Genomic DNA, 88,619 nt, shown 5'->3' with positions numbered 1-88,619 from the left:
TACCGTCTTTAAACCCTCCCAGGCAGTGGAGGCTGCGCCATTCCAGTCCACGCCCGTCAGCCACTCACGCGCAGCACCAAAGCCGCGCGACACCAAGCCAAGGGGCGACCAGCGGAAAACCGTCTTAACCCCATCCCAGGCTGTGGAGGCTGCGCCAGTCCAGTCCACACCCGCCAGCCACTCACGTGCAGCGCCAAAGCCGCGAATCAGAAGCCCAAGCGGCGACCAGTCAAAAACCTTCTTGAACACGCCGACAGCGCGCGAAAGCGACTCGCTGGAAGCGTCAACCGGAGAAAGCAGGCCGCCAAACCAGCCAACAAGAGCACCCACCTGGTCAGCAACCCAGCCAATCATCGCCCCGAGCGGATGAAAAACAGAAAGCAAAGGAGATAGCGCTGCAGCCGTGCTGGACGCAAAGCCTTTAAAGGCGGTTATAACCGGCTCTAAACCGGATTTAATCCCACCCCAAAGGCCGCCAAAAAATGCACTGATAGGCTCCCAGTATTTGCGCACCAACAGAGCACCCGCCGCAATCGCAGCCACCGCAATACCAATAGGGTTGGTCATCATGGCCACGCCCATGGCGCGAATACCTGTAATCACTGCCGGAATAGCCCGGCCAGCCAGCCCCATCAGAGAGGCACCTACGGCCTTAATAGCGCCCCCCGCTGCCATGGCGCGCATTCTTGCCTGCGTCACCAGGGTGGCAGCATTAAGGGTATGGAAACGCACCGTAGCCAAAGCAACAGCCGCCTGAACACTGCGGATGCCCACAACAACCGCCGCCCCAGCACCCTGAACAAAGGTCCAGGCATACGCCAGACCCACCGCCGCAACCTTGCCCGCCATCAAACCAGCAGTTAGGCCCACCACCCATTTGGTCAGTGTCGGGAAGCGCTCCGCAAATTTAGCCAGCGCCGTGGCCGCCGTACCAATAACGCCACCGAGGGCGTTAACACCTGGCAGTAGCACGCTACCCAGGGCAATGCCCGCCTCGGTCACCCGGTTGCGCAGGATCTGCATTTGGTTGGCTGTGGATGCGATACGAGTTTCATAGCTGCGGTCTGTCGCCCCGTCGGCGTTATCGCGCAAAGTCTCGTATTGCTTATTCAGCGCCTCCATATTCTCCAGCAGCAGCACGACCTGGCCACCCTGATCACCGAAAGCCTCCTGCAGCGCTCGCGCTTTTTCGTCCGGGTCGTCGAATATATCCAGCGATTCGCGCAAATTATCCAGCGTGGCCATCAGGTCCATGGAGCCATCAGCGCTGCGCTCAATGGTGAAGCCAAAATCTTCAGAGGCCTTGCCCATCTGCCGAAGTACGGCATTCATGGCCGTACCAGCACGCCCGCCCATCAGGCCCGCGCTGTTAAACTGGCCCAGCACTGCCGCTGTCTGTTCAAGCGGCACTTTGTAGCGTATGGCTGCCGACGCCCCTTCTTTCATCGACTCAGCAAGCTGGCCAAAGTCGCGCAACTGGAAGGCGTTCTGCGTCTGCACCAGCACATCACCGATACGAGCGAGCTTGTCCTCCATCTCGCCTTCCATTGCCTTGCCGAGGTTGTTGTAAACCACACCGATCAGCTCACCTACCTGCTCAGCCTGACCGTCGGTTGCAGTGGCCACCTTGGCCACAATCTCAGAACCAAAGCGGGCAGCATCAGCATCGAAGCCAGCAGAAGACAGCGCATAACTGATACCCAGCATGTCGGCTGCATTCGTCGGGTTCCGGCGGCCCCACTCAAGAGCATGTCGGCGCGCCTCCGCCATAGCGGTTTCGGTGTCGTCGGCAGAAATAACGGTGCGCAAACGCACCTCGGCGCTTTCCAGGTTGGAGGCGGCACGTATAGGCGCAACCAGAGCCATGCCCAGCGCCACAGTGTCTATAATCTGCCCACGCAGAGCCGCCCGGTTTTGCTTGATTTGCTGCGCCCGCGCCATAGCAGAGCCAAGCTGCTGCTGGCGGTGACTCAGGTTCTGGGTTGCAGACGCAAGACGGCGCTGCTGCCCCTCAATATCACGATAGGACAACCCCAGAGCGCGCACCTCGCGGCGGCTTTCAGCCAGCGTGGCACGCTTCGACTCAAATGCTTGACGCGCCCGGTTGGCTTCACGGTGGGCCGCTGCCAGCTCCTGGCGCATTTGCTGACTAGGCTGGCGGGTCTGCCGCATTGCGGCGGTAAGTTGTGCAACTCGCTCACGGGCGCTGCGGTAGCCTGTTTCAGCCTCTTGCAGCGCACGCTGGTTTGCCTGAAAGCCCCGCAAGGCTCCCATCTGACGGTCCATCCGCCCCACGGTTTGGCCAAGTTTGCTAAACTGTTTGTCAGCGCCGCCCAATACCTGCCGGAACGAACCCGCAAGGGCCGCTCCGATAGATACTGAAACTGCGAGGTTACTGGACATGGACCACCTTCTTAATCAATTCGCCAGCCTGCCAGGTCGCGCAATCTATGCGCTGGGCTGCCTGCTGGCGGTGCCGGTCCTACACTTAACCGGCGGCTATACACTGCTCGAATCCGTTCTTTTTGCACCAGTAGCGGCCATCATCACCGCCCCGGTTGTCGCGCTTATCTGGCTTTTCTTCCTGTGCCTGGCTGCGATTTTGGTCTTACTTTCTCAAGCGTACTCAGCCAGGTATTCAGGTCGTCGATAGGCAGCGCCTGAAGCTCTGCCATCGACCACCCAGTCCAGTAGGCCAGCGCTAGGACGCCTTTCCGGCAGTCTTCCGCGCTCCAGATAAAAAACCCTGGTAAGCCTCCTGAAGCTCCAGATAGTCCGCCATATCCATGCTATGAATAGCATCCGGCGGCACCTCGCAGAGGTTCGCGAACATGCGGATCTCTTTTTCCGCGTCACTCCCCTTGCTTTTCTCCTGAGCCAGCATGTCGGCCACTACAGGGCGGCGCATGGTCAGGGTGGACACTTCCTTGCCGTCCACCTTAATCGGGTATTCCAATTCGACTTCTTTACTCATACCGCCCCCTTACACACCAATGGCGCGGCGGATAGCTTCGAGCTGATCCACACCACCAACCACGCGCTTCATGTTCTCCACATCAATCTCGTGGACGTCCTGGCCATCAACACGCAAGCGATACCAGCGCGCATTAACCGTACCCTCAATGGCCGGGCGCTCGCCTCCTTGCCACTGCCCCATATTGACCTGGTAGAACAGGCCGCGCAGATCCATGCGCACCTCGCGCACCGTGCCGTCCTCGCCTTGCTCAGCACCACGTGCGACCAGCGGCAGGCTCTGCCCCTTAGCCAGCCCCCACATGCTCAACACATCCGGGTCGTACTCCTTGAGCGTGAACTGCACATCCACCGCCTCAACCAAGCCCATGTCCACCTTAACCACAGCAGACAGGCCACCGGCGCTGTAGTCTTCTGTTTGCAAGGTCAGCTCCGGCAGGGTCACATCAATGCGCCCCGCATACCCACGGCCATCAATATAGGCCGCGTAGTTTTTTAACGTGCGTGGAATCGCCATCTGCTACCCCCTTAGCTGAAAAGCTGCTCGACGGTGTAATCGTTGTTTACAGCCGCCTCAAAAATAATGTGTTCCGCCACCCCGTACCGGCCATAGTCGATACTGAAGAAAGCCCGCCCCAACTCCATACTGGAGCTGGTGTTCTTCTCTTCCGAGAAGACACAGGTGCCACCGCTAATAATCCGGCGCGCTTCCAGATCGCGCAGGTAAGCATTCACCCCCTCGGTCACAGCGTCGGCGTAGTTGCGGTCAATGTTTCGGTCCAGCGCCCACAGGTGCGCCTGCACCAGGCTTTCCAAAATCATGTCGTGAATGCGCACATGGTTCTCAAAGGCCCACAGCGGATCATCACTGCAAGTGCGACCACCCCAAGTGCGGAAACCGGTCAGATTCACGATGGTGGCCACCTCGTTTTCATTGAGGTAGTTAGCGCGAGTGTTGCGCGCGCCCAGGCTCACATCGATAGGTCGCGCTACACCGGTCAGGCCGTTAATAGCCTGGTTACTGATGTTCCAGTGGAAGCCGCGCTCCGTATCCAGGCGCGCCCGCACACCGGCAAAGTAGGCCGCTGCGCTGCGGATGGTTTCGTCGTTCGCCACCGTATCCCAGACCTTGGCGTAAGGGTCGATCACCATCACGCGCTGACTACCCAGCGTATCCCGGAACTGCACCGCCTCTTCGTCAGTCGTGTTCGGGCCGTCCGCATAGATAAAGCCGCGCAACGTATCCGCCACCGACACCAGGGCGTTAATCACCGGGCTTGCTGTAATGGAATCGTCCTGACCGTCACGAGTGACAAAGCTGGTGTACTCAGGTACGCACAGAATGCGCGGTACCAGGCCAACCTTGGACTGTGCGGCGCGCAAAACTTCAACCCCCAGCGGGTCGCCAGTCTGCGCATCAGTGCCACCAATCACGTTAGAAATAGTGCTCTCGGTATCTGCGCCTTCCTCCACCCGAACCACCACACAAGTGGCACCAGCCTGGCGGTAAATGGCATCCATTGCATCCGGCAGCGTGCCCGCGAAGTCGCCGATGGTATCCAATCCACGCGCATCACCGGGGTTCATTACCAGCACCGGCTCATTCAGCGGGAACAGTTCCGGGTCTGCATCAGGCGCAGTGCCCACAATCCCGATCACACTGGAGCGGGCGGTACGAATAGGGCGGGGGCCGTCGTCTACGGTCAGCGCCTCAATACCATGTAAATAATCCATCAGCTCGCCTCCTTCTGGTTGCTGGCTTTGGCGGCGTCACCCTTCTTTGCTGCGGGCTTGGCCTTGGGTTCCTCCAGGTGGCCGCTGATTAAGCGCGGGCGTGCCTGGTGGGGCGTCAAATCAATGCGCTCACCGCTGCGGTAGTCTTTACCGGCATGGCGGAAGGCGCGCTTCACGTTGTAACTTTGGGTTTTCATGGTTCCCCCTTTGGTTTACTGAACCGGGTAGCTACCCGCACTTGAGCCGCCGGACACAGGCACCTGAGCGTTCTGCTGGATTTCATCCACCACCGCACTGGCCAGCGCCTCCGCGAACTTATCCACCCAACTGTGCTCACCACTGGCCTTAGCGCCCATGGCTTCCATCTCCTGCACAATTCGGTCTTTCAAACTGCTTTTACTGAGCGCCATCACTTACCTGCCTTTACTGTGCTGCTGCCGTCGCCGTGAGGCGTACCGGTGAAGTGGCAAATATGCGCCGTAGTGACACAGGGCGAGCCGCCATTCAGCTCAACACCCTTGGCGTCCACCTTGGCTGTGCCGCCTGCCTTGGCGGCAAGGTCGCCGTCCACATCCACGCTGGCATTACCGCCCACCTTGGCGATCAGGTCACCATTCACCTCCACTGTTGCATCCCCCTCAATCAGCACCTTGGCGCTACCAGGTAGCTCGATGGTCAGCGCGCTGTTCTCGCTGTCGTAGCGGAAGGTGGCCCCATCCTCCATGCGCGTCAGGCGCACTTTCGGGTTGCTCTCAGGGGCCGGATGTTTCGCCTGGTAAACACTGCCCAACACCACCGCATTGTTAAACTCACCATCCGGGGCCAGCACCACCACTTGCTCGCCTTTCGACGGTGCCCACCAATCCACATCCAGACCCGCCCGACGGGTTATCCAGGGCAGCCAGTTGGTGACCACCTTACCAATGCTTACCCGCACACGAGCCTTCTCATAGTCAGCTTCAGCCACCACACCCAAACGGATCAGGCGGCTAACGCGGCGGTCCATATCAGCCAGGTCAAACTCGCGCATCAGCCTTCATCCTCCAGGGTGTCGGGGAATTCCAGGCGGTCGTAATCATCCTTTGGCAGGCCTTTATAGCCCGCGTAAATCTCAGTTGGCTGGAAGCCGTCCGGCTGCCACACGCTCACACCCAGGCGCAGCCGTTGCTCCCAGGTCACCACCCACAAAGCCAAGGCCCGACCTTGAATCTGGCCGGTGCTCGCGTTCTCCACGCGCGTCAGGGTAGCGGGGCTGACTTGCTTCATGCCCCACTGGTTATTCTTGGTCAGCAGGCAAACCGCCTCGGTCAGCGTCAACACATTGCGCTGACGTGAAGCCCGGTCTCCTGCGTGCTCTGCCACCACATAGGCAGCAAAGCGACAATTCAGCTCCACCTGTTCGGTGCCCACGTCTTCCGGCACACCACCCAGGCAGGCAACAAACAGCGAAGGCGGGCTAATCGCCACGCGCCGATCGCCATCAAACTCACCGGCGTACACCTTGCACTGGCCCAGGCCCGGCAAGTTCGCCTTGTAAAAATCCACCACCGCATCGGCCACGGCGTTCAGGTCTACCCCTTGCCCACTCATTGCAGAGCCTCCGTCAGGTGGTCAGTGAAAATCTGGCCAATCTCTGCCGTGTCCTGACTGTTAACGCCCAGGAACGGTCGCGCATCAATCGACACACGGCGGCCACGTCCGGCTTTGCCACCAAAATGATGAATGGCTGCGTACACCATGCCGCTGCCCACCATTACTTCGCCGGGTCGCTGCGCGTAGGTAATGGAATCCCGCAAGTGCCCACGGTCTACAAGGGGAACGCCGCCGCGCTGCACAGCTTTCCACGCGGTTCCGTCTGGCCCCTTGCCCACCTTGAAGCGCTCCAGCGTCTCGCTGACCAGGTATTCACCCACTTCATTGAGCGGGCGGGAAAGGTCGGCACCGGCGCGCGCAAGCGCATCCAATGCCGCCTGCCACTGGCTGTCGTCGTACTGAACCCGTACCCGTGCGCCCGCCATCAGTAGCCACTCCAATCAAACTGGCTTTTACCCTGGCCAGTGCGCACACGGCCAAGGGTTGCACCCTCGGTACCACTGCCTCCACCGGGCACGGCACTCACCAGCGACACCATCCCCCGCGACACATCTTTCAGCCAGGCTATGGCGTCGTTATACCGGGTGCGGTGCTCATCACTGGGGTATCGCCAAAGTTGCAAGCGGGCCACGTCGGCCACGCGCGTTTCCAGGTCGTTCGCCGTCACCGCCTCAGCAGGCAAGGGGAGTTGGTAGCGCACCCGCAGGTGGCTATCCACCCGGTTACTGGCGTTTTGCAGTATCCGGTCGGCACGCTCCACAGCTTCAACCGCTTCGGCTACCAGCAGTGGATCAAACGAAGACGTATCGCCTTCATCCAACACCGCCTGCAGCACCTGCGCGTCGCAGCGCGAAGCCTCTGCCAGCTCCTGGGTGCTGTATAGCACCGTGAATCCTTGCGCCGTGAGGTACACCGCTTACGCCCCCTTACCTTTGGCGGCAGGCTTTGCCTTGGCGGCCTCAGCCTCAGTTTTAGCCTTGGCTTCTTCTTCCGCCTTGGCCTGCGCCTCAGCCTCAGCTTTAGCCTTGGCTTCTTTTTCCGCCTTGGCCTGCGACTCTGCCTCAGCTTTAGCCTTGGCTTCTTCTTCCGCCTTGGCCTGCGACTCCGCCTCAGCTTTAGCCTTGGCTTCTTCTTCCGCCTTGGCCTGCGCTTCTGCCTCCGCGTCCGTGTCCGCCAGGCAGCCCAACCGGATCAGCGACTGGGCGTGCTCTTCAGGCATTGCCACCTCGCTGCCTACCGGGTAGGTCTTACCCTTGGCCACCACAGGACTCAGCACTTGATAAGTCTTTGAAGCACTCATAAAGCCCCCTTAAATCGCGTTCTGAATCAGGAAGCCCAGGTCCGGCGCGCTCACCACTTCCGCCAGACTTTCAGCCACACGCACACGGGTGCCGCCTTTGGTGCCCACATTGCGGTCGAACCACTGCGCACCTTCGCGCTGGCCGTAAGGGGCGGTGAAGCCAAAGGTTGCGCCCTGCTGGGTGTCTGCCAGGCGGTCAATGTGCAGCATGGCCACGTGGTTACCCCACGCCTGCTGCATTTGGGCGGGCTGGCCAATGCGGGCAGAGTTCACCAGGGCGCGACCCACGATCACCTCTTCCACCTCCAACAGCTCAGCCACGGCCTCACGCGCCGCCACACCGCTGTCGCCGCTATTGCGGTTGGTTGCTTTAACCACTTTCGGGTGCTGGCGAAACTCGCGCCATACGCCCTGACCAAACACCACGCGGTTCGGGCGCATAATCACCGAGTCCATCTTCTCCAGCATCAGCCGCACCGGGTCGCTACTGCCGTCCGTGAACTGGTCAGCACCACTCAGAGCCACCTTATTACTGGTGCCGTAGGTGTTGCCGTTAAACACCATCTGAGCTACGCGCAACTCGCGGTGCAGCTCAATCAGGTTGGTCAGCCACTCGGTGACACGGCCCATCGGGTTGGTGCCTTCCGGCGCGTTATCTACATCGCGCTGGGGCAGGGCGTGCTCCAGACCATAGTCCTCAGCCGCTGCGGTGCGCTCTTCACTTTTGAAGTTCACTTCCGGCACCTGGCTGCGGCGACCCACCAAGGTGTTGGGCACCGTGAAGCCTTGCTCCATGGGGTAAAACTGGTACTTAAACTCGCTCTGCCCCAGTTGTGAAATGCGCGGCAACACGCGGTCCGCGATCATCTCGCGGTTACGGTAGCCAATGGCAATCTGCGTTAATTCCGGGTCGATAGCCCAGGCGCTTGCGTTACTCATGCGGTAGTCTCCTTAATTAAGCCGGTTCAGCCGGTTGGGTTGCACCAGTGCCAAGCAGCACCAAGCCCCGGTCATTGTTAATGCCGCCACACATGGCCACGCCCACCACGCGGTCGCCCGGAGTAGCAGGCACCGCCTTGCCGTCAGCACCAGCGGTCAGGTTTGCGCCGTAGTCAACGCTTGCCCCGAAGTCCACCTCGGCCAGGCCGGTATGGATCACATCCACGCGCTTGCCGTCGTCGCCACCCACATCCGTGGTCACTCCCAACAGTGCGTCCGTACCGGCAGCGGCCTGCTTGACCGCCTGGTCTTCCGTACCCGCCGCCGCAATGCGGTGGGCACCCAATGCGCCCTGGGCGCGGTAGTTCATAATCAGCAACGGTTTCACTGGCTTGCCTCCTTCTTCACGTGCTCCCAGGCTTCGGTGAACGTGACGTCACGGCCAGCCTTGCGTTGAGCTTCTTGGAATTCGCTGGCCTTGCGGCCCAGCGCCTCGTAATCGTCCGCACCCACCAGGTCAGCGTCTTCACGCTGTTTGCCCAGCGGCACCACCTTGGGCTGGTTCGCCATGAAGGTGCGCAAAAACCACTCGCGCGGATTGGTCTTCTGCGTGTCGTCGCCTGCGGTAAACTCCAGGCTGGCCTCGCCATCCAGTGCCGCCACAAACTCCGTCATACCGTCCATCTGGCTGGGCAACACCTTGCCCGCATCCACCAGCGCACTCACTTCACGCTCCGCATCGCGGCGTGCCTGCTCAGCTTCAAGCTGTTGCACACGCTCACGAAACTGGTTCTTCTCGCCTTCCTGGGCGTTGCGTTCTTCCTGGCGCGCACGGTCAACCGCCGCGTCCAGGTCTTCTTGGGTAAATTCCGCCACGGGGTTTTCCTCCTGGGGTTGGTTAGGGTTGTTTTGCGGTGTCAGGCTAGGGTGGTTGTACATCCCGGCAAAGCCAGCCACCGGCTGTGATTCGTTATCCGCCTCCACTTCTTCGCGGGCAGCGTTGCGGCTCAGGCTTTCCAGCTCCCACTCCGGCACCGCCTTGTCGGCAGCCTCTGCGCCAAAGCGCTCCAGCAGGGCCTCGCGCACACCACGGAATAAGCGGGCCAGCGCATTCATGTGCGCAGCCTGCTCATAACTGAATTCATGCAAGGTGGTGGTGTCGTCTTCGCTGAACTGCACATCGGCCAGCCCCTTAATGGCCGGGGCGGCAGCGCCCAGCCAACCGACATGGCGCAGGTAAAAGCCCTTGTCCGGGTCTTCCCCAATCGCCACAGAGCGGCGGCGGTAGCGCCCCTCCTTCACCAGGTCAGCAAAGGTCGGCTCCACCTGGGCGAACTTGCCCAGCAGCTTTTTGCCCTCCCGCTTCAACGTCTGCGCCCAGCCATAAGCCGGGGCGTCAGTCTTCGGGTGGCCAATCACAATTGGGGCGGCGGTTTCATCGGAATGGTTCTGAACAATCTGGTCCAGCTCGGCCTCGGTCCACTCACGGCCACGGCCCGCACTGTCCACCTGGTGGCCAGCACGAAACAGCTCGATCCAGTCATCAAAGCCTTTGAATGCAACCGTGCCTGCCGGGTTACCAGCATCAGCGGTTGACTTGTTCGGGGTGCGGTTTGTCTTTTTCATGCCCCGCAGTGTGAGTTGCGCGGGGGCTTAGGTCAGATACGGAAACATTTCCGAGGCGGGGGTGCGGCTGCACAGGGTGCTAGATTGCACCAAAAGTGGCCAAACAGCAACAGCCACGAAAAACGCCCTCAGAGCCGCTGTAAGCGCTCGGGTATACAAAGAGACATGAAAACCTTAAACGGCCTTTGTGGGGCGTTTCAAAGGGCTTTCAAATACGGTAACCCGGCAAGGCTGCGGTGCAGGTTGCAGCAGCAGTTAAAACTGTACGCCAAGCGCTTTTAGTTTTTCTCTCACCAGCCCTGCCGACACAAATTCATTGTGCTTTATCAGCACCAACAGAACCCCAGCTTCAACACAGAGTCTTCGCTTTTTCCTATCTCGCGATTTTTGTTTGCTAAGCGCCGCATCACCACCCCAGTGATCAACTTTTTTGTAATGCTGCTGCCCTTGGTATTCAAAGGCTAGCTGAAGGCGCGGCACATAAACATCCAGCTCTAGCCTGCCGAGCCAGCTCGGACGAGCGCGGCGCAGAACCTGCTCTGCGGGAAACACCTGGCACACTGAGTAGTATAAAAGCGTTTCGTTGAGTCTGGTGGCAACCCCTTTTATGCCCAGGCGTGCCCGGACTTCATCGTGTACAGCCTTTTTTACCTTTTTGAATATATCTTGATCTTCCAAGCTAGCGACTTGCTTTTCAATTAATCGCAGACGCAGAAACTGGTAGGCTTCACCCGTATGCAATTCATCCTCTGTAACCCATAAATTCCATAGCGATTGCGGAAGATGCCGAGGCATAAAAGCATGAGGGCCATGAACAATACCCCACGCCAACTGTTGTTGCCGCAAATACCAACCCAACCGGTACTCCAGTTCAGTGCCGTACATTCTGGGCGTGTGAACGATCAGTGGCGCACCTTTGGCACATAAATGGCAAACCCCCTCAACGAACTGAAAGTTATCAAGCCCCAACGCAAGAACCTCAGCACCCTCAAGCTCCAAGTGAGCCACAAGTTTGCCCGGAAACTCATCTAGACTAAGGGCAGCACCGTGACGGCCAACAAGGCGCTCTGCCCCTTTTAATCGGTGGTAACCCAAAAGAACATCAATCGACTGGCGAGCGCAGGCACAAAGAACCCAGCCCGCACCTTCTTCACGAGCAAAGCCAATAAATGTGCCGTAATTGCGCGGATACAAAACAAAAGGGTAAGGCAAGTCCTCCTCAACAATAAGCCCGCCATATAAATTCAATTCCGAACCAATCATCTAGTTACTCAATCCGTGCAATTCATTCTAAATTTTTTTTCATGGCGTCCAGCTCAGCCCGCAGCGCTTCCATCTGCTGCTGCATGGCCTGCACCTGCTTAATGGCCTGGCGGCTCTCTGCATCTTTCAGCAGCGCCTCGCGCTCCGGCTCGCTCAGTTCGCCGATCAGCTTCAGCAGCATCTGCTGCGCTTTGCTCAAGCCGCCGGGCGGGGTGCGGTACAGGTCGCCCGCCGGGCTTTTAAGGTTCAGCCCGATCTGCTCCAGCGCCACCATGTCTCCTGCCGTCAGGCGGCCCGCGCCCGTCTCCCAGTCTGCCACCTGCTGCTCCGGCACGCCCAGCCTGCTGGCCAGCTCAGCACGGCTTAACCCCAGGCGTTCGCGCTCGGGCTGAATGCGGGCAAGAAAATTCGCCATAGTGGGTTTGGGGTCAGCGCCGGGGCGATACATCTCGCCTTCGCCGGTTAGGAGCCAGTCGACGGAAACGGAATGAGATCGGGCAAACTCATAAAGCTGATCCCACGGCAACTTTGCACGAGCCTTTCTATTACCTAGGTCGCCAGCACTCATTCCTAGAGCCTGTGCGGCTTGGCGTTGTGATGAACCGCCAACCACTTCCAAGACCCTGCGCATGACCTCTTCAAATCGATGATCTTCATTCGTTGATTTATCTGTTGACATGATCTTTATCCGTGGTCTAATATGGAAACTAATCGAGTACAGGATATATCAGTTTCAATACTTTCACCACAAAGCAAAACAGGAGTAACCGCCATGAATAAGCAAGAAATCAGAGTAGAACTCATGCTGCAAGGCTACAGCATCCGCAGCTGGGCACGGGAGCACGGCTTCTGCGAGTTCACCACCCTGGCCAGCATCAACCGCTATGCAGGCACCCAAGACGTCCCCCGTGGGCGCATCACCTTTGCCATTCTGGTGCAGCTTAGCCGCACCGTAGGGCAAGAGATTGTTCCCGGCCTGTACGCCGAAAACAAAGCCGCTTAACCCTCGACCCAGAGAATGAACCCTATGAGCAATACCCCTGAAATCGACGTGAACATCGACGTACTGGCCCCGGCCGCGCGCCGCGACGAAGAGCAGATCGACATTGAAGATGTGCTGAGCATGGAGCCGGTGGAGGAAAAAGCAAATGTTCGGACTGTCCGAACATTTAAAGATTCAGGCGACGCCACCGCCCAGGCCTTGGCCATCTCAAAACTTGGCGGGGCCCTCACCAAAGAGGACATAAGCCGAGTTGCCAGCGTTGTCGGTGTAGACGTATCCCAGAGTCAGGCGGAAATGATCAGCTATTTGCGCCGCCAGACAGAAACACTGGGGATGACTATTGCCAAGATTGGCGTAGGTCTCACGGCGCTCAAGGAGAGCCTTGAGCATGGCCAGTTTGAAGACGCCCTAGAGAACATTGGTCTGAACCGGTTCCGTGCCTCTGAGTGCATGCAAATAGCCCGCTTCCTCGCCGCCCAACCCGACGAACGCCTGCGCCGCTTTGCCGAGCTGCCCAAAAGCAAGGTGCTGGAGCTGGCCAAGGCCGAGCCGGAGGTGCTGGACGAGTTCCTCGAAAACGAAGACGGCGAAGAGCTGGAAGCCCTGAGCGTGCGCGACCTGCGCTTCAGTATTAAAGACCTGCGCGAACAAAAAGCCCGCATGGCTGAGCAACTGCTGAGCAAAGACATTGAGCTGGAGACCGCCCGCAACGAACTGAAGCTGGCCGCCGGGTATGAGCGCTTCGAGAAGTCGTTCAACTTCATGTCGCCCGACGTGCTGGAAATCCGCGAAGAAAGCTACGCCACCACCGACGTGATACTGGGTGGCCTGAACGGCCTGCGAAATCTGTATGAGCGATTCCTGGGGCCAAAGGCCACCGAGCTGTTCAGCCAGCCACCCAACCCGCGCGGCCACCTGGACGACAGCGGCCAGGCCGAAGCCCGCGTGAACTGCGCCGCCACCCTGTACCACAACCTGGCCGGTGCCATTGCCCCGGCGCTACGCCTGATGCAGGAGCTGGAAGAAAGCTACAGCGACTCCGTGGGCGGCTCTGTGCTGGGCCACAAATACAGCGAAGAAGAGCTGGCCGTGTTCCAGGAGAAGCGCGATAGCCTGCTGGCTGCCGATGAAGCCGCGCGCAAGGCTCGCTCTGCGGCGCGCCATAACAAGGTAAACGCGGGCCGCCGTGGCCGCCCGAAGAAGGTGGAGGGCTAAGCCCATGAAAACCCTGAACCAAGACCAAAGCAATCGGCTGGACGCGTTACTAATCCAGCCCAGCGCTGACCTGATTGAACTGATGCGGGAGCTGTATTGTGCTGAACAGCCCACTGAGGTGGAAGCCGCTGCGCTTCGGGTGCAGCTACACCTTGCCCGCTTCATCAACCAAGACCGGAGGGCGTAACCATGGGTAGCGTCGCCAAACTTAACGAAATGAGCCACACCCAAAGCCTGACGGTAAACGACACGCCGGACCTGCAAGTGTCGCGCCTGCCCAAGGTAAAGCGCACGCTCAGCGAGGCCCGGCTTACGTTCCTGAATGTGGCCATTGAGAAGCACGAACAGCTTGGCATCAGCCGCTCCAAAAGCGTGGAGTGGCTGCTGGCCACGGCCCGCACTCAGCAGCTCCCGGAGTTCGCCCAGGATGCGCTCGACACCATCGGCAAGATGCCAGGGCGCTCCACCTTGCTGCGCTGGTGGCAGGCCATTGAAGACGCCGGAAGCTACGCCGAAAAGCTGCTGGCACTGGCCGACTCCCGCAAGGGCCGCCAACGCAAAAGCGAAGGGTGGGAGGTGCGCGCCACCCACCTGTTCAACAGCCCCACCAAGCCACACATGAGCACCGTAGCCATCTGGCTGCAACAGGAGGGCTGGGAGGTCACGCCGCAAAAAGTGCGCCGCTACCTCAAGTCGCTGCCTGCCGAGCTGGGCGAGTTCGGTGTTAAGCGCATGGGTCGCCACTACTACAACCAGAACATCAAGCCGCACATCATGCGCGACGTCAGCAAGGTGCCGGTGGGGTTGATCTACCAGGGCGACGGACACCGCTGCGACGTGTACGTGCAGCACCCCAACAGTGGCAAGCACTACCGCCCCGAGCTGACGGTGTGGATCGACCTGCGCAGCCAGTACATTCCCGGCTGGTGGCTGGCCGAAGACGAAAGCGCGGTTACCACGCTATACAGCCTGACCGCTGCCATGGCGTCACACGACCACACCCCGGCCATGATCCACGTAGACCCCGGTTCAGGCTTTAAGAATAAGCTGATCGACGACGAAGTGACCGGCTTTCTGCAACGCTTCGCCATTGAGTCCATGCACGCCCTGCCAGGCAACGCCAAAGGTAAGGGCTTGGTGGAGGGGTTGTTCCACTGGTTTGAAGAGCGGCTGGGCAAAACCTTTGAGGCGTACTGTGGCCATTGCCGTACCGACGACGCCCTGAGTCGCCTGGAGTTCAAGATCCGCAAAGGTGAGATCCGCATTCCGTCCTATACCGAGTATCGCGAAGCGGTGGCCAAGTGGGTGGACTGGCACAACAACACCCCGAAAAAAGCCCTGGGCGGCAAATCACCGGCAGAGCTTTGGGATAGCCTGAACCGGGTGCCGTTGCATTGCGAGCCGCAGGACCTGGTGTGGCCGCAAGCCAAGCGCACGGTGCGCCGGGGCTGGGTGAATCTGTTCAACCGCGTCTATGGCCACGACACACTGCCTAGCTTTAACGGTAAGCAGGTGGTGGTTCAGTACAACTTGCAGGACGACAACCTGGTGGTGATACGCGACGAAGACCAGCGGTTTATTTGCGAGGCAACCTTGGTGAATAAGAAAGACGCCATTGCCGCGAGCCGCCTGGAAGACCTGCAAGAGAAGCGCTTGAAAGCCCAAATAAAGCGGCATGAAAAACACATTGAAGAAGCTGAGCGCCGGGCGCGGCCAACGTTGGAGCACACCGACACACTGGCGGCCATTGAAGATCTGGGCGCGGTGGAGTTTCTGGAGGCAGAAAAAAACGCCGACTCCCTACCGGAAATCGACGTTTTCGACGTGGGCTACCTCGACCAAGAGTGAGCCAACTTTTACTAACAGCGGGAACCACCCGCCATAAACAAGCAATAGGAGTATATTGCATGAAACAAGAAAGCACAACTCAGCCGAGCAACTACGAGCCAATCGCCAAGCCTACGCAGTGGCATGAGCGCTATTCAGAGCAAGACCAGGAACACACGCTGCAGGTGATTGACTGGCTGAACAGCCACCAGAAAAGCCAGGCATGGCTGGCCAAGGTGGCGCGCGTAAATGCGGCCACCCTGAACCAGGTGATTGCAGGTAAGTACGGTGCGCCACCCGCCAAACATCTGGCCAAGCTGCTGGACGCCATCAGCCGCCAGGACGCACGGCGCGACATTGGCCAGGTGCCGTTTGTTGAAACTAGCATGTATCAACTGGTCAACAGCGTGTGCCAGCGGGCCAGCGCCTACCGCAACGTGGGGCTGGTGCATGGCTATGTGGGCACAGGCAAAACCACCTGCCTGAAAGAATACGCCCGCCGCCACCCCAGCACGGTGCTGATTGAAAGCCACCCGCAAATGAGCACCGGCACATTGCTGCAAGTGCTGACCAACGCCTTTGAAGTGGTGCCGCCACGGCAGACCAACGACGCCCGCTTCCTCGCCCTGGTGGATGCACTCAAGGGCACCGACACCCTGCTGGTGGTGGACGAAGCGGAGAACCTGCAACCCACCGCACTGGATGACCTGCGCCGCATTCGCGACCTGGCAGGTATTGGCGTGGTGCTGGCTGGCACAGAAGAGCTGAACAACCTGATCAAGCCTGCTCACGGTCGCTTTAACCGGGTGCGTTCGCGCATCACCTTCTGGCCGCCCATCGTTAAAGGCATCACCCGCGAAGACCACGACGCTCTGTGCCTGGCTGCGCTGGAGCAAACCGGCGAGCCAGAGCAGGCGCTGCTCGACCGCCTATGGGATTACAGTCAGGGCAGCGCCCGCCTGTTGGTAGAAGGCCTGCTGCCCGCGCTGCGCGACTACGGCCTGCGCCAGGGGCACACCCTGAGCGTGGGGCTGCTGGACCAGATCGCACAAAAGGTGCTGAACCTCAGCGCCGCCCGTCGCACAACAACAAAGGAGGTCGCGTAATGACCCGCTACACCGACGCTTACATCGAATACTGGGGGGAGGTGTTTGTTAAGCATGACATTCACCGCCGCCGTGGAGTGCCTTTCGTGGCATTCCTGCGCAGCCCGGACCACTACATGGAGATGGAGAGGGCTGGGGAAGACCCAGCCCCGCTCCTGCCTGCACAGCAGGAAGTGGCCACCCGCGAGGCGCTGGCCGAAATGGAGGCTGAACGCCTGACCCAGGCAATGATTCCGGCAAGCGCGAAGGTGTGCGGTGGGCGCATTGTGGAACCGCTGCGCCACCACAGCCACAAGCACAACCCGGTACCCAAGGAGGTGCGCCATGCAAACCGATAACCTGGCACGCAAGGAAGGTGAATGCGAAGTATGTGGCCGCTGGGATTCGCGTCTGGTGAGTGGCGTAGGGGCCTGCTGTCACGGCAAGGTTCAGGAGCTGCACCCGGCCACCGAACAGGGCCACCCGCCCACGGTAATGCTGACCTACAGTGGGCGCATTATGGATCTGGCTAACGCCGACCCCGCCGCCGTTCACTGGTGGGATATTGCCTGGAGCCTGGCCAGCCAGCGCCGCTACCTGGGCCATGGTCACGGCGGCGGGCTGAGTGTGGCCCAGCACAGCGTGTGGGTGGCGGACTATGTGGAGGAGGTCAAAGGCACCACCCCGGTAGACGTACTGCACGCGCTGCTGCACGACGCTCACGAGGCCTATATGGGCGACATCATCCGGCCACTCAAGGCGCTGCCGGGAATGCGTGAACCACTTGAGAAAGCGGCCCAGCAACTTCAGGCGGCTATTGAGTGCGCCTTTCGTCTGGACCCGCCAAGCCTGACCGTTCGCGCTTTGATTGCAGAGGCAGACCACCAGGCCACCATTATGGAAATGCGGCATCTGTGGCCGCTAGGTGAAGGTGAGCAACTGCTGCCCGCCCCAGACGCCACCGCCCGCAACCTGGGCTTTATGCCGCCCATGAGCGAAGAGGCAGCGCTTTATTCACGCACTGCGTTACCTGACCAGCGCCGCCGGCATACCCATGCCGGAGGGGCTACCGACCAAGACCAAAGGAGCACAACACCATGACTAAACAACAGCACGAACAGGTACCGGCTGGCTACCTGAAAGACGCACAGGGCCGCCTGGTGCATGAAGACATGATCAAGCCCATCGACAAGGAGCGCGACCAACTGGTGCGCGACCTGGTGCAAAAAGCCAAGGCCTTGCAAGAAACTCTGACACAATTTAAAGCAGCCACCTTTGGCGATATTGAGGCGTTTATTGAGCTGAGCGCCGAGCAGTACGGGGTGAAAATGGGCGGGAAAAAGGGCAATGTATCCCTGCTCAGCTTTGACGGCCAGTACAAGGTGCAGCGCGCTATCCATGAAAGCATTGCGTTCGATGAACGGCTGCAGGCGGCTAAGGCGCTGATCGACGAATGCCTGCAAGACTGGAGCGAAGGAGCAAAGCCTGAGCTGCTAACGCTGGTTAACGATGCGTTCCGAGTGGACCAGAAGGGCGACATTCGCACCGCCCGCGTACTGGCTTTGCGTCGCCTGGAAATCACCGACCACCGCTGGCAGGAGGCCATGAAGGCGATTAGCGAGGCGTGCCAGGTTGTAGGCAGCAAGGCTTATGTTCGCTTCTATGAGCGCGTAGGCAACACCGACCGGTACCAGGCTATCAGCCTGGACATTGCGGGGGTGTGATATGGCCGGAATAACCTGTCACACCAAATACGTGGGCGGAACCTACACCACCAACACGGTTAAAGGGAAGCGGGCTACCTGCACCGCCTCCCCCGAAGAGGCGGTGCAGCGCTTGGCCCGTAAGCTATGGCCGCAAACTGAGGTCGACATTGTGCGCCTGGCTGACGACGAGTGGAGCCTGGAACCGCCAACCTGCACGCACTGCGAAGGTTCGGGCGAGATTGAATACCCGAACATCAGCGGTCACGACTACAGCGAGCGCTGCAAGAAGTGCGGAGGGTTCGGCTATGTCAGCTAAGCCAGCCACCACAACCAAGGGTGGCGACCGCCGCGTCCAGCTCTACCGCCTGTTGGCGGTAGGGCAGCGTGAGCTGCAACTGGACGAAGAAACCTACCGCCTTATCTTGCGTCAATACGGCGCAACTGAGAAGGGTGGCAAAGTATCGGCCAAAACCATGACCGTGGCGCAACTGGATCAGGCGCTGGAGCACCTGAAGCGCAACGGCTTTAAAGTTAAGCGCACCGGCACCCGGCTGAGTACAGCCAAGTGGCGCAAGGCGCGCATTGCCAAGCTCAACGCCATGTGGACGCTACTGGCCGACAAAGGCCACGTGCGCGACCGCAGCGAGCAGGCCATGCACCGCTGGTGTGTTGGGCAAGTCAAGAGCCTGGAGCGACTGGAATGGGCGGACGGCCACCAGCTCAATCAGGCCATTGAAGCCTTGAAGGGTTGGTGTGTTCGGGTAGGGTTACAAAAGGAGATAACAGATTGACCCAAGAGGCGGTACTGAACCACTTAATCAATGAGGGCGTGGAGCTTTCACAGCTCCCCCCTCAAATACGCCTACTGGCAGCCACCATTGGCCTGCCTGCCACCTTGTCTTTGCTGCGCGCGCGGGGCGGCACCCCTTACACGGTACCTATCCATGGCGAGCGCAGCGAGGTGCTCACCAAGATCATGCCCGCCGACTGCGCCAAGGCGCTCAGCGAAGAGTATGGCGGCCAAACCCTGACCCTTCCCAAGCTGGACAAAGCCTTGATTCAGATCCGCAATCGCCGCATCTGCGAAGAAGCCTCCCAGGGTGAAAGCCTGGCAACACTGGCTCGTCGGTATGACTTGACTACGCGGCAAATTTCAAACATTCTAGCCGCCAGTGACAGCTACGTAAGCAGCCACACGCAGCAGCGCAGCCTGTTCGACCTGTAACACCTCCCTCTGTTTTACTCTTCCCGCTGAAACATTTCCGTACCTGCCCGCAGTAACCGGGCCGCTTACCCTTGCCCCATGTTTAATTTCCTACTTGGGGGTATTTATGCGAGCCATTAACCGAATTGTTATCCACTGCGCTTACACCAAGCCAAGCATGGATATAGGAGCGGCTGACATACGCCGCTGGCACGTTGAGGAAAACGGCTGGCGTGACATTGGCTACCACTTCGTGATCCGTCGCGACGGCACGCTGGAGAAAGGCCGACCTGTAGAGCAGGCCGGTGCTCATGTGGCTGGCCATAATGGCGACAGCCTGGGCGTCTGCCTGGTGGGCGGCATGAGCGAACAAGGGCAACCGGACTGTAACTTCACGCGCGCCCAGTGGCAGCAACTGGACAGCCTGGTGCAAAGCCTCGCCAAGGCATACGGCGTCAGCGCTGTGTGTGGACACCGCGACCTTGACAACCGCAAGCCATGCCCATGCTTCGACGTGAAGTCCTGGTGGCAAGGAGGCGCTAATGGCTGATTCAACCCTGCACGAAGACCCCGATCTGATTAACCGCAAATGGCGGTGGCGGCGCATTGCCATAACGGCACTGTTCGCCTTATTGCTGTTCCCGCTGATTCGGCAGTGGCAGAGCAACAACAAGAAGGAGTAAACCTGTGGACTTTGCAGACCACGCCGCTGACGCAGAGCAGCGACAAAGAGACATAGCGCTGGCAAGGGCCAAGGCAAAGAGCAGCACGGACGCACAACCCATTGCGCCCGGCGATTCTCGCGCTTGCCTTGATTGCGGCGTAACGATTAACCCGAAACGCCTGGCCATCAAGCCGGGCGCGACACGTTGTACGGAGTGCCAGACCTATCATGACTGATCGAGATAGCAGCAACCTGCACCAGCAGGCAAAGGACCCACAGCACCAAATGCTGATGCTGATGGTAGAGATGCGCAGCGAGCTGGGGGCAATTCGCGAACTGGTTACCAACCAGGGCAAGCACACCAATCAACGCATTGACGATCTGAAGGCGGCACTGGATGCCCGCATGAAAGCGCAGGAAAAGGACATTGACGACCTGAACACAGCGCTGTCGAACGTCAACCTGAAAAGTGCCAGCACCGGCGGTCTGGCGGGTGGCCTGGCAGCCGTTGCGGTGGAGCTGGCCAAGTTAATGATGAAGGGTGGCTAATGGCGCACACGAAGGAAACCCGGCAAGCCGTCCGCAAATCATACGTGGAGGGGCGGGTACCACTAACGCAGGCAGCGGCCATGCACGACGTCCGCTATGAGACAGCGCGGCGCTGGAAAGCGAATGCGCGGGAACGTGGCGACTGCTGGGACAACGCCCGTATGGCCGACCGCATAAGCAACGGTGGGCTGGGCGACCTTACGGCGGCGGTGCTGGACGATTTTATAAAGCTGTTTCAAACCACGCTCGAAGCCCTGCGCACCCACAGTGGTGACCCGATAGAACGGGCGGAGGCAATCAGTCGCCTGTCCGACGCCTACACCAAGACCGTGAAGGCTGCCGGTGCAACCAGCCCCGAGCTGGCCAAGCTGTCTATTGCGCTGGACGTAACCAAGCACCTGGCCGAGTACATACGCCAGAAACACCCGCAACACACCGAGGTGTTTTTGGAGATTCTGGAACCCTTTGGGGAGCATTTGAGCGAGATTTATGGATAGCATGAAATTGCCGGGCGTCAGCCTGATTCAAGGGGATGCGCTACGCGCCTTGGCCACCATGGACAGCGGCAGTGTGGATGCAGTTATAACCGACCCACCTTACTCAAGTGGTGGTGCGTTTCGTGGTGATCGCCAGGCCAGCACCCGCACCAAGTATGTAACCACCGGCCAGAAAGAGGTGTTGCCCGACTTTGACGGCGACAACCGCGACCAGCGCGGCTATCTTGCCTGGGCCACTCTGTGGCTCAGTGAGTGCTACCGCGTCATGCGTCCGGGGGCTGCCATTTGCATGTTTACCGATTGGCGGCAACTACCGGTAAGCTCGGACGCTTTGCAGGCAGCCGGTTTCTCATGGCGGGGTGTAGCAGTGTGGGACAAAACCCAGGGCGTTCGCCCATCGAAAGGCCGGTTCCGCGCTCAGGCAGAATACGTACTCTGGGGCAGTAAAGGACCCATGCCCCCCAATTCCGAAGCGCCCGCATTGCCTGGCGTCTTTACCTGCGCTCCCCGCAAGGGTCCGCGTCTGCATCAGGTAGGCAAACCAGAACCACTGATGGAAGAGCTGGTCCGCATTGTGCCGCCGGGCGGCGTGGTGCTCGACCCCTTTATGGGCAGCGCCACCACCGGAGTGGCCGCATTACGTGCTGGCTGCCAGTTCGTTGGCGTGGAAATGTCAGAGGGTTATTTTCAGGTGGCGGCGGAGCGACTGCGTGCGGAGCTAGGCTTGGCAACTGCCGAGGTGGCGAATGGCTAAACTAACGCGCCGCGAGTTTGAAAAGCAACTTGCACAGTACGCCGGTGAGTTGCGCGCGCGCATCGAGGCGGAGGTGGACGGCTTTGCAGTGGACGCAAAGGCGAAGAGCGCCCGAGTGGCCAAGCAGGTGTCAGACTTTCGCTTTTTCTGCCTGACCTACTTCCCGCACTACGTCAGCAACAAAGAGTCGAACTTTCACCGCTGGGTGTCCAGCGAGTTGGCACCGAAGCTGAAAGAGAATAAGGGCAATAAGTACGCCGTAGCGGCACCGCGCGGCGAGGCCAAGTCCACCCTGGTAACCCAGCTTTTTTCGTTGTGGTGCATTCTGAACGGCTGGAAGTGGTACACCGTGATCATCATGGACACAGCCGACCAGGCAGTGACCATGCTGGAGGCCATCAAGGCAGAACTGGAGAGCAACCCACGCCTGGCCCAAGACTTCCCGGACGTTGCAGGGCGCGGTCGGGTGTGGCAAATCGGTGTTATTGTTACCCGCAACAATCGCAAAGTGCAGGCCTTTGGCGCACTCAAGCGCTTACGGGGTTTGCGCCACGGCCCTCACCGCCCCGACCTGGTCTTACTGGATGATATAGAGAACGACGAAAACGTGCGCTCTCTGACTCAGCGCGACAAGCTGGTCGCCTGGATCAACAAAGCGGTGCTTAAATTGGGGCCGCCAGACGGCACTATGGATGTTGGGTATATCGGCACCATCCTGCATTACGACTCGGTACTGGCGAGAATTCAGGCCCGCCCTACGTGGCGCGCGCGTGTGTTCCGAGCTGTGCTTGAGTGGCCCGACCGCATGGACCTTTGGGACCGCTGGGAAGAACTGCTGCTGAATGAAGGTGAAGAGGTGGCCGACCGCTTCTACCGGGAGCGGAAAAAGGAAATGGACCGGGGCGCAGTGGTGAGCTGGCCAGAGGTTCGCCCGTTGGTGGCGCTGATGAAGATACGCGCAGACGACCACGACGCCTTCGCTTGCGAGATGCAACAAGACCCGAGCGCGGGCGAGTCCTGCCCGTTCTCTACCGGCATCACCTTCTGGGTGCAGCCTTCCCGCGACTGGGTGTTCTATGGTGCGTGCGACCCCTCGCTGGGCAAGAACAACACGGGGCGCGACCCGTCTGCCTTATTGATTGGAGGTTATGACCGTGAGCATGGAGTGCTGGATGTGGTGGAGGCCAGCATAAGCCGCCGCGTTCCTGATCGCATCATTTCAGACATTATCAACCTTCAGGCTGAGTACCACTGCCAGGTGTGGGGTATCGAGTCGGTGCAGTTTCAAGAGTTTTTGCGCACTGAACTGGTCAAGCGCAGCGCCAAAGAAGGGGTGCCGGTGCCAGCCAGAGCCATCACACCAAGCACCGACAAAGCCCTGCGCATTGAGTCCCTGCAGCCGCACGTGGTAAACCAGCTTATCCGGCTGCACCGCTCGCAACACACCCTGCTACAACAACTTAAGCACTGGCCCGAGGCAGACCATGACGACGGGCCGGACGCATTGCACATGCTATGGATGCTGGCCATAAGCGGACACAGCACGCGCGGCACTCTGCGAACAGGACGGCGGCGCAACAGTATAGATATGAGAGGTTACGAAGCATGAGCATCACCCAGTCAGACGTTCGGCGGCTGAGCAAGTCGCTGGTTGCAGGCCCGCAGGCCGGACGCGATAGCGACCCTGGCTTTTACCAGGCGCTGGCGATCCTACCAAACCCCGACACCATCCTACGCAAAGCAGGAAAAAGCGAGGCGGTTTTCGATGCCATACAGGCAGACGCCCACGTAATTGGTGAGCTGCGCTCTGTTCGAGCAGGCCTGCTTCGCTATGAGCACCGCGTGGTACCAGGCGCAGAGGATGCCAAGGCAATGCGGGCGGCAGAGCTTTGCGAGCAATGGATGGCACGACGGCCAGCACCAGGCATGACCTGGCCTGATGTAATCTGGAACATGGGCACCGCCGTGTTTCGGGGCTTTCGTGTGCATGAGGTAATCTGGGAGCGCAACGGTAACCTGATATTACCCAAGGCCATCGTCGACCGCCCCAACCGTCGCTTTGCTTTTGACCATGAAAACAACCTGCGGATTCGCACCCGCGAACATCCGGCCCATGGCGTACCTGCCGAGGACTACCGATTCCTGGTGACCCGCCACATGCCGAGCCATGATAATCCGTATGGGACCGCACTTTTAAGCTCATGCTTTTGGCCTTATACCTTTAAGCATGGCGGCTTCAAGTGGTTTGTGAAGCTCTGCGAACGCTTTGGCTTGCCGTTCCCAATCGGCAAATACCCGGCAGGTACGCCGGAGCACGAACAGAACAGCCTGAGCGAAGCCCTGGAAGAGCTGGTAGAAGCAGGCTACGCGGTGTTTCAAGAGGGTGGACACATCGACCTGCTGGAGGCTAAGGGCGGCGGACAGGCTTCCAGCCCGGTGCAGCAGCTACTGATACACGAATGCAACCGCGAAATGTCTAAGGCGCTGACCAGTCAGAGCCTGGCCACAGAGCAAAACAGCACCGGGGCGCGGGCCGCGTCGGAAACAGCCCGAGAGCGCGAAACCAGCGTCCACGAATCGGATCGGGAGGTTATCGCCTTCGCCTTTGACGAAGCCTTCCGCTGGATTACCACGATCAACCTGGGTGAAGACGTAGCCGCGCCAACCTTTGAGTTTTACGAAGAACAGGAGGCACGCAAAGACCGGGCGGAGGTTTACGAAATTGCCATTCGCAACAGCGACCGGGTAAGTCGAAGCGCTATGCATAAAGAGCTTAATATACCAATGGCCGAAAGCGACGACGACGCCATACCGCAAGGCGGAAACCGGCAACAGCCTGCGGCCTTTAACAAGCGCTCACCATGCCCTGATTGTGGCCAATACCACTACGCAGAGGCTGACGAGGCACTATTGGACTCGGTGGATAAGGCGATTGAGTCGGACTACCTGGCACCGGTGGCGAAAATGCTGGCTGACTTTGAGCGACAGGGCAAAGGCCTGCGCGAGTTCCAGCAGGCGCTGGGGGAGCTGTACCCGCGTATGGATGACACCACACTGGCAAACTTGACCGCTGAAGCCCTGGCTTTCGAGTGGCTTAAAGGGGGCGAAAATGCCGGTGGAGACTGAGGCGGTCAGCCTTCCAAATACCCGTGCCATAGAAAACCTGCGCGGCAAGCTGCGCATTCCAACCGAGCGCTGGGACGACTTTCTGGGTGACATTCATGCCAAAGGGTTCGCCATTGCTGGAGCAACAAAGGCTGACTTACTAAGGGACTTTCACGACGCCATCACCGAAGCCCTTGAAGCAGGAGAAGGTATCAGCGAGTTTCGCCGCCGTTTTGACAGTATTGTTCAGGAGCACGGCTGGAGCTATAGAGGTGAGCAAGGGTGGCGCACTCGCGTTATCTATGACAACAATTTGCGCAGTGCTCAAATGGCTGGCCGCTGGTCGCAAATGCAAGAGACAAAAACCCGCCGCCCATACCTACAATATCTGACTGTTGGCGACGACAGGGTGCGCCCTCAGCACGCCGCCTGGGACCGGCTGATTCTGCCAATAGATGATCCATTCTGGAACACGCACTACCCGCCAAATGACTATGGCTGCCGGTGCAGTGTTCGCACCCTCTCTGACCGAGACGTCCAGCGCCAAGGTGGCCGTATCAGCGACACCCCGCAGATACGCAAGACCGAGCGAGTCAACAGCCGCACGGGCGAAGTGTACGGAGACATTCCAGAGGGTATTGGTGTCGGCTGGGACTATAATGTGGGCAAAGCCTGGCTGGCTGCTGAGTCAGCCTTCGCGGAAAAACTGACAACCCTGCCGCCTCGCATACGGAACAACATATTCAGCGACTTTCTGGAGCCACACCAATATACCCAGAATGACGGTCTACCAATACCCGGCAGCCCGTCAAATTTCGCGCGTTGGTGCAACACTCTGCGAGAGTCTGAACCCGTCGGAGAATATCGGCCAGCGGCTTACCTGACTTCAGATGTTCTGAATGGCATGGACCGCAACGGCGTACCGCCTCGCACTGCTCTGGTGGTGATAGACGACCGCACCTTAAAGAGCGCCATTCAGCGCCACAGCATAACCGAGGATGAAGCGGCAGACCTGCTAACCACCCTCAACCTGCCACACTCCATATACCTGGACAAAGCAGTAGGGGAACTGCTGGGGTTAATCGAGCTGGGCGGGCGGCGCTTTCTGTTCCATGCTGCTATACTCGAATTCAGCCCAAGCGAGAGTGTCCAGCGCTCATTCAACGCTCACGCAATCACAAAGATTGACGACGGCAACGAACTAAGCAAGGATTGGGCAGCAGCTTACGAACTTCTGAAAGGTGGTTTATAGTTCATTTGAAGGGAGTTAATAGACGCTTTGTGTGGTATTTTCTTAACGGTGTACCCCATAATTATGAACAATATGTCCCACTCTAAACGATAATTAAGTTTTACTCCTGAACTGTCAGAACTCAATAACTACGCGGCTTCTGGGCCACTGACTCATCTACCCCACCGTCTCATTCTTAACAGTCCCCCACACTGAGTACGACCCATTTTGAGAATTTGTTTAAACTCAACGGCTTTAAGCTCAAAAGCAGCTTTGATGTATTCAATCGATTCAATCAGTTTTAGGATGCTGTTATAAACTGCAATCCGGAATCCGGTTGGATAAGCACAGTTGGTCGATTGGCTCTTGTTGACATGGTCATTAGGGTTAATGAACTGGTACTCGCCTTTTTGTTTACCCATCAGCTCAAGAGCAACGTTGGCAATCACTTCATTGGTATTCATATTCACTGAAGTACCTGCGCCACCTTGGAAAACGTCGGAAGGGAATTGATCCATACACTTACCGGTTTCCAAAATCAGATCACAGGCTTGAATGATGTAGTTAGCGACATCTTTCGGGATCACGCCTTGTTCTTTATTGGCGAGTGTGGCCGCTTTTTTGGTCATGACCATGCCACGAACAAATTCAGGGACATCTGAGATCGTAACATTAGAAATATTGAAGTTTTCTATCGCCCGCAGGGTATGGATACCATAATAAGCATCGGCAGGAACATGGCGTTCGCCGAGTAGGTCTTCTTCGATACGGGTTGCTTGGTTCGTAATAGGGGTTTCAGATAGGGTAGCCATCACAGGATCCTTAAGATAATTGTTCTGATTAGTCACACTTAGCCATCTCTGTCTTAAGAATCCGTTCACCAGAATGGTTGGCTGGGAAAATCTGTCCTGACTTCTTGGCTAATCATACTTGACCAGTAGATAAAAAATAGGAACTGGATCACCTTTCCGGTGCATAGCCGCGTAGAGATTCGGGATCTTTAGCTAAGATCTCATGGTTTGAGCGAATTCGTTTAATGGAAAGTTAACATATTGAAAATAAGAATTATTTTATAGAATATTTATCAGCGTAATCTCACTCTGAGTTGAAGGGTAATTGCAACCGTATGATTGAGCTGAATAGATTGGTTGGGAGAGTCTGGTCGATGACGATAAATGACAGACTGATGACGTAACAAAGTTGCAGTTACGTGGGCATCACGTTAATTTGAAAAATGTGGATGGTGGATGGTCGTTGCCATAGACTCGTCAACACATGGTGGAGGTGTTAGGTTTCCAGACGGTGTGTCAGGTAAGGTTAAATTAAGGAGAAGCTAGCTTGCTTATTTTATTATGTTTATTTATTGCCCTGCCAATTATTGAGATTGCGGTGCTGATTCAGCTCGGTGGTTTTTTAGGGTTATGGCCAACGCTTGGTTTAATCCTATTTACCGCTTTGGTTGGGGCGATACTGGTGCGTAGTCAAGGTGTATTGACGTTCCTGTCGGTCCAGCAGCGTTTGCAACGCGGTGAAGTGCCGGCACAGCAAATCATCGAAGGTATGTTGTTGGCCGTCGCTGGTGTTTTATTACTGACACCTGGATTCATTACTGATGGAATCGGCATGCTCGTTTTGCTGCCTATTCCAAGGGCGCGTTTGGCTCATTACCTAATGGGGTATTTGGTTGTGAATACCATGAGTGGTCCTGACTCGTTCTCTCATCAATCATCACAATCTCGACCTAATACTGAGGGTGAGACGTTTGATGGTGAGTATGAGTATAAAGAAGAGCAAAAGGAGCATCGGCGGGACGACTCGAATCGACTCAATTGATTGTTCTATTCGGAGATTTGAGTTTATTTGGTTATTTTTGAATAAAACGTTTGCTTAATAAGAGTGAAAGCCTTATAGTTATCTGGCTCTATAGTTAAGAGTTATTAATGAAAATCAAAAGTAAAAGTAAATTCTTAGAATCCCATCGTAAAAGTTGTTATCCTAATATTTCCCTTACATGATTAGCTACATTAAATAATTCATGCTTTAGCACCTTGCGCAAGTGCGCAGCAATCCTATGAATTTCTATATAAGGGACAAATTATGTCTAACAAAGCAACTGGTACAGTAAAGTGGTTCAACGAAACTAAAGGTTTTGGTTTCCTATCTCAAGACAACGGCGGCGCTGATGTATTCGTACATTTCAACGCAATCGCTTCTGAAGGTTTCAAAACTTTGACTGAAGGCCAAAAAGTATCATTCATCGTTGAAAACGGTCAAAAAGGTTTACAAGCTGCTCAAGTTGTAACTCTATAATTAACTGATACTTAATCAGATTATACAAAGGTCGCCTAGGCGGCCTTTTTGCTGTCTGTCATTATTGTCTTCTAAGCGTATTCAGTTTTTCTCTTATCGTATTATTGAAGCTTGAGCCGAATGAGTCGTATCAAGCTACGTAAGGGAAACTCGTTAACTATGATCGTTTTGTCGCAAGTTAGACGTGAACCGCCTATTGAGCGCCAGAAAAACCCAATTGGCGCCATGCTTCAAAAGCGATGATGGCGACGGCATTGGATAAGTTGAGGCTTCGGGCATCTGGCATCATTGGGATCCGAATGCGTTGGCTCATCGGTAAGCTTTGAATGAGCTCGGCGGGCAAACCACGAGTCTCTGGACCAAACAACAATACATCCCCAGCTTGAAACCGAGCATCAACGTGATGACCTGTGGTTTTTGTGGTACAGGCGAACAGTCGAAATTCACCACGAGCCGTTAAGTAATCGAGAAACGCTTGATAATTTTGGTGGCGAGTGACTCGAGTAAGGTCATGATAATCTAACCCCGCTCGACGTAACTTTTTTTCTTCAAAATCAAATCCTAACGGTTCTATGAGGTGTAAGTGCGCACCACAATTAGCGGATAAGCGAATAATGTTTCCCGTATTAGGGGCGATTTCAGGTTCATAGAGGGCGATGTCAAACATGGTTGAGCTTTTCCTTATTAATAGAGCCCGTTAGTATACTGTACCGAACGTCAGATGTTGATCTTATCAATTCGCTCTATCGCTTATTGATCACGGTGAAGCGGTAGGGTGATTTGCACTTTTAATCCGCCAAGATCGCTTCGGCTTGCGTTAACCTGACCACTATGTTGACGGATTGCACTCTCCGTTATCGCTAACCCTAGCCCTGTCCCTCCGCTGTCTCTGTCTCTTGCGGTCGATACACGATAAAATGGTCGAAAAATTTCACTCAGTTCATTATCTGGGACGCCTGGTCCGTTATCTTCAATAGTGATGATGATTTGTTGTGCCACACAACGAAAGCTAACTTGAATCCGATCTTGACTGTAGTTAATCGCATTGCGGACGACATTTTCTAATGCACTCATCAATAATTGTGGATTACCTGAAATGTATTGATCAGGAATCGGGTCGAGGAGCAGCTGTTTTTGCATTTGCTCGGCCTCAAACTGTGCATCATCGAGTAACGCTTCCCATAAGCTAGACAACGGTTGTATCTCGCGACTTAAATGACTATTGGTCTGCATGCGAGACAGCTCAAGTAGTTCACCGATCATGCGTTCTAAACGTTGCGCTTCAGTATCGATTCTTTCTAGCTCTTTACTGTTTCCTTGTTTACGACTGGCTAAAGCATTGGCCATTCTTAGACGAGTTAGCGGTGAACGTAACTCATGGGAGATATCGGATAGCAAGCGCTGTTGACCGGAAATCATTTGGTTAACGGCTTGCACCATTCGATTGAAACTGCGCCCGGCTTGACGAAATTCTGTGGTGCCTTTTTCCAGAGCGGGGTCCACGACAAATTCACCTCGAGCAACACGCTGAGCGGCGAGTGCGAGTCTTTGGGCTGGTTGACTTAATGCCCAAGCGAGCCAAAGTAGTAGAGGAGTACTGACGAGCATAACCGACAACAGCAGATGCAGCGGTTTATCAAATAGTCTTAGTAGAAATGGCGGAGGTTGATCCCAACGCATCCCCATATACAGTAATAGATTCTGCTCTGCTAATTGAATAGCGACTGGGCCAGCGATCATATAGCGACCATACAAACGTTGTTGCGGTTTATCTACAGACTCAATACTGGTGGTAAAGTTTTTTAATGCCTTTAATTGAAAATTTTCATGCCGTTTTGTGGTGAGGATATTACCGTCTTGATCGGTAACAAAAAAGCGCGGTCGCGAACTATGGTGACTGCCTGATTCTAGTTCGGTAATGATCCGCGAAAGGTCATCCTGTCGGATAAAGCGTTTTTCCAAGATTTGCTGATATTCGCGCATCCGTTGTAAACTTTCGGAAGGAATATCTCGTGATTTACGCGGATCAAGATGCGGTAAAGATAACACCGCGATCACCACCAATAACATGGTTAGCCAGAAAATGGCAAAGATACGGCCATAAAGACTATTGAGTTTGGGTAAGCGCATTATTCTTCCGCCACCATTAAGTAGCCACGACCACGCAAGGTTTTGATTCGAGGTTTACCATCGAGTCGTTCTGGTAATTTTTTGCGCAAATTCGAGACATGCATATCAATCGCTCGGTCAAAAGCGGCCAGTCGTTTGCCTAACACATCCAAGCTGAGCATTTCTTTAGTGAGGGTTTCTCCTGGATTTTGGGCAAAATGGCCTAATAGGGCAAATTCAGTAGTGGTTAAGTCGAGCAGTTGGCCTTGGCAGTAGGCTTCTTGTTTGCCGGGATAAACTTGAATGTCTTGACACTCAATCACATCGGAGGATTTATGCACGGGTTGATGCTGCGTGCGGCGTAAAATCGCTCGAATTCTAGCGAGCAATTCGCGATCACTAAATGGTTTGGGAAGGTAATCATCGGCTCCCAATTCTAGACCGATCACACGATCAATTTCTTCGCCTTTTGCGGTTAACATCAGGACCGGAGTCGCCCAGTTTTCACGCAGTTTCTTCAATGTTTCCATACCATTGAGTTTAGGCATCATGACATCCAATAAAATCAGATCAATCTCATCGTTAAGCGCCGCCAAACCGGATTGACCGTCATTGGCTTCAGAGACGTCAAACCCCTCATAACTGAGGACTTCTTTGAGTAGATTGGTGAGTTCGGTGTCATCGTCGATCAGAAGAATATGTGCCATTGCTGCCTCGTTACCGATATTACTTTCTTGCTGGATGAGGATAGTTTACTGCGAAATGGGCGGAGATAATGGGGTATTTGTGACTATTTACGATTCTTTACGCTCTCTACACGCCACTTTACTCGTCAACTTGTATTGTTTGATTAAGTGCTGCTTGGGCAGTTCTCCCATCGTAGCAAGCTTGGAAGGCTAAGCTTATCAACGATAACTATTGAGAGGAAATAATGATGAATATGACTAAGAAAATGATTCTCGCTGCAGTCGCTTTACCTTTGGCCCTCGGTAGTGCCGGAGCCTTGGCTTATGGTAAGGGCAAGCATACTGAGCATCAAAGATGTGGTTTACACAGTGAAAGAGGTATCGTCAGTCAACTGAACTTAACCACAGAACAGCAGAGCCAGCTAAAAGTCTTGCGCGAAGCACATCGCCAAGCCATGCAAGATCAGCGTGGTCGTGGCTCGCGTGATGAAATGAGTACCTTGCGTGAACAAGAGCGAGCGTTAATGCTCTCCGCGGATTTTGATCGCGCTGCGGCTAACGATCTGGCTAAACAGATGGTCGATAAACAGGTAGAACGCCGAGTAAATATGTTGGAGAAGCGTCATCAAATGATGAGTATTTTGACCGATGAGCAAAAGACCCAGCTACAGACTTTACAGCAAGAGTGTATGGAAAAGCATCGTCGAGAAGGTGGTGAGCCACGTGGACCTAAAGATGGCGCGAAAGGGAAAGGCCGAGCTTAAATAAACTCCACCACAGCGGTTACTCTGCTAACTTGATGCAATCGATGTGCTGGTGTAGGGTGGTTAATTTCACTCCTTGTGTTGCAAAATAACCAGGCAAGGGTAGGCCACTTTATCACTCAGCATTCAGAATATATCATGTGCATGGGTTTATTGAGTTTCGGTGGACAATAATGAAACAAGAGTACGCTCGCTTAGTAACACTGGCTGCATGGACCGCCACCATTGTGGCCAGTGGTTTATTAGTGGTTAAAATAGCCGCGTGGTGGATGACTGGGTCGGTCAGTCTACTTGCTTCAGTGGTGGATTCTTTACTCGACATTGCCGCCTCTGTGGTCAATTTAATTGTCATACGTTATGCCCTGCAACCAGCCGATCGAGAACATACCTTTGGTCATGGTAAGGCCGAATCTTTAGCGGCCTTAGCGCAAGCGATGTTTATCTCCGGTTCAGCGTGTTTCTTACTCCTCAATGGGGTTGAGCGTTTTTTCCGTCCTCACGAACTCCAATCGCCAGAATATGGCATTTATGTCAGTGTATTTGCTTTATTGGTGACCTTTGGCTTAGTCTCGTTTCAGCGTTATGTGGTCAAAAAAACCAACAGCCAAGCGATTGCCGCCGATTCTTTGCATTACCAAACTGATTTATATATGAATGCGGCGATTATTTTGGCTCTGGGTTTGAGTTGGTTGGGTTTTAAACAAGCCGATGCGATTTTTGCTATTGGGATAGGCGTATACATTTTATATAGTGCCATTGGCATGGCTTATCAGGCGGTGCAAACACTGATGGATAGAAAGCTTCCTGATGACGAATTAGCCCAGATCCGATCCACCTGTTTGTCGGTCAATGGTGTGTTAGGGGTTCATCAATTGCGAACGCGCATGGCTGGACCAGTCAGATTCATTCAATTGCATCTCGAATTAGATGATCATATTCCGCTTATTGAAGCCCATCGCATTTCTGATCAAGTTGAGGAAAAATTACGCCACCTATTTCCCGGTGCGGATGTGATTATTCACCAAGATCCTTACTCTGTCGTGTTTAACGTGGAACGTAAACAAAAATTATCGACGTGGTAAGGCAAAGAGCGCTCAACTTGACTATATTTCAGTCAGTTTAATTAAAAAACAGTATTCTGATATGAATCAACGAAGCGATAGGATAAAGCTGTAATACTCTTACATAAGTAATAAAGTTACAAAAAAACGCTCAAATAACAGTAGTATTCCTTATCGGGCGAGGTAACATATCGCACAATTTTGTTGCTTGTTTGGTCTGAATGAGCACGACTAAAAATGAGTTTTGAATTCTCAAAAAATCGAGGGTGAGCATGATTAAAAATATCGGTGTTTTGACAAGTGGTGGTGATGCGCCCGGCATGAACGCAGCGATTCGTGGCGTTGTTCGTACTGCATTAGGTGAAGGTTTAGGTGTCTATGGTATCTATGATGGTTATCTTGGACTCTACGAAGGGAATATTAAGCAACTGGATCGCTACAGTGTTTCGGATGTGATCAACAAAGGCGGGACTATGTTAGGCTCAGCTCGTTTCCCTGAGTTTCGTAATGAAGAAGTACGTCTAAAAGCGATTGAGAATTTAAAGCAGCATAATATCGATGCTTTAGTCGTGATCGGTGGTGATGGTTCTTACATGGGCGCAAAAAAACTGACTGAAATGGGTTTCCCTTGCATTGGTTTACCAGGCACGATCGATAACGATATCGCGGGTACCGATTACACTATTGGTTATTTATCGGCGATCAATACTGTTATCGACGCGATCGACCGTTTGCGTGATACGTCTTCTTCACATCAACGTATTTCCATTGTAGAAATCATGGGCCGTCACTGTGGTGATTTAACCCTGATGTCAGCGATTGCCGGTGGTTGTGAGTACATCATCACGCCAGAAACGGGTCTGGATATGCAGCAGTTGATTTCGAATATTCAAGACGGGATCAAAAAAGGCAAAAAACACGCGATCATTGCCTTAACGGAGCTGATGACAGACGCTAACCAATTGGCAAAAGAGATTGAGAAATCAACCGGTCGTGAAACGCGTGCAACGGTACTGGGGCATATTCAACGTGGTGGTCGACCAACCGCATTTGACCGTATTTTAGCTTCACGTATGGGTAACTATGCGGTGCATATGTTGCTAGAAGGACATGGTGGTCGTTGCGTGGGTATCCAAAAAGAAGAGCTGGTGCATCATGATATCATCGAAGCGATTGAAACCATGAAGCGTCCGGTGCGCCAAGATTTGTACAAAGTAGCTGAAGAGTTATTTTAAGACGTTTGATGATTATCTCAGACTGAAAAAATCACTATCCAAAATAAAAAAGACCGCGATGCGGTCTTTTTTATGATTTTAAATCTCAGCTAAGGTGTTAAATAATCATCGGTAACACATCACTATCTTTACGCTCTAAGTAGTGGATGGACTTTATTCGTCTAATTGTCCGGCAGCGACCACGGATCAGTAGTGTTTCGGTCGTCGCGATATTACCTTGTCGGCTAATCCCTTCCAATAAATCGCCTTTGGTGATCCCTGTGGCTGAGAAAATGACATTATCACTGCGTACCATATCATGGAGTGCCAGTACTTGGTTAGCTTGTACACCCATTTGGGTACAGCGAGCCAATTCTTTGGCGCCCCAAATACGATTATCTTCACTGTCGCCTTTAACGTGATGGCGAGCTAACAACCGGCCTTGCATATCACCATCTAATGCTCGAATCGCCGCTGCAGAAATTACCCCTTCAGGAGCGCCACCAATACAGTACATGGCATCGACTTCACTGTCCGGCATGCAAGTGAGAATTGATGCGGCCACATCGCCATCAGGCACCGCAAAAACACGCACACCCATTTGCTGCATCTCACGTATCACGGCATCGTGACGCGGTTTCGCCAGAGTCACCACCGTCAGTTGGTGTAAAGCTTTATCCAGTGCGGTAGCGATGGCCTGTAAATTGTCGGCTAATGGTTTATTTAAATCGATGCAGCCTTTGGCTCCAGGACCGACGACAAGTTTTTCCATGTACATGTCCGGTGCTTTGAGAAAACTGCCTTTTTCTCCCGCTGCTAATACCGCTAATGCATTGGATTGACCCATTGCGGTCATGCGTGTCCCTTCAATGGGATCGACAGCGATATCGACGTCGTCACCACCTAAGCCGACCTGTTCTCCGATATAGAGCATCGGAGCTTGATCGATCTCTCCTTCACCAATAACGATTTCGCCATTGATTTCTGTCTTGTTCAATAAAATCCGCATCACTTCTACGGCTGCGCCGTCAGCCGCGTTTTTATCACCTCGGCCAAGCCATTTGTAACCTGCCAGTGCTGCACCTTCGGTTACCCGAGAAAAAGCCATTGCTAAATCGCGTTTCATGCTTACTCCAACCACCAATTTAAAGAGGATAAAAAAGTTGCGCGGATTCTAGCATACTCATAAGTAAACGTTTGCTATTTAGCGCCGTAAGCTTTGTAGTGGATCAAAACTTTGTCTTTTAAGAGCGAGATAAGCTCTCTTTGAGCGTGAGAAGTAAAGATAGCGTCAATTGCGTTGTTTTTTTGACCGAATAGCGAACAAGATCGAATATAGTAAGTGTTTCTCTGCGCATCGCTGAGTAGAATGGTTAAATAGAGTGAATTGAATTCACATCACGGAATAAACAAAGGTAAGTCACATGTCTTTTGAAGTACTAGAACAACTCGAAGCAAAAATTCAAACTGCGGTTGATACCATCGCCTTACTGCAAATGGAAGTGGAAGAGCTGAAAGAAGAGAAACAACAGCTCACGCAAGAAGCGAATGAATTAAAAGCCAGCCGTGCAGCACTTGAGCAAAAAGCGCAAGAAATGGAACAAGAGCATGCTGCATGGCAAACGCGCATTCGTAGCTTGCTTGGTAAGATGGAAGAGGTTGAATAATCTCCAGCCGTTATTGATAGCTAACAACGCCGAACTTTGTTCGGCGTTGTGGTTATAGCCCTTTGGTTAAGCGGTAGTCATTGGGCGTACACCAAGAGTATGGCAAAGCGCGTAAGTCATTTCGGCGCGGTTTAAGGTGTAAAAATGAAAATCTTTCACTCCTTCACGGCTTAGCACTCTGATCATATCAATTGCCTGACTAGCACCGACTAATTGTCGGGTGACCGGATCATCATCTAATCCGGCAAATTGTTTGGCCATCCACTGCGGCACTTTAACGTGGTTTTGCGCGGCAAAGCGCGCAGCTTGTTTAAAGTTCGAAACGGGCAAAATACCGGGAATGATTTCGACATCGATACCTGCTGCAACGCAGCGGTCTCGAAAGCGAAGATAGCTCTCAATATCAAAAAAGAACTGAGTGATGGCTCGGTTGGCTCCCGCTTCGACTTTACGTTTCAAATTGAGCAGATCGGCTTGGGCACTTTTCGCCTCTGGATGCACTTCAGGAAAGGCGGCCACGGAAATGTCAAAATCGTGGCAAGATTTGAGCAGAGCAACTAAGTCAGCGGCGTACATCTCCGGCTTGCCGCCACCCGGTGGAATATCCCCACGTAGGGCGACAATACTGGCAATGCCATTGTGCCAGTAGTCATCGGCGATGGTGATTAACGCTTCGCGGCTGGCATCAATACAGGTGAGATGTGGCGCTGCAATCAATCCCGTTTGATCTTTGATGGCTTTGATGATCGAGTGGGTTCTGTCACGCTCACCAGAGTTGGCTCCGTAGGTCACGGAGACAAATTTCGGTTTAAGATCTTTTAAGCGATGCACCGAGCTCCACAAGGTTTCTTCCATTTGCGGTGTACTAGGTGGAAAAAACTCAAACGAGACATTGATATCTGAAACTTCAGCGATACTTTGATTTAAAGCATCGATATGACTGGCGTGCGTGTATCCCATTTCTCTCTCCCTGTGCTAACGACCACAACGCAAACACAACATTCTTTACGTATAGACGTCCATATGTCTACAGAATGTAATGAATCGATTTTAATGTCAATATTACTAGTATGAAGGTTTTTCATGTTGATGCTGAGTAAAATTCACCCGCTTAAGCGGATAGGGGGTGAGTGTGGCTGACACGTCCCTATTTATTGCAAACAGAGACGTATTGAGTGAGTACGATATAAAGAGAAGGAAAAGTATTAATACTCGCTCATAACAGACTGGCGAGGCGGTTTAGGTCCGATTGAATCGCACCAGCGGTGACTTCACGTCCTGCACCAGGGCCTCGAATCACCAGTGGATTATCTCGGTACCATTTGCTTTCAATCGCAAAAATATTATCGCAAGGGCGTAAATTAGCCAGTGGATGGTCACGCTCCACGGCTTCTACGCCAACCGAGGCTTGACCATTTTTCTCTAAACGAGCCACATAACGGATAACCTTATGTTCTTTTTGGGCACGAGCTAACCGTTCAGCAAGGCTTTGATTGAGTAGATGACTTTGCTCAAGAAACTCATCTAAGGATAAGTGGCGTAGTGCCTCTGGGACCAAAGATTCCACCTTGACTTGCTGAGGTTCAATCTCTAAGCCTGATTCTCTGGCCAGAATAACCAGTTTACGCATCACATCTGAACCATCGAGATCATGGCGTGGATCTGGCTCCGTTAACCCTTGTTGCCAAGCCAATTCAACCAGTTCGCTGAATGGGGTGGTGCCGTCGTATTGTTGAAACAGCCACGACAGTGTGCCGGAGAAAATTCCGGACAGTGCGGTGATGTCATCGCCACTTTCACGCAGATCGCGAACGGTATGATTGATGGGAAGGCCCGCTCCCACGGTAGCATTGTATAACCAATGGCGACCAATTTTGCTGAAAGCATGTTTGACTTGATGGTAGTATTCTCCATTGGCTGATCCTGCGACTTTATTGGCACTGATCAGATGCAAACCATGCTGCGCCATGGCTAAATATTGCTGCGCTAGATGTTCGCTGGCCGTCACGTCTAAGACAATGGCCTCATCATAGTTACGCAGTTCACCGAGCTGTTGCAGCCAGCGCTGACCATCATTGGGTTGTGCTTCATCTTGATATCGAGCCGCAACTTGGCTTGGATTGATCCCAGCCTCATCAAACCAAAAGGTTTGGCTATCGATGATCGCGACTAATGAAAATTGCATGCCGTAGCGTTTTTCTAATTCGGTTTGCTGATCTGCAAACAGCTTTAACCAACTACTACCAATGTTACCTTTACCGCAGAGCGCTAAGGCAACGCGTTTTTGGGCTTGAAACAGCTGCTTATGTAAGCCAATGACCCTTTCGGTTAATGTATTTTGTCTTAATACTGCCACTAAGCTGAGTTCGGATTCCGCTGTGCAGATAAACTCAACTGGGCAGGTTTTCAGTTGCTGGTAAAAACCGTGATTGTGCTGCGCGTTACGAGTGACGCCTGCACCTACGGCAGCTAATAGTGAATAACCTTCTTTGAGTTTACTCTCGGTAGCGAGTGCCGAGTCCTGTAAATAACCAAATACATCACTGGCCATTTCTCTGGTGTAGGCAAGGCGCAGTTGATGCTGATCGGCTTGCACTTCAAAGGCCAATGGCTCAAGTTGAGCCCGTTTGAGATGTGCTAATACCGTGTGTTGTAGGCGTTGGAAATCTTGTCCGGCGGCGAGCGTCAATTCAATCAGCAGCACATCCTCCAAAGAGGTGATGATTTTTGCTCCTCGCCCAGAGGCAAGAATACGTTCAATGCGTGTTGAGCCCGATTCTGGCTGATGGCTAGAGCGTAAATGCAGTTCCATAGTGCTTTGCACCACTGGCTGTAAAGTTCGGCTATGCAGTACTGGCGCGGCCAGTCGAGCCAGTTCGTTGGCTTCATCTAAGCGCAGTAGTGGCAATAAACAGGCATCATCCACCACTCTTGGATCTGCACTGTATACTCCCGCGACATCACTCCAGATGGTGACGCGTTCAACGTCCGCGAGAGCACCAATCATGGTCGCAGAATAATCGGAGCCATTACGCCCAAGCAGGACGGTTTCCATTGCGCTATTTTGTGCAATGAAGCCGGTAATGATGATGCGCTGCTGCGGATGCTGGGCGAGAATCGCTTTAAGTAAAGGTGCGGAGCGAGCGCGATCAACCTCGGGTTGTGGTCCGGTTTCGGCGCGTAAGAAAGCACGGGCATCTTGCGCAATAGCGGGTAATTGTTGCTGATTGAGTAGTGCTGCCAATAAGCGCGCCGACCATACCTCACCATGCGCCAGTACCGCGGATTGCTGAGCGTAGTTCAATGGAGCGGTGAGCGCGGCCAGTTGAGAACACTCCTGATTGAGCTGAGTCATAAGATGATTGGCGATATCGCCATTCAATAATTCGTCAATTAACTGCGTTTGATATTGGCGAATGGCTTGCAGTTGTTGATGTGCAGTCAGGGCATCTTTTTCCAGGTGACTGACAAAATCAATTAATTGATTGGTGGTTTTGCCAGCGGCAGAGACCACCACTAGATCATGATGCTGCGAATACTGCTGTAAAATATCCACCACGTTTAGGTAGCAATCACGATCGGCTAGGCTACTACCGCCAAATTTATGTAACTGCTGCTTCATTAATTTTTTTCCTGTGCTTGCTTAAAGGCTTGTTCAAGGTCGGCAATCAGATCGCTAGCGGCCTCCAATCCGACAGAGAGGCGCAGTAGTTGTTGGCCGACGCCCGCTTCGGCCAGGGCAACATCTCCCATGGCCCGATGCGTCATCGAGGCGGGATGGCAAATTAAGCTTTCCACCCCGCCTAAAGATTCCGCTAAAGAAAACAGACCTAATGCACCGACAAAGTGTTTGAGTTGTTCAAAGGTACCTGCAAACTCAAAACTGAGCATGGCACCAAAGCCACTTTGCTGTTGTTTCGCAATCTCATGGCCGGGATGGCTGACCAAGCTCGGGTGATAAATTTGTCCAACCAGTGGTTGAGTTTGTAGGTAAGCGAGTACTTGTTGTGCACTCTCTTCGTGAACGCGCATCCGGGCCGATAAAGTACGTAAGCCGCGCAAAGTCATATAACTATCAAACGGGGTGCCAGTCGAACCAAGGCAATTTCCCCACCACGCTAATAGTTCGCCATGCTCGGCTATTCGGCTGATGATGACGCCACCAATCACATCAGAATGCCCATTGAGATACTTGGTGGTGGAGTGAATGACAAAATCCGCCCCTAAGGCGATAGGTTGCTGGTAAATGGGAGTTAAAAACGTATTGTCTACTGCCACCAATGTATTAGTTGCCTTGGCTTGTTGGCAGAGCTGCTGAATATCGACCACTCGAACTAAAGGGTTGGAAGGGGTTTCGATCAGCAGCAGTTTGGGTTTTAGCGCCAGCGCCTCACTGACCGCAGTCGGATCCGATTGATCGATAAACAAGACTTTAAAATCGCCTTTTTTCGCTCGTGAATTGAGCAGTCGATAGGTGCCGCCATAACAATCATGAGGAGCGACAATCCACTCTTGAGGAGACAAAAAGGTCGAAATCCATAGATTGATAGCCGAGGTTCCACAGTTGGTGACAATCGCCGCTTGTCCCCCTTCGAGATCCGCTAGGGTTTGTTCCAGTAAGCTACGGTTTGGATTGCCTGAGCGGGTGTAATCATAGGTAGGCACTTCACCAAAGGCTGGAAAGCCAAAGTTAGTCGATAGATAGATCGGTGGTACCACCGCATGGTATTGGCTGTCCGATTCTATTCCTGTGCGAACGGCAATGGTGGCAGGTTGGCGAGTGGTCATAGTGGCTTCCTTTCTGAATCTACAATAAATGGGCTAACGGAAGAGGGAGGATCTCGTCGTCACTAGAGTCACACTTTACTGATCAAAAAAGAAGATGTCAACACATCTAGATGTCTATATGTCTTTGCTTATGGCAGTAAATCCCGCTAAAATTAGGGACTTTGATTAGTAGACTCAAATTCACACAACGAAGGTGCGCAATGGCAGACTGGAATGGCGATTATATTAGCCCCTACGCGGAGCATGGTAAAAAGAGTGAGCAAGTAAAAAAAATCACGGTATCCATTCCGTTGAAGGTACTCAAAGTGCTTACTGATGAACGAACTCGCCGACAAATCAACAATTTACGTCACGCCACTAACAGTGAATTATTGTGTGAAGCTTTTTTACATGCGTATACGGGACAGCCGTTACCGACTGATGAAGATTTACGTAAAGATAGGCCTGATGATATTCCAAGCGAAGCTAAAGCTTTGATGACCGCAATGGGTATTGAGTTTGAAGCGTACGATGATTGATTGATGTCGACAAAAAAACCTAGCTACGCTAGGTTTTTTTAGATCGAGGGTCGCTATAAGGTCACCTTAACGACAATTTTCTGCCATATAATTTTCTGGCATGTCGATACGCGCCACGCCGGACTCGACGGCGGCTTGAGCGACCGCTTTGGCGACTCGTGGTAGTAAGCGTGGGTCCATTGGTTTTGGAATAATATAATCAGCGCCATAGCTAAGCTTTTCTACCCCAGCGGCTTTGAGTACTTCGCTTGGGATCGGCTCTTTCGCTAATTGACGAATGGCATCGACAGCAGCAAGTTTCATTTGATCATTAATTTCGCTGGCGCGAACATCCAATGCACCACGGAAAATAAATGGGAAACACAGCACATTATTCACTTGGTTGGGGTAATCGCTGCGCCCAGTACCGAGGATTAAATCGTTTCTCACCTGATGAGCTAACTCAGGTTTGATTTCTGGATCGGGGTTGGAGCAAGCAAAGACGACGGGTTTATCAGCCATCAATGCTAGGGCTTCTGGTGGCAATAAATTCGGGCCAGAAACCCCGAGGAACAAATCGGCGCCGGCAATCACATCTTCCAAAGTGCGCTTATCGGTATTGTTGGCAAATAATTGTTTATATTCGTTTAAATCGTCACGGCGGGTATGGATGACGCCTTTACGATCCAGCATGTAAATTTTTTCACGCATCGCACCGCATTTAATCAATAGTTCCATACAAGCGACTGCTGCAGCGCCCGCACCCAGACAAACAATAATACATTCATTGAGTTGTTTGCCTTGCAGTTCAATCGCGTTGAGCATTCCAGCGGCGGTCACAATCGCGGTGCCGTGTTGATCATCATGGAAGACAGGAATATCACAGCGCTCGATGAGACGGCGTTCAATTTCAAAGCAATCTGGCGCTTTAATATCTTCTAAATTGATCCCGCCAAAGGTATCGGCTATGTTGGCAACGGTATCGACAAACTCATCGATAGTACGATGTTTGACTTCGATATCGATCGAATCAAGGCCAGCAAAACGTTTAAAGAGTAGCGCTTTACCTTCCATTACTGGCTTTGATGCCATCGGACCAAGATTGCCTAAGCCAAGAATTGCCGTGCCATTAGAGATGACGGCGACCGTGTTGCCTTTGGCGGTATACTTGTACACGTTATCAGGTTGTTGGGCGATTTCACGAACCGGTTCTGCTACGCCTGGGCTATAGGCCAGCGCTAGGTCACTGGCTGAATCGGCCGGCTTGGTTAAGGCGATGCCAATTTTACCTGGAGTCGGTAGTGCATGGTAATCAAGAGCACGTTGGCGAAATGCTTCTTGTGGCGAGAGGTCTTGGCGATGATCATCAGACATAGGGGGAGCTTCTCTTATAATGTTATCAACGAAGCTATGATTCTAAAGGATGTCGATTGAGCTGCCTAGGTGGGATTGCGATCACAAACCATCAAATCGGTAAGATGAAGACTGATAAGACCAGCTGAGTGCTAATGACGACCAAGTAAAGCACACTAAAACTGGCAATAAAAAAGAACGCCGTAGCGTTCTCTTTGTATAACTTGCGCTTAAAGTAATAATTACTTCTTGCTTGATAGAGCACCGAAACGCTTGTTAAAGCGATCAACACGGCCGCCAGTATCAACGATACGTTGCTTACCAGTGTAGAATGGGTGGCACTTGTCACATACGTCAAGGTAGATGCTTTCTTTTGCTAAAGTAGACTTGAAAGTGAATGCGTTGCCGCAAGAACAAGTTGCGCTAACTTCTTTGTATTCTGGGTGGATACCAGCTTTCATGGGATAACCTCAAATGTAGGCCGTGTCGCTATCCGGATCTGATGCCGGACACCACACGTATGTTAATGATAATATGCAGATGCCAAACCGATTTGCCAAGCATCTTTAAGGCGCGATATATTAATGAATCCACGCCATCGGATCAACTGCTTTCGACGCTATTTTCACCACTTTTGTTGGTCGAATTTCTAGTTAGCATCCAGTAGACTGTGTTTTCTGCTTCTTTAAATTGCTAACGGATGGTTATGCGCCCCACTATTGCTCGTGTTGCTTTACCGGTTCCTCTTGATAAATCCTTCGATTATTTGATTGCTGATGGCATGTCTCCTGCGATTGGCGGACGGGTTGCGGTTCCGTTTGGTCGCCAAACCTTAGTGGGGATAGTCATTGCGTTGGTGTCTGAATCCGATTTTCCTCTGCATCAATTGAAATCGCTGCATGCGGTGTTAGATACACAACCGTTATGGTCAGAAACACTCTACGGGTTATTGCAGTGGTGCAGTCAATATTACCATTACCCTTTGGGAGAAACGCTAGCTAACGCGATGCCAAGTGCGTTGCGTAAAGGCAAAGCGGCGCAATTTGCGGTGACTAAGGAGTGGCGACTGACTGAGCAAGGGCGTAATCAACTATTTCAAGGTTTTGGTCGGGCCATTAATCAGGCCAAGGTTATGTGGTTATTGCAAGCGGGCCCCGTATCTCATCAAACGCTGCTGGATGAAGCGGTCTCAAGTAGCACGTTAAATGCTTTACTTGAGAAGCAGTGGATTGAGGTGCAGGAACAAGCTCCGCAGATCGTACCTTGGCCGGCTAATGTTGAAGCTCCCGTGGATAAACCGAAATTAAACCCAGAGCAGGCGATTGCGATTGCGACGGTGAACAGTCAGCCGGGTTTTGGGTGTTATTTATTGCAAGGCGTCACGGGGTCAGGTAAGACCGAAGTCTACTTAAACTTAATCAAACCTATCTTGGAACAAGGCAAACAAGCCTTAGTATTAGTGCCTGAGATAGGTTTAACCCCTCAAACTATCCAACGTTTTCGTCAGCGTTTTACCGTGCCCGTGGTCGTGATTCACTCAGGATTAAATGACACTGAGCGTCTTAATGCTTGGCTAGCGGCACGAGATAAAGCGGCAGGAATCATAATTGGTACGCGGTCAGCCTTATTGACGCCTTTTGCTGCTCTCGGGATTATTATTGTTGATGAGGAGCACGATACTTCTTATAAACAGCAAGACAGCTTGCGTTATCACGCGCGCGATGTCGCGGTCATGCGAGCCAATCTTGAGCAAGTGGCGATTGTCCTTGGCTCGGCAACGCCTGCTTTAGAAACACTGCATAATGCGTTGACGGGCAAGTACTATCATCTGCAACTCACCGAGCGAGCGGGGCACGCTGTGCCGACGAAAAATCGCGTATTGGATATTAAAGGCGAGTATTTAGAGAGCGGACTTTCTGCGCCGTTGATCGCCGAAATGCGTCGTCATTTACAGCAAGGCAATCAAGTGCTGCTGTTTCTTAATCGGCGTGGTTTTTCTCCCGCCTTGATGTGTCACGAATGTGGTTGGATTGCCGATTGTCAGCGCTGTGATGCTTATTACACTTATCATCAATACAGTAACGAGGTCCGTTGTCATCATTGTGGCTCGCAACGTCCGGTGATTCAGCACTGTCAAAGCTGTGGTTCACATCAGTTGGTGACTGTTGGGGTCGGGACTGAGCAACTTGAACAGCAGCTTGCTCAGTTATTTCCTGATTATCGCACGATTCGAATTGATCGAGACAGCACTAGGCGTAAAGGCAGTTTTGAAGCCGCGTTGACCGCTATCCACAATAATCAGTATCAAATTTTGATTGGTACGCAGATGTTAGCTAAAGGACACCATTTTCCCAATGTGACCTTAGTTGCGCTATTGGATGTAGATGGTTCGCTGTACAGCAGTGACTTTCGTGCTCCAGAGCGCTTGGCACAGTTATTCATTCAAGTTGCTGGTCGTGCGGGAAGGGCAAGTAAACCAGGTGAAGTGGTTTTGCAAACTCATCATCCTGAGCACAGCTTATTACAAGCGCTACTGCATAAAGGTTACGACCATTTTGCTCGAACCGCTCTTGCTGAGCGGCACGTCGCTCAACTTCCGCCATACACTTATTTAACGCTGTTTCGCGCTGAAGCGAATCAGTCATCGGTGGTGGAAACCTTCTTAAGGCAAGTTCGGCAAACCTTACAAGTGCATCCGTTGTTTGATCAAGCCTCGCTAGTATTAGGACCAACACCAGCACCACTGGCTAAGCGAGCGGGTAAGCACCGTTGGCAACTGTTATTGCAAACCCCTTCACGCAGCACGATGCAGGCAATATTAACCAGTTCAAAAACCGCCATTCAGTTATTGCCTTTAGCGAGTAAGGTGCGTTGGTCTTTGGATATTGAGCCGCAAGATTTGAGTTAAATCTCGCCTCTCACTCGCTGATGCTTATTGATAGTAGTGCTGACTGAGCGCGGTTTTTTAGTGGTTCTAAATAGCAGTGAGTTTTATTTGCGCAACTAAAATCACTTGCTGTGATCGATATCATATTTGTAATGCAAAAAATGTTACTTAAGCCGTAACTTTCTCTATGGAAAGAAATAAACTAGAGGCACTATACGTTCAGTGAATCGTTTTCGTCGACCAATCTATGGCTCCACAATAAAGAGGGTCGTTTTATCGATAACGTTTATTAGGCTTAGGTATTGAGAGAAAATAGAGAGGGTTAAAAATTTATGGCGACAATGAAGGACGTTGCCCAGTTGGCAGGTGTCTCTACCGCGACGGTATCTCGTGCGTTGATGAATCCTGAGAAAGTATCCACCACGACTCGTAAACGAGTGGAAGAGGCGGTACTTGAAGCTGGCTACTCCCCCAACTCTTTAGCGCGAAATCTGCGCCGTAATGAATCAAAAACCATTGTGGTGATTGTGCCCGATATTTGTGACCCTTATTACACCGAGATCATTCGCGGTATTGAAGATGTGGCGATGGAGCATGGTTATTTGGTATTGCTGGGTGACAGTGGTCAACAAAAGAAGCGTGAAAGCTCGTTTGTGAACTTAGTCTTCACCAAGCAAGCTGACGGTATGTTATTGCTTGGTGCTGATCTGCCGTTTGATGTCAGTAAAGCGGAACAGAAAAATCTGCCACCGATGGTGATGGCCTGTGAATATGCCCCAGAGTTAGAACTGCCGACGGTACATATTGATAACCTTACTTCAGCGTTTGAGGCGGTAAACTATCTTACTCAGATGGGACATAAAAAAATTGCTCAAATCAGTGGGCCAGTAGGCGCTGTGTTGTGTGAATTTCGTCAGCAAGGTTATCAGCAAGCGCTGCGTAGAGCTGGATTGGTCAAAAATCCAACCTATACGGTTATTGGGGATTTCTCTTTTGAATCCGGTGCTAAAGCCGTGCGACAGTTGTTAGCACTATCTGAGCCACCGAGTGCGATTTTTTGTCACAATGACGCAATGGCGATTGGTGCGATGCAAGAGGCGAAGCGCTTAGGCTTAAGAGTACCGCAAGACTTATCCGTTGTTGGATTTGACGATATTCAGTTTGCTCAGTATTGCGATCCACCGTTAACGACGATTTGTCAGCCACGTTATGAAATTGGCCGACAAACGATGTTGATGATGCTTGAACTACTGCGAGGGCGTGATGTGCAGGCTGGATCACGGTTGTTAGAAACTCATCTGGTAGTGAGATCCAGTGCCGCGCCGCCAAGGTAAATATTGTCCTGATTGGGCGGGTTTGCAGAGGATAAGCAGCGTTGCTTACATATTGACGCTGTTATCCGACGCCAAACTCCTTTACCATGGCGCTACAATTGTCAGCGTTTGAATTGAATCGTGGCTAATAAAGATTATGTAAGAAGGGGTCGTAGTCCAAAGAAGTCGACCGCAAAAACGACAACGCGCCGAAAACCTTGGCGCAGTGGCTTGATCGCGTTAATCCTACTCAGTGGGTTTGTTTATGGGCTGTATTGGCTCAACCAAACACCTGAGCCGCCTGCACCACCAGCCAAAACCGTTTCTCCGGTTAAACCTGCGACGCCACCTGCACGAGTGATCCCGCCACCTCCGACGGAAAAGTGGGACTATGTGCAGAGTCTGCCTCAGCGTGAAATTGAAGTCACCGCCAAGGAGCAACAACTGTCGGAGATCCCGTACATCATGCAGTGTGGGGCATTTAAAACCTTGCAACAAGCAGAAGCGCGTAAGGTCGAGATTGCTTTTCAAGGGTTGAAGAGCAACATTCGTAAAACTGAAAATAGCAGTTGGTTTCGAGTGGTGTTAGGACCGTATCCATTAAAACGAGATGCTGAGCGAGATCGCCACCGTTTACAGCGGGCTAAAATTGAGCCTTGCGCGATATGGAAAGAATCACAATAAACAGTATTTAGGTGATTGAACCTTGCAAGATGGCTAACGAGTCACTTTCTCTCGCATCTTCTTCGTAAGATGTGAGAAAATGACCGCGTTGGCCTTTTTTCTGTATTCAGTTTCCCCTTACCTTGAAATCGTTTTTCCGCATCCTCATATACCTTAAACACCCAGTGAAATAATAAAGAGGTCCTCACGTGACTACCATTGTATCTGTACGTCGTGATAATAAAGTTGTGATTGCAGGAGACGGCCAAGTCTCGCTTGGCAATACCGTAATGAAGGGTAATGCGCGCAAGGTTCGTCGTTTATACAACAATAAAGTTCTGGCTGGATTCGCTGGTGGTACCGCGGATGCCTTCACGCTATTTGAGCGTTTTGAAAGTAAATTGCAAATGCATCAAGGTCATTTAACCAAAGCAGCGGTTGAGCTTGCTAAAGATTGGCGTAGTGATCGTGCTTTACGTCGTTTGGAAGCCATTTTAGCGGTTGCTGATGAAACCACATCATTGATCATTACTGGTAATGGCGATGTGGTTCAGCCTGAACATGATCTGATTGCGATTGGTTCTGGTGGTAATTATGCTCAAGCCGCAGCGCTCGCGTTGTTGGAAAACACTCAATTAGACGCGCGTGAAATTGCTGAAAAAGCGTTGAATATTGCTGGCAATATTTGTGTCTTTACCAACCACCATCACACCATTGAAGAACTAGAAATACCAGCAGCGCTATTGCCTGAAAAGAACGCATAATCTGGTGTGAACTCTGTACTGAATGTAAGGAATTGATGATGTCTGAAATGACGCCTCGTGAAATTGTTCACGAACTAAACCGCCATATTATCGGTCAAGAGAAAGCCAAACGTGCCGTGGCGATTGCATTGCGTAATCGCTGGCGCCGTATGCAACTTGAAGAAAGTTTACGGGTGGAAGTGACACCGAAAAATATTCTGATGATTGGTCCAACAGGGGTGGGTAAAACAGAAATTGCTCGCCGTTTAGCTAAGCTAGCCAATGCACCATTTATCAAAGTAGAAGCGACGAAATTTACCGAAGTGGGTTATGTTGGTAAAGAAGTCGAAAGTATTATTCGCGATCTGACTGATGTCGCGGTTAAATTAACCCATCAACAGGCGATGGAAAAGGTCAAGTTTCGCGCTGAAGAATTGGCGGAAGAACGAGTGCTTGACGCTCTGTTGCCTCCTGCGCGTGATGCTTGGGGAGAATCAGAAAAAACCGAGCAGTCATCATCGACTCGCCAAGTGTTTCGCAAGAAACTTCGTGAAGGCCAGTTAGACGACAAAGAGATTGAAATTAACGTTGCCGTACCACAAATGGGCGTTGAAATTATGGCTCCTCCAGGTATGGAAGAGATGACCAATCAACTGCAAGGGCTGTTCCAAAATCTTGCTGGTGATACCAAGAAAAAGCGTAAACTGAAAATCAAAGAGGCTTTAAAAGCCTTGGTTGAAGAAGAAGCGGCGAAACTGGTTAACCAAGAAGAGTTAAAAGAGCAAGCTATTTACAACGTTGAGAACAACGGCATCGTGTTTATCGATGAAATTGATAAAATTTGTAAGCGCGGTGAAAGCTCTGGCCCTGATGTGTCTCGTGAAGGGGTGCAACGTGATTTATTACCACTGATTGAAGGAAGTACCGTTTCAACTAAGCACGGTATGGTAAGAACCGATCATATTTTGTTTATCGCTTCGGGTGCTTTCCAAGTGGCTAAACCTTCGGATTTAATTCCAGAGCTGCAAGGTCGTTTACCGATTCGTGTTGAGTTAGAAGCGTTATCGAGTCATGATTTCAAACGTATTCTTACCGAACCGAAAGCGTCTTTAACTGAGCAATATATCGCATTGATGAAGACTGAACAGGTCGATGTCAGCTTTACTGAAGATGGTATTAAACAAATTGCCGAAGCCGCGTGGCAAGTCAACGAAAGCACAGAAAATATCGGTGCTCGACGCCTGCATACCGTGATGGAGCGTTTGATGGACGAGATCTCCTATGAGGCAACAGAACGTCCCGGTAGTCAAATGGTCATCGATGGCGACTATGTACGTGGCCGTCTCAGTGAATTGGTTGAAGACGAGGATCTTAGCCGCTTCATTTTGTAAATTATCCGCCCACCACACTGGTGGGCTTTTTTATCGCCCTAGTTTGCGCTTATACTCTGCGCACTGTTTCGTCATTGCTATTTATTATGAATAACTCTTTACGTATTTGGGTCGATGCGGCGCGGCCGAAAACTCTTCCTCTCGCTTTGGTCTCTATTCTTACGGGTAGTGTGCTGGCGTTTTCTGTCGGTTCGTGGTCTTGGCCTGTCACAGGTTTAGCGTTACTGACCGCTACCTTATTGCAAATTCTCTCCAATTTAGCCAATGACTACGGTGATGCGTTAAAAGGGACGGATAACGAACAGCGTCTTGGGCCGATGCGGGCAATTCAATCTGGCGCGGTTTCATTAGCCGATATGAAGCAGGCGATGATCATCAACGTGCTATTAACGATTGTCTCTGGATTAGCCTTGGTTTTTTATGCGTTAGACAGTGCCCAAAGTATTGCTGCCTTTTTAGCTCTAGGTGTATTAGCCATTTTAGCCGCGATTGCTTACACCGTTGGTAATAAACCTTATGGCTACGTCGGTTTAGGGGATGTGTCTGTTTTCATCTTTTTTGGTTTACTCGGCGTCTCCGGCAGTTATTTTTTACATACTGGGCAAATCGAATGGCGATTATTATTACCATCCTTGGGCTGCGGATTATTGGCGGTGTCCGTTTTAAATATTAATAATATGCGAGATATTGAAAATGATGCTCTGTGTGGGAAACGTACGGTTGTGGTTCGTTTAGGCCAGCAACGAGCCAAAATCTATCACCTACTATTATTAGTTGGAGCCTTATGTGCATTTGCCAGCTATTTATTGCTTCAAGACCGCTCTGCTTGGCTCAGTGTTCCATTTTTGTTCAGTCTGATTGTGTTGTTTGAACATGGGCAAGCGGTTTATCGAGCTTCGCAACCGGTACAGATGGCTCCTTTGTTACCTAATGCAGTCAAATGCGCTTTAGTCACCAATGTCTTGTTTATTGCCGTCGTCATCGCTCAAACAATCCTACGTTAATTTGCGTTCTGTCATTGCATTGACTTACTGACACTATATACTCGTGGGATAATGGTTCGTTAAGAGAGTAAAGCTATGGAATACAACACCTCTGCGCTGTGCGATATCTATCTCGAGCAAGTCGATGTACTAGAGCCGATGTTCAGTAACTTTGGAGGCCGTGCATCCTTTGCTGGTCAAGTGACGACCATTAAATGTTTCGAAGATAATGGGTTGATTCGCGAAGTTCTTGAGCAAGATGGAGTTGGTCGTGTGCTGTTGATCGATGGTGGTGGTTCATTACGTCGCGCATTGATTGATGCTGAACTGGCTGCGATCGCTGAAGAAAACGAGTGGGAAGGCATTGTCGTTTATGGCTGTGTTCGAGAAGTCGATGAACTGGAAGAGATGAGCGTTGGTATTCAAGCGCTAGCATCTATTCCTGTTGGTGCGGTGTCTCTGGGTATTGGTGAAATTGATGTGGCGGTGAACTTTGGTGGGGTGACCTTCCTGCCTGAAGATTATCTCTACGCCGACAATACTGGGGTGATTTTATCCCCTGAACCGTTAAACGTCGATTTAGACATTGAAGATGACGAACAAGAAGAGATCTGATCTTCCTTGATTGGCTAATTCGAAACAGAACCGAAGCAGAAAGCTTCGGTTTTTTTATATCGATTACTCAATATTAAGATTCAGTTTGCTACTGATAGTATTTGTTTACGTAATCGTAATGCATACAGGTAACCTAGCAAGCCTCCAAGCATATTGCCTAGAGCGATGCCGATGAATAATCCGATCACACCATACCAATACGCTCCAAGCCAAGCGGCAGGTAAAGTAAAGATGAAAAGACGCATTACACTCCATTGAAATGCCTTTAGCGGTAGATGAAGGGCGTTCAACGCCGAAACCAACATCATCACGATACCTTGAAAGCCATAACTGATAGGGACAATCAGTAAGTAGTACCACAGTAAGTCACGCACGCTTTGCTCTTGTGAAAACAACGCCGCCAGAGGAATGCTCAGTGGCACCATCATGATAAAAATCAAAAACTGAAAAACCACAGCAAAACGTAGGCCAACAAATAACCCTTCAAAGCTGCGTTGGGGATTATCGGCACCTAAGTTTTGTGCCATGAATGGCGTTAAGGCAGAAGTGAGCGACATTAATACCAAGATTAAAATCGATTCAATACGTTGCGCGGCACCATAAGCCGCGACGGCTGCAGTACCATGTTGGGAAAGCGTGATCATTAACACGGCACCACATAATGGATTCATCGCACTCGATAGCGCCGCTGGGGTGCCAATGGTTAAAATTTGTCGCCAGTCACTATTAAGCATTTTCAAATTAGCTCGAGCAAGCAGCTTGTCACGTCGAGCCAAAATATACAGTGAGCCAATTAACGCACCGAGCCAAGAGCAGGCACTGGCAATTGCTGCTCCTTGTATGCCTAATTCTGGAAACGGACCATAACCAAAAATCAGTAGTGGATCGAGTACGCCGTTGATGATCCCTGCCAGTAACATGATTTTAGCTGGGGTCTTGGTATCTCCTGTGGCGCGAATCGCGCTATTGCCCGCCATGGGGATCACCAGTAGAGGAATGGTCAGATACCAAATTTGCATATACTGCTTAATCAAGGGGAGCAGTTCAGTTTGTGCACCAAGTAGGCGAAACAAAGGTTCGATGGTCAGGAAGCCGATTAAGGACGCACACACCACTAAGGCCACGGCCAATAACAAACCATGGCTAGTCAGGCGCGCCGCTTGTTTGGTTTCTCCTTGGCCTAATAAACGACCAATACAGGTTGAGAGCCCAACGCCGATGCCCATGGTGATGCAGTTAACAGCAAAAGTGACCGGAAAGGTATAACTGACGGCCGCTAGCGCTTGAGTACCGAGCAATGAAATAAAAAAGGTATCGACTAGGTTAAACAGTAAGATAGCGATCATCCCTACCGTCATCGGCAGCGTCATTTGGCGCAGTACTTGGGGGATCGGTGCGGACAACAGGCCGTGTTTATCGTGCATGGTGAATCAGCGAATAGAAAGTGCAAGATGGGCTAGGATACTCTATATCAGGATCAGGTACTAGCGATGAACTGGAGAGTAAAAATAAGGCCAGTATAGCTGGCCTTGAGGTAACTTATTGATAATGATTAAGCATTTTTCATTTTAGCGGCTGCTTTAGCGATCGCAGCAAAGCTCTTCGCATCCAATGCAGCACCGCCAACTAAAGCGCCATCAATGTCTGGTTGTGAGAAGTAAGCTTCTGCATTTTCTGCTTTCACTGAACCACCGTATTGAATGATCACTTGTTCGGCAACAGCTGGGCTTTTCGCGGCGATGTGGGCACGAATAGAAGCATGAATACGCTGCGCGTCATCGGCTGTCGCTGCTTTACCAGTGCCGATTGCCCAGATTGGTTCATAAGCGATGATCGCATCGTTTAGGGCTTCTACGCCATAAGCATTGATCACGGCATCAATTTGACGCGCACAAACGGCTTCGGTTTCGCCTGCTTCATTTTGCGCTTCTGATTCACCGATACAGAACACAGGAGTCAAACCGTTCTCTTTTAAAAAGGCAAATTTCTTAGCGACAAATTCGTCAGATTCGTGATGGTATTGACGACGCTCAGAGTGACCAATGATGATGTGAGTGGCGCCGAAGTCTTTTAACATCGCTGGAGACATATCACCGGTAAAAGCACCGCTGTTATTTAGGTCAGTATTTTGTGCACCAAGAATGATTTTGTTGCCACCTTGTTTGATTAAACGCTCAGCAAGATCGAGGTATAGCGCTGGTGGCGCGACAGCCACATCAACACCGTTTACACCTTCTAGCTCAGCATTCAGGCCATTCAGTAGCTCAGTAACCATAGTTTTGCTACCGTTAAGTTTCCAGTTACCCATCACAACAGGACGACGCATAGGAATATCTCCAATTTAATTGATAAAAAAAGAACGACTGGCAAAGAATATAACAGATAAAAGCGCGTAGATCATGATTAGGGTCATGACTTTCTTGGATCCTCTTTTCTGTCTTGCCCATAGTGCGTTAAGCTGACGAGAGTGATATTAAGGGGAATCATTTTTGCTATCGTGGCAAATGAATCATCGAGAGTGATAGACAGGGAGTTTTCATGCCAAATTTAGTCTTAGAGTATTCAAATTCTGTTGAGGAACGAGTCAACATCCAAGGACTACTGGAAGATTTACATCAAGTAGCGATAGACAGTGGGTTATTTGAAACCGCCTCGATCAAATCTCGCACTTTGCGTTGTCATCATTGGTTGATTGGTGAACAGGGCGATAGTGTCGACTTTATCCATCTCAGCTTTGAATTACTCGATGGACGTAGCGCCCAACAAAAACGTGAGCTTTCTCGTCAGTTAATGACCGTGCTCGCAGAGCAAGCAAGTCAGGTTCATTCATTGACGATCAATGTGCGTGATATGGACAAAGATAGTTTTCAGAAAATTATTTATTGAGTGAGCAAGTGATGCCATTAACCCAATTATTGTTCTCTTTCCATGGCCGGATTGGTCGCCAAACCTATTGGTTATGGAATCTCGGTTACTATTTAACCATTATTGTTTTCATGTTAACAGTGAGCCGCTGGTTGCCGAGTTTTGCGGCTTACCTTTGGCCTTTGCTACTGCTTGGACTTTTATTACCAGACTTAGCGGTAACGGCTAAGCGCTGGCATGATCGCGATAAGTCGAGTTGGTGGTTACTATTGAATCTACCATTGTTACTTGGGCGAATGGGCATGCCTGTTGGGGAGACGGCAATGGCTGCGGCTCCCAACTGGTGGGAAACCGCACTGGCTTTGCTTGCATTAGGCTGTGGAAGTTGGATTTTAGTCGAATGTGGCTTTCTTGCTGGTAAAGCTGCCGATAATCGTTTTGGGAAATCACCCCATACCATTAGCGCCAATCATCGTGACGAGCCTGGAAAGGAATGATTTGTGCTGAGGTCGTTGGTTGTTTATCTCCCTCTAAGGCATCGCGAAACTTGATGAACTGTATGCTCAGTTCTTGCATCAGTTTTACATTTGCATGGTGGGGGTTTTTACAGCGGCTGAGTATGCGATCAATATGATTCTGCTGGGCGCGTAATCGCTCTCGCATGATGGCGGAAGCGGAATCAATCAATTCATCACAGAGCGATTGTTTTAATGAGCGAAATGCTTCTGGATTCTGCTCCGCTAACAGCATTAACTCATCAAAAGAGGGAATAGCTTGGATGGGGCTGGGTGATCGAGACATTGAGTGCACCTTATCTTCTGTGAGTACCCTACCATGGATAAACCATGACGGATGATAAGGAGAGTGCTCATAACCAGTAGCAGATCTGTTGAAGCTAACCACATCTTTACTGGTTGCAGGTCACTTCTCCTAATGACTATAATGATCAGTATAGGTAACAGATCAAAATAATGAGAAAGGAATCACGCCATTCTCATTATTGAAACAGAAAATAAGTTGTCATTCTCAAAGGTCGGCTGAGATGGGTTCGATCCGATAAGCGCAGCGGTGCTGGCCTTCAATGATGTGCTCGCTGCGTTCGATATGGCATTCTGGGCCAAGCAGTTGTTTAAACACATTGAGTTCTGATGCACAGAGTGCGGGGCAACGTTTAGCGGCTCGGCAGATGGGGCAGTGATTTTCAATCAATAAATAACCCCATTCCGTACACTCTAGTTCAGCCATATAGCCTTCTTGTTCACGCAATTTGACTAGAGTGTGCAATTTAGTCGTTAAATCATCGCAGGCTAATAGCGCTTGTTGATAATGTTGCAGTGTTTGTGATTCGCGTTCTGCGGTCACTTTCGCTAAGCCATCTTGACCGAATAGATGCTCAACGGCATCGATCATTTGAATCGTTAGCTCACCATGTCGATCCGCGAACTGGTCATGACCTTTTTTGGTTAAGGACCAATGACGAGTTGGGCGGCCTACTTTGACTTTAACATCATAGAAAATCAGGATCCCTTCTTCTTCGAGGCTTTGTAAATGCTGTCGAGCTCCCATGGTGGTAATACGCAGATCATTTGCCACTTGTTTTGCTGTGACAGCACCTTCTCGTTTGATGGTGTGTAAAATCCGCTCGATGGTTTTCATGATGTTCCTCTTTAATTACTCCGTCTATTATGGATAAGCCGCTTAATAAAGCAAAGGGTTTACAATCATCAAGGCATGGAATTATGGCCAATAAATAGCGTTGAATGGCCATTGAACATTCAATTTGAGATCCTAGGGATCATTTTCGGACGCTCATTTCTTCAGGTCGCTGAATTTTTTCTCGATAAATTTGTTAACCAAATCACGTTTTTTTTATTCTTCCCCCTTGGGATCACTGGCTTTCTCCCCCACATAACAGTCACAAGCTGAGCAATCAGCCTTTTCATTAACCTCATAGAAAATACAATCAGGAGAGACGACCGATGAACATTCGTCCATTACACGACCGAGTTATCGTTGAACGCAAAGAAGTTGAATCTAAGTCTGCTGGTGGCATTGTTCTAACTGGCTCAGCGGCTGAAAAATCAACTCGTGGTGTGGTTTTAGCGGTAGGTAAAGGCCGTATCCTTGAGAATGGTTCAGTTAAAGAACTCGACGTAAAGGTCGGCGATACGGTAATTTTTGCTGAAGGCTATGGCACTAAAACAGAAAAGATTGATGGCAAAGAAGTGTTGATTCTATCTGAAAACGACATCATGGCGATTGTCGAGTAAGAGTAAGCATTGAGTAATTTTTGCTCTGATTCAAAAACGATTGATTAAAACAGAATTTAGAAAAGGAAATGAAACATGGCTGCTAAAGACGTTAAATTTGGTAACGATGCACGAATTAAAATGCTAGAAGGTGTCAACATTCTAGCTGACGCGGTAAAAGTGACTCTTGGTCCTAAAGGTCGTAACGTTGTCTTAGACAAATCCTTTGGTGCTCCAGTTATCACTAAAGATGGTGTGTCGGTTGCACGTGAAATTGAACTGGAAGATAAATTCCAGAACATGGGCGCACAGATGCTGAAAGAAGTCGCTTCACAAGCCAATGACGCTTCTGGTGACGGTACCACAACAGCAACAGTATTAGCGCAAGCGATCATCACTGAAGGCTTGAAAGCGGTAGCGGCGGGTATGAACCCAATGGACTTGAAACGTGGTATCGACAAAGCCGTGGTTGCTGCGGTTGAAGCGTTGAAAGACCTATCAGCACCATGTGCAGACACTAAAGCGATTGCTCAAGTTGGTACTATCTCTGCTAACTCAGATTCAAGTGTAGGTAACATCATTGCTGAAGCAATGGAAAAAGTTGGTCGTGATGGTGTGATCACGGTTGAAGAAGGTCAAGGTCTGCAAGATGAACTTGATGTTGTCGAAGGTATGCAGTTTGATCGTGGCTATCTATCTCCTTACTTCATTAACAACCAAGAAGCGGGTAGCGTAGATCTAGATAACCCATTCATCTTGTTGGTTGATAAGAAGATCTCTAACATTCGTGAACTATTGCCAGCTCTTGAAGGCGTAGCTAAAGCGTCTCGTCCGCTATTGATTGTAGCGGAAGATGTTGAAGGCGAAGCGTTAGCCACTCTTGTTGTTAACAATATGCGTGGTATCGTTAAAGTTGCTGCCGTTAAAGCGCCTGGCTTTGGTGACCGTCGTAAGTCAATGCTACAAGATATTGCTATTCTTACTGGTGGTACGGTTATCTCTGAAGAGATTGGCCTCGAGCTAGAAAAAGCAACCCTAGAAGATCTTGGCCAAGCGAAGCGCGTGACTATCACCAAAGAAAACACCACTATTATTGATGGTGCTGGTGAAGAAGGGGCCATCAAAGGACGTGTAGCGCAAATTCGTCAACAAGTGGAAGATGCCACATCAGATTACGACAAAGAGAAACTGCAAGAGCGCGTAGCTAAATTGGCTGGCGGTGTTGCTGTAATCAAAGTCGGTGCAACCACTGAAGTTGAAATGAAAGAGAAGAAAGACCGCGTAGAAGATGCACTACACGCGACTCGCGCTGCAGTTGAAGAAGGTGTTGTTGCTGGTGGTGGTGTAGCCCTGATCCGCGCAGCCGCTAAAGCAGCAGGTCTTGAAGGTGATAACGAAGATCAGACAGTTGGTATCCGTCTTGCCCTTCGTGCGATGGAAGCACCGATTCGTCAAATCGTCAAAAACGCTGGCGAAGAAGATTCAGTGGTGGCTAACAATGTTCGTGCAGGTGAAGGTAACTACGGTTACAACGCTGCAACGGGTGAATATGGCGATATGATCGAGATGGGTATCTTGGATCCAACCAAAGTAACTCGTAGTGCTCTACAGTTCGCTGCTTCAGTTGCAGGTCTAATGATCACTACAGAAGCGATGGTAACTGAGCTACCGAAGAAAGATGGCCCAGCAATGCCTGATATGGGCGGTATGGGTGGCATGGGCGGCATGATGTGATGCTAGCCTAAGCGCTAATCAGTAAAAAACCGGAGTGAAAACTCCGGTTTTTTTATGTTTATCAAGAGGGAAATGATGCGATTAACGGCCACGAAATCGTTGATGAACACCACGGCGTAAGCTTTGAAAAGTGTTTTCTACTTTATCGACGCCATAGAGCACTAATAAGACCAGTAAGGTAATCACCACCGATTGTACCCAATACCCTAAGCCGATCATTAAACCAAGTGCTGCTAGTACCCAGATCACGGCGGCAGAAGTGACGCCATGGATTTTACCATCTTGAGTCATCATTACGCCGGCCCCTAGAAAGCCTACTCCAGTAATGATTTGTCCTAACACTCGTGCTTGATCTAAGGTATTTGGCGACAAAGACACTGCCATTGCCATAAAAAAGTAAGTCCCAGAGATGATCAAAATTGACGTTCTTATGCCAACGGGTTTGCCACGAGTTTGTCGCTCGATACCGATTAACAATCCATTAACCGCACAACAAAAGAGTGCGTACCAATTGAATGGCCCTAGGTCGAGTAAGGTATCTAAAGTGAACATGGTCTCTCCAAAAGTGAGCGCGCGACAAAAGCGTCAGTATGCGTGATCTTGTTTGATTAGTTAAATCATAGACTTTATTGGTATTGATAAAAAATGGTTATACTCTTTACTACGCAAGTTATCGAAGGTTTGCTTCTGCTTGGCATGGTGATTGATATGATTGATGAATTATTCGAGATGGAGATCCAATGGCGTTTTACTTGGGCGACCACCGATTTCTCTGGTTAGTTTGGGAACTAAGTAGCCTGAAACTTGCTCGATTAATCCCGCGATAATTGCTCTGGCTTGATCATCACTGACATAAAAATGAGCTGCACCTTGTACTTTATCCAATACATGTAAGTAATAAGGTAGGATCCCAGCATCAAATAATGCTTCACTTAATGCTACTTGAGCATCTACGGAATCGTTGACACCTTTTAATAACACGCTTTGATTGAGTAGGGTGACTTTGACGGCGCTTAGGCGGGTTAGCTGTTGGTTTAGTTCAGCATTAATTTCATTGGCATGATTAATATGAGTAACAAGGATCACCTGCAAACGAGTTTCGGCACATAAGCTTACTAGCTCATCGGTAATGCGAGCTGGAATTACCACGGGCAATCGAGAGTGAATCCGTAACCGTTTAATATGAGGAATGGCAGCAATCTGTTCGACTAGCCAAGTCAGTTCATGATCTTTTGCCATTAATGGATCCCCCCCAGAGAGAATCACTTCATTAAGCTGTGGATGCTGGGCGATGTAGTCGAGACTTTGCTGCCACACCGATTTATTGCCTTTATTATCTTGATAAGGGAAATGACGTCGAAAACAATAACGACAATTTATCGCGCAGCCGCCTTTGACGATCAGTAAGCAGCGGTTACGGTATTTATGCAATAATCCTGGCGTCGAGTTATTTTGCTCTTCAAGTGGATCGGTTGAGTAGCCAGGTTGAATAATAAATTCGTCACTTAATGGCAGCACTTGACGTAAAAGGGGATCATCCGGGTTTCCTTTTTCCATTCGTTCCACGAAACTCTCTGGCACTCGCTGTGCAAAAAGCGCTCTAGCTTTAAAACCTGAACGCCAAGGGGTAGGATCGATAGCCAACCGAGTAAGTAGTTGCTCGGGATCGGAAATCCCATTCGCTAGCTGTTGTAGCCAGTTTTGCTCAACAGATTGGTGTTTTCGGGTTATTATATTTGGCATTGAATTTAACTCGAAGAAGGTAAGAGGAAAAAATGGCTACTGTTAGCACGAACGAATTTAAAGGCGGTTTGAAAATTATGCTTGATAATGAGCCTTGTGTCATTCTCGAAAATGAGTATGTGAAGCCAGGTAAAGGTCAGGCATTTAACCGTGTACGCATCCGTAAATTACTTTCTGGTAAAGTGTTAGAGAAAACCTTCAAGTCCGGTGATTCTGCTGAAGTGGCAGATGTAATCGATATCGATCTGGATTATTTGTACAGCGATGGTGAATTCTATCACTTTATGAACAACGAAACCTTTGAGCAAATTGCTGCCGATGTTAAATCCGTGGGTGATAGCGCTAAATGGTTGGTTGAAAACACTAGCTGTACTTTGACTTTGTGGAATGGTAACCCAATTTCTGTTACGCCGCCAAATTTCGTTGAATTAGAAGTGACCGAAACTGATCCTGGCCTAAAAGGGGACACTCAAGGAACGGGTGGTAAGCCTGCCACTCTAGCAACGGGTGCTGTCGTTCGAGTTCCACTATTTATCGCTATTGGTGAAATCATCAAGGTTGACACTCGTAGTGGCGAATACGTTGGACGCGTAAAATAAGAGTTGATATTTAGTGTCAGACAAAACAAGCCAGCGTATAACGCTGGCTTGTTCGATCTTAGTTTTGGGGTTTATTACCAGAGTAGAAAAACAAACACGATGGCTAATACAGAAATCAGCGCGGCAAAAGCATAACAGGCAATTTTTCCGGCGAGGCCAGTGTGGAATTTCAGATCATGCATACCATGGTGTAGACGGTGCATGGCATGCCACATTGGTAACGCCAAGGTGCCGATAATAAATAGGGCGCCAATAATACTGGTTGCGAAAGCAGTTACACGCTCATAGCTTAAGGCTTGCGCATCAATCATACCCAGTGGAACCATGATCCCAAGTACGAGTACCGTTACTGGGGTAATCATTGCAAACCAAGTACCACCAGCACCAAATAAACTCCACCATACGGGTTCATCTGAACGTTTTGGATTGGTATTCACCACAATAAAGCTCCTTACACCACAATGAGGACAATCAGTGAAATGGCAGCTACTGCCGCCCACTGAGTTAAGACAATGATCTTTTTATCCAGCAACTTACCTTTAATGCGAATGGGCATTACCTGCGGCATCATGCCAAAAAAGGTGTGTGCATGGAATAAGCTTCCCGCTAGGGCAACGATATTAATTGCCACCACCAGTGGATTTGCCATAAACGCCAACCAGCTTTGCCAAGCCTCAGGGCCTTTGACTAAAGCACCGAGCCCAATAGTCAAAAATAGCGTGAATAGGATGAGTGGCAGTACCGTTGCTTCGCGTAGCATATAAAGACGATAGAAAGGATCATCCTTCCACCACGTACGGGTCATTTCACGAACGTAAGGTTTACGATTACTCATTCTATGCCTCCACTTTTTTAGGTGAACCGTCAGGTTTCAACATGGCAATAACGAAATCCATTGAAGATTCGATTTTGCCTTGGTTAACCGCAGCGGCAGGATCGACATGTTTTGGACAGACTTCTGAGCAGTAACCGACAAAGGTACAGCCCCAAGCGCCGTTATCACCGTTGATCAGCTTCATGCGTTCCGCTTTACCGTTATCTCGGCTATCCAAGTTATAGCGGTGTGCCAAGGTCAGTGCCGCTGGGCCGATAAACTCAGAGTTAAGTCCAAACTGAGGGCAAGCGGCGTAACACAAACCGCAGTTAATGCAGCCAGCAAACTGTTTATAACGGGCCATTTGTTCTGGCGTTTGTAAGTTTGCGCCATCTTCAGGGGTGCGATCATTGCCAATGATATAAGGTTTAATCGCTTCTAGCCGTTCGATAAACGGCGTCATATCAACGATCAGATCTTTCTCAATCGCAAAGTTGGCGAGTGGTTCAATTTTTACGCCGTTTGGATAATCACGTAGGAAGCTTTTGCAGGCTAACTTAGGCACACCATTGACCATGATGCCGCAAGAGCCGCAAATCGCCATCCGACAAGACCAACGATAAGCGAGATCTTTATCGACATTATCTTTGATGTAACCAAGAGCATCGAGGACTGACATTGTGTCATCAAACGGTATTTCAAACGCCTGTAAATGAGGCTTTGCATCTTTCTCTGGGTCGTAACGTAAAATATCAACTTTTTGCATACGGTTTGCTGCCATTATTTTTGCTCCTCTGCGCGTTGCTCAGCGGCTTTTTCTGCGGCGGCGGCTTGATCGGCGGCTTCACCGTAGAGGCGCGCTTTCGGTTGAGATTTAGTGATTTTTACATCGCTATAATCAATTTTTGGCGCGTTATCAGGTTGATAGAAGGCTAATGAGTGTTTCAGGAAGTTCACATCATCACGTTCAGTACAACCTTCATCTAAGCGCTGATGAGCACCGCGAGATTCTTTGCGTAGCATGGCTGAGTGTGCCATGGCTTGCGCTACTTCTAAGCCATAACCGACTTCAATCGCATACAGCAGATCGGTGTTAAAGACTTTGCCTTTATCTTTGATGCTGATGCGCTTATAACGCTCTTTCAGTTCGGCTAACTTATCGATGGTGGTTTGCATCAAATCAGCTTGACGATAGATACCACAACCGGCTTCCATGGTGTGACCCATTTCGGTGCGAATTGTTGCCCAGTTTTCATCACCTTCTTGATTCATTAAGGCTTGAATGCGATCTTCAACCGCTTTGACTTGTTGGTTTATCGCGGATTCATCCCAGCCTTTAAAGCTCTCTGCACGTTGCGCCGCATGTTCACCTGCGACACGGCCAAAGACAACAAATTCAGCTAATGAGTTAGAGCCTAAACGGTTGGCACCGTGTAGGCCCACCGAGGCACATTCACCCACAGCAAATAAGCCTTTAATGCGAGTTTCACACTGGCCATTGGTTTCGATACCACCCATGGTGTAATGTACGGTCGGGCGAATTGGAATGGGTTCTTTCGCTGGATCAACGTTAACGTAAGCCTTGGCAAGTTCGCAAATGAACGGTAAACGTTCTTGCAGATACTCTTCACCAAGATGACGAAGATCGAGGTGTACTACATCACCGAGCGGATGCTTGATGGTGTTGCCTTTTTGCTGTTCATGCCAGAAGGCTTGTGACACTTTGTCACGCGGGCCAAGTTCCATGTATTTATTTTTTGGCTGACCGACAGGCGTTTCTGGCCCCATGCCGTAATCTTGTAAATAACGATAACCATGTTTATTGACGATGATACCGCCTTCACCACGGCAACCTTCGGTCATCAAAATCCCCGTACCCGGTAAACCTGTTGGGTGATACTGGACAAATTCCATATCACGCAGTGGCACGCCATGACGATAAGCCATTGCCATACCATCACCGGTTACAATGCCACCGTTGGTATTACAGTGGTAAACACGGCCAGCACCACCGGTGGCGAGTACCACAGATTTTGCTTTAATAACGACCAGTTCACCTTCAGCCATATGAATGGCAATCAGACCTTGTACTTCACCATCAACCACCAATAAATCGACCACAAAGTATTCGTCAAAACGTTTAATTTGTGGGTATTTAATTGAGGTTTGGAAGAGGGTGTGCAGCATATGAAAGCCGGTTTTATCAGCGGCAAACCAAGTGCGCTCAACTTTCATGCCTCCAAAACGACGGACGTTGACTTCCCCGTTGTCTTTACGACTCCAAGGGCAACCCCATTGTTCCATCTGGATCATTTCACGGGTTGCATTAGCAACGAAATATTCGACGACATCCTGTTCACACAGCCAGTCACCACCACCAACGGTATCGTTAAAGTGATTGTCTAGGCTGTCTTCTTCCTTGATAACTGCTGCGGAGCCACCTTCAGCGGCAACGGTATGGGAACGCATAGGGTAAACTTTAGAAATTAGTGCAACTTCTAAATTTGGGTTAGCTTCAGCCGCTGCAATAGCAGTACGAAGACCAGCGCCACCAGCGCCGATGACTGCGATATCTGTGGTAATCGTTTGCACAGTTATCCTCCAGTGTAGTGTATTGTGAGGTTTGGTTATTGCCTCTGATTATTATGTGGCGCGTGATGCGGCTAGAAATACTCTTGATCCGCTCTCGCTACTCAACACTTGAACTCAAGTGCTGGCTCTAGTGTAGAAGAGCAGAACAAAGAAAAAATTGATTCTGTTGGGTTTTTTCTTCAGTAGTGCAAGTACAAGCATACTTAATGCGCTTTGTGTGATAACGATCACGTACATAATGTGTGTGGTGGTTTACTTGGTTTTTTAGTTTCTCAGAGTAAAATGATGCTCTTGATTCGATAACTGATACTTTTTATGAGCCAGCCACAGTGGATGCCGAGTGCATCAATCCTCCAATTGCAACAGCGTGCCCGTTTATTACAGGATATCCGCCAGTTTTTTGCTGAGCGTGAGGTATTAGAGGTGGATACGCCCGCCATGAGTCAGGCGACGGTAACCGATATCCATCTACAAACTTTTCAAACTCAATTTGTTGGACCTGATTATGCGGCTGGGCAAACCTTGTATCTGATGACCAGCCCTGAATTTCATATGAAACGCTTACTGGCAGCCGGTAGTGGTTCTATTTATCAAATTAATAAAGCGTTTCGTAATGAAGAAAATGGTCGTTATCATAATCCAGAGTTTACGCTCCTCGAATGGTATCGGGTCGGTTTTGATCATCATGATTTGATGGATGAGGTGGATGCTTTATTGCAGAAGATACTCTCCACCGATACCGCGGAGAGAATGACTTATCAACACGCGTTTTTGCAGGTGTTAAACGTTTGTCCGCTTGAAGCCAGCTTAGCTGAGCTTAAGCAAGTGGCTGCTCAGTTAGGGCTTAGTGATATTGCTGAGCCTGAGCAAGATCGCGATACTTTGTTACAACTACTATTCAGTATGGGTGTTGAAAATCACATTGGTCAGCAGAAACCCGTATTTGTGTACGATTTTCCGGCTTCTCAAGCCGCGTTAGCCAAGGTAAACCGAAACGATCCACGAGTTGCAGATCGCTTTGAGGTGTATTTTAAAGGTATTGAATTAGCGAATGGATTCCATGAACTAGACGATGCGGCTGAGCAGCGTAAGCGCTTTGAGCAAGACAACCAAAAAAGAATTGCTATGGGTCTTGTTGCGCAGCCGATCGATGAAAATTTGCTTGCGGCTTTGACCGCAGGATTACCAACTTGCGCGGGAGTCGCATTAGGTATTGATCGTTTGATTATGTTGGCTTTAGGTGAAGATCACATTGATAAGGTCACGGCTTTTCCTTTTCCTCGCGCTTAGCACTCGCGTCAAACTGGCAAGCCCGTTATACTCCATCACTGTTTTGAACTTCCACTGTAAGAGCACAGGATATGCAAGAGTACATTGACTTTTTTCAACAGAACATGATCCTCTCCCTCGCATGGGTAGGGGTGTTTATCGCGTTGATTTTAAATATTTATAAATCTTCTACCGCGGTCTATAAAGAGATCGGTGCCGCTCAGGTAACCCATTTAATGAACCGTGAGAATGGGATTGTGGTTGATATTCGTACTAAAGATGAATACAAGCAGGGACATATTACCGACGCAGTTCACATTTTATTATCTGAGATTAAAGCGGGTAACTTCCCTGCTATTGAAAAACACAAAACAGACCCCATCATTGTCGTATGTAAAACGGGTCATAATGCTCGTGAAGCTGCGACACTTCTGGCCAAAGCAGGATTTGAAAATGTGAGTCTGCTTAAAAATGGTTTAGTGACGTGGAGCGAAGCGAAGTTACCTTTGGTTCGTGGCAAAAAGTAATCGTTGCTGTGTTATTTTGAGTAATGTCGCTTGTCACAAGCTGTGCTAAATGGTTCGAGTAGTGATAGTTGCCATTGCTTGGTAACTTACTCTGGATGATTTTGCCGATACTCGTTTAGTCTCAAGACAGTTAACTGACCACTATTTTTGATATTAAGGATTTTAATCATGGCTGAAGCCGCACAACAAGAAGCACCACAACAAAATTTCGCAATTCAACGCATTTTCCTCAAAGACGTTTCTTTTGAAGCGCCAAACTCTCCGACTATGTTTCAAAAAGAGTGGAATCCAGACGTCAAGCTGGATTTGGACACGCAAAGTCGCGAACTGGGTGAAGGCGTATACGAAGTTGTGCTTCGTCTGACTGTGACAGTAAAAAATGCGGAAGAAACCGCCTTCCTGTGTGAAGTTCAACAAGCGGGTATCTTTACTGCTGAACAAATGGAAGCGGGGCAATTGGCTCATTGTTTAGGCGCATTCTGCCCAAATATTCTTTTCCCTTATGCTCGTGAAACCATCTCTAGCCTAGTGGTTAAAGGTACTTTCCCGCAATTAAATCTAGCGCCAGTTAACTTCGATGCTCTATTTATGAACTACCTACAACAGCAAGCTGCTGGTGAAACCGCGCAAGCTTAATTGGATTGATGGTTGTCTATAATTCCTGACTACTTGACGTAGCTAAGAAATAGGTAGAAAAATGCACAGAGCTGCTCATTGAGCTAAGCGATGTGCATTTTTGTTTTTAGCTTCGATCTAATGTGCTGCTACGAGCCGTTCAGGTGATTCATCCATTCATTCACTATTTATTAGGTAAAAAAATGACCGATTCGAAAGCACACTCTATTAATGCCGAACCGACCACCATGACGGTGATCGGTGCCGGTTCTTACGGGACTTCTCTAGCAATTTCATTAGCACGTAATGGAGCTAATATAGTGCTATGGGGGCATGATCCTCAGCACATGGCTCGTCTACAGGCTGATCGTGCCAACCAAGAGTTCCTTCCTGGAATTGCGTTCCCAGGCAGTTTAATCATTGAATCTGATTTATCGAAAGCGGTGCAAGCCAGTCAAGATCTGCTGGTTGTCGTTCCGAGCCATGTCTTTGGGGTTGTATTACGCAGTTTACAGCCTTATTTGCGTCAAGATAGCCGTCTTTGCTGGGCAACCAAAGGCCTTGAGCCTGAAACCGGGCGTTTATTACAAGACGTTGCGCATGAAATTCTCGGCGATCACGTTCCATTAGCGGTACTGTCTGGACCTACTTTTGCAAAAGAGCTCGCGATGGGTATGCCGACGGCAATAGCGGTAGCTTCACCTGATGCTCAGTTTGTCGCTGACTTGCAGGAAAAAATCCATTGTAATAAAACATTCCGAGTGTACGCCAATCATGATTTTATCGGCATGCAGCTTGGCGGTGCGGTAAAAAACGTGATTGCGATTGGTGCAGGCATGTCCGATGGGATTGGTTTTGGTGCTAATGCACGTACGGCGTTAATTACTCGAGGTTTAGCGGAGATGTCTCGTCTTGGCGCTGCCTTAGGAGCACAGCCAGAAACCTTTATGGGGATGGCAGGATTAGGTGACTTAGTGTTAACGTGTACCGATAACCAGTCTCGTAACCGTCGTTTTGGTTTAGCATTAGGTCAAGGGAAAGCGGTGGACACTGCTCAGCAAGAGATTGGGCAAGTGGTTGAAGGTTATCGTAATACTAAGGAAGTGTCGTTATTGGCTGCACGTATGGGCGTTGAGATGCCGATTGTCGAGCAAATCTATCAGGTATTATATCAAGGCAAAGATGCCCGTTTGGCTGCGCAAGACTTGCTCGCACGAGATAAAAAAGCTGAGCAATAATCGATGTTGTTAGTGTCATTAGTCATCGATAACGATTGAATTTCTAATACCTGATAGATACTGTGGAAGGATAGTGCTATCGCGACCCGTCTGGAGGATGAGCGTGATGAGGCTAACTCAGTGAAAGGCAAAATAAAATGAAGCAGTGCGCACAAAAAAAAGTTTGGCAAACCATCATCCAAGAAGCTCGTGAACAATCCGAGCAAGAGCCGATGTTGGCGAGTTTTTATCACGCGACGATCATTAAGCATGATAGTTTGTCAGCGGCATTAAGCTATATTTTAGCCAATAAACTCAATACAGCATCCATGCCAGCAATGGCGGTACGTGAAGTGGTGGAAGAGGCGTTGGCTGCAGATCCGACGATTAGTGAGTTTGCTGCGTGTGATATTTGCGCTACCGTCAATCGTGATCCGGCTGTATCCATGTACTCAATGCCGCTATTGTATTTAAAAGGTTATCATGCGCTACAGGGGTATCGTGTCGCGAACTGGCTGTGGAAGCAAGGGCGTATCGCATTAGCTACCTATTTACAAAATCAAATTTCAGTCGCTTGTCAGGTAGATATTCATCCTGCGGCCAAGATTGGTTGCGGAATCATGCTTGATCATGCAACAGGGATTGTGATTGGTGAAACAGCCGTTGTTGAAGATGATGTATCCATTTTACAAGATGTGACACTAGGCGGTACCGGAAAAGAGTGTGGTGATCGCCATCCGAAAATTCGTGAAGGAGTGATGATTGGCGCTGGGGCAAAAATCCTTGGCAACATAGAAGTTGGCGAAGGCGCGAAAATTGGTTCGTGTTCTGTGGTACTACAGCCAGTGCCTCCCCATACAACGGTTGCTGGAGTGCCTGCGCGTATTGTCGGTCGTCCGAAAACCGATAAACCGTCATTAGATATGGACCAGCAATTTAATGGTCGTTCACAAACCTTTATTGGTGGTGATGGTATTTGACCGACTATCCCCCTTAGCTGCCCTGACCACTTTGAGTGGCGGTTAGGAAGGGAAGCAAACCAACAAAAAAAGAGGATGCTCGGCATCCTCTTTTTCATGTTGAGTCAATCAAACCATCGCATTGAGTTCAGCGAGCGTCTCTTCCGCCCATTCGATCCATGCTTGACGAGTGAGCAAATTACGACGCAAGGTTAGGCGTTCTAAACGTTGCTGTTTATCCATCATCGCAGGATTTGCATAATAGGCTGACTCGATATCTTGATAGTGGCTAACAAGCTTACGAGATTCTTCGATTAATCCAATTAATTGGAGACGATAAGGTTCAGCAGATTGTACTGAGCACGCCATGAGCTTAGCGCTGAATTCATCTCTAACCGTTGGATGTGCCGTTGGCTGATCAAACCATTCACCTAGAGCACGACGGCCCGTTTCGGTGATTGAGTAAACTTTACGATCAGGCTTGCCATCTTGAGGCTCTAGTACACAAGTCACTAGCCCTTGTTGCCCCATTTTATTCAGTTCACGGTAAACTTGTTGATGACTTGCCTTCCAAAAATAGCCAATACTGGCTGAAAATTCCTTAGTGATATCGTATCCAGTAGCATCACGAGTACTAAGAACGGTAAGAATAACGTGTGGTAATGACATGTCTTTAATCCAAATGGTGAGTAACTTCGTAATTGACTGAACCATCTTATGTACTTCTATCGGCACATTGGGATATGAGGTATCAGTCACGCAGCATCGAGTGCTGTCACTGTCACCTTAAAAAGCCTGTATCACCTAGGATTATGATGTTGTATTGATTGGACTGTGATTTGAAATAGTTATTAGGGCATCACAGGGTTTTGCATTATATCTAAATAATAAGCATAAAGTAGAATAAAAACAGTTTTTTCAATAAAAAAGTTGATAATTTTCTCAATAATCGCGCCCGAGCCTATAAAAGGCCATCTAAAGATGGCCTTTTGCTCTTTGTTTAGAGTTTTATGCTAATTTAATCAACCTGTATTGCGCATTCCGGCTGCAATGCCTGCAATGGTGACCATCAACGCTTCCTCTAACTCGGGATCCGCTTCTGTTGATTGACGAGTCCGATACAACAACTCAGCTTGCAGCATGTTCAATGGCTCGACGTAGATGTTACGCAGACGAATCGACTCATGGCCCCAAGAATCGCTTTGCATCAGATTCTCATTGTTTTCAACATTGAGTACCGTTTTGATGTCTTTTTGGAGCTGGTCTCGTAAGCGATCACCCAATGGACGTAATGCTGGCTCGACCAAGCGTTGGTCATAGTAACGAGAGACATCAAGGTTACATTTTGTGTATACCATCTCTAACATGCCTAAGCGAGTGGAGAAGAATGGCCATTCACGACACATCTCCTCGAGCAGAGCTTGATGGCCTTTATCAACTGAGTATTGAATCGCTTCACCAGCGCCGAGCCAAGCTGGGAGAACCAAACGGTTTTGACTCCATGAGAAGATCCAAGGAATCGCTCGTAGGCTCTCCACACCACCTTGCGGATTACGTTTGGCTGGGCGAGAGCCAAGCGGCAGTTTACCTAACTCAAGTTCAGGGGTTGCTTGACGGAAGTAAGGGACAAAATCCGCTTCACCACGCACAATAGCTCGATACGCTTCACAAGAGACTTGTGAGAGAACCTCCATTAAGTCGCGCCACTCTTGCTTTGGTTCTGGTGGTGGTAATAGATTCGCTTCTAAAATAGCGCTGGCGTAAAGATGTAAACTGTTGATGGCAACTTCGGGCAAGCCAAGTTTAAAACGAATCATTTCCCCTTGTTCGGTGACTCGTAATCCGGCTTTTAAACTCTTCGGTGGTTGTGATAACAGCGCTGCATGTGCTGGTGCACCGCCACGACCAATCGAGCCACCACGACCATGGAATAACGTGAGATCAATGCTCTCTTCTTCGCACACCTTGACTAGGTCTTCCATAGCTCGATATTGAGCCCATCCGGCGGCCATCACCCCTGCATCTTTTGCAGAATCAGAATAGCCAATCATTACCATTTGTTGGTTTTGAATGAAGCCACGATAGAGATCAATCGCGAGTAGCTGTTTGATTACGCTTTCAGCATTATTGAGATCGTCGAGCGTTTCAAACAATGGGCAAACACTCATTCGATAAGGACAGCCAGACTCTTTTAATAATAGATGGACAGCTAAGACATCAGAGGCGGTATGAGCCATAGAAATTACATAAGCACCAAAGGCATCTTGCGGTTGAGCTGCAATAATTTTGCATGTTTCTAAAACCTCTTTTACCGATTCAGACGGCTGCCAATCCAATGGAAGTAGTGGACGTTTGGAGCTCAGTTCATTGGTTAAAAAAGCCAGTTTGTCTTGTTCGCTCCACTGATTGTAATCGCCAATGCCTAGGTAGCGAGTAAGCTCGGACAATGCTTCGGCATGGCGGCTACTTTCTTGACGAATATCGAGACGAACCAAGTGGATACCAAAAGCCTTCACTCGGCGTAGAGCATCGAGTAGCGAACCGTCAGCAATGACGCCCATGCCACACTCATGCAGTGATTGATAGCACGCGTATAATGGATCCCATAGCTGGCTCTCGGTCCGTAAAGGCGCTTTAACCGCCAGTTTTTGGCCATGTAACTTGCTATCGAGAATATCCAGTGTTTCTTGCAATAAACTGCGTACACCTTTAAGAACGGCGCGATAAGGTTCGTGCTCTTCTTCGCCCGCTAAAGTGCGTAGCGCCTCTGTGCACTTGGTCATGGATAATTCGCTGATCAATTCATTAATATCAGCTAAGTATAAATCGGCGGCTTTCCAGCGTGAGAGGAGTAAGACTTCACGTGTCACACTATGGGTTACAAAGGGGTTACCGTCGCGATCTCCACCCATCCAAGATGAAAAATGCACGGGCCGTGCGTCAATCGGTAACCCTTCACCAAGGTTAGCCTTAATATTATCGTTTAACTCACGTAAAAATTCTGGAACGGCTTGCCAGAGTGAGTTCTCAACTACGGCAAAGCCCCATTTTGCTTCATCGAGTGGTGTTGGGCGTTGCTTACGAATGACGTCAGAGTGCCAGCCCTGAGCAATTAACTGCTCTAGACGACGTTCGATTTTTTGACGCTCTTTAGAAGACAGATCGCTCAGTTCAAGATTCGATAAACATTGGTTAATTTTGACCAAATTATTGATCATAGTACGACGAGTGATCTCAGTCGGATGAGCGGTAAGAACTAATTCGATGTTTAAATCACGAACGGCTTGGATTGCATCAAATTGGCTGATTTTTTTATCCGCTAATTTGCTAAACAAGCTTTGCAGTGCATTGGAGTCGTCTAGATGGTCTTCACTGTGTCGAGAAATAGTGTGATATTGATCAGCGATATTGGTTAAGTTGAGAAATTGATTAAAAGCGCGCGCGACCGGAGTCAGTTGATCATTATTGAGGTGCTTGATTTCTTCGATGAGTTTTTCTCGGTCGGCTTGGTTGCCTGCTCGAGCTGATTTAGAAAGTTGTCGGATGGTTTCGACTTTTGCCAAAATAACGTCGCCGTCAGCGGCTTGGATGGTTTGCCCTAGTAATCGACCCAGCATGCTCACGTTACTTTTTAGAGCGGCGTATTTTTCATTCATTATCATCCTGCCTTGTAAAAAAATTACATCCAATGTCATCTATTTAATTACACAATCTAGCGAAGTTTGTCTAGTGGAGTCAAATAAAGCATACAAAGATTTCATTTATGTCAGGCTGTATTTTGTTAGAGAAATGGTGGCAAAATAACTTATTTTGTTGAAATTTTCTTACAATTGACCGAAATCATTATCATGGTTATGCCGGCATCATTATTAATGTGAAACCTTGATGAGATGTTGCGCCGCTCTCGCTATCAACACCATCCAACGAGCGGCGCGGAGGAAATAGGATTACTCAGTAAAGCAGTATTTATTGATGGCTTGAGAAAGAATATTCACGGTCGGTTCGATAAAATCGAAGGATAAATATTCATCGGGTTGATGCGCTTGATCGATAGAGCCGGGACCAAGAACTAGAGTTGGACACAACTGCTGTAGAAACGGAGCTTCGGTGCAATAATTGACCGTTTGCGAGGGTTGTCCACACAGTTCACTCACGCCAAGGATAAACGGATGATCGTGCTGACATTCATAACCAGGGATCGGCTCATGTAATGCTTCAATCGCAATACGGCCAGGCCATTTGTCTTGAACGTCTTTGAGTGCGCCGCGCAGTAGATTATCGAGTCCATCTAAGCTAATTCCCGGTAAAGGCCGGACATCATAATGCAGCTCACAACAGCCACAGATACGGTTCGGACTATCGCCGCCATGAATATGGCCGAGATTGAGGGTCGGACTCGGAATCTCGAAGCCTGGGTGATGATACTCTTTAATCAGTCGGTCACGCAGTTGCATCAGGGCAAACATGACTTCGTACATAATCTCAATCGCATTAACACCCAGCGCAGGATTGGATGAATGACCAGACTGCCCTGTTACGCGAATCGCATTGGCGACGTGACCTTTATGTCCACGAACAGGCACTAAGCTGGTCGGTTCACCAATAATGCAGTAATCGGGTTGAAAAGGTGCGTTAGCCGTAAAATGTCTGGCACCCAGCATGGTCGTCTCTTCATCACAGGTCGCTAAGACATACAGGGGTTTATTTTGCTTACTCCAATCGATATTTTTGACTGCCTGATAAATGAAAGCAAAAAAACCCTTCATATCAGCTGTACCTAAGCCGTAGAAACGATCGTTGGCCTGAGTTAAAGCATGAGGTTCAAAGTTCCAGCGGCCTTGATCAAAAGGCACGGTATCACTGTGTCCTGCTAAGAGTAACCCACCTTCACCAGTGCCTTTTTGGGCAATTAAATTATGTTTTCCTGGCGCAACCTCTTCCACTTGGGTGGTAAAACCGAGCGCTTCAAACCATTCTGCTAATTTAGCAATCACCTCACTATTACCGTGATCCCATGTTGGGTCAGTGGAGCTAATGGAAGGCGTGGAAATCAGGCCCGAATAGACCTCCAAGAAACTGGGTAATTGCATATTATCTTTGCTCCTACTATTGACAGAATATCGCTGAAAATGTAAAACACATATTAAATCACTTTTTATGAATAAAAAACCAATTAAAGCCCGTTTTTATAAATTAAAAATCAGTTTTAATTTAGGTTTTGCTCCGTTTGGGATGGGTATTAATGTTAAAAACCGCAATTATTGGTGCAAGTGGCTATACCGGTGCTGAATTGGCACTGATGGTGGAAAAACACCCTCAACTCAAACTAGCAGGTTTATATGTTTCCGCCAACAGCCTCGATGCAGGAAAATCAATGGCCGAGTTGCACGGTAAACTAGCGAATTTGGTTGATATGGAGATTCAGCCTCTCGTTGACCCACTTGTTGTTGCGAGTGACTGCGATGTGGTGTTTTTAGCTACAGCACATGAAGTCAGTCACGACCTAGCACCAATTTTTCTTGCCCAAGGTTGTCAGGTGTTTGACTTATCTGGTGCTTTTCGTGTGAAAAGTGAGGGGTTCTATCCCAATTATTATGGTTTTGACCACCAACATCGTGAATGGTTAGACAAAGCGGTTTACGGCTTAGCGGAATGGAATCGGGAAGCGATTCAGCATGGTTCACTGATAGCCGTGGCGGGATGCTATCCGACAGCGGCGCAGTTGGCTATCAAGCCGTTGATTAACGCAAGTTTACTCGATACTGAGCAGTGGCCAGTGATTAATGCGACCAGTGGTGTAACTGGCGCTGGTAGAAAAGCCACCCTAAGCAACAGTTTTTGCGAAGTGAGTTTACAACCTTATGGCGTCTTTACTCATCGTCACCAACCAGAAATTGCCACCCATCTAGGCTGTGAGGTGATCTTCACTCCTCATCTGGGTAATTTTAAACGGGGCATTTTAGCGACGATAACCATGAAGTTGGCTGCTGGTGTCACAGCGCAGCAGGTCGATGAGGCGTTTATTCAAGCTTATGCTGATAAACCCGCGGTCAGACTGAAATCCAGTTTACCATCGATTAAAGATGTTGAATTTACGCCATTTTGCGATTTGGGTTGGCGTGTACAGGGCCAGCATCTGATCGTCGTTTCGGCGATTGATAATTTGTTAAAAGGGGCATCGAGTCAAGCGATGCAATGTTTAAATATTCATTACGGTTTTTCTGAGCTAACGGCTTTGGTGTAAAGCACCAAGCGTAAGGGTGAAATATGATAGATACACAGCATAATCCATTGGTGATTAAATTAGGCGGCGCAGCGCTGTCTTGTTCTGACACGCTAAGCAAATTGTTTGGCGCTATCGCACTGTATCAAGCTCAAGCTCAGCGACGAATTGTCATTGTTCATGGTGGCGGTTATTTGGTTGATGAGTTAATGGCAAAATTACACCTGCCGACGGTAAAGAAAGAAGGGCTACGTGTTACCCCTTATGAACAAATTCCTTTTATTGCCGGAGCGTTAGCAGGAACGGCCAATAAAATGCTCCAAGGACAAGCCATAAAAGACGGTTTGAATGCTATCGGATTATGTTTAGCGGATGGTGGCCTATGTCAAGTTGAAGAGCTCGATCCTGAGCTTGGGGCGGTAGGTAAAGCTCTGCCGGGTAATTCACAACTGTTACAAGCCATTCTTAATGCTGGCGGGCTACCGATCATCAGTTCGATTGGTCTTACTGCAAGCGGACAAATGATGAATGTCAATGCCGATCAAGCGGCGGTGGCGGTAGCCGGTGCTTTGGATGCCGAGTTAGTTTTGCTCTCTGATGTGAGTGGAGTCTTGGATGGCAAAGGGCATTTATTGGCCAGCTTAAATGCCCAGCAAGCGACCAGTTTGATTGCTGGTAAAGTGATCACCGATGGCATGATCGTTAAAGTCAAGGCTGCGCTAGAGGCCGCCAATGATTTGGGACGTCCTATTCAAGTGGCGACATGGCGTTACCCAGAGAAACTGCACAAGCTATTTGCTGGTGAAAGTATTGGAACCCAATTTTTACCACAATAAATCACACAGGCAATCGGTGGCGGAGAGCCACTAAACACAATCAATAGGCCTTAGTGCAGACCGTGAATCGGCGGTACTGGGCAATGGAGAAAGCGTCAATGAGTAAAGTTCAAGTTAATAAAGTAGTGGTTGCCTATTCTGGTGGTCTGGATACCTCGGTAATTATTCCATGGTTAAAAGAAAACTATGCCTGTGAAGTGGTTGCCTTTGTCGCAGATGTCGGCCAAGGAGAAGAGGAGCTACAAGGCATTGAAGCAAAAGCGAAAGCCTCGGGTGCTTCAGAGTGTTATGTCGTCGATTTAAAAGAACAGATGGTTGCTGAGTATATTTATCCAACCTTAAAGACGGGGGCGTATTATGAAGGAAAATACCTGCTAGGGACCTCAATGGCTCGGCCAATTATTGCGAAAGCGCAAGTAGAGATCGCTCGTAAAGTAGGCGCTGATGCCCTGTGTCATGGTTGTACTGGTAAAGGTAACGATCAAGTACGTTTTGAAGGTGCGTTTGCTGCCCTTGCACCAGATTTACATGTAATCGCGCCATGGCGAGAATGGGATATTGTCAGCCGTGAAGAGTGCCTCGACTATCTTGCTGAGCGTAATATCCCTTGCGCCGCATCGTTAACTAAAATTTACTCACGTGATGCTAATGCGTGGCACATTTCCACGGAAGGTGGTGTACTGGAGAGTACTTGGAATGCCCCTAATGAGGACTGCTGGGTATGGACCGTTGATCCTGAACAAGCACCAAATGAAGCTGAGTATGTCACTTTACAAGTGGAAAAAGGTCAGGTAATTGGTGTTGATGGTGAATTAATGACACCTTATAACGCCTTAGTTTATTTGAACGAAAAAGGCGCTAAACATGGTGTTGGTCGAATCGATATTGTTGAAAACCGTCTGGTCGGTATGAAATCTCGCGGCTGTTATGAAACTCCGGGGGGGACGATTATGATGGAAGCGCTACGTGCGGTTGAGCAGTTGGTACTAGATAAAGCATCGTTTGAGTTTCGTGAAGAGCTTGGCATTAAAGCCTCACATCTGGTGTATGATGGCCGTTGGTTCACCCCACTACGTGAAGCAGTGTTTGCCGCTGCCGATCAGCTCGCTCAGCAGGTTAATGGTGAAGTGGTGATCAAGCTTTACAAAGGGCAAGCGATCGCCACTCAGAAACGTTCTGCGAACAGTTTGTATTCAGAAGCGTTTGCTACCTTTGGGGCTGATGAAGTGTATGACCAAAGTCATGCTGGTGGGTTCATTCGTTTGTACTCCTTAGCCAGTCGGATTCGTGCCATGAACGAAAACAAATAACCATCAGGATATGGAGTGATGGTACTGTAAGAGATTCGTCCACAAGGATCGCTAAGCGATCCTTGTTTTTAACCCGAGTACAAGATGTTTTCCTATGGCGTATGCGCCTTAGGTCAAAGGTAGGAGAAACGCAATGGCATTATGGGGCGGAAGATTTACCCAAGCAGCAGACACCCGGTTTAAACAATTTAACGACTCCCTGCGTTTTGACTACCGATTAGCTGAGCAAGATATTGTCGGCTCGATTGCTTGGTCGAAAGCGTTACGGTCGGTGAAGGTACTGACAGAACAAGAGCAGCAAGCGCTAGAATTGGCATTAAATGAGTTAAAGCTTGCAGTAATGGAAGATCCTGAGCAGATTCTGTCATCGGATGCGGAAGATATTCACTCATGGGTTGAGCAGCAACTGATCGGTAAAGTCGGTGATTTAGGTAAAAAGCTGCACACTGGACGTTCACGTAATGATCAAGTCGCCACCGATTTAAAATTATGGTGTCGTCAGCAAGGCCAGCAGTTACTGCTCGGCTTGGATAGATTGCAGAGTCAGTTGGTTTCGGTTGCGGAGCAACATCAAGCCACTGTTTTGCCTGGCTATACACATTTGCAGCGTGCTCAACCGGTGACCTTCGCCCATTGGTGTTTAGCTTATGTCGAAATGTTTGAGCGTGATTATTCACGCTTAAAAGATGCGCTACAACGATTAGATACCTGTCCACTTGGTTCTGGTGCACTGGCAGGAACCGCTTATCCTATTGATCGTCAGCAGTTGGCCTATGATCTTGGGTTCCGCCGGGCTACGCGTAATTCACTCGATTCGGTGTCGGATCGCGATCATGTGATGGAACTGATGTCGGTGGCATCGATTTCGATGCTCCACTTATCGCGTTTAGCCGAAGATATGATCTTCTATAACTCTGGAGAGTCTGGATTTATTGAATTAGCGGATACCGTAACCTCCGGTTCATCATTAATGCCGCAGAAGAAAAACCCCGATGCACTCGAATTGATCCGTGGTAAAACTGGTCGGGTTTATGGATCGTTAGCAGCGATGATGATGACCGTAAAAGCTTTGCCTTTAGCCTACAACAAAGATATGCAAGAAGATAAAGAAGGGATGTTTGATGCGCTTGATACTTGGCATGATTGTATGGAAATGGCAGCCTTGTGTTTTGACGGGATCAAAGTGAAAACGGAGCGGACTTTAGAAGCGGCCAAACAAGGGTATGCTAATGCTACTGAACTGGCCGACTATTTAGTGGCTAAAGGTATTCCGTTTCGTGAAGCGCACCATATTGTCGGCGTCGCGGTGGTTGGTGCTATCGAAAAAGGCTGTGCATTGGAAGAGTTATCCTTGGCTGAGCTAAAAGCCTTTTCTCCCGTGATTGAAGATGATGTTTACGCCATTTTAACCATCGAATCATGCTTAGAAAAACGCAGTGCACTCGGTGGTGTAGCGCCGTCACAAGTGGCTTATGCGGTTGAAGAAGCCGAAAAGCGTTTGGCGAAGCGGGATGCAAGCGCTGTGAAAGTGCGCCCAGCACGTTTAACGGATATTGAACGTCTAGAGGGTATGGTTGCCTATTGGGCTAATATGGGAGAGAACTTACCCCGTTCACGAAATGAAATTGTACGTGATATTGGTTCATTTGCTGTGGCTGAACATCATGGAGAGATCACTGGATGCGCCTCGCTTTATGTTTACGATTCAGGATTAGCAGAAATTCGTTCTCTTGGGGTTGAAGCAGGCTGGCAGCGTCAAGGTCAAGGTCGTGCGATTGTCCACTATTTGGTGAAAAAAGCGCAGCAAATGGCAATCAATAAAGTGTTTGTACTGACTCGTTCACCAGAGTTTTTTATGAAGTTAAACTTTATTCCAACCTCGAAAACGTTATTACCGGAAAAGGTACTAAAAGATTGTGAGCAGTGCCCGCGGCAACACGCTTGTGATGAAGTGGCTCTAGAAGTGGATTTTTCCCAGCGGATTGTTGTTCATCAACGATAAGTTTTAGGATCTTTTATGGTTTAAGCCAAGTAAAATAAAAGATCAAAAAAGATCGTTGCAAGTGGAACCAACGAGAAAAAGCATAGTCTATATCTGTACCACTGCTTTTTCTTAGATCGCTCTAAGAGAGCCCTAAAACTCCTTTTCGTTTTAGGGCTTTTTTGTGGGCGAGTGATCAGTCGAGTTTTTTTGACGCTCTCGCCAAGGTAGTACGACAAACTTCATCCATAAATGTAAAAACAACAAACCATTAAAAGCGAAACCTGCGAAGAGAAGGGCAATCGACGCGATGGCGGTTGGCTCATTTCTAAATAACCAAAACCAGACTCCCCAGCAAGCGACAGATAGTAAGGTCAACCAATCAATACAGCGTTGGCAACGACCGATTTTTTTCCAGAACCATGCTTGGTCACAGTAGTGGCAACTGGTGAGTTTCATGGTGACTCCTTGTGAGTGATTGATGGCTGTGAGTATGTTACCGCTATCGACAAAGCCCGTGAAGTTTTTACCCACTGCTGTAATGCTGGTGAGGAGAATATAAAAACTTTGATAGTCACCAGCATTCGATGTTATGGTTTTTGATAGGTATATTCTTACTGCAGCAGTGACGCTATAACGAGAGGCCTTTTCTGTTGCTTTCGATATGATTGATGGTTTTTATCTAGGAATAAGATGAACATTCGAGATTTTGAATACTTAGTGGCTCTTGCTGAGCATAAGCATTTTCGTAAAGCCGCTGAATCCTGTTTTGTCAGTCAGCCGACACTGAGCGGACAAATTCGTAAGCTAGAAGATGAACTGGGTACGGCATTGTTAGAGCGTAGTAGTCGGCGGGTATTATTTACCGATTCAGGGTTACAGCTTGTTGACCAAGCAAAACGTATTCTCAGTGAAATTAAAGTTTTCAAAGATATGGCCAGTCAACAAGGGGGAGCCATGAGTGGCCCGATGCACATCGGGTTTATTCCGACATTAGGTCCTTATTTATTACCGAAGATTATCCCAGAGCTCAAAGCTCGATTTCCTGATTTGGAACTCTATTTACATGAAGCGCAAACGCATCAATTAGTCCGTCAGTTAGAAGAAGGCAAACTCGATTGTTTGGTATTAGCTTCGGTTGAAGAGAGCGCTCCTTTTAAAGAAATCGATATCTACAATGAGCCGATGAGTATTGCTGTGCCTTGCTCACATGAATGGGCTGAGCGTGATGAAGTGGATATGCTGGAATTGAATGGAAAAACCGTACTGGCTTTAGGAGATGGTCACTGCTTACGAGATCAAGCGTTAGGTTTTTGTTTTGCGGCGGGGGCGAAAGATGATGAGCGTTTTAAAGCCACTAGCTTAGAAACTTTACGTAATATGGTCGCCGCTGGTGCTGGGATTACCTTGTTACCACAGTTGTCGCTACCGGACGAAAAAACCAAAGATGGTGTTTGTTACATCAAAGCGGTCAATCCACAACCATCACGACAAATTGTTTTGGCTTATCGACCGGGTTCACCATTGCGTCAGCGCTATGAACAGTTAGCTCAGACCATGAAAGAGCGGTTACAAGTCTTAGCCTCTCAATAGGTTATCTATTTTGCCCCTGAAAATAATGCCGCCCCTTAATAGGGGCGGTCGAGCTTAAAATAGGCTGTCATTATCATCTAAATAGATGCTGTGAGGTGTATCCTCTTGTACATACTCTTTGGGTTCCGTTCCTTGAACAAAGTATTCGAACATAGAACTGGCATCCAATTTATTGGTGAGTAGCCCACTGTCACGATCAATTCTCACACGAATAATGTTCGGTGGGATGGTTTTTTGTTGAGCAGGCACACCATCCAGAGCGATACGCATAAACTCTACCCAGCCTGGTTGGGCTGTTTTCGCTCCAGCCTCAGCGCCAGTAATATCATCGTCGGTATTGGGGTTAGGTGCTGTACTACCTAAATTACGACTATGGTCATCAAATCCAACCCAAGCCGTTGCGACCATGCCTGGTCCAAAGCCATTATACCAAGCATCTTTCGAGTCGTTCGTTGTCCCTGTTTTTCCGCCCACATCACGACGTCTTAAGGTTTGTGCGCGCCAGCCAGTACCATTCCATCCCGTTCCTGCACGCCAGTCACCGCCGCCCCAGATATTGCTATACATCATTTCACGTACGAGGAAGGCGTTCTGTTCGGAAATCACCTGTGGTGCATAATTGGTGCTAGCGTCTTGCTCATTAAACGGATTATCGGATGATGATTGACAATCCTGATGACAAACCACTTTGGGGTTGGCTAAAAACTCGACATGACCAAAACTGTCTTCAACTTTGTTGATGTAGAATGGCTCAACATAATATCCACCGTTAGCAAATACCGAATAGCCTTGAGCCATTTTGACTGGCGTTAAGCTGCCTGCGCCGAGAGCAATGGTTTCAGAACGCGGTAGTTGCGATAATTCAAAGCCGAATCGAGTCAAGAATTGTCGAGTCTCTTCCAAACCGACTTCACGCAGTACACGAACTGCCATGACGTTTTTCGACTGCGCTAGACCAATCCGCAGACGAGTTGGACCGACGTAAGTCGGGGGCGAGTTTTTGGGACGCCAAGCAATGCCTTGGCTTTGATCCCATTGGTTAATCGGAGCATCGTTGATTAATGAGGCTAGAGTGAGGCCTTTTTCCAAAGCCGCAGAGTAAATGAACGGCTTGATACTTGAACCAACCTGACGGACTGATTGTGTCGCACGGTTAAAATTACTGTGGACAAAGTTAAAGCCACCAACCAGTGCTAGTATCGCCCCATTCTCGGGATCCATAGCAACGAATGCGGTATTTGCATTAGGCACTTGGCTCAATGCCCAGTGTTCTTGTTCATCACCAATAGCGTGCTGGCGACGAATCCATACTTGTTCACCTACCGCTAAAATATCACTGGCTTTATTTGGCAAAGGTCCTTGACGATCATCCGTAATAAATCGCCTTGCCCAGTTCATGTCTTCCCACGCAATCGTCTTTAGTCCTGCATTTTTTACCCAAACCTGAGCCGATTTCTCTTCGACTTTAACTACAATCGAAGGCAGAAGATCACCGTAGGTTGGTTCGCTACGTAAATGAGCGATCATCGTAGGGGTATCCCAAGCGGATTGCCCAGCTTTCCAAAGTACTTTTTCTGCACCCCGGTAGCCGTGACGCATATCGTAAGCGAGGAGATTATCGATAGCTGCTTGGTTCGCCGCTTGTTGTAACTTGGTATTGACCGTCGTGTAGACATTCATTCCAGAGGTATAGGCGGTTTCTTCACCATAGCGTTCGACCATCCATGCGCGTGCAATTTCTGCCACATAGGGGGCGCGTAGCTCAATTTCTGCCCCATGGAACTTGGAGATCAGCGGTTCATTACGAGCCTGATCATACTCTTGTTGCGTGATGTAGTTTTCTGCCAGCATACGCAACAGAACGACGTTACGACGGTGAGTGGCTCGCTCCACAGAGAAAAGGGGGTTCATCGTAGAAGGTGCTTTGGGTAAGCCAGCAATCATCGCAATTTCGCTTAAAGTCAGATCCTTAACCTCTTTACCAAAGTAGGTTTGGGCCGCCGCACCCACGCCGTAAGAACGATGACCAAGGTAAATTTTATTCAGGTAAAGCTCTAAGATCTCTTCTTTGCTTAAAAGTTGCTCAATATGAATAGCAATGAAGATCTCTTTAATTTTGCGCATAATTTTCTTCTCATTAGATAAGAAGAAATTACGAGCCAATTGTTGAGTAATGGTGCTCGCCCCTTGAGATGCACTCCCTGACGCCATGACGGCCACAGCGGCACGAGTAATCCCGATTGGATCAAAGCCGTAGTGTTCGTAAAAACGTGAATCCTCGGTTGCGATCACCGCTTCGAGTAATTCTGGTGGCATTTCATCGAGACGTAATGGAATACGTCGTTTTTCACCAAATTGAGCAATCAGTTTACCGTCTTCACTAAACACCTGCATTGGAGTTTGTAGCCGAACGTCTTTTAATTCAGCAACATCGGGCAGATCTGGCTTTAGATAAAAGTAGAAGCCAAAGATTGTAGTGACTCCAAGAATAATGCAAATCAATGAAAATATGAGTAAACGCTTTATGAACTTCACCGGAGAATCCCTGTTTAGTAGAGGCTGTCTTAATACAAACCCCTGTACTCTAGACTAAAACCTCAGCACTTAAAAATAGTGAACGGTTATTTTCTCACAAATAAGTGTGTGAGGCTGAGAATTGTCACTGGAGTAATGGTATGAGTAAATCATTAGTAATTGGTGTCGATATCGGTCATCACAGCATCAAAGCTGTGGCACTCAAACCGAACGGTGAAAATTATTCACTATACGGTTGCATAGAAATCGTCATCACTGACGACATTTTCGCCGATAACGATACGTTGAATTATCAGAAAATTGTAAAGAAACTAAAAGAACTAAAAAAGAGTTTGCCGTTATTCAGTCGTAAAGTTGCGATTGCACTGCCTGATACTGCGGTGATTAGTAAAGTATTACAAATAGATAGCGACTTAGATGAGCGTGAAAAAGAGTTTGCTATTTATCAGGCTTTTTCTCATCAATCTCCCTTGCCGATGGAAGAGTTGAGCTTAGATTTTGTCCCCTTGTCGATCCAAGAGTTCGGTAAAAACCGCACGATGGCCTATCAGGTCTATGCCACCCGGCGTGAAGTCGTCGTTAGTCGCTTATCCGCGATTAAAGAAGCTGGGCTGGAACCCACCTTACTGGATGTGCAATTGCATGCGCTCGCTCAGATTTGGCAACGAGTGAGCCAAGCTCAACAGCGCACAGATTGGATGTTGGTTGATGTGGGTTATAGCCAAACTACCTTATGTCTCGATTTTGCCGATAAGGCGCCTTTTTATAAGGATATTGCCTTAGGTACGCGTTGGTTTGAATTGCCATCACTGGCTGAAACGATGGTGGGCAGTGATGAACGTAATCAGTGGCTATTTAATCGATTGTTTGTCGAGCGTTTAACTCGTCAGCTGCAGTTATTTACTTCCGTTCATGGTCAGCAAAGCCTCGCAGGGATTTGGTTATCTGGTGGTGGAGCGATGATGGACGGACTAGCAGAAACCATCACTGAGCAGCTTGGTTTACCTTGTGAACGGTTTGCCCCATTAACCTCTTTTGTTAACAAAATCACTCAACGTAAGCGGTTACACGATCAGCCAAAATTCACGGCTGCAGCAGGTCTTGCGTTGCGAGGAATCGCATGGTTGGAGGATGGGCATGTTGCATAGCATCAATTTATTTCCTTGGCGAGAGGCGCAGCGTGCTGGCCATAAACGACGTTTTCTTCAGCTTATGAGTCTCGGAGTATTAATCGCTTTACTCATGCAATGGGGCGCTGGTTACTACTTTGATCGACAGAATCAGCAACAACAGAGGCGATTAGTTTTTTTGAATCAACATATCCAGCAATTGGATCAGAGATTACGAGCTCTCAAAATGACCGAAGCTGAGCATCAAGCACTGCAAGCGCGGTTAAGTGTTGTTGAGTCTTTGCAGCAAAAACGTAATAAAACCACGCAATTAATGCATTTAATGCCAGAGTTGATTCCTGAAGGGGTTTACGTGGATAAAATTAGTATGAAGGGAGATGAAGTCGAAGTCAGTGGGATTAGCGATAGCACTGCGCGCTTAGCCACCATGTTAGACAAATTAGAAAAATCACCACACTTATCTGCGGTCGGTATGCACTCGATTGTCGCAGGAACCCAACGTTTTAATAAAGATTTTCAGAGCTTTAAGGTATCTTTTCATTTCTATGCAGTGCAGCCAGCATTAGGGGCATCCATTTTACAAGGTGAGCACCATGGCTAATCTTCGTGATCTGGATATTGATGAATTACTCGAATGGCCACTCAATGCCCAACTAATGGTGATTATATTGTTGATGGTGGCGATCCAAGTTATCGGTTATGGCATGTATTTATTGCCTAAACAAGAGGTACTTGAGGGGCTAAAGCAACAAGAGTCGAGCCTTAAGTCGATGGTGCGAATCAAGGCCAATAAAGTTGCGGCATTACCTCAGTTGCAAACTCAACTGGATGAGTTAACTGAGCGCTATGATTTTCTATTGCGCCAGCTCCCCGCACAGCAAGAACTGGCCAGCCTACTTGCTTCTGTGAACGAACTGGGATTAGAAAATGGATTAACGTTTACCCGAATCGATTGGGGAGAAAAGCAACCGCAGGCATTTTTATACCGCTTGCCTTTGAATATTGAACTTACAGGGAATTACCACAACATTGGTGATTTTTCTCAAGCGATAGCCACTTTGCCAAGAATCATTAATGTCGATGACGTCGATTGGCAAAGAGTCAGTCAAGAGAGCAGCACCTTACATTTCAGAGTACGAGCTTACACCTACCAATTTAAAGCGGAGGAAGTCGATGAGAAGTAGTACGTCAATCATGACTGTGCTGATCGCTCTTATTTCCTTAGTGGGGTGCAAAGCCAATCAAGAGTCTCTAGTGGATTACCTAGCTGAAGTGGAAGCGAAGAGCCAACAAGAGGTGACCCGTTTGATGCCTCGCACTTCTTTTCAAGCGTTTGAGTATGCACAACATCACGCACGTGAGCCCTTTGTTTTGCCACGAGAGGCGATAGCTCAAAATCAACCGATCACTAATAGCCATTGTTGGCAGCCTAAATCGAGAGGAAAAACCAGCTCACTAGAGCGATACCCACTGAGTCAGTTGCAATTGCGTGGCGTGATGAGCCGTGAAAGTCAGGTCTCTGCTTTGATTCAAACGCCCGATGGCATGGTGGTTACTATTCAAGCGGGTCAGTACGTCGGGGTAAATAATGGGCAAGTTATACGTGTGGCTGAGGATCATTTGCTGATTAAAGAAACCTTACCGGATGGATTAGGGTGCTGGAATCAGCGTAACGTCACATTGGCTTTGAAATAAACATTTCTGTTTAGAGACTAAATTATGATTAAAGGATTATCTTCAAGTATCGTGGCAGTGCTGCGCTACCTGTGCATCACGCTATGGCTAGGTTTAGTATTGACGACGCAGGCTGCTCTAGCAAGTGATAGCAATCAGTTTAAACACATCGATTTTCGGGTAACCCCTGATAAAGCTGCGGTGATTGTGATTGAGTTAGCGTCTGCATCGAGTGTGGTTGATGTGCAGAAAACGACCCACGGGTTGAGCATTGAATTATTAAAAACGGATGTGGCTGAGGAACAACTTTATCTGCTTGATGTACAAGACTTCACGACCATAGTTGAAAATATAGAGATTTTTCGTCAAACACCGAGCACGCTACTACTAGCAAAAGTACACGGTCCTTTTCATTATGACTATCAGCTCAAAGGTCGTTATGTTGAAGTGACGATAACGCCGTTAAAAGCCGATGTTCAAAGTGCGCCAGCCAATGTTCTTGAACCATCAGCCAAGCTGATTTCAATTAACTTTCAAGACATTCCGGTACGTAACGTTTTACAACTGATTGCTGATTATAATCAGTTTAATTTAGTGGTATCTGATTCAGTTTCAGGGAATTTAACTCTGCGTTTAGATGGTGTGCCATGGCAGCAAGTGCTGGATATTATTCTGCAAGTTAAAGGCTTGGATAAACGAGTTGAGGGTAACGTCATTTTGGTGGCTCCCAAAGCGGAACTCGATCTACGTGAAAAGCAGCAACTTGAAAAAGCCCGTTTGGCAGAAGAGTTGGGGGATTTGCAATCAGATATTATTAAAATTAGTTTCGCTAAAGCGTCAGATATCGCTGAAATGATTGGCGGGACGGGTGCGGTGAATATGCTCTCTGAACGAGGTTCAATCAGTATTGATGAACGTACCAATGCCTTATTAATTCGTGAGTTACCAGAAAATATTCATGTGATCCGAGAGATTATTGCTGCCTTAGATATCCCTGTTAAACAGGTGCAAATTGAAGCGCGGATAGTAACCGTGAATGAAGGTAATCTTGATGAACTCGGTATTCGTTGGGGCGTGAGTTCTACACGTGGTAATAATACAGTTGGTGGTTCAATAGAAGGCAACTTAGCAGGCATTGGTCTCTATCAGCCAGAAGATGGTAGTGAAATGGTGAATAACTTCCTTAACGTCAATTTGGGAGCGACAGCGGCGAATGCTTCGAGCATTGCTTTTCAAGTGGCTAAGCTAGGTTCAGGGACGTTACTCGACCTTGAACTATCAGCGATGCAGAGAGAATCGAAAGCAGAAATTATTTCCAGCCCACGACTTATCACGACCAATAAAAAGCCAGCTTATATAGAGCAGGGGACTGAGATCCCTTATTTAGAATCCTCTTCTAGTGGTGCGACCACGGTAGCATTTAAGAAAGCCGTACTGAGTTTACAGGTTACCCCGCAGATTACGCCGGATAATCGCTTGGTATTAGATTTAAGTGTCACTCAAGACCGACCAGGCGATATTGTCAAAACCGGAACAGGGGAAGCGGTGGCAATCCACACGCAACGGATTGGCACCCAAGTGTTGGTTAATAATGGTGAAACCGTGGTGCTGGGCGGTATTTTTCAACACAGCATTACCAATACGGTTGATAAAGTGCCATTATTGGGCGATTTACCTTTGCTGGGAGCTCTCTTTCGACGTAGCTATCAGCAAATGGGTAAAAGTGAGCTACTGATTTTTGTGACACCAAAGGTTGTAATTCAGTAACTTAGTGTGATTATTTCCGCTAAAGCAAAATTAAAGTTGCATTAGTGGCACCTTATCTAGATAATTTCGGGTCTTATCACGAATTATCTGTGAGGAATAGGTGCCACAAGCATTCCTATCGTCGACCGCTGTCTGACGAATCTTGTGGCGATGTCATTGAATTAACGTTGTAAATTACTGCTAAACATGGCCGAAAAACGCAATATTTTTCTTGTTGGCCCGATGGGCGCTGGCAAAAGTACAATTGGTAGACACTTGGCTCAACAACTTCATATGGAGTTTGTTGATTCCGATACTGTCATTGAAGAGCGCACTGGCGCAGATATCGCATGGGTATTTGACGTTGAAGGTGAAGAAGGCTTCCGCAAACGCGAGGAAGCGGTGATCAATGATCTTACTGAGCAACAAGGTATTGTTCTCGCCACTGGTGGTGGCTCAGTGATCAGCAAAGAAAACCGTAACCGCCTTTCTGCTCGAGGCGTGGTTGTCTACTTAGAAACCACTATTGAAAAACAATTAGCACGTACTAACCGTGACAAGAAACGCCCTTTACTACAGACGGATCATCCTCGAGAAGTGTTAGAAGCACTTGCTGATGAGCGTAATCCTCTGTATGAAGAAATTGCGGATATCACAGTACGTACCGACGATCAAAGTGCAAAAGTGGTAGCCAACCAGATCGTAAAAATGCTAGAAGAACACTAACCAGTTCTTTTATTTTGGAGTGCAAACCATGGAACGGATTACGGTCAGCCTAGGTGAGCGTAGCTACCCCATTTCAATCGGTGCCGGATTATTAAATAATCCGGCCCTTCTTCCTCTTTCCGCCCAGCAAAAAGTGGTGGTGATCACCAATCATACGGTTGCGCCACTTTATGCTGAGCGATTACTTGCCGTTCTAGAGCAAATCGGCTGTTCATCGGCTCTACTGGAACTTCCGGACGGCGAACAGTACAAAAATCTCGATACCTTCAATACTGTCATGAGTTACCTACTTGAGCACAATTACAGCCGCGATGTGGTGATTGTTGCGCTTGGTGGTGGGGTGATTGGCGATCTTGTCGGGTTTGCGTCT

At 49.6% G+C, this 88,619-nt stretch carries 97 protein-coding genes and 1 pseudogene (2 of these 98 running past the window's edge); 57 read left to right on the top strand and 41 right to left on the bottom strand.

From position 1 onward, the window contains the following. Positions 1–1,941, bottom strand: the 5' portion of a protein-coding gene (locus BSR11_RS11755; RefSeq protein ID WP_439951151.1) for a phage tail tape measure protein. The gene continues 1,200 nt to the left of window position 1, outside the view; 1,941 of the gene's 3,141 nt are visible here — the first part of the coding sequence; its start codon is at positions 1,939–1,941; the stop codon falls past the left edge of the window. Between the two features lie 460 nt (positions 1,942–2,401). Here BSR11_RS11755 and BSR11_RS11750 point away from each other — a divergent pair, with 460 nt between their 5' ends. Next, positions 2,402–2,653: a hypothetical protein gene (locus BSR11_RS11750; RefSeq protein WP_072670542.1), complete on the top strand. Its 252-nt coding sequence runs from the start codon at positions 2,402–2,404 to the stop codon at positions 2,651–2,653. Between the two features lie 48 nt (positions 2,654–2,701). Here BSR11_RS11750 and BSR11_RS11745 read toward each other — a convergent pair whose 3' ends face one another. The 15 genes from BSR11_RS11745 to BSR11_RS11675 form a co-directional block, all read right to left on the bottom strand. After that, positions 2,702–2,974 (bottom strand): phage tail assembly protein, encoded by a 273-nt coding sequence (locus BSR11_RS11745; protein ID WP_072670541.1) that lies wholly within the window; start codon positions 2,972–2,974, stop codon positions 2,702–2,704. Positions 2,975–2,983: 9 nt separating this feature from the next. Then, positions 2,984–3,490 carry a phage major tail tube protein gene (locus BSR11_RS11740; RefSeq protein WP_072670540.1) on the bottom strand — a complete coding sequence of 169 codons (507 nt, stop codon included), beginning with the start codon at positions 3,488–3,490 and terminating at the stop codon, positions 2,984–2,986. Positions 3,491–3,501: 11 nt separating this feature from the next. Beyond that, a complete protein-coding gene (locus BSR11_RS11735; RefSeq protein ID WP_072670539.1) occupies positions 3,502–4,707 on the bottom strand; it encodes a phage tail sheath subtilisin-like domain-containing protein in 1,206 nt (401 codons plus the stop codon). Beyond that, complete coding sequence (locus BSR11_RS11730; protein ID WP_072670538.1) at positions 4,707–4,904, bottom strand: hypothetical protein; 198 nt, start codon at positions 4,902–4,904, stop codon at positions 4,707–4,709. Before BSR11_RS11730 ends, BSR11_RS11735 begins: the two co-directional genes overlap by 1 nt. 15 nt (positions 4,905–4,919) lie before the next feature. After that, a complete protein-coding gene (locus tag BSR11_RS11725) occupies positions 4,920–5,117 on the bottom strand; it encodes a hypothetical protein (RefSeq protein ID WP_072670537.1) in 198 nt (65 codons plus the stop codon). Then, positions 5,117–5,737, bottom strand: coding sequence for a phage baseplate assembly protein V (locus BSR11_RS11720; protein WP_072670536.1), 621 nt, complete (start codon positions 5,735–5,737; stop codon positions 5,117–5,119). The genes BSR11_RS11725 and BSR11_RS11720 overlap by 1 nt, the downstream gene beginning before the upstream one ends. Beyond that, on the bottom strand, positions 5,737–6,297 hold the full coding sequence (locus BSR11_RS11715; protein ID WP_072670535.1) for a phage protein Gp37: 561 nt from the start codon (positions 6,295–6,297) through the stop codon (positions 5,737–5,739). The genes BSR11_RS11720 and BSR11_RS11715 overlap by 1 nt, the downstream gene beginning before the upstream one ends. Continuing rightward, positions 6,294–6,725, bottom strand: a complete 432-nt coding sequence (locus BSR11_RS11710) for a phage virion morphogenesis protein (RefSeq protein ID WP_072670534.1) — start codon at positions 6,723–6,725, stop codon at positions 6,294–6,296. The genes BSR11_RS11715 and BSR11_RS11710 overlap by 4 nt, the downstream gene beginning before the upstream one ends. After that, positions 6,725–7,186: a phage protein Gp36 family protein gene (locus tag BSR11_RS11705; protein ID WP_072670533.1), complete on the bottom strand. Its 462-nt coding sequence runs from the start codon at positions 7,184–7,186 to the stop codon at positions 6,725–6,727. Before BSR11_RS11705 ends, BSR11_RS11710 begins: the two co-directional genes overlap by 1 nt. A 30-nt stretch (positions 7,187–7,216) precedes the next feature. After that, the gene (locus BSR11_RS17365) at positions 7,217–7,600 is read right to left on the bottom strand and encodes a hypothetical protein (protein ID WP_208604787.1); all 384 of its coding nucleotides are present in this window, start codon (positions 7,598–7,600) and stop codon (positions 7,217–7,219) included. Positions 7,601–7,609: 9 nt separating this feature from the next. Further along, positions 7,610–8,539: a major capsid protein gene (locus tag BSR11_RS11695; RefSeq protein ID WP_072670532.1), complete on the bottom strand. Its 930-nt coding sequence runs from the start codon at positions 8,537–8,539 to the stop codon at positions 7,610–7,612. Between the two features lie 16 nt (positions 8,540–8,555). Then, positions 8,556–8,927 carry a hypothetical protein gene (locus BSR11_RS11690; RefSeq protein WP_083544966.1) on the bottom strand — a complete coding sequence of 124 codons (372 nt, stop codon included), beginning with the start codon at positions 8,925–8,927 and terminating at the stop codon, positions 8,556–8,558. Beyond that, a complete protein-coding gene (locus tag BSR11_RS11685) occupies positions 8,924–10,165 on the bottom strand; it encodes a phage protease (protein WP_072670531.1) in 1,242 nt (413 codons plus the stop codon). Before BSR11_RS11685 ends, BSR11_RS11690 begins: the two co-directional genes overlap by 4 nt. Positions 10,166–10,420: 255 nt before the next feature. Beyond that, on the bottom strand, positions 10,421–11,428 hold the full coding sequence (locus BSR11_RS11680) for a hypothetical protein (protein WP_072670530.1): 1,008 nt from the start codon (positions 11,426–11,428) through the stop codon (positions 10,421–10,423). Positions 11,429–11,450: 22 nt separating this feature from the next. Further along, a complete protein-coding gene (locus BSR11_RS11675; protein WP_072670529.1) occupies positions 11,451–12,107 on the bottom strand; it encodes a helix-turn-helix domain-containing protein in 657 nt (218 codons plus the stop codon). A gap of 93 nt (positions 12,108–12,200) precedes the next feature. On the opposite strand from BSR11_RS11675, the gene BSR11_RS11670 reads away from it, so the two are divergent. The 20 genes from BSR11_RS11670 (at position 12,201) to BSR11_RS11580 (ending at position 26,289) form a co-directional block, all read left to right on the top strand. After that, positions 12,201–12,431: a helix-turn-helix domain-containing protein gene (locus tag BSR11_RS11670; protein WP_072670528.1), complete on the top strand. Its 231-nt coding sequence runs from the start codon at positions 12,201–12,203 to the stop codon at positions 12,429–12,431. A gap of 24 nt (positions 12,432–12,455) precedes the next feature. Continuing rightward, complete coding sequence (locus BSR11_RS11665) at positions 12,456–13,646, top strand: hypothetical protein (protein ID WP_072670527.1); 1,191 nt, start codon at positions 12,456–12,458, stop codon at positions 13,644–13,646. A 4-nt stretch (positions 13,647–13,650) separates the two neighbouring features. Beyond that, positions 13,651–13,833, top strand: a complete 183-nt coding sequence (locus BSR11_RS11660) for a hypothetical protein (protein ID WP_072670526.1) — start codon at positions 13,651–13,653, stop codon at positions 13,831–13,833. 2 nt (positions 13,834–13,835) lie between these two features. Then, positions 13,836–15,494 carry a Mu transposase C-terminal domain-containing protein gene (locus BSR11_RS11655; RefSeq protein ID WP_072670525.1) on the top strand — a complete coding sequence of 553 codons (1,659 nt, stop codon included), beginning with the start codon at positions 13,836–13,838 and terminating at the stop codon, positions 15,492–15,494. A 59-nt stretch (positions 15,495–15,553) separates the two neighbouring features. Then, positions 15,554–16,579: an AAA family ATPase gene (locus BSR11_RS11650; RefSeq protein ID WP_072670524.1), complete on the top strand. Its 1,026-nt coding sequence runs from the start codon at positions 15,554–15,556 to the stop codon at positions 16,577–16,579. Continuing rightward, a complete protein-coding gene (locus BSR11_RS11645) occupies positions 16,579–16,917 on the top strand; it encodes a hypothetical protein (RefSeq protein ID WP_072670523.1) in 339 nt (112 codons plus the stop codon). Before BSR11_RS11650 ends, BSR11_RS11645 begins: the two co-directional genes overlap by 1 nt. Beyond that, positions 16,904–17,659, top strand: coding sequence for an HD domain-containing protein (locus tag BSR11_RS11640; protein WP_072670522.1), 756 nt, complete (start codon positions 16,904–16,906; stop codon positions 17,657–17,659). The genes BSR11_RS11645 and BSR11_RS11640 overlap by 14 nt, the downstream gene beginning before the upstream one ends. Then, positions 17,656–18,282, top strand: coding sequence for a DUF3164 family protein (locus tag BSR11_RS11635; RefSeq protein ID WP_072670521.1), 627 nt, complete (start codon positions 17,656–17,658; stop codon positions 18,280–18,282). Before BSR11_RS11640 ends, BSR11_RS11635 begins: the two co-directional genes overlap by 4 nt. A 1-nt stretch (position 18,283) precedes the next feature. Continuing rightward, on the top strand, positions 18,284–18,580 hold the full coding sequence (locus BSR11_RS11630; RefSeq protein ID WP_072670520.1) for a hypothetical protein: 297 nt from the start codon (positions 18,284–18,286) through the stop codon (positions 18,578–18,580). Then, positions 18,570–19,055, top strand: a complete 486-nt coding sequence (locus tag BSR11_RS11625) for a regulatory protein GemA (RefSeq protein ID WP_072670519.1) — start codon at positions 18,570–18,572, stop codon at positions 19,053–19,055. Before BSR11_RS11630 ends, BSR11_RS11625 begins: the two co-directional genes overlap by 11 nt. Further along, positions 19,052–19,489: a Mor transcription activator family protein gene (locus tag BSR11_RS11620; protein ID WP_072670518.1), complete on the top strand. Its 438-nt coding sequence runs from the start codon at positions 19,052–19,054 to the stop codon at positions 19,487–19,489. Before BSR11_RS11625 ends, BSR11_RS11620 begins: the two co-directional genes overlap by 4 nt. Before the next feature lie 106 nt (positions 19,490–19,595). Further along, positions 19,596–20,018: an N-acetylmuramoyl-L-alanine amidase gene (locus BSR11_RS11615; RefSeq protein ID WP_072670517.1), complete on the top strand. Its 423-nt coding sequence runs from the start codon at positions 19,596–19,598 to the stop codon at positions 20,016–20,018. Next, the gene (locus BSR11_RS17305) at positions 20,011–20,151 is read left to right on the top strand and encodes a hypothetical protein (protein ID WP_167363659.1); all 141 of its coding nucleotides are present in this window, start codon (positions 20,011–20,013) and stop codon (positions 20,149–20,151) included. The genes BSR11_RS11615 and BSR11_RS17305 overlap by 8 nt, the downstream gene beginning before the upstream one ends. A 4-nt stretch (positions 20,152–20,155) precedes the next feature. Further along, positions 20,156–20,368, top strand: a complete 213-nt coding sequence (locus BSR11_RS17590; protein ID WP_072670516.1) for a TraR/DksA C4-type zinc finger protein — start codon at positions 20,156–20,158, stop codon at positions 20,366–20,368. After that, entirely contained in the window at positions 20,361–20,681 is a 321-nt protein-coding gene (locus BSR11_RS11605; RefSeq protein ID WP_072670515.1) for a hypothetical protein, read from the top strand. The genes BSR11_RS17590 and BSR11_RS11605 overlap by 8 nt, the downstream gene beginning before the upstream one ends. Further along, a complete protein-coding gene (locus BSR11_RS11600) occupies positions 20,681–21,178 on the top strand; it encodes a DUF1804 family protein (RefSeq protein WP_072670514.1) in 498 nt (165 codons plus the stop codon). The genes BSR11_RS11605 and BSR11_RS11600 overlap by 1 nt, the downstream gene beginning before the upstream one ends. Beyond that, complete coding sequence (locus BSR11_RS11595; RefSeq protein ID WP_072670513.1) at positions 21,171–21,932, top strand: DNA-methyltransferase; 762 nt, start codon at positions 21,171–21,173, stop codon at positions 21,930–21,932. Before BSR11_RS11600 ends, BSR11_RS11595 begins: the two co-directional genes overlap by 8 nt. After that, complete coding sequence (gene terL / locus BSR11_RS11590) at positions 21,925–23,541, top strand: phage terminase large subunit (protein WP_072670512.1); 1,617 nt, start codon at positions 21,925–21,927, stop codon at positions 23,539–23,541. The genes BSR11_RS11595 and terL overlap by 8 nt, the downstream gene beginning before the upstream one ends. After that, positions 23,538–25,058, top strand: coding sequence for a DUF935 domain-containing protein (locus BSR11_RS11585; protein ID WP_072670511.1), 1,521 nt, complete (start codon positions 23,538–23,540; stop codon positions 25,056–25,058). The genes terL and BSR11_RS11585 overlap by 4 nt, the downstream gene beginning before the upstream one ends. Next, positions 25,042–26,289: a phage head morphogenesis protein gene (locus tag BSR11_RS11580; protein WP_072670510.1), complete on the top strand. Its 1,248-nt coding sequence runs from the start codon at positions 25,042–25,044 to the stop codon at positions 26,287–26,289. The genes BSR11_RS11585 and BSR11_RS11580 overlap by 17 nt, the downstream gene beginning before the upstream one ends. Positions 26,290–26,480: 191 nt before the next feature. Here the strand turns inward: BSR11_RS11580 and BSR11_RS11575 are convergent. Next, positions 26,481–27,080: pseudogene (locus tag BSR11_RS11575) on the bottom strand (lyase family protein); the annotation flags it as partial. Positions 27,081–27,606: 526 nt separating this feature from the next. Here BSR11_RS11575 and BSR11_RS11570 point away from each other — a divergent pair. Beyond that, positions 27,607–28,101: an FxsA family protein gene (locus BSR11_RS11570; protein WP_072670509.1), complete on the top strand. Its 495-nt coding sequence runs from the start codon at positions 27,607–27,609 to the stop codon at positions 28,099–28,101. A gap of 264 nt (positions 28,102–28,365) precedes the next feature. After that, the gene (locus BSR11_RS11565; protein WP_072670508.1) at positions 28,366–28,578 is read left to right on the top strand and encodes a cold-shock protein; all 213 of its coding nucleotides are present in this window, start codon (positions 28,366–28,368) and stop codon (positions 28,576–28,578) included. A gap of 193 nt (positions 28,579–28,771) precedes the next feature. Here BSR11_RS11565 and BSR11_RS11560 read toward each other — a convergent pair whose 3' ends face one another. The 3 genes from BSR11_RS11560 to BSR11_RS11550 form a co-directional block, all read right to left on the bottom strand. Further along, complete coding sequence (locus tag BSR11_RS11560) at positions 28,772–29,245, bottom strand: tRNA (cytidine(34)-2'-O)-methyltransferase (protein WP_072670507.1); 474 nt, start codon at positions 29,243–29,245, stop codon at positions 28,772–28,774. An 83-nt stretch (positions 29,246–29,328) separates the two neighbouring features. After that, positions 29,329–30,708 (bottom strand): envelope stress sensor histidine kinase CpxA, encoded by a 1,380-nt coding sequence (gene cpxA / locus BSR11_RS11555; protein ID WP_072670506.1) that lies wholly within the window; start codon positions 30,706–30,708, stop codon positions 29,329–29,331. Continuing rightward, positions 30,708–31,394 (bottom strand): response regulator, encoded by a 687-nt coding sequence (locus BSR11_RS11550; RefSeq protein WP_072670505.1) that lies wholly within the window; start codon positions 31,392–31,394, stop codon positions 30,708–30,710. The genes cpxA and BSR11_RS11550 overlap by 1 nt, the downstream gene beginning before the upstream one ends. A 227-nt stretch (positions 31,395–31,621) precedes the next feature. On the opposite strand from BSR11_RS11550, the gene BSR11_RS11545 reads away from it, so the two are divergent. From BSR11_RS11545 to pfkA, 3 genes are all read left to right on the top strand, one after another. Then, positions 31,622–32,137: a CpxP family protein gene (locus tag BSR11_RS11545; protein WP_072670504.1), complete on the top strand. Its 516-nt coding sequence runs from the start codon at positions 31,622–31,624 to the stop codon at positions 32,135–32,137. A gap of 173 nt (positions 32,138–32,310) precedes the next feature. Continuing rightward, positions 32,311–33,219, top strand: coding sequence for a CDF family cation-efflux transporter FieF (fieF, locus tag BSR11_RS11540; protein WP_072670503.1), 909 nt, complete (start codon positions 32,311–32,313; stop codon positions 33,217–33,219). 251 nt (positions 33,220–33,470) lie between these two features. Next, positions 33,471–34,433, top strand: coding sequence for a 6-phosphofructokinase (gene pfkA / locus BSR11_RS11535; protein WP_072670502.1), 963 nt, complete (start codon positions 33,471–33,473; stop codon positions 34,431–34,433). A 97-nt stretch (positions 34,434–34,530) separates the two neighbouring features. Here the strand turns inward: pfkA and glpX are convergent, their stop codons facing one another. Next, positions 34,531–35,538, bottom strand: coding sequence for a class II fructose-bisphosphatase (gene glpX / locus BSR11_RS11530; protein WP_072670501.1), 1,008 nt, complete (start codon positions 35,536–35,538; stop codon positions 34,531–34,533). A 298-nt stretch (positions 35,539–35,836) separates the two neighbouring features. On the opposite strand from glpX, the gene zapB reads away from it, so the two are divergent. Continuing rightward, the gene (gene zapB, locus BSR11_RS11525; protein WP_072670500.1) at positions 35,837–36,079 is read left to right on the top strand and encodes a cell division protein ZapB; all 243 of its coding nucleotides are present in this window, start codon (positions 35,837–35,839) and stop codon (positions 36,077–36,079) included. A 66-nt stretch (positions 36,080–36,145) separates the two neighbouring features. Here zapB and metF read toward each other — a convergent pair whose 3' ends face one another. From metF to BSR11_RS11510, 3 genes are all read right to left on the bottom strand, one after another. Then, entirely contained in the window at positions 36,146–37,039 is an 894-nt protein-coding gene (metF, locus tag BSR11_RS11520) for a methylenetetrahydrofolate reductase (protein WP_072670499.1), read from the bottom strand. Positions 37,040–37,295: 256 nt separating this feature from the next. Beyond that, entirely contained in the window at positions 37,296–39,701 is a 2,406-nt protein-coding gene (locus BSR11_RS11515) for a bifunctional aspartate kinase/homoserine dehydrogenase II (protein ID WP_072670498.1), read from the bottom strand. Beyond that, the gene (locus tag BSR11_RS11510; protein ID WP_072670497.1) at positions 39,701–40,867 is read right to left on the bottom strand and encodes an O-succinylhomoserine (thiol)-lyase; all 1,167 of its coding nucleotides are present in this window, start codon (positions 40,865–40,867) and stop codon (positions 39,701–39,703) included. The genes BSR11_RS11515 and BSR11_RS11510 overlap by 1 nt, the downstream gene beginning before the upstream one ends. 200 nt (positions 40,868–41,067) lie before the next feature. Between BSR11_RS11510 and metJ the strand changes: the two genes are divergently transcribed. Then, complete coding sequence (metJ, locus tag BSR11_RS11505; RefSeq protein WP_040903918.1) at positions 41,068–41,385, top strand: met regulon transcriptional regulator MetJ; 318 nt, start codon at positions 41,068–41,070, stop codon at positions 41,383–41,385. A gap of 66 nt (positions 41,386–41,451) precedes the next feature. On the opposite strand, the gene BSR11_RS11500 is transcribed toward metJ, so the two are convergent. Continuing rightward, positions 41,452–42,738 (bottom strand): malic enzyme-like NAD(P)-binding protein, encoded by a 1,287-nt coding sequence (locus BSR11_RS11500; protein ID WP_072670496.1) that lies wholly within the window; start codon positions 42,736–42,738, stop codon positions 41,452–41,454. A gap of 221 nt (positions 42,739–42,959) precedes the next feature. Then, the gene (rpmE, locus tag BSR11_RS11495) at positions 42,960–43,178 is read right to left on the bottom strand and encodes a 50S ribosomal protein L31 (RefSeq protein WP_004394441.1); all 219 of its coding nucleotides are present in this window, start codon (positions 43,176–43,178) and stop codon (positions 42,960–42,962) included. A 245-nt stretch (positions 43,179–43,423) separates the two neighbouring features. Here rpmE and priA point away from each other — a divergent pair, with 245 nt between their 5' ends. From priA to rraA, 7 genes are all read left to right on the top strand, one after another. After that, a complete protein-coding gene (gene priA, locus BSR11_RS11490; protein ID WP_072670495.1) occupies positions 43,424–45,625 on the top strand; it encodes a primosomal protein N' in 2,202 nt (733 codons plus the stop codon). A 311-nt stretch (positions 45,626–45,936) separates the two neighbouring features. Continuing rightward, positions 45,937–46,938 carry a DNA-binding transcriptional regulator CytR gene (gene cytR / locus BSR11_RS11485; protein WP_072670494.1) on the top strand — a complete coding sequence of 334 codons (1,002 nt, stop codon included), beginning with the start codon at positions 45,937–45,939 and terminating at the stop codon, positions 46,936–46,938. A 120-nt stretch (positions 46,939–47,058) separates the two neighbouring features. Next, positions 47,059–47,601 carry an SPOR domain-containing protein gene (locus BSR11_RS11480; protein WP_072670493.1) on the top strand — a complete coding sequence of 181 codons (543 nt, stop codon included), beginning with the start codon at positions 47,059–47,061 and terminating at the stop codon, positions 47,599–47,601. Between the two features lie 188 nt (positions 47,602–47,789). Beyond that, entirely contained in the window at positions 47,790–48,344 is a 555-nt protein-coding gene (hslV, locus tag BSR11_RS11475; RefSeq protein WP_004394445.1) for an ATP-dependent protease subunit HslV, read from the top strand. Positions 48,345–48,382: 38 nt separating this feature from the next. Further along, positions 48,383–49,714, top strand: a complete 1,332-nt coding sequence (gene hslU, locus BSR11_RS11470; protein ID WP_072670492.1) for an ATP-dependent protease ATPase subunit HslU — start codon at positions 48,383–48,385, stop codon at positions 49,712–49,714. Positions 49,715–49,800: 86 nt separating this feature from the next. Next, complete coding sequence (locus BSR11_RS11465; protein WP_072670491.1) at positions 49,801–50,718, top strand: 1,4-dihydroxy-2-naphthoate polyprenyltransferase; 918 nt, start codon at positions 49,801–49,803, stop codon at positions 50,716–50,718. 75 nt (positions 50,719–50,793) lie between these two features. Then, positions 50,794–51,312: a ribonuclease E activity regulator RraA gene (gene rraA, locus BSR11_RS11460; protein ID WP_072670490.1), complete on the top strand. Its 519-nt coding sequence runs from the start codon at positions 50,794–50,796 to the stop codon at positions 51,310–51,312. Between the two features lie 80 nt (positions 51,313–51,392). Here rraA and BSR11_RS11455 read toward each other — a convergent pair whose 3' ends face one another. After that, positions 51,393–52,736, bottom strand: coding sequence for an MATE family efflux transporter (locus tag BSR11_RS11455; RefSeq protein ID WP_072670489.1), 1,344 nt, complete (start codon positions 52,734–52,736; stop codon positions 51,393–51,395). Between the two features lie 128 nt (positions 52,737–52,864). Beyond that, a complete protein-coding gene (tpiA, locus tag BSR11_RS11450) occupies positions 52,865–53,638 on the bottom strand; it encodes a triose-phosphate isomerase (protein WP_004394450.1) in 774 nt (257 codons plus the stop codon). Positions 53,639–53,850: 212 nt separating this feature from the next. Here tpiA and BSR11_RS11445 point away from each other — a divergent pair, with 212 nt between their 5' ends. Both BSR11_RS11445 and BSR11_RS11440 read left to right on the top strand, forming a co-directional pair. Beyond that, positions 53,851–54,198: a 5-carboxymethyl-2-hydroxymuconate Delta-isomerase gene (locus BSR11_RS11445; RefSeq protein ID WP_072670488.1), complete on the top strand. Its 348-nt coding sequence runs from the start codon at positions 53,851–53,853 to the stop codon at positions 54,196–54,198. Between the two features lie 11 nt (positions 54,199–54,209). After that, on the top strand, positions 54,210–54,674 hold the full coding sequence (locus BSR11_RS11440; protein WP_072670487.1) for a DUF805 domain-containing protein: 465 nt from the start codon (positions 54,210–54,212) through the stop codon (positions 54,672–54,674). Here the strand turns inward: BSR11_RS11440 and BSR11_RS11435 are convergent. Continuing rightward, positions 54,637–54,978 carry a DUF3135 domain-containing protein gene (locus BSR11_RS11435; protein ID WP_072670486.1) on the bottom strand — a complete coding sequence of 114 codons (342 nt, stop codon included), beginning with the start codon at positions 54,976–54,978 and terminating at the stop codon, positions 54,637–54,639. The two genes, BSR11_RS11440 and BSR11_RS11435, sit on opposite strands and share 38 nt — an antisense overlap. A gap of 225 nt (positions 54,979–55,203) precedes the next feature. Then, entirely contained in the window at positions 55,204–55,833 is a 630-nt protein-coding gene (locus BSR11_RS11430) for a helix-turn-helix transcriptional regulator (RefSeq protein ID WP_072670485.1), read from the bottom strand. A gap of 323 nt (positions 55,834–56,156) precedes the next feature. Between BSR11_RS11430 and BSR11_RS11420 the strand changes: the two genes are divergently transcribed. Together BSR11_RS11420 and groL are read left to right on the top strand one after the other, a co-directional pair. Next, positions 56,157–56,447: a co-chaperone GroES gene (locus BSR11_RS11420; protein WP_072670483.1), complete on the top strand. Its 291-nt coding sequence runs from the start codon at positions 56,157–56,159 to the stop codon at positions 56,445–56,447. 75 nt (positions 56,448–56,522) lie between these two features. Next, entirely contained in the window at positions 56,523–58,160 is a 1,638-nt protein-coding gene (gene groL / locus BSR11_RS11415) for a chaperonin GroEL (protein ID WP_072670482.1), read from the top strand. A gap of 81 nt (positions 58,161–58,241) precedes the next feature. On the opposite strand, the gene BSR11_RS11410 is transcribed toward groL, so the two are convergent. Further along, entirely contained in the window at positions 58,242–58,712 is a 471-nt protein-coding gene (locus tag BSR11_RS11410) for an MgtC/SapB family protein (RefSeq protein WP_072670481.1), read from the bottom strand. Positions 58,713–58,880: 168 nt separating this feature from the next. Further along, on the bottom strand, positions 58,881–59,903 hold the full coding sequence (epmB, locus tag BSR11_RS11405; RefSeq protein WP_072670480.1) for an EF-P beta-lysylation protein EpmB: 1,023 nt from the start codon (positions 59,901–59,903) through the stop codon (positions 58,881–58,883). A gap of 32 nt (positions 59,904–59,935) precedes the next feature. Here epmB and efp point away from each other — a divergent pair, with 32 nt between their 5' ends. Next, complete coding sequence (gene efp / locus BSR11_RS11400; RefSeq protein WP_072670479.1) at positions 59,936–60,502, top strand: elongation factor P; 567 nt, start codon at positions 59,936–59,938, stop codon at positions 60,500–60,502. 74 nt (positions 60,503–60,576) lie between these two features. Here efp and frdD read toward each other — a convergent pair whose 3' ends face one another. The 4 genes from frdD to frdA are packed head-to-tail and all read right to left on the bottom strand — an operon-like array spanning position 60,577 to position 63,908. Then, the gene (gene frdD, locus BSR11_RS11395) at positions 60,577–60,942 is read right to left on the bottom strand and encodes a fumarate reductase subunit FrdD (protein ID WP_072670478.1); all 366 of its coding nucleotides are present in this window, start codon (positions 60,940–60,942) and stop codon (positions 60,577–60,579) included. Positions 60,943–60,953: 11 nt separating this feature from the next. Further along, positions 60,954–61,337, bottom strand: a complete 384-nt coding sequence (gene frdC / locus BSR11_RS11390) for a fumarate reductase subunit FrdC (protein WP_072670477.1) — start codon at positions 61,335–61,337, stop codon at positions 60,954–60,956. Position 61,338: 1 nt separating this feature from the next. Then, positions 61,339–62,097 carry a succinate dehydrogenase/fumarate reductase iron-sulfur subunit gene (locus BSR11_RS11385; protein ID WP_072670476.1) on the bottom strand — a complete coding sequence of 253 codons (759 nt, stop codon included), beginning with the start codon at positions 62,095–62,097 and terminating at the stop codon, positions 61,339–61,341. After that, positions 62,097–63,908, bottom strand: a complete 1,812-nt coding sequence (frdA, locus tag BSR11_RS11380; protein ID WP_072670475.1) for a fumarate reductase (quinol) flavoprotein subunit — start codon at positions 63,906–63,908, stop codon at positions 62,097–62,099. The genes BSR11_RS11385 and frdA overlap by 1 nt, the downstream gene beginning before the upstream one ends. A 315-nt stretch (positions 63,909–64,223) precedes the next feature. Between frdA and epmA the strand changes: the two genes are divergently transcribed. The 5 genes from epmA to cysE all read left to right on the top strand — a co-directional run bounded on the left by epmA (position 64,224) and on the right by cysE (position 68,516). Further along, positions 64,224–65,198, top strand: coding sequence for an elongation factor P--(R)-beta-lysine ligase (gene epmA, locus BSR11_RS11375; RefSeq protein ID WP_072670474.1), 975 nt, complete (start codon positions 64,224–64,226; stop codon positions 65,196–65,198). Positions 65,199–65,269: 71 nt separating this feature from the next. Continuing rightward, a complete protein-coding gene (locus BSR11_RS11370) occupies positions 65,270–65,704 on the top strand; it encodes a rhodanese-like domain-containing protein (protein WP_072670473.1) in 435 nt (144 codons plus the stop codon). Positions 65,705–65,872: 168 nt separating this feature from the next. Further along, complete coding sequence (secB, locus tag BSR11_RS11365) at positions 65,873–66,340, top strand: protein-export chaperone SecB (protein ID WP_004394468.1); 468 nt, start codon at positions 65,873–65,875, stop codon at positions 66,338–66,340. Between the two features lie 182 nt (positions 66,341–66,522). Beyond that, positions 66,523–67,557: an NAD(P)H-dependent glycerol-3-phosphate dehydrogenase gene (gene gpsA, locus BSR11_RS11360; protein ID WP_072670617.1), complete on the top strand. Its 1,035-nt coding sequence runs from the start codon at positions 66,523–66,525 to the stop codon at positions 67,555–67,557. A 137-nt stretch (positions 67,558–67,694) separates the two neighbouring features. Further along, positions 67,695–68,516 carry a serine O-acetyltransferase gene (cysE, locus tag BSR11_RS11355; protein WP_072670472.1) on the top strand — a complete coding sequence of 274 codons (822 nt, stop codon included), beginning with the start codon at positions 67,695–67,697 and terminating at the stop codon, positions 68,514–68,516. 108 nt (positions 68,517–68,624) lie between these two features. Here cysE and BSR11_RS11350 read toward each other — a convergent pair whose 3' ends face one another. From BSR11_RS11350 to argE, 3 genes are all read right to left on the bottom strand, one after another. Further along, the gene (locus tag BSR11_RS11350) at positions 68,625–69,164 is read right to left on the bottom strand and encodes a PadR family transcriptional regulator (protein WP_072670616.1); all 540 of its coding nucleotides are present in this window, start codon (positions 69,162–69,164) and stop codon (positions 68,625–68,627) included. Positions 69,165–69,517: 353 nt separating this feature from the next. Next, on the bottom strand, positions 69,518–72,151 hold the full coding sequence (gene ppc / locus BSR11_RS11345) for a phosphoenolpyruvate carboxylase (RefSeq protein WP_072670471.1): 2,634 nt from the start codon (positions 72,149–72,151) through the stop codon (positions 69,518–69,520). A 291-nt stretch (positions 72,152–72,442) separates the two neighbouring features. Beyond that, positions 72,443–73,585: an acetylornithine deacetylase gene (gene argE / locus BSR11_RS11340; protein ID WP_072670470.1), complete on the bottom strand. Its 1,143-nt coding sequence runs from the start codon at positions 73,583–73,585 to the stop codon at positions 72,443–72,445. A 152-nt stretch (positions 73,586–73,737) separates the two neighbouring features. Between argE and argC the strand changes: the two genes are divergently transcribed. The 4 genes from argC (at position 73,738) to argH (ending at position 78,866) form a co-directional block, all read left to right on the top strand. Next, positions 73,738–74,739, top strand: a complete 1,002-nt coding sequence (gene argC, locus BSR11_RS11335) for an N-acetyl-gamma-glutamyl-phosphate reductase (protein WP_072670469.1) — start codon at positions 73,738–73,740, stop codon at positions 74,737–74,739. A gap of 23 nt (positions 74,740–74,762) precedes the next feature. Further along, on the top strand, positions 74,763–75,554 hold the full coding sequence (gene argB / locus BSR11_RS11330) for an acetylglutamate kinase (protein ID WP_072670468.1): 792 nt from the start codon (positions 74,763–74,765) through the stop codon (positions 75,552–75,554). Between the two features lie 98 nt (positions 75,555–75,652). After that, on the top strand, positions 75,653–76,864 hold the full coding sequence (locus BSR11_RS11325; RefSeq protein ID WP_072670467.1) for an argininosuccinate synthase: 1,212 nt from the start codon (positions 75,653–75,655) through the stop codon (positions 76,862–76,864). Between the two features lie 133 nt (positions 76,865–76,997). Further along, entirely contained in the window at positions 76,998–78,866 is a 1,869-nt protein-coding gene (argH, locus tag BSR11_RS11320; RefSeq protein WP_072670466.1) for an argininosuccinate lyase, read from the top strand. 150 nt (positions 78,867–79,016) lie between these two features. On the opposite strand, the gene BSR11_RS11315 is transcribed toward argH, so the two are convergent. Continuing rightward, positions 79,017–79,304: a DUF3624 domain-containing protein gene (locus tag BSR11_RS11315; protein ID WP_072670465.1), complete on the bottom strand. Its 288-nt coding sequence runs from the start codon at positions 79,302–79,304 to the stop codon at positions 79,017–79,019. Between the two features lie 234 nt (positions 79,305–79,538). On the opposite strand from BSR11_RS11315, the gene oxyR reads away from it, so the two are divergent. Beyond that, the gene (gene oxyR, locus BSR11_RS11310; protein WP_072670464.1) at positions 79,539–80,438 is read left to right on the top strand and encodes a DNA-binding transcriptional regulator OxyR; all 900 of its coding nucleotides are present in this window, start codon (positions 79,539–79,541) and stop codon (positions 80,436–80,438) included. Between the two features lie 54 nt (positions 80,439–80,492). Here oxyR and BSR11_RS11305 read toward each other — a convergent pair whose 3' ends face one another. After that, positions 80,493–82,973 (bottom strand): penicillin-binding protein 1A, encoded by a 2,481-nt coding sequence (locus BSR11_RS11305; RefSeq protein ID WP_072670463.1) that lies wholly within the window; start codon positions 82,971–82,973, stop codon positions 80,493–80,495. Between the two features lie 140 nt (positions 82,974–83,113). Here BSR11_RS11305 and pilM point away from each other — a divergent pair, with 140 nt between their 5' ends. The 7 genes from pilM to aroB all read left to right on the top strand — a co-directional run. Further along, on the top strand, positions 83,114–84,121 hold the full coding sequence (gene pilM, locus BSR11_RS11300) for a type IV pilus assembly protein PilM (protein WP_072670462.1): 1,008 nt from the start codon (positions 83,114–83,116) through the stop codon (positions 84,119–84,121). Further along, positions 84,111–84,704: a PilN domain-containing protein gene (locus tag BSR11_RS11295; RefSeq protein WP_072670461.1), complete on the top strand. Its 594-nt coding sequence runs from the start codon at positions 84,111–84,113 to the stop codon at positions 84,702–84,704. The genes pilM and BSR11_RS11295 overlap by 11 nt, the downstream gene beginning before the upstream one ends. Then, positions 84,697–85,287 carry a type IV pilus inner membrane component PilO gene (locus BSR11_RS11290; RefSeq protein WP_072670460.1) on the top strand — a complete coding sequence of 197 codons (591 nt, stop codon included), beginning with the start codon at positions 84,697–84,699 and terminating at the stop codon, positions 85,285–85,287. Before BSR11_RS11295 ends, BSR11_RS11290 begins: the two co-directional genes overlap by 8 nt. Then, positions 85,277–85,798, top strand: coding sequence for a pilus assembly protein PilP (locus BSR11_RS11285; RefSeq protein ID WP_072670459.1), 522 nt, complete (start codon positions 85,277–85,279; stop codon positions 85,796–85,798). The genes BSR11_RS11290 and BSR11_RS11285 overlap by 11 nt, the downstream gene beginning before the upstream one ends. Before the next feature lie 24 nt (positions 85,799–85,822). Then, positions 85,823–87,544, top strand: coding sequence for a type IV pilus secretin PilQ (locus tag BSR11_RS11280; RefSeq protein WP_072670458.1), 1,722 nt, complete (start codon positions 85,823–85,825; stop codon positions 87,542–87,544). Positions 87,545–87,730: 186 nt separating this feature from the next. Next, positions 87,731–88,249: a shikimate kinase AroK gene (aroK, locus tag BSR11_RS11275; RefSeq protein ID WP_040903956.1), complete on the top strand. Its 519-nt coding sequence runs from the start codon at positions 87,731–87,733 to the stop codon at positions 88,247–88,249. Positions 88,250–88,277: 28 nt separating this feature from the next. Further along, positions 88,278–88,619, top strand: the start of a protein-coding gene (gene aroB, locus BSR11_RS11270) for a 3-dehydroquinate synthase (RefSeq protein ID WP_072670457.1). The gene runs 744 nt beyond the window's last position; the window shows 342 of its 1,086 coding nt (coding positions 1–342); it begins with the start codon at positions 88,278–88,280; its stop codon lies beyond the right edge, outside the window.

Origin of the sequence: Vibrio injensis, from assembly GCF_001895205.1 — a bacterium.
Lineage (GTDB): Bacteria > Pseudomonadota > Gammaproteobacteria > Enterobacterales > Vibrionaceae > Vibrio > Vibrio injensis.
The sequence above is the reverse complement of the archived record's forward strand: the minus strand, read 5'-3'. Positions and strand labels throughout refer to the sequence as shown.

What these genes read in the sequence shown, in the direction of transcription:
- BSR11_RS11750 (WP_072670542.1), top strand. Translation starts at nt 2,402, where the DNA reads ATGGACCACCTTCTTAATCAATTCGCCAGCCTGCCAGGTCGCGCAATC.
- BSR11_RS11745 (WP_072670541.1), bottom strand. Translation starts at nt 2,974, where the DNA reads ATGAGTAAAGAAGTCGAATTGGAATACCCGATTAAGGTGGACGGCAAG.
- BSR11_RS11740 (WP_072670540.1), bottom strand. Translation starts at nt 3,490, where the DNA reads ATGGCGATTCCACGCACGTTAAAAAACTACGCGGCCTATATTGATGGC.
- BSR11_RS11735 (WP_072670539.1), bottom strand. Translation starts at nt 4,707, where the DNA reads ATGGATTATTTACATGGTATTGAGGCGCTGACCGTAGACGACGGCCCC.
- BSR11_RS11730 (WP_072670538.1), bottom strand. Translation starts at nt 4,904, where the DNA reads ATGAAAACCCAAAGTTACAACGTGAAGCGCGCCTTCCGCCATGCCGGT.
- BSR11_RS11725 (WP_072670537.1), bottom strand. Translation starts at nt 5,117, where the DNA reads ATGGCGCTCAGTAAAAGCAGTTTGAAAGACCGAATTGTGCAGGAGATG.
- BSR11_RS11720 (WP_072670536.1), bottom strand. Translation starts at nt 5,737, where the DNA reads ATGCGCGAGTTTGACCTGGCTGATATGGACCGCCGCGTTAGCCGCCTG.
- BSR11_RS11715 (WP_072670535.1), bottom strand. Translation starts at nt 6,297, where the DNA reads ATGAGTGGGCAAGGGGTAGACCTGAACGCCGTGGCCGATGCGGTGGTG.
- BSR11_RS11710 (WP_072670534.1), bottom strand. Translation starts at nt 6,725, where the DNA reads ATGGCGGGCGCACGGGTACGGGTTCAGTACGACGACAGCCAGTGGCAG.
- BSR11_RS17365 (WP_208604787.1), bottom strand. Translation starts at nt 7,600, where the DNA reads ATGAGTGCTTCAAAGACTTATCAAGTGCTGAGTCCTGTGGTGGCCAAG.
- BSR11_RS11695 (WP_072670532.1), bottom strand. Translation starts at nt 8,539, where the DNA reads ATGAGTAACGCAAGCGCCTGGGCTATCGACCCGGAATTAACGCAGATT.
- BSR11_RS11685 (WP_072670531.1), bottom strand. Translation starts at nt 10,165, where the DNA reads ATGAAAAAGACAAACCGCACCCCGAACAAGTCAACCGCTGATGCTGGT.
- BSR11_RS11680 (WP_072670530.1), bottom strand. Translation starts at nt 11,428, where the DNA reads ATGATTGGTTCGGAATTGAATTTATATGGCGGGCTTATTGTTGAGGAG.
- BSR11_RS11675 (WP_072670529.1), bottom strand. Translation starts at nt 12,107, where the DNA reads ATGTCAACAGATAAATCAACGAATGAAGATCATCGATTTGAAGAGGTC.
- BSR11_RS11670 (WP_072670528.1), top strand. Translation starts at nt 12,201, where the DNA reads ATGAATAAGCAAGAAATCAGAGTAGAACTCATGCTGCAAGGCTACAGC.
- BSR11_RS11665 (WP_072670527.1), top strand. Translation starts at nt 12,456, where the DNA reads ATGAGCAATACCCCTGAAATCGACGTGAACATCGACGTACTGGCCCCG.
- BSR11_RS11660 (WP_072670526.1), top strand. Translation starts at nt 13,651, where the DNA reads ATGAAAACCCTGAACCAAGACCAAAGCAATCGGCTGGACGCGTTACTA.
- BSR11_RS11655 (WP_072670525.1), top strand. Translation starts at nt 13,836, where the DNA reads ATGGGTAGCGTCGCCAAACTTAACGAAATGAGCCACACCCAAAGCCTG.
- BSR11_RS11650 (WP_072670524.1), top strand. Translation starts at nt 15,554, where the DNA reads ATGAAACAAGAAAGCACAACTCAGCCGAGCAACTACGAGCCAATCGCC.
- BSR11_RS11645 (WP_072670523.1), top strand. Translation starts at nt 16,579, where the DNA reads ATGACCCGCTACACCGACGCTTACATCGAATACTGGGGGGAGGTGTTT.
- BSR11_RS11640 (WP_072670522.1), top strand. Translation starts at nt 16,904, where the DNA reads ATGCAAACCGATAACCTGGCACGCAAGGAAGGTGAATGCGAAGTATGT.
- BSR11_RS11635 (WP_072670521.1), top strand. Translation starts at nt 17,656, where the DNA reads ATGACTAAACAACAGCACGAACAGGTACCGGCTGGCTACCTGAAAGAC.
- BSR11_RS11630 (WP_072670520.1), top strand. Translation starts at nt 18,284, where the DNA reads ATGGCCGGAATAACCTGTCACACCAAATACGTGGGCGGAACCTACACC.
- BSR11_RS11625 (WP_072670519.1), top strand. Translation starts at nt 18,570, where the DNA reads ATGTCAGCTAAGCCAGCCACCACAACCAAGGGTGGCGACCGCCGCGTC.
- BSR11_RS11615 (WP_072670517.1), top strand. Translation starts at nt 19,596, where the DNA reads ATGCGAGCCATTAACCGAATTGTTATCCACTGCGCTTACACCAAGCCA.
- BSR11_RS17305 (WP_167363659.1), top strand. Translation starts at nt 20,011, where the DNA reads ATGGCTGATTCAACCCTGCACGAAGACCCCGATCTGATTAACCGCAAA.
- BSR11_RS11605 (WP_072670515.1), top strand. Translation starts at nt 20,361, where the DNA reads ATGACTGATCGAGATAGCAGCAACCTGCACCAGCAGGCAAAGGACCCA.
- BSR11_RS11600 (WP_072670514.1), top strand. Translation starts at nt 20,681, where the DNA reads ATGGCGCACACGAAGGAAACCCGGCAAGCCGTCCGCAAATCATACGTG.
- BSR11_RS11595 (WP_072670513.1), top strand. Translation starts at nt 21,171, where the DNA reads ATGGATAGCATGAAATTGCCGGGCGTCAGCCTGATTCAAGGGGATGCG.
- terL (WP_072670512.1), top strand. Translation starts at nt 21,925, where the DNA reads ATGGCTAAACTAACGCGCCGCGAGTTTGAAAAGCAACTTGCACAGTAC.
- BSR11_RS11585 (WP_072670511.1), top strand. Translation starts at nt 23,538, where the DNA reads ATGAGCATCACCCAGTCAGACGTTCGGCGGCTGAGCAAGTCGCTGGTT.
- BSR11_RS11580 (WP_072670510.1), top strand. Translation starts at nt 25,042, where the DNA reads ATGCCGGTGGAGACTGAGGCGGTCAGCCTTCCAAATACCCGTGCCATA.
- BSR11_RS11565 (WP_072670508.1), top strand. Translation starts at nt 28,366, where the DNA reads ATGTCTAACAAAGCAACTGGTACAGTAAAGTGGTTCAACGAAACTAAA.
- BSR11_RS11560 (WP_072670507.1), bottom strand. Translation starts at nt 29,245, where the DNA reads ATGTTTGACATCGCCCTCTATGAACCTGAAATCGCCCCTAATACGGGA.
- cpxA (WP_072670506.1), bottom strand. Translation starts at nt 30,708, where the DNA reads ATGCGCTTACCCAAACTCAATAGTCTTTATGGCCGTATCTTTGCCATT.
- BSR11_RS11550 (WP_072670505.1), bottom strand. Translation starts at nt 31,394, where the DNA reads ATGGCACATATTCTTCTGATCGACGATGACACCGAACTCACCAATCTA.
- BSR11_RS11545 (WP_072670504.1), top strand. Translation starts at nt 31,622, where the DNA reads ATGAATATGACTAAGAAAATGATTCTCGCTGCAGTCGCTTTACCTTTG.
- fieF (WP_072670503.1), top strand. Translation starts at nt 32,311, where the DNA reads ATGAAACAAGAGTACGCTCGCTTAGTAACACTGGCTGCATGGACCGCC.
- pfkA (WP_072670502.1), top strand. Translation starts at nt 33,471, where the DNA reads ATGATTAAAAATATCGGTGTTTTGACAAGTGGTGGTGATGCGCCCGGC.
- glpX (WP_072670501.1), bottom strand. Translation starts at nt 35,538, where the DNA reads ATGAAACGCGATTTAGCAATGGCTTTTTCTCGGGTAACCGAAGGTGCA.
- zapB (WP_072670500.1), top strand. Translation starts at nt 35,837, where the DNA reads ATGTCTTTTGAAGTACTAGAACAACTCGAAGCAAAAATTCAAACTGCG.
- metF (WP_072670499.1), bottom strand. Translation starts at nt 37,039, where the DNA reads ATGGGATACACGCACGCCAGTCATATCGATGCTTTAAATCAAAGTATC.
- BSR11_RS11515 (WP_072670498.1), bottom strand. Translation starts at nt 39,701, where the DNA reads ATGAAGCAGCAGTTACATAAATTTGGCGGTAGTAGCCTAGCCGATCGT.
- BSR11_RS11510 (WP_072670497.1), bottom strand. Translation starts at nt 40,867, where the DNA reads ATGACCACTCGCCAACCTGCCACCATTGCCGTTCGCACAGGAATAGAA.
- metJ (WP_040903918.1), top strand. Translation starts at nt 41,068, where the DNA reads ATGGCAGACTGGAATGGCGATTATATTAGCCCCTACGCGGAGCATGGT.
- BSR11_RS11500 (WP_072670496.1), bottom strand. Translation starts at nt 42,738, where the DNA reads ATGTCTGATGATCATCGCCAAGACCTCTCGCCACAAGAAGCATTTCGC.
- rpmE (WP_004394441.1), bottom strand. Translation starts at nt 43,178, where the DNA reads ATGAAAGCTGGTATCCACCCAGAATACAAAGAAGTTAGCGCAACTTGT.
- priA (WP_072670495.1), top strand. Translation starts at nt 43,424, where the DNA reads ATGCGCCCCACTATTGCTCGTGTTGCTTTACCGGTTCCTCTTGATAAA.
- cytR (WP_072670494.1), top strand. Translation starts at nt 45,937, where the DNA reads ATGGCGACAATGAAGGACGTTGCCCAGTTGGCAGGTGTCTCTACCGCG.
- hslU (WP_072670492.1), top strand. Translation starts at nt 48,383, where the DNA reads ATGTCTGAAATGACGCCTCGTGAAATTGTTCACGAACTAAACCGCCAT.
- BSR11_RS11465 (WP_072670491.1), top strand. Translation starts at nt 49,801, where the DNA reads ATGAATAACTCTTTACGTATTTGGGTCGATGCGGCGCGGCCGAAAACT.
- rraA (WP_072670490.1), top strand. Translation starts at nt 50,794, where the DNA reads ATGGAATACAACACCTCTGCGCTGTGCGATATCTATCTCGAGCAAGTC.
- BSR11_RS11455 (WP_072670489.1), bottom strand. Translation starts at nt 52,736, where the DNA reads ATGCACGATAAACACGGCCTGTTGTCCGCACCGATCCCCCAAGTACTG.
- tpiA (WP_004394450.1), bottom strand. Translation starts at nt 53,638, where the DNA reads ATGCGTCGTCCTGTTGTGATGGGTAACTGGAAACTTAACGGTAGCAAA.
- BSR11_RS11445 (WP_072670488.1), top strand. Translation starts at nt 53,851, where the DNA reads ATGCCAAATTTAGTCTTAGAGTATTCAAATTCTGTTGAGGAACGAGTC.
- BSR11_RS11440 (WP_072670487.1), top strand. Translation starts at nt 54,210, where the DNA reads ATGCCATTAACCCAATTATTGTTCTCTTTCCATGGCCGGATTGGTCGC.
- BSR11_RS11435 (WP_072670486.1), bottom strand. Translation starts at nt 54,978, where the DNA reads ATGTCTCGATCACCCAGCCCCATCCAAGCTATTCCCTCTTTTGATGAG.
- BSR11_RS11430 (WP_072670485.1), bottom strand. Translation starts at nt 55,833, where the DNA reads ATGAAAACCATCGAGCGGATTTTACACACCATCAAACGAGAAGGTGCT.
- BSR11_RS11420 (WP_072670483.1), top strand. Translation starts at nt 56,157, where the DNA reads ATGAACATTCGTCCATTACACGACCGAGTTATCGTTGAACGCAAAGAA.
- groL (WP_072670482.1), top strand. Translation starts at nt 56,523, where the DNA reads ATGGCTGCTAAAGACGTTAAATTTGGTAACGATGCACGAATTAAAATG.
- BSR11_RS11410 (WP_072670481.1), bottom strand. Translation starts at nt 58,712, where the DNA reads ATGTTCACTTTAGATACCTTACTCGACCTAGGGCCATTCAATTGGTAC.
- epmB (WP_072670480.1), bottom strand. Translation starts at nt 59,903, where the DNA reads ATGCCAAATATAATAACCCGAAAACACCAATCTGTTGAGCAAAACTGG.
- efp (WP_072670479.1), top strand. Translation starts at nt 59,936, where the DNA reads ATGGCTACTGTTAGCACGAACGAATTTAAAGGCGGTTTGAAAATTATG.
- frdC (WP_072670477.1), bottom strand. Translation starts at nt 61,337, where the DNA reads ATGAGTAATCGTAAACCTTACGTTCGTGAAATGACCCGTACGTGGTGG.
- BSR11_RS11385 (WP_072670476.1), bottom strand. Translation starts at nt 62,097, where the DNA reads ATGGCAGCAAACCGTATGCAAAAAGTTGATATTTTACGTTACGACCCA.
- epmA (WP_072670474.1), top strand. Translation starts at nt 64,224, where the DNA reads ATGAGCCAGCCACAGTGGATGCCGAGTGCATCAATCCTCCAATTGCAA.
- BSR11_RS11370 (WP_072670473.1), top strand. Translation starts at nt 65,270, where the DNA reads ATGCAAGAGTACATTGACTTTTTTCAACAGAACATGATCCTCTCCCTC.
- secB (WP_004394468.1), top strand. Translation starts at nt 65,873, where the DNA reads ATGGCTGAAGCCGCACAACAAGAAGCACCACAACAAAATTTCGCAATT.
- gpsA (WP_072670617.1), top strand. Translation starts at nt 66,523, where the DNA reads ATGACCGATTCGAAAGCACACTCTATTAATGCCGAACCGACCACCATG.
- cysE (WP_072670472.1), top strand. Translation starts at nt 67,695, where the DNA reads ATGAAGCAGTGCGCACAAAAAAAAGTTTGGCAAACCATCATCCAAGAA.
- BSR11_RS11350 (WP_072670616.1), bottom strand. Translation starts at nt 69,164, where the DNA reads ATGTCATTACCACACGTTATTCTTACCGTTCTTAGTACTCGTGATGCT.
- ppc (WP_072670471.1), bottom strand. Translation starts at nt 72,151, where the DNA reads ATGAATGAAAAATACGCCGCTCTAAAAAGTAACGTGAGCATGCTGGGT.
- argE (WP_072670470.1), bottom strand. Translation starts at nt 73,585, where the DNA reads ATGCAATTACCCAGTTTCTTGGAGGTCTATTCGGGCCTGATTTCCACG.
- argC (WP_072670469.1), top strand. Translation starts at nt 73,738, where the DNA reads ATGTTAAAAACCGCAATTATTGGTGCAAGTGGCTATACCGGTGCTGAA.
- argB (WP_072670468.1), top strand. Translation starts at nt 74,763, where the DNA reads ATGATAGATACACAGCATAATCCATTGGTGATTAAATTAGGCGGCGCA.
- BSR11_RS11325 (WP_072670467.1), top strand. Translation starts at nt 75,653, where the DNA reads ATGAGTAAAGTTCAAGTTAATAAAGTAGTGGTTGCCTATTCTGGTGGT.
- argH (WP_072670466.1), top strand. Translation starts at nt 76,998, where the DNA reads ATGGCATTATGGGGCGGAAGATTTACCCAAGCAGCAGACACCCGGTTT.
- BSR11_RS11315 (WP_072670465.1), bottom strand. Translation starts at nt 79,304, where the DNA reads ATGAAACTCACCAGTTGCCACTACTGTGACCAAGCATGGTTCTGGAAA.
- oxyR (WP_072670464.1), top strand. Translation starts at nt 79,539, where the DNA reads ATGAACATTCGAGATTTTGAATACTTAGTGGCTCTTGCTGAGCATAAG.
- pilM (WP_072670462.1), top strand. Translation starts at nt 83,114, where the DNA reads ATGAGTAAATCATTAGTAATTGGTGTCGATATCGGTCATCACAGCATC.
- BSR11_RS11295 (WP_072670461.1), top strand. Translation starts at nt 84,111, where the DNA reads ATGTTGCATAGCATCAATTTATTTCCTTGGCGAGAGGCGCAGCGTGCT.
- BSR11_RS11290 (WP_072670460.1), top strand. Translation starts at nt 84,697, where the DNA reads ATGGCTAATCTTCGTGATCTGGATATTGATGAATTACTCGAATGGCCA.
- BSR11_RS11285 (WP_072670459.1), top strand. Translation starts at nt 85,277, where the DNA reads ATGAGAAGTAGTACGTCAATCATGACTGTGCTGATCGCTCTTATTTCC.
- BSR11_RS11280 (WP_072670458.1), top strand. Translation starts at nt 85,823, where the DNA reads ATGATTAAAGGATTATCTTCAAGTATCGTGGCAGTGCTGCGCTACCTG.
- aroK (WP_040903956.1), top strand. Translation starts at nt 87,731, where the DNA reads ATGGCCGAAAAACGCAATATTTTTCTTGTTGGCCCGATGGGCGCTGGC.